Origin of the sequence: Kineococcus deserti (assembly GCF_050871945.1) — a bacterium.
Lineage (GTDB): Bacteria > Actinomycetota > Actinomycetes > Actinomycetales > Kineococcaceae > Kineococcus.
Genome location: NZ_JBJLSI010000007.1, coordinates 1 through 112,769 on the forward strand (window position 1 = coordinate 1; position 112,769 = coordinate 112,769).

Below are 112,769 nucleotides of genomic sequence, written 5' to 3' on the forward strand. Positions count from 1 at the left end.
GCTTGATCACGGCAGGCAACGTCCCCCGCCGTGATCAAGCACTTCCGTGATCAAGCACTTCCGGGGTCGAGCGCCTCAGCGGTAGTACACCGCGACCGGCCGCCCACCCACCTCGTGCACGCTGAACGGCGTGCCGAACACGTCCTCGAGCACCTCCGGGCGCACGATCTGCGCCGGAGTTCCGTCGGCGACGATCAGCCCGTCCTTGACCGCGACGATCCGGTCCGACCACGCCGCGGCGAAGTTGATGTCGTGCACCACCAGGACGATCGACTTGCCGAGGTCGTCCGCGGCCCGGCGCAGCAACCGCATCATCGCCACCGAGTGCCTGACGTCGAGGTTGTTCAGCGGCTCGTCCAGCAGCACGTACTCGGTGTCCTGCGCCAGCACCATCGCGACGAACGCGCGCTGGCGCTGGCCGCCGGAGAGCTGGTCCAGGAACCGGTGCTCCAGGGCGCGCAGGTCGAGGAACTCCAGCGCCTCGTCGACCGCGGCCACGTCGGCGCTGCTCGAACGGCCGCCGTTGTGCGGGAACCGCCCGAAGGAGACCAGCTCGCGCACCGTCACCCGGGCGGTGAAGTGATTCTCCTGGCGCAGCACCGCCAGCCGCAGCGCGATCTCGGCGGACTTCGTGCGGTGCACGTCGAGGTCGTCGACGGTGACGGTGCCGGTGTCGGGTTCGGCGAGCCGCCCGACGATCGTCAGCAGCGTCGACTTGCCCGCCCCGTTGGGCCCGATGACGCTGGTGATCCCGCCGCGGCGGAAACTGCCCGAGACGGGTCCGAGGACGGGCGCGTCGTAGGACTTGCCGACGCCGGTGAAGGTGATCACAGGGTTCCCCTCCGCAGCAGGATGGTGAGGAAGACGATGCCGCCGAGCAGTTCGACGACGACGGTGAGCTGGCCGGAGGCGTAGAAGACGTGCTCCAGGGTGAACTGGCCGACGAGCAGGACCAGGGCGCCGAGGCCGAAGGCCATCGGCAGCAGCACGGCGTGCCGGTGCGTCCCGGCCAGCTGCCGGGCCAGCAGGGTCACGAGGAACCCGAAGAACGTCATGGGCCCGACCAGGGCGGTCGAGAACGCCACCAGCAGGCTGACGGCGACGAGCATGACGGTGAGCTCGCGCTGGTAGGAGATCCCCAGGTTCGTCGCGACGTCCCGGCCCAGGTGCAGGACGTCCAGCCGCGCCCGCCGGCGCCACACCACGAGGCCGACGACGAGGCAGACCCCCGCCGCCAGCGGCAGCTGCTCGGCGTCGACCGTGGACAGCCGGCCGAACAACCGGACGGACAGCACGTCGTACTCGGCCGGGGACAGCACGCGCTGGCCGAAGACCGCCAGGCTGTCGAACGCCATCCCGATGGCCACACCGACCAGCAGCAGGACGTGGAGGTCGGCGAACCGGCCGGAGAACAGCCAGCGGAACAGGAACGTCGCGAACGCCACCATGAGCAGCGTCTGGGTGATGAGCTTGGGCAGGCCGTCGGTGGCGGCCAGGACGCTGCCGCCGAACACCACGACGAGCAGGGTCTGCAGCAGCGTGTGGATGGACTCGAAACCCATGATGGACGGGGTGAGGATCCGGTTCTGGGTGACGGTCTGGAACATCGTCGTCGCCACCCCCTGGGTGAAGGCGGCCACGAGGATCGCCCCGACCATCGTCAGCCGCCGCTCGATCGCGAACTCGAACGATCCGCGCAGGAACAGCAGGCAGTACGCCACCGCCGCGAGGACCGCGAGGGCGAACACCAGCGCGACCCGCAGCTCGGGCGCGAACCCGCGCCGGCGGGTACCCAGGTCCGTCCCCGGCGTGGCCTCCGAAGCCTTCACGGTCGTCTCAGCCACCGAGGGTCCTCCTGCGCCGCAGCACGAGGGCGACGAACGTCGTCGCCCCGACGGCCCCCAGGACCACCGAGGCGGGGATCTCCAGCGGGAACACGACGGTGCGGCCCACCAGGTCGCAGACCACGACCAGGGCGACGCTGGCCAGCACCACCCACGGCAGGTTGCGCCGCACGTCGTCCCCGCGCAGCATCGAGACCACGTTGGGCACCACGAGCCCGAGGAACGGGATGAACCCCACGACGACCGTGGTGATCCCGGTGGCCAGCGCGACCAGCGCCGAGCCGAGGAACACGACGCGGCCGTGGTCGAGCCCCAGGTTCGTCGACACCTCCGCCCCCAGCCCGGCGATGGTGAAGCGGTCGGCGACGACGTACACGACGACGGCGATCACGCCGACGGCCCACAGCGGTTCGTACTGTCCGCGCACGATGCTGGAGAACCCGCCCGAACGCCAGGCCGCGAGCGTCTGCTGCAACCCGGTCTCGCTGGCGATGAACAGGGTGCCCGCGCCGACCACCGACCCGAGCATCATGCCGACCAGCGGGACCACGACGGAGGAGCGCAACGACACCCGCCGCAGCACACCGAGGAACACCAGGGTTCCGGCGAAGGCGAACAGGCTGGCGATGACCATGCGCAGCAACGGGGTGGCCCCCGGGTGCAGCCACGTCACCAGCAGCACGCCGAGGGCGGCCCACTGGCTGGACCCCGTCGTGGTGGGCTCGACGAAGCGGTTCTGGACGATCATCTGCATGACCACACCGGACACGCCCATCGCGACGGCGGCCAGCACCAGCGCCAGCGTGCGCGGCACCCGGGAGATGAAGAACATCTCCCGCGCGGCGTCGTCACCCCGGAACGAGTCCCAGGTGATGTCGTACCCGCCGACGCCCAGCGAGACGACCACGAGGGCCAGGGTCACGACCGCCCCGGCGCACAGCGCGAACCACCCGCGACCTCGACGGGTCGCGGGTGACCGCTGCAGGACTGGAGTGCTCACGCCGCCTGGAACGCCGAGGCGATCTCGTCGTAGACCTCGGTGTAGGCCTGGATCCCCTCGGTCACGTAGAACGTGCTCGGCAGGTACACGATGTTGTCCTGCGTGACGAAGGTCGTCGCCGCCCACGCCTCCTGCGCCGCGACGAGCTGCTCGGCCGGGGTGGCACCGGCCTCCCCGGTGCCGGCGTCGCGGTCCATGACGAACATCCAGTCCGGGTTCAGCTGGGCGATCGTCTCCGGCGCCAGGCCCGAGTCGCTGTGGATCGAGTCGCCCTGGGACTCCAGCACGTTGGTGAGGTCCAGCGGGGACATGAGCCGGCCGAGACGCTCGGAGCCGTTGTCGATGCGCCCACCGGTGGCCACGGCCAGGAACACCGACTCGCCGCCGGTCTGCGCCGCAGCGGCCGCCACGGAGTCCTCGAGGTCGGCCACCAGCTCGGCCGCCTCGGCCTCCTTGCCGAAGATCTCCCCGATGAGCGTCGTCTGCTCCTTGAGCGATTCGACGTAGTTCTCGGGGTTCTCCGAGTCGGGGGCGATGTCGATGGTCGGGGCGATCTTCTCCAGGTCCTCCTGGTAGTCGCTGAACCGGTACCCGCCGATGATCAGGTCGGGTTCGGCCTCGCTGACGGCCTCCAGCACCGGTTCGCGGTGGCTGCCGGCGTCGGCGATGGACTCGTCGGTGGCCCACTGCTCGAAACCGGTCCGCGGCAGCAGGGTCTTCGGCAGCGCGACCGGGGTGATGCCCAGGTCGAGCAGGGTCTGGAACGAGGTGTTGTCCAGCGCCGCGACGCGCACCGGCTCGGCGGGGATCTCGACGTCGCCGAGGTTCGTGGCGACGGTCGTCGTGGTGGCGGCGGTCTCTTCCGCGGCGGCGTCGGCGGTCCCGTCCGAGCAGGCGCTCAGGGCGAGCGCCGCGGACACGGCGAGGACGGTGGCGCGGGTGGGGATCCGGGAGGTCTTCACGGTGGCGTTTCCTTCGTGGAGGCCGCAGGCCTGGGGCGGTGCACGGGGTCGTGAGCTCGTCCGCACCGAGGGGGAACCGAGCACGGCAAACCTAGCGGTAGTCAGGGCAGCCTCAGCTCACTCGGCAGGTGACGTTCTTCACAGCGGTGGCGATCCGGGCACGACCGGCCGCTGGATCGGCGGCCGGTCCTGCCGGGGTGGGCGCCCCGACGAACCGGTAACTTCACCGCGTGAGCACCGAGCCCAGCGACCCGAGCCGCCTCCACCGCGAGCTGCTGGCCGTCCTGCGCGGCGGCTCCCCCACCTCGCCCGTGAGCGCGCCCGGCCCCGTTCCCCGCAGCGTGGACCTGATCACCGAGACCGCCACCGCGCGCCAGCAGCAGGCGGTGGACGCGGCCCTGGCCGGCGACCCGCTCCTGGTGGACCTGCACGACGACGGCGGCGCCTTCCTCACCGCCCTGCTCGCCGCGCTCGCCGCGGCGGGCCGCGAGGTCGCCCTCGTGCCCGGGGCGGCCACCGCCGCGGCCCGTCCGGTGCTGGCCGGGCTCGGGCTGGCCCACCTGCTGGGTGACACCCCGGCCGACACGACCCGCCGCGGCGCCGACCTGCCGCCGGCCGACCCCGGCCGCTGGCTCGCCCTGCTGCGCGAGCTGGACACCCGCAACCGGGCGTGGTTCACCGGGTCCGACGGCGTCCCCAGCCGCTTCGAGGCGTTCGCGGGCCTGGCCCGCCTGCGCGCCGAGCACCTGCACCCGCCCCTGCTGCCGGCGGCCGCCGGCTGGACCGCGCAGGAGCGGGCCCGCGTCACCGGGTTGCTGTCCCGGGCGCCGCGCACGGGTGAGGACCCGCTGCGCGACGTCAGCGAGGAGCAGATCGCCGCGGCGGCCGGCGCCCTGGCGGACCTGCCCGGCCGGCTGGGCGCGCTGGCCGGGCTGGTGCGACGGCTCACGACCGAGCTGGGCTGGCGGGAACCGCGCACGCTCGCCGACGTCGCCGCCGCTCCCGCCGTGCTGGCCCGCGTGGAGGAGGTGCTGCGCACCTACGTCCCGGCCGCGCTGCACACCGACCTCGACCAGGCGCGGGCGATCCTGGCCCGCCAGCCGCGGTCGCTGCTGTCCGGTGAGGAGCGCGAACGGCGCCGCGAGCTGAAGCGGCTGTCCGCGCTGCGGCACGACGGCGCCTCCTTCGGTCCCGCCGACGTCGAGGCGCTGGCGGACGTGCAGCGCGTGTGGGCCGCGCACGCCGCCGGCGCACCGACCACCTGGCCGGCTCGCGGGGAGCTGGAGACGCTGCTGGAACCGCTGCGCCGCGACCTGGCGCAGGTGACCTCGGTGCTGCCGGACGTCCCGGCCGATCCCGAGGTGCCCGCCCTGGAGGACCTGGCCGAGCGGATCCGGCGGACCGCCGCGGCGGTGCGTTCCCGGCAGGACGAGGCGGCCCTGAGCGCCGAGGGACTGCAGGACCTGGCCGCCGCGGTCCCCGCCGGCGCCGACGCCGACGAGATCGCCCGTCTCGTCGAGGGCACCACCTGGCGGGCCCTGGCGGAGGCTCCCGACGCCGGTGGACCCGACGTCGAAGGGCGCGTGCGGGAGTTCCGCCGGCTCGACGACCTGCGCCGGGCCCGCGCCGTCCGGGAACTGCAGCTCGCCCTGTCCGGTGCCCGTGCGCAGCCGGTCCGGGTGACCGACTCCCCCGGCCCCGTCGCCGTGCTGGTCGTCGACGACGCCCACCGCCGCGACGCCGCGCAGGTCGCCGCGCTCGCCGGGGACTCGACGCAGCTGGTCCTGCTGGGGTCCGCCGACGCCGAGCCCGGCTCGGCCTGGACCCGTGCCCGCGCGGTCGTGCCGACCGCCGACCTGAGGCCGCCGCAGGGCGGGACCTCGGCCCTGCGCGACGCCGTCGCCACCGCCCTGGAGGCGGCCGGGGTCCGCACCGCCCCGGGTACCCGCGCGGACCTGGAACTGGGTGAGGGCCCGACGCGTGTGCTGCTCGACCTGGAGGACTCCCTGGGCGGGTTGTGCGTGCAGGACCGCGAGGTGGCGCTGCCGGCCCTGCGACGCCGCGAGGGGAACTCGTACCGGCTGCTGCGCGGCGCCGACTGGTTCGCCGACCACCGCGGCGCGACCCGCCGCCTCGTCGAGGACGTCCGCGCGCTGGAGGAGGTGGCTCCCACGCCCGCACCGGTCGCGGCACCCGTCGTGCCCGCCCCCGTGGAGGGCTTCCCCAAGGGGCTGGGGACGGCGGAGGACGCCCAGCGGGCCGTCACGGACTTCGTCACCGGGCTCGGCGGTGGCCACCCGAACATCGACCAGACGCCGCCGGCGACGATCGACGCCGCGATCGCCCTCAGCTACGCCACGCTCGGCGTGAAGGCGGCGGACACCGCGGTGCTCGACGCCGCGATGGAGGTGCTCACCTACCGCCGCCGCGGGACGAAGGTCCTGCGCGCGTTCAAGGAGTCGTTGCAGCGCACCAAGAAGCGCATGCGCGGGGCGGGCGTCCGCATCCCCTGACGCCGCGCGGACGTCTGCCGGCGCCGCGCACCCGCTCCTGCCCCCGCCGGCCCGCTCCACCTGCAGCCGGCCCCCGGCGCACTCCGCCATCAGGGGGATCCTGCGACGGCGCCGCAGGCCCCGGTTCCACGACAACAGTTGCTTCGTGCAATCGTGTTCGCCGCACACCTCACGTTGCACTGGAGCTCACTCGTGTCGTCAGCACAACAGGAAGGGACCGACCGGAAGGCCGACGTCCTCTTCGACATCCGCACCGTCATCGGCGGCCTCTTCGCCGTCTACGGCGTCGTCTGCCTGGTCTGGGGCCTGGTGTCCTTCACCGACGCCGACCGCGCCAAGACCGGCGGCGTCAACCTCAACCTCTGGGCCGGCATCGGCATGCTCGTCCTGGCCGCCGTCTTCATCGGCTGGACGCTGGCCCGCCCCCTGCACCCCGCGGACCCCGCGGACCCCGCCGAACCCGCGGACCGGCCGGCAGGTGAGCAGCGGTGATCGCCACCCTGGCGGCCGCGGCGCCGCAACGCATCGACGCCCACCTCGTCGACTACCTGCTCGTCGCGTTCTACTTCCTCATCGTCCTCGGCATCGGCCTCATCGCCCGCCGCAGCGTCTCCTCGAGCCTGGACTTCCTGCTGTCCGGCCGCAGCCTGCCGGCCTGGGTGACCGGGCTCGCCTTCGTCTCGGCCAACCTGGGCGCGACCGAACTGCTCGGCCAGGCCGCCAACGGCGCCCAGTTCGGCGAGCAGGCGTTCCACTACTACTGGATCGGCGCGATCCCGGCGATGGTCTTCCTCGCCCTGGTGATGATGCCGTTCTACTACGGCTCGAAGGTCCGCTCGGTGCCGGAGTTCCTCGGCCGCCGCTTCGACGCCAAGACCCAGCGCCTGCAGGGGCTGCTGTTCGCGATCGCCTCGATCCTGCTGGCCGGCGTGAACCTGTACGCGATGGCCATCGTCGTCAACGCGCTGCTGGGCTGGCCGACGTGGGTGGCGATCGTCGTCGCCGGCATCATCGTCCTGGCCTACACGTTCCTCGGCGGGTTGTCCGCGGCCATCTACAACGAGGTCCTGCAGTTCTTCGTCATCGTCGTCACGATGGTCCCGATCACCCTGATCGGGCTGCACCGCGTCGGTGGCTGGGACGGGCTGGTCGACCGGCTGACCGACCAGGGCAGCCAGAACATGCTGCAGGCCTTCCCGGGGCAGGACCTCACGGGCATCGGTTCCTCGATCGGCTCGACCTTCGGCGTCGTCCTCGGCCTGGGCTTCGTCACCAGCTTCGGCTACTGGACGACGAACTTCACCGAGGTGCAGCGCGCGTTCTCGGCCCGCAACGCCGCCGCCGCGCAGCGGACCCCGCTCATCGCGGCGATCCCCAAGGTGCTCATCGCCCTGGTCATCATCGTCCCGGGCATGGTCGCCGCGGTCCTCATCCCCGGGATCGAGAGCCTGAAGCGGGGTCTGCCCAGCGACGTCACCTACAACGACGCCGTCCCGATGCTGCTGCGGGAGCTGCTGCCCAGCGGTTTCCTCGGCGTCGCGCTGGCCGGGCTGCTCGCGGCGTTCATGGCCGGCATGGCCGCCAACGTCAGCTCGTTCAACACGGTCTTCACCTACGACCTGTGGCAGGACTGGATCCGCCCGGGCCGCGACGACGCGCACTACCTGAAGGTGGGCCGCCTGGTGACCGTCGTCGGGACCGCGCTGGCCATCGGCACGGCGTTCATCGCGGCCGGGTTCACGAACATCATGGACTACATCCAGACGTTGTTCTCGTTCTTCAACGTCCCGTTGTTCGCGGTGTTCGCCTTCGGGCTGTTCTGGAAGAAGCTCACCGGGTCCGGTGGTTTCTGGGGGCTGCTGTCCGGCACCGTGAGCGCGGTGTTCGTCTTCGTGCTGAACCAGGTCGGGGCCCTCTCGCTGTCCGGGCAGGGGTCCAGCTTCCTCGGTGGCGGGGTCGCCACGGTCGTCGCCGTCCTCGTCGGCTGGCTGGTCTCCCGGCGCGGGACGCCGAAACCCGAGGCGGACCTGGCCGGACTGGTCTGGCAGCTCACCCCGGCCTCGGTGCGGGCGGTGCCGCGCGAGGCGGGCTGGTACCGCTCGCCCGCGGTGCTGTCCACGATCGTGCTGGTGCTGGCCGTCGGCGGGTACGTCCTGTTCGCGATCGTCTGAGGACGCAGGACGGCCCCGGAACCTCGTGGGGTTCCGGGGCCGTCGTGCGTGCGGGCTCAGGCGCCCGAGCCACCACCGGGCTGCAGGACCCCGTTGGCGAACAACTGGTACGGCGCGTAGGACGGCGCCGTCTCGCTCGGGTCGTCGGCGGTCACCAGGACCGCGGCCACGTCGGGCGTGAAGCCGAGGGTCCAGGACACCGGCGCGACGGTCTTCCAGCCCCACGGCGTGCTGACCACGGGGAGCTTCACGACGGAGACCTGCTGAGCGTCGTAGCCCACCAGCTGCACGGTCCAGCCGGCCACGGGGACCGGGTGCGCCTGCGTCGCCGACAGCCACGTCGACAGGTTCGTCGCGTCGGCCACCGGGGCACCGCCCACGCTGACGGAGTGGACGACGACGCCGGGTTCGGAGACGCCGCCGTCGGTGACGTACCGCAGGGCGATCTCGACGCTGCCGCCCGCGAACTGCGAGGCGTCGAAGGACTTCTCGCCGGAGAACCGACCGCTCAGGCCCCCGGTCGTCTCGTCGGCGCCCTCGGTCGGCAGGGTCGTCCACGTGCCCGTCGCCGCGTCGTAGGCCTGGACGTAGAAGTAGTCGTAGCCCTCCTCGGTGTCCAGGTCGAGGTCGAGCGTGACCGTCGGGTCGGCGGCCGGGACGTCGAACGTGCGCACGATGCTGCGGTCGAGGTTGTCGCCGCTGCCCGAGGCCAGCGAGCCGTCCTGGACGGTCCACTCCACCGGGGTGGTCGGGTAGTTCTTCGCACCGACGAAGTCGACGAACCCGTCGGAGAGGTACCCGTCGAGGTTGCGCAGCCGGACGTAGTCGGCGCCGTTGACCGGCGCACCCGGCGAGTCGTACGCCTCCGGGGTGTCCCAGTTGACCTTCCCCGACAGCGACGACGTGGTGAGCCGGTCGGCGTTGCCCCGCTTGACGGTGGCCCCGGCGTCGACGGCGGCGTCGACGGCCGTCATCGCGAGGAAGTCGTGCACGACGTCGGTGGCCTTCACCCGGTGCCCGGACCGGTCCAGGACGCTCTGCAGGCCCACCAGGCCGTTGCCGGGTTCGTTGTGCAGGGCCTTCATGAACTCCTCGCCACCGAAGTGGTCGTGCAGGTAGAACATGAACGCGTAGGCGATGCCGTAGTCGGCCAGGGTCTCCGGTGCGCCCTGGTCACCCCACTGGGTCAGCGACTGCTCCGGACCGCCGTAGCTGGTCTGCGGGTTCCAGCCGAAGAACGTGGCCAGGTGGTTGTCCGCGGCCGGGTCGTCCAGCGGGACGGTCGGGTCGACGTACCCGACCAGGGTCTGCGCCCAGTCGGACAGGCCCTCGTTGACCCAGTTCTGCTCGTCGGGGTCGGTGTAGTACTGCAGCAGGTGCTGGTACTCGTGGGCGAAGGTTCCTTCGTAGGTGCGCGGGCTGGGCTCTCCCAGACCCGGACGGTCCAGGTACTGCGCGCACGCCAGGTAGTCGGGGTCGCGGGAGTCGTCCGGCGGGTTGGTCCCGGTGCGGTGCAGCCAGTCGAACGCGTCGATGGTCATGACGTTGCGGTCGAGCAGCTCGTTGAACGTCGAGAAGAAGAACCCGGCGGTGTAGGTCCTGCCGTTCTCGTTCGTGGGGTCGTACCAGTTCTGGTCGCGCACGTTGTCGATGAGCGCCACCGTCCGGTCGCCCTGGCCGGCCCAGTAGTCCGCGGGGTACCCGGCCTCGGGGAACACCTGGGTCATGAGCTGCTGGGAGCCGTCGCGGTCGGGGGCGACCGAGAACGCCTCGGACTCCTTCGGCAGGACGTTGTCGTCGAACTCGTCGGCGAACATCTGCGCCTGCGCGTCCGTGACGGTGGTCAGCGCCCCGCCGGACAGGACGTTGCGGCAGTCGCCCTCGGGGAAGGCCAGGTCGTCGGCGACCCAGACCTCGATGTGGTCGCCGAGCGCCCGCAGGGTGTACCCGCGCACGTCGATCGCCGAGCCGATCTCCTGCCCGTCGGGGGTGACCCCGCCGTCGATGAGCGAGAGCCAGTCCTTCTGGTCGCCGACGCCGAGCTCGCCGTCGTCGGCGGGCGCGGACAGCGTCGTCCTGGCCTGCGCCTGGGCCTTCGCCGCGGCGGTCCGGCTGAAGGGCAGCGGCGCGCCGCCCTTGTAGTCCCCGTCGAGCAGCCGGATGTCGGACGGCAGTCCGCCCGAGGCCGGGGTCGGTGCGGCCGCCGCCGTGGCCGGGACGGCGAGCGCCGTCGCCGAGAGCGCGGCGAGGGCGAGCAGCCCCCGGCGCGGTGGGGTGACACCCATGCTTCTCCTCCTGGTTCAGCGCCGGTCGCGGGTCTCCTCCCACTGGAAGACTCCGGACCAGTACGCGCTGTGAGCTTTCACCACCCCACAGCGACGGCACAAGGGGCGGGGGCCGGTCAGTTCGGCAAGATGTGCACGTGAGCACCGATCAGATCCGCGTCATGACCGTCTGCACGGGCAACATCTGCCGCTCTCCGATGGCCGAGGTGGTGCTGCGCGACCGGTTCGAGGCGGCCGGGCTGGGCGAGCGCGTCGTCGTGGACTCCTCGGGCATCTCCGACGAGGAGGAGGGCAACCCGGTCGACCGCCGGGCGGCGTCGGTGCTGCGCGAGCACGGGTACGTGGTCCCCCGGCACTGCGCGCACCAGGTCACCCGCGAGGAGATCGCGCACCGGGACCTGGTGCTGGCCATGACGTCCCGGCACGCCCGCTGGCTGCGCACGCAGGCCCCCGACGCCGAGTCCGCCGACCGGGTGCGGATGTACCGCTCGTTCGACCCCGAGGCCCCCGGCCTCGACGTCGCCGACGAGTCCGACCTCGACATCGACGACCCCTGGTACGGCGGCCGCGAGGACTTCGAGCGGACCCTGGAGCAGGTCGAGGCCGCCGCGGACGCGATCGTCGAGCACGTCCGCGGCCTCCTCGCCTGACCTTGCCGGGGCCTCGGGGTGGGGACCGTTGACGCATCGGGCCGGACCTACCGGCCCGACGCGTCAACGGTCCGCAGTCCCGGCGCGGGTTCAGACGGGCTTGGTGTGCAGCACGTCGCCGTGCACGCGGACGTACCCGGCCCGCTCGTACAACCCCACCGCACCCGAGGCGTTGGCGCTGTCGACGTCGAGCGCCACGGCCGCCATCCCGGCGGCGTGCGCGCGGCCGGCGACGGCGGCCAGCAGCGCCCGGGCCAGGCCGCGGCCGCGGTGCTCGCGGCGCACCCCGAGGTTTCCCAGGTCGGCCTGCGGGAACCCGAGCCCCGGCCAGTCGCTCTCGTGCGCGTAGACGTTCGCGTAGCCGGCGACGTCCGCGCCGTGCACCACCAGGAAGCTCCAGTCGGGCCGGAACTCCGGGTTGCCGACGACGAACCGCGACCAGTCCGAGGCGGTCAGCGGCTGCGAACCCCAGTGGTCGGCGAAGACCTCGTTGTGCACCTCCCGCAGACCCTGCGGCGCGTGGTCCACCAGCCGGTACCCCGGCGCGAGCACCGGAGGTGACGGCGGTCCGGAGCGCAGGTCCTGCCGCATCCGGCTGAAGTAGCGGCGGACCTGCAGCCCGGCGCGCCGGCACAGCGCGAAGACGTCCTCCCGGTGCTCGGGAGCCCAGACCTGCAGGTCGGCGCCCACCGGGGCCCCCAGCTCACGCCGCCGGGCCGCGGCGCGGGCCCGGGCGGTGCGCTCGGCCCAGGCGAACAGGTCGCGTCCCACCCCCCGGCCGCGCCAGGCGGGGTCGACGACCCCGTCGAACGGCAGGCGCAGGTGCCCGACGTCGCCGAGCCGCAGTTCGACCACGCCCACGGCGCGCAGCTCCCCTGCGGCGTCCCAGCCCCCGACGGTCTGGGTGGCGGCGTCGAACCCCTCCCCGGTCAGGGTGCGCCGCAACCACTCCTCGCTGTCCCGCACGTGCGGGCGGTCGACGGCGGCGGCCCGCTCCAGCAGCCACCACCACGCGGCGGCGTCGTCGGCGGTCAGCGGACGGCAGGTCAGACCCGGGAGCACGGCACCATCAGAACAGCCGGCCACCCTCGTCCGCCGACGGTTCCTCCAGGTCGAGCAGGAACCGCTTGCGCCACAACCCGCCCGCGTACCCGACGAGGGCACCGTCGTGGCCGACGACGCGGTGGCAGGGCACGACGATCGAGATCGGGTTGCGGCCGTTGGCGACCCCGACGGCCTGCGAGTGCCCGATCCCGCCCAGGCGCCGCGCGATGTCCCCGTAGCTCCAGGTGGTGCCGTACGGGATCTCCCGCAACGCGTCCCACACCCTGCGTGCGAAGGCGTCACCGCGCGGGGCCAGCGGCAGGTCGAACGTGGTGCGCCGCCCGTCGAAGTACTCCCCGAGCTGCTCGCGGACGTCGCCGAAGGCCGCCCCGCTCCCGTCCCGGTCGCTGTCGGCGAGGGTCTCGCTGACACCGCCGCGGTGGTCGGCGAACCACACCCCCGCGATCCCCGCGTCGGTGCGGGCCACCGTGAGGTCGCCCACCGGCGAGGGCAGGACCGTCCAGCGCACGTGCGCACCTCCTGTCGTACGGTGCCCAGGATCGCACCCGCCGCACCCCTGAGGAGAACCGTGCCCAAGCCTCCGCTGCCCGCCGACGTCGCCGAGCTGTTCGCCAAGCCCAACCCGGCCGTCATGGGCACCGTCCACCCCGACGGCCACCCGGTGACCGTCGCGACCTGGTACCTGTACGAGGAGGGCCGGCTGCTGCTGAACCTCGACGCCACCCGCGCCCGGTTGCGCCACCTGCGGACCAACCCGGGCGTCTCGCTCACGGCGCTGGCCGAGGGCGACTGGTACACCCACGTCAGCGTGCAGGGCAAGGTCGTGGAGGTCCGTGAGGACACCGACCTGGCCGACATCGACCGCGTCTCGACGCACTACACCGGCGGTCCGTACCCGAACCGGACCAGCCCCCGCGTCACGGTCGTGGTGGACATCGAGCACTGGCACGGCTGGGGTGCGGCCAAGAAGGACTGACCCGGCCACCCGGATCCGTGCCTTGCGGGACGCGGCGCCCGGGTGCAGGGTGGCGCGGTCCGTTCCCGGGAGCGGGAAGTCGTCGCGGAAGGATCCCGATGAGCGGGTTCGCCTACGTCCTGATGGCCCACACCGACGGCGCGGGGCTGGCCGAACGCGTGCGCCGGATCCACGAGCTCTCACCGGAGGCCCGCGTGCTCGTCCGGTGGAACCGCCGCGAGCTCGTCGACGACCCGGCCGTGCGGGAACTCCAGGACACCTTCCACAGCGACATCGAAGTTCGGTGGGGCAACTGGACCCTGATGGCCGCGGCTCTGGAAGCGCTGGCCGAGGCGCGGCGGCGCTGGGACCCCGACTTCACGGTGCTGGTGTCCGGGCAGGACCACCCCGTCACGCCGCTGGCCGCGTGGGAGGACGGGGTGCGGCGGTCGGGCACCGACGCCCTGCTGCGCCCGGACTCCGGCACGCACCTCTACCGCTGGCGGCGGCGCTGGCACACGCTGCCGAGCACGCCCCTGGACCGCGCCCTGCCCGCCATCGGGCGCGTCTCGCGGTGGATCCCGGTGCCCGTGCGGGTCGAGCAGGTCGGCGGGGCCACGTTCATGCTGCACCACTGGCGCCACGACGTGCCGCCCGTGCCGTACCGCAAGGGTCTGCTGTGGTGCACGCTGTCGCGCCGAGCCGTGGCCGCGGTGCTGGACGCCGAGGCCACCCCGCAGGTGCGCGGGTTCTTCGCCTCGACGTTGCTGCCCGACGAGTCCTTCGTGCACTCGGTGGTGGCCTCGCACCCCGAACTGCTCGTGACGCCCCTTCCGACGTCCTACGCCGTCTTCACCGACGAGCACGACGCGCACCCGCGGGTGATGACCGCGACCGACGTCGCAGCGGCCGTCGGGAGCGGGGCGCCGTTCGCGCGCAAGGTCGTCGGCGCCGGCAACGAGTTCGCCCGCGCGGCCGACCCGGTGGTCGACGCGGCGGTCGAGGGGCGCGCAGACGTCCCCTCCGCCGTCAGGCGGCCAGCTTGAGCACCCCGGCCGTGCGCGTCAGCGTCGTGGTCAGCAGTTCGCGGTCGTCGGACAGCTTCGTCCCGTAGGAGGGGACCATCGCCTGCAACCGGTCGCGCCAGACGTCCTGGTGCGCCGGGAAGCACTGCGCCAGCAGGCGCAGCATGACGTCGACGGCGGTCGAGGCGCCCGGGGAGGCCCCCAGCAGCGCGGCGACCGACCCGTCGCCGGCGTGCACGAGCTCGGTGCCGAACTGCAGCACGCCGCCGCGCGGGCCCTTCTTGATCACCTGGACGCGCTGACCGGCCGTCAGCAGCTCCCAGTCGCTCTCGCGCGCATCGGGGTAGAAGACCTTCAGCGCCTCGATCCGCTGCTCCATCGACTGCACGATCTGCTTGCCCAGGTAGGTCATGAGCGAGACGTTGTCGCGGGCCACGGCCAGCATCGGCAGCAGGTTGTGCGCACGCACCGACAGCGGCAGGTCCAGCAGCGAACCCTTCTTGAGGAACTTCGGCGAGAACCCCGCGTACGGCCCGAACATCAGCGCCTTGGTGCCGTGCGCGTACCGGGTGTCCAGGTGCGGCACGGACATCGGCGGAGCGCCGACCTCGGCCTGGCCGTACACCTTCGCGGCGTGCCGCTCGACGACCTCGGGGTTGGTGCAGCGCAGCCACTGACCGCTGACCGGGAACCCGCCGAAACCCTGTCCCTCGGGGATCCCGCTGCGCTGCAGCAGGTGCAGGGCACCGCCACCGGAACCGACGAACACGAACGGCGTGGCGACCTCGAAACCGCCGGCCGAGCTCTCACCCACCACGGTCCACCCCGAACCGCGCCGGCGCAGGTCCTTGACGGTGTGACCGGTGAGGAGCTCGACCCCCTCCTTGGTCGCGCCGGCGAACAACTGCTTGGTCAACGACCCGAAGTCCACGTCGGTGCCGGCCTGGGCGCGGGTGGCGGCGACCTGCTCGCCGGGGTCGCGACCGGCCATCAGCAGCGGCGCCCACTCGGCGATCGTGGCGTGGTCGGTGGCCCACTCCATCCCCGCGAACAACGGGTGCTGCGACAGCGCCTCGTGACGGGCGCGCAGGAACTCCACGTCGCCGCCGCGCACGAAGCTCATGTGCGGAACGGTGTTGATGAAGTCGCCCGGGGCGGCCAGGACGCCCTTCTCCACCAGGTGCGACCAGAACTGCCGCGACAGCTGGAACTGCTCGTTGATCTGCACGGCCTTGGTGATGTCGACCGTGCCGTCCGGCCCGGCCGGGGTGTAGTTCAGCTCGCACAGCGCCGAGTGGCCCGTGCCGGCGTTGTTCCACATGTCCGAGCTCTCGGCCCCGACGGTGTCGAGCTTCTCCAGGACCAGGATCGACCAGTCCGGCTCCAGCTCGGCCAGCATGGTCGCCAGCGTGGCGCTCATGACCCCGCCGCCGATGAGAACTGCGTCGTAGCGGTTCGCTGCGGGCACCGGTCTCACACCCTCGTTCGTCGTCGATCTGCGGACCACCGAAGGTTACGTCCTGCGGGCGTCAGGACGCCGCCCGGGTCGGCGGGCGGCACCCCGGTGTGAGGTAGGTCTCTCAGCCGGCGGTCGAGGCGCTGAGCGGCTGCGTCAGGTCGTAGACGGTCTGCCCGCCGACCGTCAGCGCCGTGTAGTTCGCCGCCACCCACTCCTGGATCGCGCTGATCCCCGAGTCGCCCCCGCGCCCACCGCCCATCCCGCTCCCGCCGAGGAGGTAGTGCACCTGGCCGTCGGCGACGTACTGCTGGAACTGCGCCAGCGTCGGCGTGGGGTCGTTGCTCCACCCGCCCATCGCCATCACCGCGGTGCCGCTGGCCAGCTCCAGGGACGCCGCGGACTGCGACCCGGAGACCGCCGCGGCCCACCTCGTGCCGGCCTCCTGCAGGAGCTCGACCAGCTCCTCGCTCGTGCCCGACTCCCCGCCGCCTCCGCCGGCGCCCCCGAAGCCGCCTCCGCCGGTGGGCGCCTGCATCCCGGAGCTCGCGTCCCCGGTCGCGTCACCGGTCGCGTCACCGGTCGCGTCACCGGTCGCGTCACCGCCGGGGGCGCTGCCCGGGGCACCACCGGGGGCACCACCGGGCGCCTCACCGGTCGTTCCCGGGAAGTCCTGCGTCCCGTCCTGGGTGCCGCGCACGCCCCCGAACCCGCCTCCCGCAGCACCACCCGCGCCGCCTCCGGCCGAGGCGCCGGCCGGCCCCACGGTGGGGATGGAACCGGTGTGCGCGGTCGCGGCCGTCGCCACCGCGTACGACGCCGTTCCACCGAGGCCGACGAGCGTGCCCGACAGCACCAGCACGATCGCGAGCTTGCGCAGCCGCGCGGGCGTCACGGCCAGCCCCGTGGCCAGCACCACGGAGGCGAGTGCCAGCGTCCAGCCCAGCCACTCCCACGTCCCGTTGCGGTGCAGCAGGACGAACGCCCAGATCCCGGCCGAGGCCAGGACGAGGGACAGCCCGATCCGCGCCACGACGCGCCCACGACGGACCCACAGCACCTGTCCCCCACCGGCGGCGAGCGCCGCGACGGCCGGGGCCAGCGCGACGGTGTAGTACGGGTGGACGGTGCCCTCCATGTAGGCGAACACCAGACCGGACACGACGAGCCAGCCGCCCCACAGGACCAGCGAGGCCCGGGCGAGGTCGGTGCGCGGCGCGCGCCCGCGGGCCACCAGCCCCAGGACGAGGGCCAGCAGCGCGGCGGGCAGCAGCCAGGAGATCTCGTTGCCCATCTCCGAGGAGAACAGCCGCTGCCAGGTCGGGATCCCGCCGAAGCTGGAGCCGGGCGTGCCGCCGGACATCCCGCCCCCGCCGCCCCCGCCGTTGCCGTCACCGCCGAGGATGCGGCCCAGGCCGTTGTACCCCAGGACGAGGTCCATGACGGTGCCGTCGGTGGAGCCGCCGATGTACGGCTTGTCACCGGGCCACAGCGTGACGGCCAGCACCCACCAGCCGGCCGAGACGACGACCGCGACCCCGGCGCCGAGCAGGTGCAGGACCCGCTTGCCCAGGCCGGTCGGTGCGGCCCACAGGTACACCAGCGCCAGGCCCGGCAGGACGAGGAAGCCCTGCAGCATCTTGGTGAGGAACGCGAACCCGATGGCGACACCGGCCCACGCCAGCCACCTCCACGACGCCTTCTCCGTGGCGCGGACGGTGCAGTACGCGGCCGCGGTCATGAGCAGGACGAGCAGGGCGTCGGGGTTGTCGAACCGGAAGATCAGCGCCGCCGCCGGGGTGAGCGCGAGCGCCGCCCCCGCGACCAGCCCGGCGACCGGCCCGTGCCAGCGCCGCACCGCGGCGGTCAGCAGCCAGACCGCGCCGACGCCCTCCAGCGCCTGCGGCACCAGCAGCGTCCAGCTGCTGAACCCGAACACCCGGGCCGCGAGCCCGCTGACCCACAGGGAGGCCGGCGGCTTGTCGACGGTGATGAAGTTCTGGGCGTCCAGGGACCCGAAGAACCACGCCTTCCAGCTCTGCGACCCCGCCTGCACGGCCGCGGCGTAGAAGCTGTTCGCGTACCCGGAGGCCGACAGGTCGACGACGTACAGGACGCCGGTCGCGAGCAGCAGCCCGATCGTCGCGAGGCGGACCCAGCGCGGGTACCGCGTCGCCGGCACCGCTCCCTGCGTGGCGGCGCGCGCCGGCGTGGTGGTGGTCATGGTCCTACGGTCGGCCGTGACCTTGCCGAGCCGCCCAGGACCAGCTGTGAACCAGCCATGACCCTGGGCCGCGCGGGGCGGGTCGGGTACCCGGCGGGTTCGAGCGCGCTGTCACCACGTGCCCGGTCATCGAGCGCGATGTCACCGCGCGCCCACCCGGCGCGCCGGCGGGTTCGAGCGCGCTGTCACCACATGCCCGGTCATCGAGCGCGAGGTCACCGCGCCCACCCGGCGCGCCGGCGGGTTCGAGCGCGCTGTCACCACGTGCCCGGTCATCGAGCGCGAGGTCACCGCGCGCCCAACCCCACCCGACCCCTCCCCCTCCCGCGCCCCACCCGAAGCAGCGCCGGTCTCACGGCAGGTAGGCGAGCACCTCGCGCCGCTGCACGGCCAGCTCCTCGAGCAGCCCGACCTCGTCCTCCGGCGGCGAGTCCACCGTCCCCCGCCGCAGCCGGTCCCGCCGGAACGCCAGCTCGGTGGCGGTCTCCTGGAACTCCCGCACCGCCCGCGCGGCGCGGCGCCCACCCCGCGAGGCCGCCGCGGCGCGGGCCCGGGCCCGGGCGCGGGGCGAGGCGAGCATCGCGACCTCCTCCTCGGTCAGCCAGCCGGTGCGCGCGTACACCTGCAGGTGCCGGCCGACGAGCCGCGCCTCACGCACCCGCGCGGCCAGCGCCACGGCCACGGCCGCGGCGAACACCGGCACCTGCAGCAGCAGGAAGAGCTCGAAGAAGGACGCGATGCCCGAGCCGGCCGAGGCGTTCCACAACGCGTGCAGCACGACGGCGACGGCGAACCCCAGGACGGGCGCGCCGACGCGGTGCAGCGGCCCGCGGTGCCGTGCGGCCAGTCCCAGCCCCACACCGACGGCCATCGTGAACAGCGGGTGCGCGAACGGCGACACCAGGCAGCGCAGCACGAACACCGCCACCAGCGAGGCCGGCTGGTCGTCGCCCAGCGCCCGGCCGAGGTACAGGACGTTCTCCAGGTAGGCGAACCCGACGCCGACGAAGGCGGCGTAGACGATCCCGTCGACGACGCCGTCGAACTGCTTGCGCTGCTTCAGCAGGAGCAGCAGGACCCCGAGGCCCTTGAGCGCCTCCTCCACCAGCGGCGCGACGACGACGGAGGTGTTGGTGACGTCACCGACGGCCCGGTCGAGCAACCTGTGCACACCGGTGTTCAGGACCAGCGCCCCCAGCGAGGCGACGCACGCGCCCCAGCCGAACGCGAACGCCAGCAGGTGCGGGGGTTCGGCCTCGTGCCGGTCCAGCCACAGGACCGTCGCCAGCACGGGCCCGACGGGGACGGCGGCCAGCGCCAGGCCGGGCAGCAGCCCGTCCCAGCCGACCTCGGCGGTGACGGCCGTCAGGCTCAGGACACCGCAGACGACCAGGACCACGACCGTCAGGGGGGCCAGCGCGGACGCGCGGACGCGCTGGGCCGGCATGGTCAGAGGGTACGGGCTGACGCGTCCGCCGCCCGCCGGTACGGCCCGCGCCCCTAGTCTGATCCCGTGAGCAACGACAAGGTCACCGAGCGCATCGTCTGGATCGACTGCGAGATGACCGGGCTGAGCCTGACGGACGACGCGCTCGTCGAGGTGGCGGTCCTGGTCACCGACGCCGATCTCAACGTCCTCGGCGACGGTGTCGACGTGGTGGTCAAACCGCCGGCGGAGTCGCTGGTGGACATGGACCAGGTCGTCGTCGACATGCACACGGCGTCGGGGCTGCTGGCCGAGCTGCCCGCGGGGCGCACCCTCGCCGAGGCCGAGCAGCTCGTCCTGGACTACGTGCGGAAGTGGTGCCCCGAACCGCGCAAGGCCCCGCTGGCCGGCAGTTCGGTGCACACCGACCGCGCCTTCCTGGCCCGGGACATGCCCGAACTGACCGAGCACCTGCACTACCGGCTCATCGACGTGTCCTCGATCAAGGAACTCGCGCGGCGCTGGTTCCCGCGGGTGTACTTCCACACCCCCAGGAAGCACGGCGGTCACCGGGCCCTGGCGGACATCCGCGAGAGCATCCAGGAGCTGAAGTACTACCGCGAGGTGCTGTTCGTGCCCGATCCGGGACCGGACTCCGAGACCGCCAAGGCCGCCGGGGAGAAGTTCGAGCTGAAGCCCGTCGTCGAGCAGGACTGACCGTTCGGGCGAACCCGCCGGGAACGCCGTCCCGGAGCAGTCGTCCACCCATGTATCCTCGACCCGTCACGTACTCCGCTCCGGCGGGCCGGTCCGTGTCGTGGTGGGTGTAGCTCAGCTGGTAGAGCACCTGGTTGTGGTCCAGGAAGTCGCGGGTTCAAGTCCCGTCACTCACCCCAGCGCGAGGCCCTGGTCAGTTCTCTGACCAGGGCCTCGCCTCGTTTCCAGCTCCGGTTGCAGGACGCTGGTGCCTCCCGTCGAAGGAGGCAGCCGTGACCGAGCACCGTGCGCGCACCGTCGACCGGGACGACCACCACCGTGGTCCCGACCACGACGTCGTGGTGGTGGGTGCTGGGCCCACCGGCCTGCTGGTCGCCGGCGACCTCGCCCACGCGGGCGTCCGGGTCCTCGTCCTGGAGCAGCACGCGGGGCCTGCCCCGCACAGCCGCGCCTTCGCCGTGCACGCCCGCTCCCTGGAGCTGCTCGACGGCCGCGGGCTGGCCGCCGGGCTGGAGGCGGAGGGCACCGCGCTGCAGGCCTTCACGGTGCTGGGCCGGGCGCGGCTGGACCTGTCCTCGCTGCCCTCGCGCTTCGCGCACGTCCTGGTGCTCGCGCAGGGGCACGTGGACCGGGCGCTGGAACGGCGGGCCCGCCAGGAGGGCGCCGACGTGCAGCGGGGTGCGCGGGTGGTCGACCTGCGGGTGGACCCGGCCGGCGTCGAGGTGGACGTCGTCCCGCACGACGGCGTCCGCGACGGCGTTCCCGACGGGGGCCCGCGAACCGTCACGGCCCGCTACCTCGTCGGGGCCGACGGGGTGCACAGCACCGTCCGGGCCCGCCTCGGGCTGCCGTTCCCCGGTGGGGCGGTCGTGCGGTCGCTGGTGCTGGCCGACGTCCGGCTGACCGCTCCTCCGCAGGAGGCGTTCAGCGTGCGCGGTGCGCAGGACGCGTTCGTCGTCGTGGCGCCGTTCGGTGACGGCTGGTACCGGGTCAACGCCTTCGACCGGCGTCGGCAGGTGCCCGACGGCACCCCCGTCACGCTGGAGGAGATCCGCGAGGTCCTGGTGCGCACCCACGGCACCGACCTGGGCCTGACGCAGGCGCGCTGGCTGTCGCGCTACCACTCCGACGAGCGGCAGGTGCCGACGTACGCCGCCGGTCCGGTGTTCCTGGCCGGGGACGCCGCCCACGTGCACTCCCCCGCCGGCGGACTGGGCTTGAACACCGGCCTGCAGGACGCGGCCGACCTGTCGTGGCGGCTGGCCGCGGTCGTGCTGGGGCGCGCGCAGGAGTCCCTGCTCGAGGCCTACACGGTCGAACGCCACCGGGTGGGACGGCAGGTGCTGCGCACGAGCGGATCGATCGTCCGGGTGGCGGTGCTCACGCGGCCGCCGTGGGGAACGGTGCGCGACGCGCTGGCGCCGGCGGCGCTGAGGTTGCCGCCGGTGGCGCGACGGATCGCGCTGCGGGTGTCGGCGATCGGGACGTCCTACCCCCGCCCGCGCGGCGCCCACCCGCTCGTGGGCCGACGGGCGCCCGAGCGGCGGCTGACCGGGGGCCGGTGGCTGCACGGCATCCTGGACGGGAGCACCTTCGTCCTCGTCACCGGCCGGCCCGGTCCCGCCGTCGAGGGCCTGCGGCGCGAGCTGAGCCCCGATCCCGGTCCCGACCTGCTCGTGCGCCCCGACGGCTACGTCGCCTGGGCCGGCGCCGCGGGCGGGACCGGGTGGCTGGAGGCGCTGGCCGCCCTGGGCTGGCGCACCACCGACGTCCCGTCCCGTCCGCTGCTCACGACCGTTCGGTCGGGGTGACCGGGCCGAACCGCGCGCGCCCGATCGCCACGAGCTGGTCGTGCAACCAGGCGAGGTAGGCGTCGCGGTCGGCCCGCAGGCCCAGGGAGATCACCGGCGTGCCCAGGACGTCCCACGCGTGGGCCCCCTGGACCGGCAGGACGACGATCCCGATCGAGAAGGGGAACAGCCGGCGCCCCAGCTCGCGTTCGACGCCGGTCATGAGGTTGGTCTCGAACAGGGCGCTCGGCGTGCGGGCGACGACGCGTCGCTGCATCTCGCGGGCCCGTTCGCACCAGGCGACCGCGTCGTCCATGCCGAGCTCGGCGATGCCGCGCAGCTCGGGCCGGCCGTGCAGGCCCGGGTAGCGCGGCGGGAGGATCGAGGTCAGGGCGTCCGGCCCGCCGGGGAAGGACTCCGCCCACCAGTCCGCCCACTGCGCTCCCGCGGCCTCCAGGCCGGCGAGGTCGCCGCCGGAGACCCGCAGCTTCGTCGCGGGTGGGTCCAGCGGCGGCAGGTCCGGGAGCAGGGGCGAGAGCGGCGGCCGCAGACCGGCCGCGTCCCGCAGGTGCAGCGCCAGCAACAGCGACTGCGGCATGGTGAGGTCGATCGCCCACCGTCCGACGCTCCGCATCCCACCACTGTGCTCGGGTGCCACCCCGGCGTCCACCTGATAGGTCCCTCGGTGCGGCCGGAGGGCTGCACGTGTCATCCCTGAGGGTGATCAGGACGTACGGCTCGCGGCCGATGCACCGGCCGCCCCGGGTTCCTAGGCTCGCGCCATGACCGCTCCGGTGCTGACCCGCTACCCGCTGGACACGACCGCCGTCCGTCGCCGGCGACGGCGGATCGCGGCCGTGGTGGCCGTCCGGCGTCAGCAGTCCGCCCGGTCGTCGCACCCGTCCGCCGCCGACCCCGGGAACCGTCCGGCGAGCTCCGGCCACGCTCGGTGACTTCCCACGGGGTCCTGCTCCGGACGGGTCCTGCGGCCGGGCGGTGCTCAAGGAAGTGGCCCCGGCGGACGACCTTCTGTGCGTCCCCTCCTCGACGGAGGGGACGCACAGACGGCGCAGAACCTCGGGAGGACGCATGACGCACGAGAAGACGCAGTCCCTGGACAGCACGACCGAACCGGTGATGGAGATGCTCTCCGAGCACATCCCGCTGTCGTTGATCATGGACATGGCCTCGCCCGACGGCCCGCGCTCCGCGGAGCTGCTGGAGTCGGAGGGGTGCCCCGACGAGGAGTGGTGGAAGCAGGCCTGACCGGCGGCACCCGCAGGAATCCGACCCCCGTGGGGCGCGTCCCCTCTCGTTCCCCGCGGGGCCGGATTTCGTCGCACCAGCGCAGGTCTGCTAGCCTTTTTGCGTTGCGCCGTTAGCTCAATTGGCAGAGCAGCTGACTCTTAATCAGCGGGTTCGGGGTTCGAGTCCCTGACGGCGCACTCCTTCCGAACAGGGGTTTCGCTTCACGGCGGAACCCCTGTTCCGCGTCCGGGGTCCGGCCGGCCGGTTCCGCCTCGCCCGCTCGCCCGCACGGACCACCGCGAGCCTCTGGTAGTCTTGGGTTGTACGCGCTACTAGCTCAATTGGCAGAGCAGCTGACTCTTAATCAGCGGGTTCATGGTTCGAGTCCATGGTGGCGCACAGGTTCGAACAGGGGTTCCACCCACCGGTGGGGCCCCTGTTCCGCTTTCCGGCTCCGACCGGCGGGGAACTCGCACCACCCGTTCGCACGGCCCAGGCGCTCCCCCGCACGTGAGCGACACCGGCGGACGCCTGTCCCGTCGCGCCGCTCGCGGGCGGTGGAAACCTCGCCGGCGCGAACCGGTGGGCGGCGCGACCGCACCACCGGCAGCGCGAACCCGGGAACGGCGCACGACGCGTGGCCCGGACCGCCCGGGTCGCCGCGGTTCCCTCACCGGCGCAACGTCGTGCGCATCCACGCCTCGACGTTGGCCACGTGCAGCAGGGCCGCCGCGTGCGCTCGTTCCCGGTCCCCGTCGCGCACCGCGGCGTAGATGGAGGAGTGCTCGTCGATCGTGCGCTGGCGGGAATCCGCGACGGTCAGCGCGCGCCAGACCCGGGCGCGCACGGTGGCGCCGGAGATGCCGCGCAGGATGGCGGCGAGGGCGGTGTTGCCGCTGGCGGCGGCGATGGCGGCGTGGAACTGCTCGTCGTGCGCCACCAGGCTCTCCTCGTCCCGGGCCTCCCTCATGGCCTCCAGGTGGTGGGCGACCACCGCCAGCTCGGCCTCGCCCGCCCGGGCAGCCGCGAGCGCCGTCGCCTGCGGTTCGACGAGTCGACGGCACTCCATCACCTCCACGAGGTCCTCGTCCCGCATGAGGTCGACGGCGTCGGCGATGCCGGTGAAGAGCAGGTCCGGGGTCAGGCTGGTGACGTAGGTGCCGTCACCGCGACGAACCTCCAGGACGCCGGCGGTGGCCAGCGCCCGGACGGCCTCGCGCAGGCCCGAGCGGGAGACCCCCAGTTCCTCGGCGAGCGCGGCCTCCGCGGGCAGCCGTTGCCCGGGCCGCAGCTCACCGGCGATGATCAGCTCCCGGACACGCTCGATGGCGGCCTCGGTCAGCGGTGCGGCCACGCCCCACTCCTCACACGCGGCGACGGATGCTCCCCGGACCCGGACGGCCGCGCCGTCGTCGCGGGCCGAACCTCATTGTGCCGCGAGGACGCCACCCTAGACATCAGATGTCTAGGCGCGATACGTTCGCGACCGACAGCCTGACCGCTCGCCGGACCCCCGGCACCGTGAGGGCAACCGGCGACCACGATCGCGCTGCCGCAAGGATTGCAGGGGACCGGTGAGCGCACGAGGTGAAGGCGACGCAGCCACTCACCTCGGTCGATTGGTCAGATGCATGGAGGATTCATGTCCGTCCGTACCGCAGTCTTCACCGCCCTGGACGTCCACGACGTCCGGTTCCCGACGTCCGAGCACCTGGACGGCTCGGACGCCATGAACCCCGAACCGGACTACTCCGCCGCCTACGCCGTCCTGCGCACCGACGCCGGCGACGGCCACGAAGGACACGCGCTGGCGTTCACCACCGGGCGCGGGAACGACCTGCAGGTCGCCGCCATCCGGGCACTGGCTCCCTTCGTCGTCGGCCGCAGCGTCGAGGAGGTCCTCGGCGACCTCGGCGCCTTCTCGCGCGAGATGGTCCACGAACCGCAACTGCGCTGGCTCGGGCCGGAGAAGGGCGTCGTGCAGATGGCCGTCGGGGCCGTGCTCAACGCCGCCTGGGACCTGCGCGCCAAACGCGCCGGCCAGCCGCTGTGGCGCCTGCTGGCGCACCTGGACCCCGAGGAGATCGTCTCCCTCGTCGACTTCCGCTGGCTCACCGACGCGATGACCCCGCGACAGGCGCTGGACCTGCTGCGCCGCGCCGTCCCCGGACGAGCCGAACGCGAGGAGGCGTTGCTGCAGCGGGGGTACCCCGCCTACACCACGACTCCCGGCTGGCTGGGGTACTCGGACGACAAGCTGGAACGACTGGCCCGCCAGGCCGTCGCCGACGGGTTCACCCAGATCAAGCTGAAGGTGGGCGCCGACCTGGTCGACGACGTGCGCCGGATGGAGGTCGCCCGGGCCGCGGTCGGCGACGGCGTGCGCATCGCGGTGGACGCCAACCAGCGCTGGGACGTGGGCGAGGCCATCACCTGGATGCGCGCCCTGGCACCGTTCGACCCGTACTGGATCGAGGAACCCACCAGTCCCGACGACGTCCTCGGGCACGCCGTCGTCCGCCGCGCGCTGCACCCGATCAAGGTCGCCACCGGGGAGCACGTCGCCAACCGCGTCGTCTTCAAGCAGCTCCTGCAGGCCGGTGCCGTCGACGTCGTGCAGATCGACGCCGCCCGTGTCGCGGGGGTCAACGAGAACATCGCGATCCTGCTGCTGGCCGCCCACCACGGCGTCCCGGTGTGCCCGCACGCCGGTGGGGTGGGGTTGTGCGAGATGGTGCAGCACCTGTCGATGTTCGACGTCGTCAGCGTCTCGGGGTCCTGGCAGGACCGGGTCGTCGAGCACGTGGACCACCTCCACGAGCACTTCGTCACGCCGGTGCGGCTGGAGGCCGGCCGCTACCGGGCGCCGCTGGGCCCCGGCGGTGGCGGCGAGATGCTGCCCGCCTCGATCGCCGACCACACCTTCCCCGACGGTCCCGTCTGGACCGCCCGGCGCGCGCCCGAAGCGGTTGCAGCGCACGGAGTCCTGGCGTGAGCACGCACCTGGTCGCCCGGTACCACCGCGCCGGGCAGGTCCGCGCCGACCGCGTCGACCGCCGCTGCCCCGGTCCCGGTGAGGTCGAGATCGCTCCGCTGTTCACCGGCATCTGCGGCACCGACCTGCACATCGCCGCCGGTCACATGGACGCCCGGGTCAGCACGCCCGCCGTCATCGGGCACGAGACGGTCGGCACCGTCAGCGCCCTGGGGACCGACGTCACCGGCTGGGCCGTCGGGGACCTCGTCACCGTCGTGCCGCTGCGCCCCGACGGCACGTGCGCCACCTGCCGCAACGGCCACTCCCACGTGTGCGACCACCTCGACTTCCTCGGCATCGACTCCGACGGAGCCCTGGCCGAGCACTGGGTGGTCCCGGTGCACACGCTCGTCCGCGTCCCCGAGGGGACCGATCCGCGTCACGCCGCCCTGCTCGAACCCACATCCGTCGCCGTGCACGACGTCCGCCGCGCCCGGCTGGCCCCCGGGGAACTCGCCGCCGTCGTCGGTGGCGGCCCCGTCGGGCTGCTCATCGCGCTCGTCGCCCGGCACACCGGCGCCGACGTCGTGCTGTCCGAACCGGACCCGACGCGACGCGCACTGGCCGCGGACCTGGGCCTGCACGTCGTGGATCCCCTGGCCGAGGACCTCGCCGCGCTCACCCGGGACCGCACCGACGGGGCGGGAGCCGCCGTCGCGTTCGAGGTGTCCGGGTCCGCCCCCGGCCTCACCGCCGCGGTCGGCGCGCTCGCCGTGCGGGGCCGGCTCTGCCTGGTCGGCATCCACGCCGCCCCGCGCGAGGTCGACCTGCACCCCTTCTTCTGGCGCGAACTGGAACTGCTCGGGGCCCGGCTCTACGAACGCGGTGACGTCGAGGAGGCCGTGCGCCTGGTGGCCGGTGGTGCCCTGCCCGTCGGTGCGCTCGTCTCGCACGTCCTGCCGCTGGAGCGCGTCGACGAGGCCTTCGCGGCGCTCGCCGGCGGCGGCGCGGTCAAGGTGCTCGTGGACTGCCGCGGCTCGGCGGGCACCGCGTGAGCGGTCCCTTCGACCTCACGGGCCGGCTGGCCGTCGTCACGGGCGCCAGCCGCGGCATCGGGCGCGCCTGCGCGGCGGCACTGGCCGCGGCCGGGGCGGACGTGATCGGCGTCGCCACCGCACCCCCCGACGGGGAGGTCGCCGACGAGGTCCGCGCGACGGGCCGGCGGTACGAGGCCCTGGGGTGCGACTTCACCGACGCCACGGCCGTCGCCGCCCTCGGGGACGCCCTGGCCGGTCGGGACGTCGACGTGCTCGTCAACAACGCGGGCACGATCCGCCGCGCCCCGGCCGCAGGACATCCACAGTCCGACTTCGACCTCGTCGTCCAGGTCAACCTCACGAGCCAGTTCACGCTGACCCAGCGCGTCGGGGCCTCGATGCTGGCCCGGGGACACGGCAAGGTCGTCTTCACCGCCTCGCTGCTGAGCTTCCAGGGCGGGGTGAACGTGCCCGGGTACACGGCGTCCAAGCACGCCGTGGCGGGTCTGACCCGGGCGCTGGCCAACGAGTGGGCCCCGCACGGGGTCAACGTCAACGCCGTCGCGCCGGGGTACGTCGTCACCGACAACACCGCCGCGCTGCGCGCCGACCCGGACCGTTCCCGCGCTCTGCTGGAACGCATCCCGGCCGGGCGCTGGGCGGTCCCCGAGGACGTCGCCGGCCCGGTGGTGTTCCTGGCCAGCCCCGCCGCCGACTACGTCCACGGGGTCGTGCTCGCCGCCGACGGCGGGTGGCTGGCCCGCTGACCGGGCCGGGACCGCTCGAGACGAGCGCGTTCGGGTGCCCGGGCTACCGGGTGGCCTCCACGAGGTACTCGACCCCGGCGCGGGCCGCCCACACGAGGTCCTCGTCCCCGCCCTTCGCGACGGGGTCGCCGTCGGCGGTGCTGACGGTGACGGTGGCCCCGTGCGCGCGCACGGCGAGTTCGCCGTCGCGGCCGGCCACGATCCGCCCACCGGACAGGAGGCCGCCGGACCACCGCAGGTCCACGGTGTGACCGCCGCGGGCGCGCAACCCGCGCACCGTCCCCCCGACCCACGCCGGCGGCAGGGCGGGCAGCAGGTCCAGGACGCCGTCGTGGCCCTGCAGCAGGGTTTCGGCGACCCCGGCCACGACCCCGAAGTTCCCGTCGATCTGGAAGATCGCTCCCCCGGGCCAGTCGCCGTGCGGGTGCAGGTCCAGCAGCGAGTCGGACATGAGGTCCTCGACGAGGACGCGCAGGTGCTCCTGCGCCGCGGCTCCGTCGCCGAAGCGGGCCGACAGGCCCACCACCCACGAACGGCTCCACCCCGTGTGGCCGCCACCGTGGCTCAGCCGGCCCTGCAGCGCCCGGCGGGCGGCGTCGAGGCGTCCGGGCGTGCGGCTGCGCGTCGTGCTCGTACCGGGGAACACCCCGTACAGGTGCGACATGTGGCGGTGTCCGGGTTCGGCCGAGACGAGGCCCGGCCCCCACTCCTGCAGCAGACCGTCGACGACGGCGGGTTCGGCGAGCCGGTCCAGCGCCGCGCGCACCTCCCGCGCGAGGTCGTCGTCCTCCTGCCCGGTGCGCCGGAGCAGGTCCAGGTAGTGGGTGAACACCTCACGGGTCAGTTCCCGGTCCATCGTCGACCCGGCCGTCACCGCGGCCTGCGACCCGTCGGGCAGCAGGAAGGTGTTCTCCGGCGACGTGGACGGGCTCGGCAGCAGCTGCCCGGTCCCCTCCTCCTCGACGAGCAGGTCGAGGGACGCAGCAGCCGCGGCCCGGTGCACGGGCAGGGCCACGTCACGGACGAAGTCCTCCGCGGCGGAACCGAAGTCGACGTGGTCGTAGGTGTGGGCGGCCAGCCAGGGCAGCGCCGACGGCCAGTTCGACCACAGCGGGCGGCCCCTCACCGCGCGGGAGAAGCGCCAGACGTCGGTGTTGTGGTGCACGATCGCCCCGCGCGCCCCGTAGTCCAGCCGGGCCGTCTCCCGCCCGGCCTCGGCGAGGTCGCGGGCGAGGTCGAACAACGGGGTGTGCAGTTCGGCCACGCCCGTCGTCTCGGCCGCCCAGTAGTTCATCGTCACGTTGATGTTCGTGGTGTAGTTGCTGCTCCAGCCGGGCCGGACGTCGGTGTTCCAGATGCCCTGCAGGTTCGCGGCCTGCGTCCCCGGTCGGGAGGAGGCGATCAGCAGGTAGCGGCCGAGGTCGAAGACCTGCTGCGCGACGGCGACGTCCTCCTCGTGGCCGGGAGCGGCCCGGACGTCGAGGTCGACCCGGTCGAAGTACCGGCGGTGCTCGCTCCCGGTGCGCTCGCGCAGTTCCGCGGTCGCGACGTCGGCGGCGGCCAGGACCTGCTCCCGGGCCTGCCGGACCAGCTCCTCGAGGTCTGCCGAAGGCCGCTCCCGCCAGCCGCGGAACCCCGTGACGACCGTGGCGGTCAGCCGGGCCGCCGACCCGTCGGCCCGGACCAGGGCGGCGACGGCGAAACCTCCGCCGCGCGCCACCGTCCCGTCGGCATCCGGGACGTCGCCGGCGTACCGGACGGGGTCGTCGTCGGGCACGTAGTTCGGCACCACGGTGGCCGGCACCCGACCGGCGGCCAGGACGAGCGTGCCCCCGTCGACCTCCTCGACCCGGTGCAGCGGCAGCGGGTGCGGGCTGGTGAACTCCACGGCGGGCAGCGCGTCGCCGTCCCACCCGGCGCTCGCGACGAGGACGCTCACGCCCGGGGCGACGAACGTCTCCAGTTCCCGGTCCACGCCGGCGCGGCGGTACCGGCTGCGCGAGAGTGCATTCGCGAGGTCGAGGTCGCGGACGTACCCCTCGGGCGCGGCGGTCTGGTCCTCCGCCGACGGGTCGTACCGCCAGGTCAGCCGGCCGACGGGCTGGTAGGACTCGGTCCAGCCGTCGGCGTGCACCTGCAGCGCGAGCTCGTCGGCCCGGTGGTGGTCCCCGGCCGCGACGGCCGCGCGCAGGTCGGGCAGCACGTGCGCCGCGCCGGCGTCCGTGCGAGGGGCCAGAGGCCCGCCGGACCACAGCGTGTCGGCGTTGAGGTCGAACGTCTCGGTGCCGACGCCGCCGGCGACGGTGACCCCCAACCGCCCGTCCCCCAGCAGGAACGAGTCGGCGAACCGGGTGGCGGGCCGGGCGCAGCGCAGGACGTGCCGGGGGGCGGGCTGGTGGGTCATGTCTCTCCGGGGTCGAGGGGTGGAGCGGTCACTTGGAGGCGTCGTACGCCGCCTGCTGGATCTCCAGGTACCGCGGCAGCCCGGTGGCCTGGAGTTCGTCGACGTAGGACTGCCAGGCGCCGTCGTCGGTCACGTCACGGCTGCCGGTGATGAACTCGGCGCTGGCCTGGCTCACGAGGTTCTCGATGTTGGTCGTCAGCTCGGCCACCTCCGCCGACTCCTCCTGCGGCACCCACACCGACCAGTACGGGAACACCTGGTCCTGCGGGACGTGGGGTTCGTACAGCTTGCTGGCCTCGAAGAGCTTGCGCTCGTACCCGTCCGCGGGCTGGACCTGTCCGTTGCGGAACTCCTCGTTGGAGTTGTACTGGGCCAGGGGACCCCATCCGTCGTTCGGGGGCGTGACGTTCGGGTCGGCCTCGGGGACGCGGACGAACGGCGTGAGGCTCTCGTCGAGCGCCGTCTCGCCGGGCTCGGGCTTGAACCAGCCCTTGCCCTCGAGGCCGAACTCGGCGCGCACGTGCTGGTCCTGCGGGAACATGTGGTCCAGCATCTTGATCGCGGCGATCTGCTCGTCCTCGTCGGCCTTGTTCGTCAGGGCGAACGTCGCCCCCGGCATGCTCGGCAGGTTGTAGGACGCGAACTGGACGCCGTTCGGGCCCTTGAGCGGCGCAAGCGCCTGGTACGCCTCGTCGCGCCCGTCGTCCTGGCCCGTCGTGACGAAGATGCCCGGGTGCAGGACGGTCGCCGCCCCCACGATCGGGGCCTCGGCGCTGTCGCCCTTGGCCAGCAGGGCGTCGCGGTTCTGGGTGAAGGCGCCGGGGTCGACGAGTCCGGCCGCGTACATCTCCGCCATGAAGGCCAACGCGTCGCGGTAGGCGTCCTGGGCCGCCTGCAACGTCACCTTCCCGTCCTGCAGGGCCAGGGTCGAGGAGAAGGTCGCACTCCCCTGCGGCTCGTACAGGAAGGCGTTGGCGAAGTACGGCAGCAGCAGGTCGTCGACGCTGGACGTCAGCGGGATCTCGTCGGCCTGGCCGTTGCCGTTGGGGTCCTGGGTCTTGAACGCCGTCATGACGTCGAAGAACTCGTCCGTGGTCGTCGGCATCGGCAACCCGAGCTTGTCCAGCCACGCGGTGTTGATCCACAGCTTGGCCTGGTAGGAGCAGTGGAAGCAGTCGTTCCACTGCGGCAGGCCGTAGATCTTCCCGTCCGGGGCGGTCGAGAGCGCCTCGAACTCCGGGTAGTCCGCGAAGGCCTGCTCGATGTTCGGCGCGTGCTGGTCGATGAGGTCGTTCAGGGGCTGCAGGACGCCCTGCTGGCCGTAGCGCAGCAGGTCCTGCTGGGAGAACTGGTCGACCCACGGCACCATGAGGAACACCTCGGGGTAGTCGCCGCCGGCTAGCAGGATGCGGCGGGCCTCGGCGGCCGTCGTGCCGTCCCAGGTCGTGGTCTGCCAGTCGAACGTGTAGCCGGTGAGCTCCTCCATCTCCTTCGAGAAGGAGTTCGTGGCCAGGTCGGTGTCCGGGCCCTGCGCGGCGAAGATCGACAGGTTCTCCGCGTCGGCCGGGTCGTCGCCGCCGGAGCAGGCGGTGGTGGCGAACAGGGTCACGGCGGCGAGGCCGACGGCCAGGCTGCGGACTCGGGATCGGGGGCGTGCGGGCATGGCGGTCCCTTCGGGATGGCCGGCGACGACGTCGTCACCGGAGGAGCGGGGGCGGTGAGGTCTCAGCCCTTGACGGCGCCGACGAGGATGCCCTTGGTGAAGTAGCGGGCCACGAACGGGTAGACGAGCAGCAGCGGCACGGTGGCGATGACGATGAGCGAGTACTTCAGCAGGTTCGCCAGCTGCTGCCGTTCCATCATCGCGGCGGCGTCGGTGCTGCCCCCGGACGTGTTGAGCACGAGGATGTTGCGCAGGACGATCTGCAGCGGCGCCAGGTCGGGGTCGCGCAGGTAGAGCAGGGCGTCGAAGTAGGAGTTCCACTGGGCGATGCCGTACATGAGCGCGATGACGGCGATGAGGGGTTTGGCCAGCGGCAGGACGACGGTGAACAGGATCCGCAGGTCGCTGGCCCCGTCGATCTGCGCGGCCTCGTGCAGCTCCTCGGGGATGGACGAGCGCAGGAACGCGACCGCGATGATGACCTGCCAGACGCCGATGGCCTGCGGCAGCAGCAGCGCCCCGCGGGTGTCGAGCAGGCCGAGGGCCTGCACGACGAGGTAGGTCGGGATGATGCCGCCGGCGAAGAGCATCGTGAAGACGACGAACTTCGTGAGGAACCTGCGGCCCCACAGGTCCGGTCGCGACAGCGGGTAGGCGATCATGATCGTCAGGGTCACGCTGATCGCCGCACCCGCCACCGTGTAGAAGAGCGAGTTGGCGAAGCCCTGGAGGATGGCGGAGTTCGACAGGGCCACCTCGTACCCGCGCAGGGTGGGCTCCACCGGCCACAGGGAGACCCGGCCCGCCGAGACCGCCGCCGGGGAGCTGAACGAACTGGCCACGATGTAGACCAGCGGGACCAGCACGACGACGAGGGCGGTGACCAGCAGCACGTACACGCCGACCATGAAGACCCGGTCGACGGCCGGGTCCTTGACCTGCCGCGCGCGACCCACCTGCTGGGGGCCGTGGATCCGCTCCCGGGGTTGTGTCCTCGTCCCGCTCACCACAGACCACTCCCCGTGACTCGTTTGGCGACCCGGTTCACCGTCAGCAGCAGCACGAGGTTGATGACGGAGTTGAACAGGCCGATGGCGCTGGCCAGGCTGAAGTCGGCGTTGATGAGGCCGACCTTGTACGTGTAGGTCGCGATGACCTCAGACTGCGACAGGTTGAGCGGGTTCTGCAGCAGGAAGGCCTTCTCGAAGCCCAGTGACATGACGTTGCCGACACCGAGGATGAGGATGATGACGGCCGTCGGGGCGATGCCCGGCAGGTCGACGGCGAGGATCTTCTGCAGCCGGTTGGCGCCGTCGACGCGGGCGGCCTCGTAGAGCGTCGGGTCGATCCCCGCCAGCGCCGCGAGGTAGATGACGGCCGAGTAGCCCGCCGTCTGCCACACGTCGGTCCACACGTAGATGTGCCGGAAGGCGTCGGGGTCGCCCAGGATGTTGGGGTCGTCGGCGCCGAAGAAGCCGAAGACGTCGGACACCAGGCCGATCCGCGGCGACAGGATGAGGATCGTCATCGAGACGATGATCACCGTGGAGATGAAGAAGGGCGCGTAGGTGACGAGCTGCACGGTCTTGGCGAAGAACCGCAGCCGCACCTCGTTGATCGCCAGCGCCAGGACGATCGGGATCGGGAAGCCGGCCAGGACGGCGTAGACGGACAGCAGGAAGGTGTTGGAGACGATCCGCCCGAAGACCGGGTTGTCGAAGAAGCGCTGGAAGTTGGCCAGCCCCACCCAGTCGCTGCCCCAGATGCCGTCCACGACGTTGTACTGCTTGAAGGCGATGACGGCGTTGACCATCGGCACGTACTTGAAGACGACGAACCAGAGCAGCGGGATGGACAGCATCACGTAGAGCTGCCAGTGGCGGCGGAGGCTGCGACGCGCCGTGGACCGCCCCGGGCTCGTCCGGGTCCGGCCGACGGTCACGCCCGGCCGGAGTGGGGTCAGGGCCACGTCCGCGCTCCAACTGCCTGTCGATCGATCTGATGTTTCGAGCCGTACAGGCCGTCGCTGCGGGTCAGCCGCCCGTGCTCCGTTCGGATTGGCGCAACCGGACAGGGCATGACTGTGCCTCCTCGTCGAGTGCAGCAGATCGGTGTCGTGTTCGGACGCTAGACGTCAGATGTTTCGGCTGTCAACCCACCTGTACGCGTTCTCTCCACGCCTCTCCCCCGCCCGGACGTGCGGCCATCCCCTACCCACATTCGGGATGTATCGATATAGTCGCGGTGCGGTCGTCCTCCAGCGTTGCGGACTGCGCAGTGGGTCGAGCGGAGATCCCCTGGTGTGCGCGGCGCTGACGCGCCCGTGCCCCACCTGCCTCCGCCCGGAGAACGCCTTCGTCCCGAGGGTCGCACCACCGCCACTGACTGCACTGGAGATTCACGTGAGCGCTCCGTCGACCACCCGCCGCTCCTTCGTCGCCCTGGCCTTGGCCACACCGCTGGCCACCTCCGTGCTGAGCGCCTGCGGAGGATCCTCCGGCCCCGGCCAGGCCCCCGCCGGAGGGGCGAGCATGTGGATCCTCACCGGGCAACCCGCCGAGGGCATCCGGACCGGCGCCGTCGAGACCTTCAACGAGGCCAACCCCGACTCCGAGATCGCCCTCTCGTCCTTCCAGAACGACGCCTACAAGGCGAAGATCCGCACCGCGATCGGCGCCGACCAGGCCCCCACGATCATCCCGACCTGGGGTGGAGGAGGGCTGCGCGACTACGTCGGCAACGACCAGGTCGAGGACCTGACGAGCTTCTTCGAGGAGAACGCCGAACTCAAGGACAAGCTGTTCGCCAGCGCCTTCGCCGCAGCGACCGTCGACGGCAAGATCTACGCGATGCCGTGCGAGGTCGTCTCCCCGATCGTCCTGTTCCACAACAAGACGCTCTTCGAGCAGGTCGGCGCCCAGCCGCCCACCACGTGGGAGGAGCTGATGGCGCTGGTGCCGGTCTTCCTCGACGCCGGCATCGCCCCCTTCTCCCTGGGCGGGCAGTCGCGGTGGACCAACATGATGTGGCTGGAGTACCTCTACGACCGCATCGGCGGCGCGGAACTCTTCACCTCCATCTACGAGGGTCAGCCGGACGGCTGGTCGCAACCGGAGTCGATCGAGGCCCTGACCAAGGTGCAGGACCTCGTGCGGGCCGGCGGGTTCGTCAACGGTTTCGCCTCCATCACCGCCGACTCCAACGCCGACCAGGCGCTGCTGTACACCGGCCGGGCCGCGATGATGCTCCACGGGTCGTGGACCTACGGCTCGATGAAGACCGACGGTGGCGACTTCGTGACCGGCGGCCACCTGGGGTTCACGACGTTCCCGGTGGTGGAAGGCGGCAAGGGGGACCCCACCGCCAGCGTCGGCAACCCCGCAGGCTACTACGCGATGTCCGCCCGGGCCGATGAGGAGGCGAAGACGGCGGCGAAGAAGTTCTTCGCCGAGGGGATCGTCACCGACGCCACGACGAAGGCCTGGATCGACTCCGGCGCGGTGCCCGTCGTCGTCGGCTCGGACAGCGGGTTCGGCTCCTCCGAGGACGCCGAGTGGCTGCAGTTCGTCTACGACCTGGCCTCGGGGGCCTCGAGCTTCCAGCAGTCCTGGGACCAGGCCCTGTCCCCGACGGCCGCCGACGCCCTGCTGGAGAACATCGAGAAGTTGTTCGCCCTGGCGATGACCCCGCAGGAGTTCGCCGACGCGATGAACGCCGCCAGCGCCTCCTGAGCCTCGGCCCGTGCGCAGCCGGCGGTGGCGTCCTGCAGCGTCACCGCCGGCCTCGCCCCGGAGGGCCGCCGAGTTCCTGCCCTGCTCGGCGGTCACCCTTCTCACGGCAGGACGGATCGGACAGCATGCGTGCACCGATCCCGCGAGGAGGACCACATGCCCACGATCACCACCGACGACGGCGCCCAGATCTCCTACCTCGACTGGGGCACGGGCGCCCCCGTCCTGCTGAGCCACGGCTGGCCCCTGAACTCGGACGCGTGGCAGGCCACGGCCCGCTTCCTGGCCGAGAACGGCTTCCGGGCCATCGCCCACGACCGCCGCGGTCACGGCCGGTCGAGCCAGACCTGGGACGGCAACGACATGGACACCTACGCCGACGACCTCGCGGCGCTGGTGAACGCGCTGGACCTGTCCGGGGTGACGATGGTCGGGCACTCGACAGGTGGCGGCGAGATCGTCCACTACGTCGGCCGGCACGGTTCCTCGCGGGTCGCCGGTCTGGTGCTCGTCTCGGCGGTTCCGCCGAAGATGCTGAAGACGGACGACAACCCCGAGGGGGTTCCCGCGGACGTCTTCGACGGCCTGCGGGCCGGGGAGGCGCACGACCGGGCCCAGTTGTACCGCGACCTGGCCGACGGGCCGTTCTTCGGCCACGACCGCGCCCCGGTGGACCAGGGTTTCCGCGACGCCTTCTGGCTGCAGAGCATGGCCTGCGGGCACCGCGCCGCGTACGAGTGCATCGCGGCGTTCTCGGCGACCGACTTCCGCCCCGACCTGGCGAAGGTCGACGTCCCCACCCTGGTGATCCACGGCGACGACGACCAGATCGTCCCCTTCGACGTGGGCGGGCGCCGGACCGCCGAGCTGGTGGACGGCGCCGAACTCATCGTCTACGAGGGCGGTGCGCACGCCCTGCCCGACGTGGCCCGCGACCGCCTGCACGCCGACCTGCTGTCGTTCCTGCACGACCGGGTGGGGAAGGAGTCGTGACCGACCAGGCGGCCCCCGTGGACACCGTCGTCCTGGTCCACGGGTTGTGGATGACACCACGCAGCTGGGCACCCTGGGTCGACCGGTTCTCCGGGCGCGGGCTGCGGGTGATCGCGCCGGCCTACCCCGGTTTCGAGGTCGAGGTGGAGGCCCTGCGGGCCGACCCGTCCGTCATCGCCCGGCTCACCGTCCCGCAGACGGTGGACCACCTGGCCGGGATCATCGGTGCCCTCGATCGCCCACCGGTCATCGTCGGGCACTCCTTCGGCGGAACCCTCACGCAGCTGCTGCTCTCGCGCGGCCTGGGCGCGGCCGGCGTCGTCGTCGACTCCGCCCCGACCGAGGGCGTCCGGGTCACCCCGGTGTCCCAGGCGCGGTCGCTGTTCCCCGCGCTGCGGAACCCGGCCAACCGCCGCCGCGCCTTCGGGTTCACCCCGGCGCAGTTCCACTACGCGTTCACCAACACCCTCTCGCGCAGCGAGTCCGACGAGGTGTGGCGGGAGTTCCACGTCCCGGCGCCGGGGTCGTGGATCTGGGAGTACGGCCTGCTCGCGAACTTCACCCCCGGCCACGGCGCCACGTGGCCGGACTACACCGCGAACCGGGCCCCGCTGCTGTTCCTGGCCGGCGGCCGCGACCACATCATGCCCGCGTCGGTGAACCGGGCGAACGCCGCGAAGTACCGCGGGTCGCCCGCGCTGACCGCGTTCCACGAGTACCCCGAGCGCGACCACTGGACCTGCGCCGCACCCGGGTGGGAGCAGGTGGCCGACCACGCGCTGGAGTGGGCGCTGCGCAACGCGCACCCCGTGTCCACCCCCACGCCGGCACGACCCGACGTGAGCGGTTCCTGACCGGTCCCGGGGGGAGCGCGGCGGGACACCCACGACTCGCCGCGTCCCCCCGGTCCTGGCAGCATCCGGACATGGCTCCCACGCTGCTGCTCACCGGCGCCGCCGGCCGGGTCGCCGGCCAGCTCCTGCCCGGTCTGACCGGCCGCACCGTCCGGCTGCTGGACCGCACCACCCCGTCCGGGGAGACCGGCGCGGAGGTGCTGACGGGCGAACTCACCGACCGTGACCTGCTCGCCCGTGCCGTCGAGGGCGTCGACACCGTCGTCCACCTGGCCGGTGACCCCCGCCCCGACGCGACGTGGGACGACCTGCGCGGACCGAACGTCGACGGTTTCACCGCCCTGCTCGAGGCCGCCGCCGACCACGGTGTCCGGCGCGTCGTCTACGCCAGTTCCGTGCACGCGATGGGCCGGTACGAGGCCGAGGGCCGGACGCCGGTCGAATCCACCTGGGCGCCGGCACCGTGCTGCGAGTACGGGGCCACCAAGGCCTTCGACGAGGCGATGGCCGCCGCCTTCAGCCACCGCCGGGGTCTGAGCACGATCGGTCTGCGGCTGGGGGCCACCACGCCCGAACCGACGCAGCGCAGCCAGCTGTCGGGCTGGCTCGGGCCGACGGACCTGCGCCGGCTGGTCGTCGGCGCCGTCGAGACGGACGTGCGGTGCGGTGTGTACCCGGGCATCTCCGCCAACACCCGGACCCACTGGGACCTCAGCCGCGCGGTGGCCGACCTCGGCTACCGGCCCGAACTGGACTCCGAGGCGTACGCCGCGACGGTCGAGGACGACGGCACCACGATCGCGACCTGCGGCTGACGGACGCGACACCGGCCCGGTCCGCCCCCTCGGAGGGTTCCAGGGGTGCCGATCTCCCGACCTCTCGGACGAGCAGCTCAGGCCGCGGCCACGACACCGGCCACCCCGGGGCTCACCGAGGTGTCCACGACGACGAAACCCGGGACCGGCCCCTGGGACAGGTCGCTCGGCACCGCCTCGGCCAGGCTGTTCGGCGACGGCCGTCGCCACCGGCGCGGCCCGAGGTCGAGCAGCTGCAACGTCGTTCCGCAGTGCACCGCGAGCGCGTTCCCCACCTCCTGGAACTGCGGGTCCTGCGGAGCCCCGGCCGTCAGCGCGAGGGCACGCACCTCGCCCGCCGGAGCACCGCGGCCGAACCCGGCCCGCGCGAGCAGGACCGTGCACCGCCCCGCCGCCAGGGCTGCTGCCGCCGAACTGCCCACCCGGTGCCGCCACTCCCGCCGCCCCACCACGCCCAGGCTCAGCAGTCGTGCCGAGGCGGTGACGGCTGCGAGGTTCTCGGCGACCGAGCCGTAACGGACGTAGGAACGCACCCGTAGGTCCGGCCAGCCGCGCGACAGCGCCCGCTCGGCGCGGTTGAGCAGTTCGTGCGCGGTACCCGTACCGCTGTGCCCGCCCGGGGCGAACGGGTGGCCCCGGCCCGGGTCCACGTGCCCGTCGGGGCCGGCCGGGCCTGTCTCGACGACCACCTCCACGTGCAGGCACGCGTTCGTCGCGGCCGCCTCCACGGCCGCCAGGTGGACCGCGAGGGCGCCGTGCGCGGAACCGTCCAGGAGGGCCACGACGTCGTCCCCGGCGTACACGCGCGGACCGGAACGGCGGTGGACCACGGCTGCTCCCCTCGACGACCGGTGCGAAGGCCATCGTCGGGCGTGCGGCGGGAGGCAGCAGGGACCTTGGTCCCGGAACGTCGATCCCGGCAGGAGGCCGACCACGACCACGGCGGGGAACTGCCAGGCCGGTGGGACCGCGACCCGGTCGCGCAAGCGCCCGCCGCAGGGCGCCGTCGAGGCCGCCGTCCGTCGCCTGCGGGACCACCGCCGGGGACGTTGCCACGCCGTGGCCGGCGGCCCTAGTGTTGGACCGGTCCATTGCCGTCGTTCCAGGAGTTCCAGCGATGCGTGTCGCCCTCATCGGTGCGGGTTTCATCGGGTCCGTCCACGCCGCCAACCTCGCGGCCCACCCGGACGTCGAGTTCGGGGTCTTCGACGTCGACGCCGACCGCGCGCGCACCGTGGGCGAACGGCACGGCGCCGTGACGCTGGCCGGCCTGGACGACGTCTTCGACACCTCGCGCTTCGACGCCGTCCTCATCGCCTCCTCCACCGACACGCACGCCGAGCACCTGCGCCGGGCCGCGGACTCGGGCCTGGCCGTGTTCTGCGAGAAGCCCATCGACCTCGACCTCGACCGGGCCCGTGAGGTCGCCGCCCACGTCGCGGCCAGCGGTGTCCCCGCGATGGTCGACTTCAACCGGCGTTTCGACCGCGACCACGCGGCCCTGCGCGACGTCGTCCGTTCCGGGGAGCTCGGGGACGTCGAACTCGTGCAGCTCACCAGCCGCGGCCCGTCGATGCCGCCGCTGTCGTACATCGCGGTCTCCGGCGGGCAGATGCGCGACCAGGCGGTGCACTTCTTCGACCTGGCCCGCTGGATCACCGGGGCCGAACCCGTCGAGGTCACCGCCCTGGGCGCGGCGCTGGCCGACCCGCGCCTGACCGAGCACGGTGACGTCGACACGTCGGTGGCGACCGTGCGGATGTCCACCGGCGCGCTGGTGCAGATCGACTGCGCCCGGCGCACGGCGTACGGCTACGACGAGCGCATCGAGGTCCACGGCTCGGCCGGGATGGCCGAATCGCGCCGGCACCGCGACGGTTCGGTGACCCGCTACGGTGCGGGCCGGATCGTCGAGGACGGGCTGCACCCGGGGTGGTTCGAGCGGGTCCGTCCCACCTACGCCGCGGCGCTGGACGCGTTCGTGACCGCGGTCCGCGACGGGGTCCCGCCCACTCCCTGCCTCGCCGACGGCCTGGCCGCGCAGGCCGTCGCCGAGGCCGCCACGGCCTCGCTGCGCAGCGGCCGCACCGAAGCCGTGCCCTCCCCCGGCGCCTGAGGCAGGAGCGTCAGACCCCGAACCGCAGCGTCAGCTCCACCGGCGCCGGGTGCAGCTGGGCGTTCGGCAGCACACCGGGCCCGCAGGAGGCGCTGCCCAGGCCGTGCTGCGCGGCGTCCAGGTGCATCCACAGCAACCCGTCCGGCACCAGCTCGTGCGGGTGGGCGGCCAGGCCCAGGGCCCGGTCCGACCACGGCCGCAACGACAGTTCCACCCCCGTCAGCGACCGCGCGCCCAGGCGGGTCGTGCCGGCCTCCACGACGAGGGAGGTCCCGTCGGCGAAGCCCAGGGCCGCGTGGGTCACCCCGCGCCGCGCACCGTTCTCCTGCGGGTGGGTGTAGTTCGTCTGCCACTGCGCCACGGTGTGCCGCCAGGCCCCGCCGACCGCCGCCCGCCGGGAGTCGGCGTAGGACTCCCCGGGTCCCAGGCCGCTCCAGTCGACGGTCGTCGCGTCCGCGTCGGCGACCTCCAGCGCCAGCAGCAACCCCGTGCGGGCGATGCTCGCTCCCCAGCGCCCTTCGGGGTCGATGCGCACGTGCAGGTCCACCGCGTCGGGGTCGTCGGCGACCGCCCGCCACGTGCACGTCGTGCGGAACCCGTTGCGGGTGCGCGGCCCGGCGGTGCGGGCGGTGACGACGAACTCGCCGTCCGGCCCGAGGCCGGCGCCGACCTTCCGCTCGGCCAGCAGGTGCAGGCCGCTGTGCTCCCAGACGCTCTGGTCCGAAGGTCCTTCCCACATCGCCGACCGGCGGTCGTTGTCGGTGGGGGCGCGCCAGGCGTCGACGCGGAACTCCGCGACCCGCCGACCGTGCAGTTCGCGCAGGTTCCCGGCCCGGTCGAACCGCGCCGGCCCCACCGCGAAACCCCGCTCGACGGTGCGGGCCGGCCCGTGGGCCACCGGCGGCAGCACGGGGGCGCCCACGAGGAGTTGCCCGGTGGAGACGGTGAACGGGGTCTGCACCCAGGACTCGTCCAGGGCGTCGGCCTCGGGCTGCACGGCGCGCAGCGTCCACCAGAGGGGGTCGCGACCGGCGGCCGGCAGCGGCAGGTCCGCCGGCGGCCGGACGGTCACCCGTTCCCCCGGCGCCAGCGAGATGCCCGGCAGCGTCCCGGTGGCCAGGACGTCGTGGCCGCGGTGCAGGGTCCACTCGAAGGCCAGGTGGTCGGTGCCGCGGAACGCCTGCCGGTTGCGGACCACCAGCGAGGCGCCGTCGGGCGCCGTGTCGAGCCGCACCGGCGCCGAGACCGCCGCGAACTCCCGCAGCGCCGGCGAGGGCGTGCGGTCGGGCAGGACCATGCCGTCGGCGACGAACGTCCCGTCGTGGAACAGCTCGCCGAAGTCGCCGCCGTACGCGGCGAACGGGGTCCCGTCGGCGTCCTTCCGGGTCAGGCCGTGGTCGATCCACTCCCAGACGAAACCGCCCATGAGCCGCGGGTACCGGTCGAACAGCTCGTCGTAGTCGGACAGACCGCCGGGGCCGTTGCCCATGGCGTGGGCGTACTCGCACAGCACGAACGGCATGGCCCGGCGTCGGGCGTCGGCGTCGGCGCGCTGGAGGGCGGGGTCCACGCCGCGGCCGATGAGCTCGGTGAGTTCGGTGGGCGCGTACATGCGCGAGTACACGTCGACCTCGTCGCTGGAGAAGTCGCCCTCGTAGTGGACCGGCCGGGTCGGGTCCAGGGTCCGGACGGCACGGACCATCGCGGCGACGTTGCACCCGCTGCCGGCCTCGTTGCCCAGCGACCACAGGACGATGCTCGGGTGGTGCGCGTCGCGCCGGACGGTGCGGGTGACCCGGTCCACCAGCACCGGCTCCCAGGCCGGGTCGTCGACGGGGTTTCCGGCCCAGCCCTCCTCGAGGAAACCGTGCGTCTCCAGGTCGTTCTCGTCGACGACGTACAGGCCGTACCGGTCGCACAGGTCGAGGAAGTGCGGGTGCGGCGGGTAGTGGCTGGTCCGCACCGCGTTGACGTGGTGCCGCTTCATGAGCAGCACGTCCTCGAGCATCCGCTCGGGCGTCACCGAACGGCCGCGCAGCGGGTCGAACTCGTGCCGGTTCACCCCGCGCAGCTTCACGGGTGCGTCGTTGACGAGGAAGACCCCGTCCCGGATGCTGACCGTCCGGAACCCGGCGGCCAGGACGACGCGCTCGCCGGGCGCGGTGACGACGACGTCGTACAGCCGCGGCCGTTCCGCCGACCAGGGTTCGACCGCGGTCGAGACGGACTGCCCCGCAACGGTGTCGATCCCCAGTTCGGGCACCTCGACCCGGACCGGCTCCTCCGCGTCGGACTCCACCTCGACCGTCAGCGTCCCCTGCCCGGTCGTGGCGTCGTACCCGGTGTGCAGGCGCACGTGGTCCACCCCGCCCGCCGGGCGGTGCTCGAGGGAGACGCTGCGGAAGATCCCCGACAGCCACCACTGGTCCTGGTCCTCGACGTAGGACATCGCCGACCACTGCGTCACCCGCACCGCGAGCAGGTTCTCCCCGGACCTCAGCCGGTCGGTCACGTCGACCTCGGTCGGCAACCGTGAACCGTGCGAAACCGCGACGACCTCACCGTTCAGGGCGACCTCGAACCAGGAGTCCACCCCCTCGAACCGCAGCAGCGTCCGGCCACCGGCGGGCCAGCCGTCCGGCACGGTGAACGTGCGGCGGTACTCCCCCGTCGGGTTGGCGTCCGGGACGAACGGGGGCTCGATCGGGAAGGGGAACAGCAGGTTGGAGTAGGCGGGCGTGCCGTAGGGCCAGCTGTCCGGGGCGCCGGCGAGCTGCCAGTGCCCGGGCACCTCGAGGCGGTCCCAGTCCGCGCCCGGGTCGTCGCGGGCGACTCCGGTGTCGACCGTGTCGAAGAGCCGGAACCCCCACGTTCCGTCGAGGTCGACCCGGCCCGCGTCCGAGGAACCGGCCGGCGGCCGGTACCGGGCGGCGACCACACCGACGGGCGGGCTGACGGTCTCGTGCGTGTTCACGGGCGGCGACTCCTCGTCCCGGCTCCGACCACCGTGGTCAGCCGTGTCCCCAGGGTGGGCAAGCTACCAGCAGCCCTGCCGGTGGACGCGGCGGGAACTCGTCCCGGCGACGGGTGGTTCCGCCCTCGGTGCTGCGGCACCGGACCCGGGCTCGGTAACCTCGCCGGGTGGCCGACGACGTCCTGGAAACCCTCGCCGAGTTCCCGGCGCACGACCCGTTCGTGCTGCCGGTGGCGCACGACGGGACCTACCGGTTGTACTCCGCCGCGCACGGGGAACACCCCGGTGTGGTGGTGCGGACCAGCACCGACCTGCGGAACTGGTCCGCACCACGGCCGGTGTTCACCGTGCCCGCGGACTGCTGGGCCGATCCGTCGGCGGCGCCGTGGGCCCCGGAGGTGCACCTGTGGCGCGGCCGCTACCACCTGTTCACCACGCTGCACCAGCCCGCGGACGCCCTGCCACCGGTGCGCCAGGGCGGCACGACGTTCGTCCTGGGCACCGACGACCCCCGCTGGCGGCTGGCCCCCGCGCGCCGCGGCACCGTGGTGGCCGTCTCGGACTCCCCGGACGGGCCGTTCGAACTGCTCGACCCCTCCGGTCCCGTCCCGCCGGCGGAGTTCATGACCCTCGACGGGACGTTGCACGTCGACCGGGCCGGCCGGCCGTGGATGGTGTACGCGCACGAGTGGGTCCAGATCCTCGACGGCACGGTGGAAGCCGTTCCGCTGCAGGACGACCTGAGTCGCGCGGCCGGGCCGCCGGTGCACCTGTTCCGCGGGTCGGAGGCGTCCTGGCAGCGGTCGGTGACCCCGGGCACGGCGTCGCTGGCGCCCTACGTGACCGACGGGCCGCAACTGCGGCGCCTGCCCGGCGGGGCCCTGGCGGCGCTGTGGTCGTCCTACCGCGCCGGCGGTGCCGAGTACGTCCAGACGTGGGCCATCAGCCGCACCGGTGAACTCACCGGGCACTGGGAACAGCGCGGCGTCCTCGTCGGCGGCGACGCGGGGCACGGGATGCTGTTCGAGACCTTCGAGGGCCGGACGGTGCTCGTCCTGCACCGCGGGACGGGAACGCAGCGCGTGCGGGCCGAACTGCACGAGGTGCGGCTGTTCCCCGACGAGGTCCAGCTGGCCGGCCCGCTGCGCTGAACCCCGGTGTCCGCACGAGCACCGTTCACGGCCGCGGCGGGGCGGCGGAGGACCGCACGACGAGCTGCACGGGTACCCGGTGCGTTCCGGCGGCCGGCGCGTCCGGACGGTGGATCTGGTCCAGCAGGAGGGAGACGCACAACTCCCCGACCCCCTCGAAGTCCTGGCGCACGGTCGTCAGCGGTGGCCAGTAGTCCCCGGCCTCCTCGACGTCGTCGAACCCGACGACCGAGACGTCCCCGGGCACGTCCAGCCCGGCCTCGTGGAACGCGCGCAGCACCCCCAGGGCCATCTGGTCGTTGGCGCTGAACACGGCGGTCACCTCCCCGCGCGGACGGGCGGCCAGCACCCGGCCGATGCGGTACCCGGTCGCCGAGGTCCAGTCCCCCACGTGCTCGGCCGGCACCGGGCGGCCCTCGCTCTCGAGCGTCGCCCGCCACGAGCGCCGGCGCTCGCGGGCCGCGCGGCTGTTCGGCGGGCCGCTGACGTGGTGCACCGTGCGGTGCCCGAGCTGCAGCAGGTGCCGCACGGCCAGCCGCGCCCCCGCGGCCTGGTCGGTGTCGACGTTCGGGCAGCGCGGGGAGGCGACCGCGTCGGTGACCACCAGCGGGAGGTTCCCCGGGACGGCGAACACCGGCGAGCGCAGCACCTCGGCTTCGATGATCACCAGCCCGTCGACCTCCTGGCCGCTCAGGTGCGCGATCCCGGCGTCGACCCCACCGGTCGTCGCCTCGTGCAGGCTCAGCAGGCTGATCGAGTACCCGGCGCGGGAGGCCGCCGTCGCGATGCCGGACAGCGACCGGACGTCGCCGAGGCGGGAGACCGAGAAGGACAGCACCCCCAGGGCGCGCGACCGCCCGGTGGCCAGCGCGCGCGCCGCGGCGTTCGGGCGGTACCCGACCGTCTGCAGCGCCTCCAGCACCCGCTCCCGGGTGGCCGGCACCACGTTCCCGTGACCGTTGACCACCCGCGAGACGGTCTGGGACGAAACTCCCGCGACCTTCGCGACGTCGGCCAGCGACGGGTTCCGCCGCGCAGCCCGCACCACCTCACCGGTCATGCCGTCTCCTCCTGAGGGGGCCCCGCGGTCGTGCCGGAACCGGGGCGGACGGGAGCGTACCCCTGACTCCGCCGCCGGGGACGGCTGTCGGGGTGGTGGACTTCGCGAACCGGTTGACGCGAACCCTGTTGGCGCTAACATCGTCGCCACCAGCAACACGTTCCCCGGCTCGCGGACAGCACGCGAGACTCCGTGGCACCGGACAGCGAGGTCCGCGGCCACGACCGGCGCGGTCAGAGCCGACCCGCCGGCCACCGCGCATCCGCGGGTGCGCTCAGCACAAGGAGTTCGGCATGGCGTTCTCCCAGCACTCCCCCCGGCCCGCGACGTCGTCCGGTCCGGGGTTGTCCCGGCGTTCCGTGCTGGCCGGGGTGGGAGCCGGCGCCGCCGCCCTCGCGCTGAGCGCCTGCGGCGGCAACGACGGCGGCACCGGGGCGACCGGTGGCGGCGGGCTGTCGCAGTGGTACCACCAGTACGGCGAGGACGGCGTGCAGGAGGCCGTCGAGCAGTGGGCCGCCGACTACGAGGGCGCCGACGTCACCGTCGCGTGGACGCTCGGGGACTACGCCTCGAAACTGTCCTCCCGTCTGCTGTCCGGCAGCGGCGTCGACGTGTTCGAGAACAACCAGATCGACCCGGCCTCGGCCCGCAAGGGCCTGTACGCCGACCTCACCGACCTCATGGACCCGGTGAAGTCGCAGTTCAGCGAGGTGGCCCTCAAACCCGTCACCATCGACGGGAAGATCTGGGGCGTCCCGATGATCACCGACCCCCAGCTGCTCTGGTACCGCCCGAGCCTGCTCGAGGCGGCGGGGGTGGCCGTCCCGACGACGTTCGAGGAACTCATGCAGGCCGGGATCGCGCTGACCCGCGGGGACCAGAAGGGCCTGTTCGTCGGCAACGACGGCGGTGCGGGTGTGTTCTCCCAGGCCGTACCGGTCGTCGCGGGCGTCGGCGTGCTCAACGCGGACAGCACCCAGGTGACGTTCAACACCCCGGAGGTCGCCGCGGGTTTCGCCGCGCTCCAGCAGGCCTACCAGGCCGGGGCGATGCTGGTGGGTTCTCCCACCGACTGGACCGACCCCACCTCGTTCAACGCCGGTCTCGCGGCGATCACCTGGCAGGGCATGTGGGCCCTGCCGGCCATGGTCGAGGCGTTCGGCGACGACCTGGGGGTCATGGCGATCCCGCCCGTCGGGGGTTCGACGACGTCGGCCGTCATGGTCTCGCAGTGGAACGAGCAGGTCGCCGCGAAGGCCTCCGACCTCGAGGCGGCCAAGGCCCTGGTCAAGGCCCAGTGGATCGACGACGAGACGTTCCAGAAGGAGTTCGCGGTCGGGTTCGGGTTCCACGTACCGCCCCGCACGGCCGTCGCGGCGGAGACGACCGAGCTGCAGGAGGGCCTGGCCAAGCAGGTCGTCGACCTCACCGACCAGTGGGGTTTCACGGCCGGCCCGTTCTGGGCCCCGGCCATGGGCACCGCGCTGACCGACGCCGTCACCCGCATCGTGTCCGACGGCGCGGACCCGGCCACCGAACTCGCCGCGGCGCAGCAGGCCGCGCAGCAGACCCTCGACTCCCTGACGTCGTGAACGCGAGCAGCACCGCCCGCCGCGCCGCCGGCCGCGCCGGCGGCCAGGGCGCTGTCCCGGTGGAGCGGACGACGCGCCGGGCCGCGCCCCCCGTCCGTCCGGGTGGGGTGCGCGGCAGCCGCCTGGCGTTCTGGGTGTTCGTCAGCCCGTTCCTGGTCGGGTTGGTGCTGTTCACCGTCGTCCCCATCCTGTGGAGCAGCGGCCTGAGCTTCTTCGAGGCGCGCGGCACGCTCGATCCCACCCGCTTCGTCGGCCTGGACAACTACGCCCGGTTCCTGACCGACAAGGCGTTCACCAACAGCCTCGGCACCTTCACGGTGTTCGCGGTCTTCATCGTCCCGGTGACGATGGCCGTCTCGCTCGGCCTGGCCGTCCTGGTGAACGGGCTGCCGAGGTTCCAGGCGTTCTTCCGGTCCGCGCTGTTCCTGCCGGTGGCGTGCTCGTACGTCGTCGGTGCGCTGGTCTGGAAGCTGAGCCTCTTCTCGGGTCTGCCCTCCGGGATCGCCAACACCGTCCTCGGCGGTTTCGGGGCCGATGCGATCGCCTGGCTGGGCAGTTCGCCCTACTGGTGGATCGTGCTCGTCACGGTCCGGTTGTGGTTGCAGGTCGGCTTCTACATGCTGCTGTTCCTGGCCGGTCTGCAACGCATCCCGCAGGTGCTCTACGAGGCGGCCCTCATCGACGGCGTGTCGGCCGGGGTGCGCCGCTTCCGGTACATCACCTGGCCGCAGCTGCGGCCCACGGTGGCCGCGGTGCTGCTGCTCCTGCTGGTCGCCGCCTTCCAGGCCTTCGACGAGTTCCTCAACCTCGTCCCGGCCAACCCCGCGACCCGGCCCCCGCTGGTCTACCTGTACAACGTGGCCCTGGGGGCGCAGCGCGACTTCGGCCTGGGTTCGGCCGGGGCGCTCATCCTCACCGCGATCATGGTGGTCGTGGCCCTGCTGCAGACGCGATTCTTCGGGTTCGCCGCCGCGGAGGACCGGCAGCAGCGGACGCGTCGAGGACGTCGGGAGGTGGCCCGGTGAGCACCGTGGACAGGGTCCACGCCGTCCGCCCCGCCGGCACCGGGCGCCGCAACGCCGTGCGGGCCGGGGGGAACGTCGCCCGCTACGCGGCCGTGGCGGTGGTCGCCCTGCTGTTCCTGCTGCCCTTCTACCTCATGGTGAAGACCGCCGTGTCCCCCGCGGCCGACATCGCCTCGCGCACCTTCGTGCTGTGGCCCTCCGAACCGGACTGGTCCGTCTTCGGCCGGGTGCTGGACGATCCGACCTTCCCCCGGGCCATGCTGAACTCGGCCGTCATGGCGGTGCTGCTCACCGGCGGGCAGATCGTCGTGGCCGCCATGGCCGGCTACGCCCTGGCCCGCATCCCCAACCGGGCCGCGGGACCGCTGTTCTCCGCCACGATCGTCGTCCTGCTCATCCCGGCCGCGACGACGTTCCTGCCGAACTTCCTCATCGTCGCCCGGCTGGGCTGGGTCGACTCGCTGCGCGGGCTGATCGTCCCGGGCCTGTTCAGCGCCTTCAACGTGTTCCTGTTCCGCCAGTTCTTCCTCAACTTCCCCAAGGAGCTGGAGGAGGCCGGCCGCCTGGACGGGCTCGGGTACTTCGGGGTGTTCCGGCGCATCGTCGTGCCCAACACCCTGGCCTTCGCCTCCGCGCTGACCGTCCTGGGGTTCGTCGGTTCCTGGAACGCCTTCCTGTGGCCGCTGGTCGTGGCCGGCGGCGGGTCGGGTGCGGTGACCGTGCAGGTCTACCTCTCCTCGTTCCTGACCGCCCAGACCTTCGACTACTCCGGCCTGTTCGCGGCCGCCCTGCTGTCCCTGCTCCCCGTGCTGCTGGTGTTCCTGCTGCTGCAGCGCTGGCTCGTCCGCGGGGTCGCCGAGACCGGCATGGGCGGCTCCTGACGCCCCTCCTCACCACGCACCCTCCCACCCCACCGCGATCAAGGATTCGACCCCCGCGATCAAGGACCCGGTGCCGCGCTCGTCGGCGTCGAATCCTTGATCGCGGGGGTCGAATCCTTGATCACCGTGGTGGGGCGGTGGGTCAGGGCAGGTGCTTCTCGAAGGCCAGCGGCCCGATCGTCTCCGGATCCACGCTCACGTCGAACAGCGGCCGGTACCCCGTCGTCAGGTACAGGTGCTTCGCCTCGGGCTGCCGTGGACCGGTCGTCAGGTACAGGCGGGCGTACCCGGCGCTCACGGCCCGCCGCTCGAGCTCGGCCAGGACCCGGCGCGCCAGCCCCCGGCGCCGGTGCTCCGGGTGCGTCCAGATCCGCTTGAGCTCGGCCGTCGTGTCGTCGTAGCGCCGGTAGGCGCCGCCCGCGACCGCGACGCCGTCCTCCAGCAGCAGGAGCAGCACCCCGTGGGGCTCCTCGAACTCCACGGCCGGGTACCGCTCGAGCTCGGACCGGATCTGCTCGGGCGTCCCCCCGTACCGGGTCCCGTACTCCTCGGCCAGGTCCTCGAACAGGGGCCTGGCGAGTTCGTGACCCGTCCCCACCACCCGCACGACCAGCTCCGCCGGCTCGGCGGTCACGAGACGTCCTCCAGCGCCCGCCGGCCCGGGATCGCCTCCAGCAGCTCGACGGTGTACTCGTGCTGCGGGGTGCTGAACACCTCGTCGGCCGTCGCGAACTCCACCAGCTCACCGCGGCGCATGACGCCCACGCGGTCGCTGATCTGCCGCACGACGGCCAGGTCGTGGGAGATGAACAGGTAGCTCAGGCCGTGGTCGGTCTGCAGCTGGACGAGCAGCTCGAGGATCTGGGCCTGCACCGAGACGTCGAGCGCGGAGACGGGTTCGTCGCAGACGACGAACTCCGGTTCCAGCGCCAGCGCACGGGCGATCGCCACCCGCTGGCGCTGCCCGCCGGACAGCTCCGCCGGCCGCCGTTCCAGGGCGTCGGCGGGCAGCCGCACCTGGTCGAGCAGTTCCGCGGCCCGCCGGCGACGCGACGCCCGGTCACCGATCCCGAACGCCCGCAGCGGCTCCGCGATCGTCTCCCCGACGGCGATCCGCGGGTCCAGCGAGGCGTAGGGGTTCTGGTACACCAGCTGCACACGACGGCGCAGTTCCCGCCACGCCGACCCCTTGAGGCCCGCGGTGTCGGCTCCGTCGAAGCGGATCCGCCCGGAGGTGGGCCGCTCCAGCCCCAGCACCAGCCGCGCCGTCGTGGTCTTGCCCGACCCCGACTCCCCCACCAGGCCGACGGTCTCGCCGCGGCCGATGGCGAAGCTGACGTCCGAGACGGCCCGCTGCACGTTGCCCCGACCGGGCAGCGGGAACTCCTTGACCAGCGACGTGACCTGGACGAGCGGTTCGGCCGCCCGCGGAGCCGGCGGCGTCGTGCGCTGCCGCGGTTCCACCCGGATCCGCGCGCTCGACAGGCTCGGCGCGCTGGCCAGCAGCGACCTCGTGTACTCGTGCTGGGGGTGGGTGAGCACCTGCTGCGCGGTCCCGACCTCCACGACCTCGCCCTGGGACATCACGACCACCCGTGAGGCGCGGTCGGCGGCCACGGCCAGGTCGTGGGTGATGAACAGCACCGCCGTGCCGGCCTCGCGGGTCAGTCCCTCGAGGTGGTCCAGGACCTGCCGCTGGACGGTGACGTCCAGGGCGCTGGTGGGTTCGTCGGCGACCAGCAACCGCGGACCGGCGGCCAGGCCGATGGCGATGAGCACGCGCTGGCGCATGCCGCCGGACAGCTCGCTGGGGTACTGCCGGGCCCGCACGTGCGCGTCCGGCAGGCCGGCGGCCTCCAGCAGCTCCACCGCCCGCGCCCGGGCGACGGCGCCCTTGGCCAGGCCGTGGACGTGCAGGGCCTCGGCCACCTGGTCACCGATGCGCTTGACCGGGTTCAGCGACAGCGTCGGGTCCTGCGGGACCAGCCCGATGCGGGCCCCGCGCACCGTCCGCCACGCCCGGTCCGACAGCCCGACCAGTTCATCGCCCTCGAGCAGCACCGACCCCGAGTCGACCGAACCGTTGCCGGCCAGCAGACCCACGACGGCGTGCGCGGTGGTGCTCTTGCCCGAACCGGACTCCCCGACGACGGCGACGACCTCGCCCGGGTGGACGTCGAAGGAGACGCCGTGCACGACCTCCCGCCCGCTGTAGGAGATCTTGAGGTCACGAACCTGCAGCAACGGCGAACTCACGAGCCCGTTCCCTTCTCCAGCGCCCGGGCGATCCGGTTGGCCGACAGCACGACCGCCGCGACGACCAGACCGGGCAACGTCGTCAGCCACCACGAGGTGGCCAGGTAGTCCCGCCCGCCGGAGACGAGGGATCCCCACTCCGGAGCCGGCGGCGGGGCGCCGAAGCCGAGGAAGCTCAGCGCGGAGACCGCCAGGACGGCCACGCCGAACTCCAGGGCGGACAGCGCCAGCACGGGTCCGGCCGCGTTGGGCAGGACGTGCCGGAACAGCACACCCGTGGTGCGCACGCCGCTGGCCCGGGCCGCCTCGACGTACACCGAGGCGCTGACCTTCAGCACCTCCGAGCGCATGACGCGGGCGAAGTTGGCGACGGTGCCGATGCCCACCGCGATGGCCACCTTCACGGTCCCGAACCCCAGGGCGGTGATGAGCGCCATCGACAGCAGCAGCGACGGGATCGACAGCAGCACGTCCATGGTCCGCATGAGCACGTCGTCGACCACACCGCGCACGAAACCGGAGACGAGCCCGATGAGCGTTCCCACGACCAGGCCGATGAGCACGGCGAGCACGGTGGCCTGCAACGTGAGCCGCGACCCGTGCACCACCCGGGCGAACAGGTCACGGCCGAGGTGGTCGGTGCCGAACAGGTGCGCCGCCGACGGCCCCTGCAGCCGGTCCGCCGGAACTCCGTCGATGGGGCTCTGGGAGGTGAACAGCGACGGCACGAGCGCCCACAGCAGGACGAGCAGGACCACCAGCCCGGCGAGCACGAGGTCCGGCCGCTTCAGCCACGCCGGCACCGCGCGCTTCCGGGCGGGAGCGCGGTACCGCTGGTGGATCTCGAGGACGTCCAGGACGGCCTCGGGTGCTTCACGGCTCACGAGGTGCTCCCCACCAGGGTTCGTTCGGCGGTGCGGGTGCGGCGCTTGGACGCCCGTGCCGCACCGAGCACGCGGATGCGCGGGTCGACGACGGGGTACAGCAGGTCGACCACCAGGTTGGTCAGGACGAACACCGCCGCGGCCAGCAGCACCAGGCCCTGCACCAGCGGGATGTCCTGCCCGTTGACGGCCGTGACGGTCAGCCGGCCGATGCCCACGCGGGAGAACACCGTCTCCACGACCACCGCGCCGGCGAGCAGGTTGCCGACGATCACCCCCGCGATCGTCAGCGTCGGGATCGTCGCGTTGCGGAACGCGTGCCGCAGGTGGACCCGGGCACGGGAGGCGCCCTTGGCCCGGGCCGTCTCGACGTAGGGCTCGGCCAGCGCGGTCCGCAGCCCCCGGGCCAGGATCTGGGCGATCGAGGCCGACACCGGGACCGCCAGCGTGATCGAGGGAAGGACGAGGCTGAGGAAGCCCTCGTTGCCGAGCGCCGGGAAGATCGAGATCCGGAAGGAGAAGAACTGGATGAGCAGCAGGCCGACCCAGAACGTCGGCAGCGAGACCCCCAGCGGCGGCAGCGCCAGCAGCAGCGTCCGCACCCATCCCCACCGGGTCCAGGTGGACAGGAAGGCGATGCCCACGCCGATCACCAGGGCCAGGACGAAGGAGGAGGCCGCGAGGACCGCCGTCTGCGGCAACGCGTCCCCGATGAGCGTGGTGACGGGCGCGCCGTTCTGGATCGAGGTGCCGAAGTCCAGCTGGAGGGTGCGCCACAGGGCGTGCAGGTACTGGACGGGCAGCGGGTCGTCCAGGCCGTACTCCGCCCGCAACGCCGCCACCTGGGCGGGGTCGACGGTCGCCTGCTCCCCGCCCTGGCCACCGGCCAGCATGATCGAGACCGGGTCGCTGGGCAGCAGGTAGAGGATGACGAACGTCACGGTGAACGCCGCCCACAGCACGAGGACGGCCTGCCCGAGGCGGCGGGCGACGTAGCCGATCAGTCCGGAGTTCACGCGTTCTTCCAGGCGTCGTGGAACCAGAGCCGCGACGAACCCTCGAACTGCAGGTCGTGCACGTCCTCGCTCGCGGCGATCACGGTGGACAGCTCGATGAGCGGGATCGAGTGCGCCTGCGAGACCAGCAGGTCGGACGCCTGGGCGACGAGCTCGGCCCGCTGCGCGGCGTCGGTCGTCGCGGCCTGCTGGTTCAGCAGGTCGTCGACCTCGCTGTGGGCGCGGTGGTTCACGTTGCGCGACTCGGTGGAGAAGATCGTCCGCGCCACGTCCGGGTCGGACCGGGTGAGGTTGTAGAAGATCACGTCGTAGTCCCCGGACTCCTGCTGCGCCTGGGTCTCGGCCGTCGTGCCCTGCTTGAGCTGCAGGTCGATGCCGGCCTCGCGCACCTGCTGCTGCACGAGTTCGAGCACGGCCGAGGTCGGCTGCCAGAACGTCACCGTGAAGGTCAGCCTCTGCCCGTCCTTCTCGCGGATGCCGTCGGCGCCCTTGGTCCAGCCGGCCTCGTCGAGCAGCGCGTTCGCCCCGTCCACGTCGTGGGCCAGCACGGCGGAGTCGTCCGGGGCGTCCGGCGTCGAGGAGGAGAACGCGGAACTGACGGCGACGTCCCCGGGGTTGAGGATGCTGGCCAGCTCCTCGCGGTCGATCGCCTTCGACAGCGCCTGCCGCACGCGCTCGTCGGCGAACAGGGGCCGCGACTCGTTGACGAAGAAGTTGTACGGGATGCCCGGGTTCGCCCGGCGCTCGGTCCAGAAACCGTTGCCGTCGAACTGCGGCAGGTCCTGGGAGGCGATGCCCGTCGTCGCGTCGATCTGGCCGGACTGCAGCGACCCCGTGCGGACGCTGGCCTCCGGGACGACCTGGTAGGTGATGGTGTCGAGGTAGGCCTCACCGGTGTGCTTCGCGCCCGTCGGCGCCCAGTCGTAGCCGGTGCGCTTGGCCAGGACGGCCTTGTCGTCCTTGGCGTAGCTGTCCACCACGAAGGGACCGGAGCCGACGAGAGTGGTTCCGTCGCAGCGGGTCGCCGGGTCCGCCGTCGTGGTGGGCACCGACAGCAGCCCCAGGCTCATCGTCGAGGTGGCCTGCAGGAACTGCGCGCTGGGCTGGGAGAACGTCACGACCGCCGTCTGCGCGTCCGGCGTCTGGGTGCCGGTGTAGCCCGCGAGGTAGGTCGAGCCCAGCGACGCCTTGGCGCCCAGGGCGACGATGCCGTCGAGGTTCGCCTTGACCGCGGCCGCGTCGACCGGGGTGCCGTCGGAGAACGTCGCCCCCTCGCGCAGGTGGAACGTGAAGGTCGTGGCGTCCGGGCTGACCTCCCACGACTGCGCCAGCCACGGCTGGATCCGCCCGTCGAGGTCCTGGACGGTCAGGGAGTCGACCAGCTGCCGGCCGATGTTCAACGCGTCGTTGTTGCCGACCTGCTGCGGGTCGATGCACCCGGAGTCGACCTGGATGGCGAACGTGAGGTCGCCGCCGGCCACGGGGGTGCCGTCGGCGGAGTTCTCGCCGCCGGAGGCGTCGCCGCCACCGCAGGCGGTGAGGGCGAGGAACGTGAGGGCGGCGGCAGCGGACAGGGGCGTGCGGGTGCGCAAGGGGTCTCCAGGCTGGATGGAACGGCGAAGGGCGCGTCCCCCACGTCAGAGGTGGGTACGCGTCAGCACCGGGACGTTCCCCGGTGGCGGGGTGGTGCGGGATCGCTGGTCAGCGACAGCCGGTGGAGGCGGTCAGGCAGAAGTCGACGACGCGGCGCAGGATCGCGACGTGCGATGTGCGTTCCACGGCAACTCCTCCATCGTTCCTGGCGGAAGCACCCGCGCCCGGTGGCCGGGGGGTTGCTGCGACGTCGTCGAGCCAGGTCTCTCAGCCGCTCTGGATGGTGTCCGGGCCTCACCATAGGGGACGGCCCGCCGGAACCTCAACCCCCGCACCCGGGCGCCCGTCCCGGAGGTGCGTGATCATCGCGACGTGCCCCGGTGATCACGCACTCCGCTCCTCGTGGTCGTGCACAGCGCACGACCACGAGGGGTTGGGTCCAGACGTCGAGGACTGGGCGTCAGTGCGCGGGCGCGACCGCCGCGGACAGCTCTGCGCGGACGGTGCGCGCCGCCTCGACCAGGTGCCGCAACGACTCGGTGGTCTCGGCGTACCCGCGGGTCTTCAGCCCGCAGTCGGGGTTGACCCACACCTGCCGGGCCGGGACGGAGGCGACGGCCGCGCGCAGCAGGCCGACGACCTCCTCGGTCGAGGGCACCCGCGGGGAGTGGATGTCGTACACCCCCGGGCCGATGCCGCGGGCGAACCCGGCCCGGGCGATGTCGGCCAGCACCTCCATGCGCGAGCGGGCCGCCTCGATGCTCGTCACGTCGGCGTCCAGGCCGTCGATGGCGTCGATGACCTCCCCGAACTCGGAGTAGCACAGGTGGGTGTGGACCTGCGTCGCGTCGCCCGCTCCCGCGGTCGCGAGCCGGAACGAGGCGACCGACCAGTCCAGGTACGCCGGCTGGTCGGCGGTCTTGAGCGGCAGCAGTTCCCGCAACGCCGGTTCGTCGACCTGGACGATCCCGATGCCCGCGGCCTCCAGGTCGGCGACCTCGTCGCGCAGGGCCAGGGCGACCTGGCGGGCGGTGTCCCCCAGCGGCTGGTCGTCGCGGACGAAGGACCACGCCAGGATCGTCACGGGGCCGGTCAGCATCCCCTTGACGGGTTTCACCGTCCGGGACGCGGTGTAGGAACTCCACGGCACCGTGATGGGCGCCGGGCGCGTGACGTCGCCCCACAGGATCGGCGGCCGCACGCAGCGCGAACCGTACGACTGGACCCAGCCGTGCGCGGTGACGGCGAAACCGTCGAGCTGCTCGGCGAAGTACTGGACCATGTCGTTGCGCTCGGGTTCACCGTGCACGACGACGTCCAGGCCGAGTTCCTCCTGCAGCCGCACGACGCGCTCGATCTCGGCGCGCAGGAACTCCTCGTACGCGGCCTGCGCCAGGTCACCGCGGGTCCAGGCGGCCCGCGCACCGCGGATCTCGGTGGTCTGCGGGAAGGAACCGATGGTCGTCGTGGGCAGCTCCGGCAACCCCAGCGCCTCCTCCTGCGCCAGCCGGCGGACGGCGTAGTCGCTGCGGTCGTAGGCGTCCGGGGTCAGGGCGGCGAGCCGGTCGCGGACCTCCGGGCGCACCACTCCGGGGGCGGTGATCCGGTCGGCGCGGGCCGTGGCCGAGGCCGCGAGTTCGGCCTGCACGCTGTCCGCGTCCACCAGGGCCCTGCCCAGCAGGACGACCTCGGCGACCTTCTGGTCGGCGAACGCGAGCCAGCCGCGCAGCCGCTCGCCCAGCCGGCTCTCGCGGGAGACGTCGTGCGGGACGTGCAGCAGGGACGTGGAGGTTCCGGCGACGACGCGGCCGGCGACGCCCTCGAACTCCCGCAGCCGGGCCAGGGCCGCGACGAGGTCGGCGCGCCAGACGTTGTGCCCGTCCACGACGCCGCCGACGACGGTCTTGCCGGCGAGCACGCCGGTGTCGGCCGGGACCGGTCCCCGGACCAGGTCCAGGGCGACCCCCTCGACCGCCCCGAGGGAACCCAGGAACTCGCCCGGGTCGCCGTACGGGGTCGCGACCAGCAGCCGCGGCCGGCCCGCGAGGGCGGTCAGCCGCCCGTACGCGGCCTCGACGAGCCCCGCCAGCCCGGCGACCCCCGCCGTGGCCGAATCGCTCACCAGTGCCGGTTCGTCGAGCTGGACCCAGTCCGCACCCGCTGCCGCGTAGGCGCTCAGGAGCTCGGAGTAGGCGCCGAGCAGGTCGTCGAGCCGGGAGATCGGCGCGAAACCCGCGGGACTGCCGTCGGCGGCCTTGGCCAGCAGCAGGAACGTCACCGGGCCGACGACGACGGGCCGGGTCAGGAAACCGTCGGCGAGGGCCTCGGAGAACTCCCGGACCCCGCGGTCGTCGGCGAACCGGAACGTGGTGTCCGGCCCGATCTCCGGAACGAGGTAGTGGTAGTTCGTGTCGAACCACTTCGTCATCTCCAGCGGCGCGTCGGCACCCCGGCCGCGGGCGATCGTGGAGTACCCGACGAGGTCGACGCGGCCGTCGGCGCCGACGACGTCGGCGAACCGGGCCGGGACCGCACCGACGGCCACGGCCGCGTCGAGCACCTGGTCGTAGGCGGAGAAGTCCGACGGGATCGAGGCGTCGTGCGCGGGCAGACCCAGCGCGTTCAGCCGGCGCACCGTCGCGGCGCGCACCCCGGCGAGCGCGGCCTCCGTGGCGGCCAGGTCGGCGCGTCCGGCCCAGAGCGCCTCGAGGGCCCTCTTGGCCTCGCGGTCGGCGCCGATGCGGGGGTAACCCAGGACGGTCGCGGTCCAGGCGGGGTTCTCGGTCATCGAAGGCCTCCTACCGCGGCGTCGCGGTGCTGGTCGTGGGCGGGAGTTCGGGGCAGTGCGAGGTGGTCGAGCAGGTCCAGCGCGGGGGTGGCCGCGTTGAAGGTGTAGAGGTGCAGCCCGGGGGCGCCGGCGTCCAGCAGTCCCGCCGCCAGACCCGAGGAGAACGCGCCCGCGGCGCGCCGCCGGGTGGCGGCGTCGTCGGTGTCCAGGGCGGCCAGCAGGGGTTCGGGTGCCCGCACCCCGGTGAGTTCACCGATGCGGTTCAGCCGGTGCGGGTCGTCGGTCACCGCGATGCCCGGCAGCAGCGGGATGGTGACGCCCGCCGCACGGGCCCGGTGGACGAAACCGGCGTACTCGTCGGCCGAGAACGTCACCTGGCAGATCGCGAAGTGCGCACCGGCGTCCTGCTTGGCGCGCAGGGCCGCCAGGTCGCCGTCGCCTCCGCGGGGGAAGGCCGCGACGGCCAGGCTCAGCGGGCCCTCGTCGACCGGCCGGGCGCCGCCGCGCAGCGCCAGCCGCCGCCGGTCGGCGACCTGCAGCAGTTGCACCAGGTCGCAGGCGCGCCCGACGCCGTCGGGGTGCGGTGCCCAGTCGCCGACCCCCGTCGGCGGATCACCCCGCAGGGCCAGGACGTCGCGGACGCCGGCGTCGTAGAACTCGCAGGCCAGGTCCACGACCTCCCGGCGGGACAGCCCGACGCAGGTGAGGTGCGCCATCGCGGGGACGGCCGTCGTGCTCAGCACGTGGGCGAGCAGTTCCCGGCTCGGCGCGCGGGTGCCGCCCGCGGCCCCGAAGGTCACCGAGACGAAGTCGGGTCGGGTCGCGACGAGTTCGGAGACCTTGTGGCACAGAAAATCCCGGCCCGCCTCGGAACGGGCCGGGAAGAGCTCGAAACTGATCGTCGGCCGTCCTGCGCCCCCGGCGAGGAGCGGGGCCAGGGTCATCGGGCCGGCGCCCGACCTGGGTGCGGGTGAGCGGGTACGGCAGGTCGTGCGGACATCACGAACTCCATCGGCCTGGCTTTAGCACCCTCGCCCGGGCTCGGGGGGTTGCTGCGGCGTCGTCGAGCCAGGACTCTCGGCCGCTCTGGATGGTGTCGAGATCGAAAGTAGTCCGAGGCCGGTCGGTCCCACAAGTGCCTCCGGGCAGTAAGCCCGGTCGGCTGTCCGCGCGTTCGAGGCCGGGAACCGACGCGCCGATCTTGCTGTCGGCGGGCGATCGTGGCAATCTCCCCGCAGGTCATGAGTGCCAGCGACAAGCCCCGGCTCGCTGGCCGGCAACCCTCCTCCGCGGTGGGGTGCCCCGGGTGACGACCTGGCCGGTTCCGAGGTGGTTCCGGCAAGCGCGGACCTCGGCGGGGTGATCCCGGTCCTCCCGGCAGGGTCCTGTCCTCTGAGGAGTCCCGTCGTGTCGCTGAGCACCCTCTCGCCCGCCGCCTGTTCCGTGGTCCAGCCCCTGCTGCCCGTCGTGGGTGCCCGCACCCGGGTGCCGCTGGCCACCGGCGGGGAGGCCGTCTACGCCAACCTGGACAACGCCGCGAGCGCCCCTGCCCTGCAGACGGTCGCCGACCGCGTGGCCCGGGTGCTGCCGCACTACGCCAGCGTCCACCGTGGCGCCGGCTACCTCTCGCGCACCACCACCGCCCTGTTCGAGCAGGCCCGCGAGCAGGTCGGGGCCTTCGTGAGGGCCCGTCCCGACGACGTCGTGGTCTTCACCCGCAGCACCACCGACGCGCTCGACCTGCTCTCCCGCGCCGTCCCGGCGGGAGCGGAGGTGCTGGTCGCCGACGTGGAGCACCACGCGAACCTGCTGCCCTGGCAGCGGTCGGCCCGCACGACGGTGGTGCGCGGCGGCACCGACGCCGAGGAGACCACCGCCCTGCTGGAGGCCGGGCTGGCCACCGGGCGGTACGCCGTGCTCGCGGTCGCGGGCGCCTCGAACGTGACCGGGGAGGTGCTGCCGCTGCGCCGGCTGGCCCGCGCCGCGCACGCCGCGGGCGCGCGGATCGCCGTCGACGGCGCCCAGCTGCTGCCGCACCGGCGGGTCGACGTCGCGGCGGACGAGATCGACTGGATCGCCCTGTCCGGGCACAAGCTCTACGCCCCCTTCGGTTCCGGCGCGCTGGTCGGCCGGCGCGACTGGCTCGACGCCGCCGAGCCGTACCTGGCCGGTGGCGGGGCGACCCTGGACGTCAGCCACGACGCCGTGCGCTGGGCGCAGGGCCCGGACCGGCACGAGGCCGGATCGCCCAACGTGGTCGGCGCCGTCGCGCTCGCGCAGGCCTGCGCGACGTTGTCCGCCCTGCCCGCAGGAGCTCTGGAGGCCCACGAGACGGCGTTGCGCGACCGCCTCGTCGCCGGGCTCACGGCACTGGACGGTGTCGCGGTCGTCCGCCCGCACCCCGGGGACGCGGTGGGGGTCGTCACCTTCACCGTGCCCGGTCAGGAGGTCTCGAAGGTCGCGGCGTACCTGTCGGCCGAGCACGGCATCGGCGTGCGCGACGGCCGGTTCTGCGCCCACCGGTTCGCGAACTCCCTCGGCCTGGTCGAGGGGGGCCTGCGGGCCTCGACGGGGGTCGGGACGGGAACCGCCGACGTGGACCGGTTGCTGGCCGCCGTCGAGCAGTTCCTCACCTCCGGTCCGGAACTCGAGTACGGGATCGTCGACGGCCACTGGGGCCCGCTGCACGACCTCCGTCCCGCCCCCGAACGTTTCCTCGACTCCACCCGGGAACCGGGCTGACCCGACCCCCGCTCACGGGGACCGGCGACAAGCCTGGCCGGTCGGTCGGCGGCCCTCTCCGGCCGCGGGAGGGCCGCGTGGCACCGGGGCCGTGGAGGTGCTCGGCACCAGGGCCGCGTACCGTGCCGCCGACCGGTCGCGCTCCGCCGACCTGCCCGCCGCGTGGCGCGGGCGTCGGGGGTCGTGCCCGTGTCAGAACCCGTTCACGCGAGCGCGTGGACCGCACCTGAGGAGTGAGATGAGCGAGACCACCCTTCCCGAGGCACCCCTCGTCGATGCCGAGACGGCCGGCCGCGCCGTCGCCGGCGGGGCGTTGTTCGTCGACGTGCGCAGCGAGGCCGGCCGCGCCTCGGCCGGGGACCTGCCGCAGGCCGTCGTCGTGGCCAAGACCGAGGTCGCGCAGAAGTTCGCCGTCGGGGAGCCGACCGCGCTGCCGCAACTGACCGGCCTGGACCAGGAGATCGTCGTGATCTGCGGCTCGCCGGCCGGGTCGGGACCCGTCACCGCCGAACTGCTGGCCGCGGGTTTCACCGACGTGGTCCAGGTCGACGGCGGGTTCCCGGCGTGGAAGGCGGCGGGCCTGGCGGTGAGTGGACCACAGGCCTGACCCCGCGGGACGACACGGTGACCGGCGCCGAGCACACGGCGGCGCCGCGCCTGGAGCACCGGGGCCTGGTGGGTCAGGGCCTCGGTTCACCGCTGGGACGGGGGATCTCACCGACCCCGCGGGCACCGGTGGAGAGCAGGTCGTGCAGTTCCGCCTCGAACTGCGCCCAGCTCAGCTCACCGGGACCGGGCTCGTCGTCCTGGTCCTGCGGGACGGGCCACGGGAAGCCCCACTGACCGTGACCCGCCAGGGCCAGTCCCTGTACTGCCGACGCGCCGAAACTGGTTGCGGCAGCGCACAACCGGCGCCACATCCGACGTCCTCGCACCTCACACCTCCGTCCACGGCTGCCCAACTGTGACACACTCCTGCCCATCCGCAAGGGCCTTCGGCACACCTCCTGCCGGGCCCCGCCCCGGAGGGCGCCACGGGTCTCCCACGGCTGGTTCGGTCCCCTTCCCGACGCGTCCGTCCCCCGCCCGCAGAGGTCGGTTGACACGGCACCGGATCGTGGCGTTGACTTCGCGGACCATCCAGAGCGGCCGAGAGACTTGGCTCGACGACGCCGCAGCAACCCCCACAGCGACAGCTGGGCCGGTGCTTCCGCCAAGGACGATGGAGGACGCGTTGCCCGGCCCGGAGCCGTAGCTGCTCACCGTGTTCGAGGTGACCTGCGTGAGCCGCACCACGCACGGGCCGTGGCGGCTCCTGGTGAACCACCGGCACGAGTTCGACGACGTCGGCATCGGCGGCATCGGCGGCATCGACCAGCCCCCACCTCCCCGACCACCACGCCGGCGCGGTCCGCGGCGTGCGACCGCCCCCACCCCCTGACGCAGGAGAACAGATGCCGACCCCGTTCCACGTGTTCCTCGACGTCGACGGCGGCGGGTGGCACCCGGCCGCGTGGCGGCGCTCGCGCAGCGGTCCCGACGCCGTCTCCTCCCCCGCGAGGCTGCGGGAGTTCGCCGTCACCGCCCAGGCCCAGGGGCTGACCGGCCTGACGTTCGAGGACTCCACGCTGCCCGACCCGCGCAACCCCGCCGGGCACCTCGACGCCGTGCAGCGCGCCGCGTTCCTGGCGGGGACCACCGACGCCATCGGCCTCCTGCCGGTCGCCGCGACCACCTACTCCGAACCGTTCCACGTCGCCGCGCAGATCGCCTCCCTCGACCACTCCAGCGCCGGGCGCGCCGGGTGGATCGCCACCACCTCACCCGAGCGGGTCGCGCGCAGCGTGGACCTGCCGGTCGAGACCGACCCCGCCGCCGAACTGGCCGACGTCGTCCGCGCCGTCCGGGCGCTGTGGGACTCCTGGGAGGACGACGCGGTCATCCGCGACGTGCCCACCGGTCGGTACGTCGACCGCGACCGCCTCCACCCCGTGGACGTCGAGACCGGCAACTGGTCGGTCAAGGGCCCGCTGACGGTCCCCCGCACGCCGCAGGGCCAGCCCGTCGTCGCCGTCCACGAACGGGACCTCACCGACGCCACCCGCGCCGACCTCGTGCTCACCGGGAACGCCGGTGCCCGCCGCACCGCGGGCGGCCCGCTCGTGGTGGTCGACGTCGAGTTCGCGCTGGACAGCGACGCCGCCCCGGCGGCCGAACGGCTCGAGGCCCTCGACGCCGACGCCGCCGCGCCCACGCGGGACCGGGTGCGCTGGAGCGGTTCGGGTGAGGGTTTCGCGCGGTACCTGACGGACGTGTCGGCCTCGGCGGACGGCGTCCGCCTGCACGCCGCCGTGCTCGACGAGGACCTGCGCACGTTGCTGCGCACGACGTTGCCGGCGCTGCGGGTCGGCCGCCTGCTGCAGCCGCCCGTGGCCGGGGCGACGCTGCGCACCACCCTGGGCCTGCACCGCCCCGCCAACCAGTTCGCCACGGCCTGAGGAGTTCCACGATGAGCGAACTGCGCTACCCCGACGCCGTCGTCCACTTCGGCGTGTTCTTCCAGGGCGTCAACCACGGGACCATCTGGTCGGACCCCCGCAGCGGTTCCCAGCTGCACCACTCCACCTTCACCCAGCTGATCCGGACCGCCGAACGCGGACTGTTCGACGCGTTCTTCCTCGGCGAAGGGCTGCGGCTGCGCGAACAGCACGGCAGGATCCACGACCTCGACATCGTCGGCCGGCCCGACGCCCTCACCGAACTGGCCACGCTGGCCGGGCTCACCGACCGCATCGGCCTGGTGGCCACCCAGAACACCACCTACAACGACCCGGCCGACCTGGCCCGCCGGCTCGCCTCGCTGGACGTGCTGTCCGGCGGCCGGGCCGCGTGGAACGTCGTGACGACCGACAACGCGTGGACGGGCGCGAACTTCCGCCGCGGCGGGTACCTCGACCACGCCGACCGGTACGAACGCGCCGAACGGTTCGTCACCCTGGCGCGGCGGATCTGGGACAGCTGGGACGGTGAGCGGTTCACGCCGGTGACCTCGGACGACCGGTTCTTCGACGTCGAGATCAGCCCGACGGTGCCGCGCAGCCCGCAAGGGCATCCGGTCGTCTTCCAGGCCGGGGACTCCCCCGCCGGCCGCGACTTCGCGGCGCGCTCGGCCGACGTCGTCTTCTCCCGCCACGGCACCGACCACGCCGCGGCGCTGGAGTTCGCCGACGACATCCGCCGCCGCGTCGTGGCCGCGGGCCGCCCCGAGGACGACGTCCTGACCTTCCCCGGCACCCAGATCGTCGTCGCCGACACCGAGGCGGAGGTCGAGGAGAAGGCGCGCTGGGTCCTCGAGCAGCAGGTCACCCCGGCCACCGCGCTCTCCCTCGTGGGGCAGGTGTGGGGTGAGGACCTGTCCGGCTACGACCCGGACGGTCCGCTGCCCGCGCACGATCCGGCCATCGCCGTCGTCGACGGGACCCGCGGCGCGGCGCGCCAGGGCCACGACCCGCGTTCGATCGCGCAGCAGTGGCGCGCGATCGCCGAGGAGCACAAGTACTCGTTGCGCGAGCTGGTGCTGCACAACTCCTCCGAGCGGGGTTTCGCGGGCACCGCCTCGCAGCTGGCCGACGAACTCACGCACTGGGTCCGGACCGGCGCCAGCAGCGGGTTCAACATCTCCCCCTACCTGGTGCCGAGCGGCCTGGACGACATCGTCGACCAGCTCGTGCCGGCCCTGCAGGACCGCGGCGCGTACCCGGCCGAGTACGTCGGGACGACCCTGCGCGAGCACCTGGGGCTGCGGGCCCCGCTCACCCACCGCTGACGCCCCCACCCCGCGGTCGAGGACTCGACGTCCTCGACCGCCGGGGCAGGGACCTCGACCGCGGGTGGGTCAGCGGGCGGTCTCGGCCTGCAGGAGCTCCCCGAGGTAGCGGGCGATGGCCCCGGGACCCGAGACCGGGGCCACGGCCTCCACGGCGGGGTTGTAGTTCGTGTTGGTGTTGATGTCGTAGGTCACCGTCCGGCCGTCGGCGGTCTCGAGGAACTCGATCCCGGCGATCTCGATGCCCGACTCGCGCAGCAGCTCCTCGTACCGGCGGACCAGCGGGTGCCCGGCGGTGATCTCCTCGCGCAGCGAGAAGGCCGGGGCCGAGGGCACCTCGCACACGTCGGCGGGGCACAGTTCGAAGCTGCCGGCCGAGGTGTCGACGCGCACGGCGTAGACGAACCGGCCGCCGACGAACTCGGCGCGCGTGATGAACGGCTCGGCCGAGCGCAGGAACTCCTGCAGCAGCGTGATCCCGTCGGCAGGTTCCTCGAACTCCGGGGAGGCGATGTGGGCGTCGAACTCCTCGTGCGTGTCGAAGCGCCGCACTCCCAGGCCCTTGCCGCCCTGGTTGTGCTTGGTGATGAACGGCGGCGCCAGCTCCCGGGCCCGCGACGACAGGTCCTCGCGACCGAACACGGCCAGCGTGCGCGGCACGTCCAGACCGTGGCGGCGCAGCAGCGCGTGCTGAGCGACCTTGCTCACCTCCAGCTCGATGACGTGCGAGCCGCCGACGACGCGGCGTCCCCAGCCCTCCAGCCACGCGAACAGCGCGCGGGTGAACTCCTTGGTGCGCCCGTTCCCACGGGTGTGCGCCGACGCGCTCAGCCGCGACCAGTAGACGCCCGGTGCCGGCTCGGCGTCCAGATCCAGGGACCCGCCGAGGAGCAGGACCTCCTGGAGGGGCACACCGGCGGCCCGGAAGGCGGCCTCGAAAGGCGGGAACCACTCGGGGTTCTCGTGGATGACGTGCACCTTCGGCCCGTCGTCGGCGGCGAACGACCAGCCGGTCCTCGCGCGGTCCACCGTCTCGGTCATGTGTCCTCCTGGATGCAGGTGTCGGGAGTCACGCTAGCTGCGACCGCTGAGGGGGCACCCCTTCGGAGTCGCAGGTCGATTCGCCGGGGTTCCTGCGGACCGACTGACCCGAACCCCGGCGATCGAGGACTCGGCAACGTCGATCGCGGACTCCGCAGTCCTCGATCGCCGCGGTCGGATCCTCGATCACCGCGGGACCTGGCGCACCTGGTCGTCTCGCACGACCTGGCGCTGGTGCGGCGGTTCGCCGACACGGTGCCCGTCCTGCGGCACGGCCGGGTGGTCGAGGAGGGTCCCGTGGCGCACCTGCTGGACGTCAGCCCCGACCTGTGCGACCACGAGGTGCACCGGGACGTGGTGGCGACCCGGGAGTGGGCCACCGCCTCGGTGGGCTGAGTCCGGTCCCCCTCCCGGCGGGGGAAGGCCGACGCCGCGCTCGGCGTTGTGGGCGACGACGACGTCCGAGCGAGGAGGAACACCGTGGCCACCGTCGACGAGCTGGTCGTGACGCACGACGAGCAGGCGCACCGCTGGGAGGGCCGCCTGGACGGGCGGGTCGTGGCCCTGGCCGACTACGTCCCGCAGGGGACCTCGATCGCGATGGTCCACACCGAGGTGGTGCCCGAGCACGAGAACCAGGGGCTGGCGACGAAGGTCGTCGACGCCGCCCTCGCCGACGCCCGGGCCCGCGGCCTGCGTGTCGTGCCGGCGTGCTCCTTCGTGCGGTTGCACGTGCGCCGGCACGCCGAGGAGTACGCCGACATCCTCTGAACCCTGCGCCTCCCCGGCCCTGGGACACGGCAATATGTCGCCGTGTCCAGCGACCAGCCCCGCCGCCGAGCCCGCCGTTCGCGCCCGGACGGCCCGGTGACGCTGGACGACGTCGCCCGCGAGGCGGGGGTGTCGCTGGCGACGGCCTCGCGCGTCCTCAACGGCAGCACGCGCGTCGTCGGGGAGGCGCTGCGCGAACGCGTTCACGCGGCGGCGACCCGGTTGGACTACAGCGCCAACGCGCAGGCGCAGGCCATGGCCCGGGGGCGCTCGGACGTGGTGGGTCTGGTGGTCCACGACATCGCCGACCCGTACTTCTCCTCCCTGGCCGCCGGGGTGATGACCCGGGCGGAGGCCTCGGGCGTGATCGTCACCCTGGCCGTCAGCCGCGGGGACGCCGACCGGGAGGTCGCCCACGTGGCCACGCTGCGACGCCAGCGGGTGCGCGCGGTGATCCTGGCCGGCTCGCGCTGGGTGGACCAGGCCCGCACCGACGCCCTGCGCGCCGAGCTCGAGGCCTTCCGCAGCGGCGGCGGGTTCGTCGCGGCCGCGACGCAGGACGTCCTGGGCGTCGACACCGTCCTGGTCGACAACACGCGTGAGGGGCAGCGGCTGGCCGAGGCGGTCGCCGACCTCGGCTACCGGGAGTTCCTGCTGCTGGAGGGCCCGGCGGACCTGGCGACCTCCCGCGACCGGACGGCGGGTTTCCTGGCCGGGCTGCGGGCACGGGGCCTGGAGCCGCTGCACCGCCTCGCCGGGCCCTTCACCCGGGACGGCGCCTACGACAGCGTGGCGCGGTTCCTCACGGAGCAGGGCCTGCCGCGACCGGAGGGCCGCCGCCCGGTCCTGCTGGCCGCCAACGACGTCATGGCCGTCGGAGCGATCGCCGCGGTCCGCGACGCCGGGCTGGAGGTGCCGGGCGACCTGGCGGTCGCCGGCTTCGACGACATCCCCACGCTGCGCGACATCTCCCCGCCCCTGACGACCGTGCGGCTGCCGCTGGCCGAGATCGGCCGGCTCCTCTTCGACCTCGTCGACACCGCCGACGGCGGTCCGGCCCGGCACGAGCACGTCGTGGGCGAGGTCCTGCTGCGCGACTCCACGCCTCCCGCGGCCCGCTGATCACGATCGGAGCAGACCGCTCCGATCTGCTTCCACTGGCGCGCCCGGCTTGCTACATTCGCCGCCGGTAAGCGCTATCCGCGCTGGTCGAGGACGACCTGGAGGACGCCGTGCAGGGAACGCCGAACCGTCGAGCGGCCGGGCCCACCGGCCCGGCGCGGTCACGGTCGCGTGGGCGGGGCCTTGAGGCGGGGCCGACGCGTGGGGGCCGGCCCGATCGACTCGCGCACCAGCAGGGTGTGCAGGGAGGTGGTGTCCGGCGCCGGCGGTTCCTCGCCGCGGGCCAGCGCCACCAGCCGCTCCATGGCTTCCCGGCCCTGCCGTTCGACGTCGATGTACACGGTGGACAGGCTCGGCGTGCAGAAGCGGCCGAAGTCGTGGCCGTCCCAGCCGAAGACGCTGACGTCGCGGGGCACCTTCCAGCCGCGCCCGGACAGCGCCCGCATCGCACCGACGGCCACGTGGTCGTTGGCCGCGACGACGGCCGTGACCGGCGTGTCGCGGGGCAGGGCGGCGACCGCGTCGAACCCGCTCTGCCCGTCCCAGTCCCCGTCGACCACCGTGGCCGACACCCCGAGGTCGGCGGTGGTCTGCAGGAACGTCTGCAGCCGGTTGCGGGCCGAGGCCCAGCCGGCCGGACCGGTGATGTGCAGGAAGTGCTCGTGGCCGAGGTCGGCGAGGGTCTGCACGATGCGGACCCCCGCGGCGCTGTCGGCGAGCTTGCCGGTGCCGCGCAGCTCGTCGTCGTAGTTGGAGATCGTCACCAGGGGCGTCGCGGACGAGACGGCCGGCCCCTGGGCCCCGGTGCCCAGGGAGAGCAGCCCCTCGAACTGCCCGGACTGCGCGAGTTCCTCCAGCCGGGCCACGCGCTCTGCACCGGATCCCTCCAGACCGATGAGTTCGATCGCGAATCCGGAGGCGTGCCCCACGGCGACGGCCTCGGACACGAGCCTCAGGGGCAGGATGTTGAGCCTCGACGCCGGCACGAGGAAGGCGAGACGACCGGTGCGCCGGGTGCGCATGGAACGGGCGACGAGGTTCGGTCGGTAGTTCAGTTCGGCGATGGCCTTCTCCACCTTGGCCGTGGTGGCCGGCCGGAGCCCACCGTTGTGGCGCAGGTACCGCGACACGGTCTGGTGCGAAACACCGGCCAGCGACGCCACCTCGTAGATGGTCGCGCGCTTGGGTTGCATTCCCGGCTCTCCTCGAGGTCGTCCACGTCATCGTTGACACCAGAAGTGATCGATAACTACAGTAGCCGAGTCAACGAAGATTATCGATCACTTTCGAGTGGTCAGCACCGCTTCCAACGATGGGACCAACGGTGAGCACACCTCCTCAAGGACGTCTCGTGCGCTTCGCGGCCGTCGGCCTCGACCACGCCCACGCCTTCGGCCAGATCGCCGGTCTGCTCGGGCAGGGTTGCGAGCTGGTCGGTCTGGCCACCGACGACCGGTCGTCGGCGGTCGCCCGGGCGGTCGCCGAGAGGTACCCCGACGTGCCCTGGGCCGACGACCCCGACCAGTTGCTGACCGACCCCTCCATCGACCTCGTCGTCACCGCGGCCGTTCCCGACCGGCGCGGCCCGATCGCCGTCAGCGCCCTGCGCAACGGCAAGGACGTCGTCGCCGACAAACCCGGCTGCGTCAGCCTCGACCAGCTCGAGGAGGTCGAGAAGGCGGTCGCGGACTCCGGCCGGTTCTGGTCGGTCACGTTCTCCGAACGTTTCGAGGTCAAGTGCGCGGTCAGGGCCGGTGAACTGGTGCAGGCCGGCCGCATCGGCCAGGTCGTGCAGACCATCGGCCTGGGCCCGCACCGCGAGGGCGACCGCGCCCACCTGGCCGGGGGCGCCGGCCGTCCGGAGTGGTTCTACGACCGCGGCCGCACCGGCGGCATCCTCACCGACATCGCCAGCCACCAGATCGACCAGTTCCTCTTCTACACGGGGTCGCAGACCGCGCAGGTCGTGGCCAGCACGGTCGCGAACTACACGCACGAGGACTCCCCGCGCATGCAGGACTTCGGTGAGCTGACCCTGGCCGCCGAGCGGGCCCACGGCTACGTCCGCGTCGACTGGTACACCCCGCAGGGCCTGCCCACCTGGGGAGACGGACGCACGACGATCCTGGGCACCGAGGGTTTCATCGAACTGCGCAAGTACGTGGACCTCGCCGGCCGCGAGGGCGGCGACCACCTGTTCCTCGTCGACGGCACCTCGACCGAGCGCATCGACTGCTCCGACGTCGTCCTGCCGTACTACCCGGCGCTCGTGCACGACGTCCGCAACCGCACCGAGACGGCCTGCCCGCAGCGGCACACCTTCGAGGTCATGCGGCTGGCCCTCACCGCCCAGAAGAACGCCACCATGAAGGGTTTCGCCGCATGAGCACCGACGAACAGGTCCTGCGGGTCGGGCTCGTGGGCTGCGGGGGCATCGCCCGCTCGCACGGCCGGGCCTACACGGCCAACCCGCGGGCCCGCCTGGTGGCGGCGCACGACGTGGACCCGGCGGCGACGAAGAAGTTCGCCGAGGAGTTCGGGACGGCCCCCTGCGACAGCCTCGCCGACCTGGTCGCCCAGGACGTGCAGCTCGTCTCGGTCTGCACCCCACCGGGAACGCACACGGCCACGACCATCGCCCTGCTGGAACTGGGCGTCTCGGTGCTGCTGGAGAAGCCGCCCACCGTGAACCTCGCCGACATGGACCTCATCGCGCAGGCCGAGCAGGCCAGCGCCGGCTCGGTGTACGTGGTGTTCCAGCACCGGCACGGCTCGGCGGCCAAACGCGCTCACCGCCTGCTGGCGCAGGGGGCCCTGGGAGCTCCGCAGGTGGCCGTGTGCGAGACCCTCTGGTACCGGCCCGAGAGCTACTTCGACCCCGACTGGCGGGGCAACTGGGCCGGGGAGGGTGGCGGTCCCACGCTCGGGCACGGCATCCACCAGATCGACCTGCTGCTGCACCTCATGGGCGAGTGGACCACCCTGGACGCCCGCGCGGCCCGCATCGCCCGCCCGGTCGAGTTCGAGGACGTCTCGATGGCGGCCGTGTCGTTCGCGAACGGGGCGGTGGCCTCGGTCACCACGAGCCTGCTCTCCCCCCGCGAAACCAGCCGCATCCGGATCGACACCACCGGCGGGACCCTGGAGGTGAACCACCTGTACGGGTACGCCGACGCCGACTGGTCCTGGTTCCCGCTGCCGGACGCGCAGACCCTGGCGGCCAACGGGGTCGACCCCGGTCGGTCGTCCGGTGACGGCACCCCGGCCACGGCGGTCACGGACGTCTGGCAGGCCGCGGCGGAGACGGACGTGCCGTCCGCGCACGCAGCGCAGATCGACGAGCTGGTGGACGACCTGCTCGCCGGCCGGTCCCACCCGACGACCCTGGCCAGCACCCGCCCGACGATGGAGTTCGTCACGGCGCTGTACGCCTCGGCGCTGGAGGGCGCGACGATCGCCCGGGCCGACCTCACCCCCGACCAGGCGTTCTACCGGCACCTCCACGGCGGGCTGTCCGCGCAGCGCGTCTCGGACCGGATGCGGACGGTCTAGGCCCTCACTCGCAACATCCCTCGACTCAACGACGACCGGAGAGGTGTTCCCGATGCCCCGAGGATCCCACGGCGGGAGGTCGCTGCCGTGAGTGCGATCAGCGAACTCACCAGCCTCAAGGCCACCAAGGCCCGGACCCCGGAGGAGAAGGCGGCCCGGCGCCGGGAGAACAACCGCGACAACAAGGCCGCGTACCTGTTCCTCACGCCGTGGTTCATCGGCCTGGTCGTCATCACGATCGGCCCGATGCTGGCCAGCCTGTACCTGTCCTTCACCCAGTACAGCCTGCTGCAGCCGCCGGAGTGGATCGGGGCCCAGAACTACCTCGACATGCTGGGCGACGCCCGGTTGCACCACTCGCTGCAGGTCACGTTGATCTACGTGGTCGTCGGGGTTCCGCTGCAGCTCGCCTTCGCCCTGGCCGTGGCGATCGTCCTGGACCGCGGCATGCGCGGTCTGGCGCTGTACCGCTCGATCTTCTACCTGCCCTCGATGCTGGGTGGTTCGGTCGCCATCGCCCTGCTGTGGCGGCAGATGTTCGGCACCGAGGGGCTGGTCAACCAGATCCTCGGGCTGGTGGGCATCGAGTCGACGAGGGGCTGGGTCTCGGACCCGAGCACCGCGCTGTGGACGATCATCCTGTTGCACGTCTGGACGTTCGGGTCGCCGATGGTCATCTTCCTCGCGGGGCTGCGCCAGATCCCCGTCATGTACTACGAGGCCGCGGCCGTGGACGGGGCGACGCGCTGGACGCGGTTCCGCCGGATCACCCTGCCCCTGCTGTCGCCCATCATCTTCTTCAACCTGGTGCTGCAGCTCATCAACGCGTTCCAGTCGTTCACGCAGGCCTTCGTCGTCTCGGGCGGGACCGGCGGGCCGGCGGACTCCACCCTGTTCTACTCGCTGTACCTGTACCAGAAGGGTTTCGGTCAGTTCCAGATGGGCTACGCGGCCGCGATGGCGTGGTTGCTGGTCCTGATCGTCGGCGTCCTGACCGCCGTCAACTTCCTCCTCTCGAAGTACTGGGTGTTCTACGATGACTGATCTCCAGCAGAGCGCCGCCCCGTCCACCCCGACGCACGGGGCTCCGGCCGAGCCGGGTGCGGGCCGGGCCTCGCGCACCGCCCGGTCCACGGTCAAGCACCTCGTGCTGATCGCCGTGAGCGTCGTCATGATCTACCCGCTGCTGTGGCTGCTGGTCTCCTCCTTCCGGCCCACGGAGGTCATCTTCCGCACGCCGGGGCTGTGGATCAACGAGCTGTTCACCGAGAACTACACCGGTGGGTGGACCGCACTGGCGCAGCCCTTCGGCCACTACATCGTGAACTCCGGGATCGTCGTGGTCGGCGCCGTGGCGGGCAACCTGTTCGCCTGCTCGCTGGCCGCGTACGCCTTCGCCCGGCTGAAGTTCCGGTTCAGGACGTTGTGGTTCGCCATCATGCTCATCACGGTGATGGTCCCCATCCACGTCGTCCTGGTCCCGCAGTACATCCTGTTCAACAACCTCGGCTGGGTGAACACCTTCGTCCCGCTGATCCTGCCGAAGTTCCTGGCCACCGACTCGTTCTTCATCTTCCTCATGGTGCAGTTCATCCGCGGCATCCCGCGGGAGCTGGACGAGGCGGCCCGCATCGACGGGTGCGGCCACGGCCGCATCTTCCTGCGGGTCATGCTTCCGCTGATGGGGCCGGCGCTGGCCACCACCGCGATCTTCACGTTCATCTGGACGTGGTCGGACTTCTTCACCCCGCTGATCTACCTGACCGACCCGAACGCCTACACCGTTCCGGTGGCGCTCAAGCAGTTCCTCGACGCCACCAGCGGCAGCAACTGGGGCGCGATGTTCGCGATGTCCATCGTGACGCTCGTGCCGTTGTTCCTGGTGTTCCTGTTCGGGCAGCGGTTCCTGGTCAAGGGGATCGCCACCACCGGCGGCAAGTGACCGCCCCCTCCACGGCACGCACCACCCGCGCACCTTCGACGAGAACGGCCTCGCTGACATGATCAACGCTGACACGAACCCCGCTCCCGCGACCACCCACCGCGGTCCCTCCCGGCGCCAGGCCCTGACCGGCCTGGCGGCCGTGGGCTCGCTGGCGGCACTGGCCGCCTGCGCCCCCGGCAGCTCCGGCGGGTCGTCCTCCTCCGGCGACGGCGGCGGCACCCTGCGGGTGTCGACGTGGGGCAACGACTCCCGCCTGAAGCTGACGCAGCAGGCGGTGGCCGAGTTCCAGAAGGCCAACCCGGACATCAAGGTCACCGTCGAGAACTCCGAGTGGACCTCCTACTGGGACAAGCTCGCGACGGGCACCGCCGCCAACGACTCGCCCGACGTCATCCAGATGGACGAGGCCTACATCGCCGCCTACGGCACGCGCGGCGCCCTGCTGGACCTGGAGACGGTCTCCGCACAGCTCGACCTGTCGGAGATGGACGAGAAGATGCGCGACACCGGCCTGGTGGACGGCACCTTCGTCGGGGCCCCGATCGGGACCGGCAACTTCTCGGTCGGCGTCAACCCCACGCTTCTGGAGCAGGCCGGTGTCGCGATGCCGGACGACACGACGTGGACCTGGGACGAGTTCGCCGACATCGCCGCACAGGTGACTGCCGCGCTCGGTGCGCAGGGCGTCTACGGGTTCGACATGTTCGGCGCCGGCACGGCCGAGCTGGGCGCCTGGGTGCGGCAGTTCGGGCAGGAGGTCTTCCCCACGGACGACCAGACCGCGGCCGAGCCCGCCACGGTGGCCAGCTACTTCGAGTTCGCCAAGCGCCTCGTGGACACCGGCGCAACGCCGCCGGCCTCGGTCCAGAGCGAGAACACCGCCGCCGCTCTGGACACGACGCTCTTCGCGACGAACAAGTCCGCCTTCCACCTGCAGTTCCACACCCAGATCTCCGCGTACGCGGCCGCGAGCGGCAACGAGCTGAGGCTGCTGCGCCTGCCGGCGCAGCAGAAGGGTGAGTCGCCGCGGATGGTCAACAAGGCGTCGATGTACTGGTCGATCGCGTCCCGGACGACGCAGAGCGAGAACGCGGCGAAGTTCGTCGACTTCATGCTCACCGACCCGGCGGCGACGAAGATCCTCACCACCGAGCGCGGCGTGCCCGCGATCCCCTCGGTGCAGGAGGACATCCTGCCCGTGCTCGACCCGCAGGCCAAGATCGCGCTGGAGTTCACCCAGGCGATCACCCCCGAGCTGGTCGACCCGCCGCAGGTGACCCCGGCCGGTGCGTCGTCGTGGAACACCGACTTCCCCACGATCGGCACCGAGGTGCTCTTCGGCCGGGCCACCCCGGCCGACGCCGCCGAGCGGACCATCACCGCCGCCGCGGGGATGCTCTGACCTCGTCGGTCACCCCAGCCGCCGGCTCGTGACCCCGGTGGACGCTCGGCCGGACCACCCCGGCCGGGCGTCCGCCGGGCCGGGTGCTCAACCCCGAGAAGACTCAGGAGAACTCCGTGCCCTCCGCACTCCGCAAGGCCGTCGTCGTCGGGACCGGCGGCATCGCCCGGTCCCACGCCCGGGCGCTGCGCGCTCTCGGTGACCGCGTCGAGATCGTCGCCGCGATCGACGTCGACCACGACCGGGCCGACGCGTTCGCCCAGGAGTGGGCCGTACCGCGCACCGCGGCCGACCTCGCCGAGGTCCTCGCGGACACCGACGTCGACCTGGTGCACGTGTGCACCCCGCCGTCGGTGCACGTCCCGCTCGCCGAGCAGGCCCTGGCCGCCGGCGCGAACGTCGTCGTCGAGAAGCCCGTCGCCCTGTCCCTGGCCGAGACCGACCGGCTGCTGACCGCCGAGGAGGCCTCGGCCGGCTCGGTCGCGGTGGTCTCACAGCACCGCTTCGGCTCCGGCGTGCAGCGGCTGCGCTCCATCGTGGAGGACTCCTCGCTCGGCCGGCCGCTGGTGGCCACCTGCCTGACCCAGTGGTACCGCCCGGACGCCTACTTCGAGGTCCCCTGGCGGGGGACGTTCGCGGTCGAGGGCGGCGGCCCGACGATGGGGCACGGCATCCACCAGATGGACGTCCTGCTGTCGGTGCTCGGTCCCTGGGCGGAGGTCAGCGCCATGGCCTCCCGCGGATCCCGGCCGACCGAGACCGAGGAGGTCTCCGTCGCCACCGTGCGGTTCCCCGGCGGGGCGCTGGCCAGCGTCGTGAACTCGGTCGTGTCGGTCCGCGAGACGACGGTCATGCGCTTCGACCTCGAGTTCGCCAGCGTGGAACTCACCCACCTGTACGGCTACGGCGACGACGACTTCCTGGTCACCGCGGCCCCCGGCCACGAGGACGACGTCGAGAAGGCCTGGGCCCGCGAGCCGCAGGGCGTCCGGTCCAGCCACGAGGCGCAGTTCCGCGCGGTCCTCGACGCGCTCGACGAGGGAGCCGCGCCCCCGGTGTCGCTGGGGGCGGCCCGCGACACCCTCGAGCTGGTCGCGGCGATCTACCGGTCGGCGTTCACCGGCGCGCCGGTGCGGCGTGGCGAGATCGGGGCGGACGACCCGTTCGCCGCGGCGATGGACGGCGGCGGCGCGGTCTGGCGGTGAGCGCGTCGACCGGACCCGCCACGACGGGGGAGGTCAGTGGAGCCAGGTCAGCGGGGAGGTGACGAGCGGACGCCAGTCCGGCTGCTCCCCGCTCAGCACCATCACCAACGCCGCGAACGCGATGAGCAGCAGCACCCCGATCGCGGCACCGGTCTCGCGCTCGCCGCGCAGCGCCGTGCGGATCGCCGTCCGCGTTCCGCGCTGCAGCGACCGGCCTCCCGGGCCGTGCCAGGCGACCAGCGTGCCGGCCAGTCCACCGGCCGCGAGCGTCCAGGGGGTCTCGTAGCCGAAGACCCCGGCCGGACCGGCGCTCTGCCCGAACGTGCCGAGGATGAAGACGACGCTGATCCCCACGAGCAACGGGATGATCGAGGCGAACACCGTCGAGACCGCCGCGCGCAGGGCGTGCCACGGCGTCGCGGCGCCCACGGCGAGGGCGTCGGTCGAACGCGGCCCGGCCTCCCACCGCCGGCGGAACAGGCCCGCCGCCACCCGGTCCACGGTGCGGGCCACGGCGCCCCCCACCAGGGCGATCACGACCCCCGTGGCGGGAGCCACGGCGAAGACGCCGACGAGCGCGACGAGGGCCGCGAAGATCGTCCAGGACCGTTGCGGTCGTGCCGGTTCGCCGTTGGTGCCCAGCCGCGGCGGCGGCGCCTGCGCGGCCGGCTGAGCGTCCGGTCGCGCCCCGGGGTACGGACGCGGGCCCGGTCCGGGCACGTCGGGGATCCAGCCGGGCGGGGCCTGCTGCACCGGCGGACGGCGGTCCTGCGGCGCCGGGGAGTACGGCGCCTGCGGGAACGGGGCGGTCGGGGGCGCCTGGCGCACCGGCGGCAGGACGCTCGTCGACTCCGCGGCGCTCTCCCCGTTCGGCCCGGTCACGGCGGGCAGGGTCGTCGTCTCGTCGGCGATGAGCGCCTCGAACCGGGACCGTGGTGCCGCGGGCCGGGCCACGGGCGCGGGAACGGCCGTGGTCCGCTCCGCGGCGGACGCCTGCTGCTGCGGACCGGTCGTCGCCCCGTCGAGGGCGCGCAGCAGCGCGTCCGGGTGCGGGCGGTGGGCGGGGTTGACGGCCAGCGCCGCCAGGATCGGCCCGCGCAGGTCCACGGGCACCCCGGACAGGTCGACGTCGGCGCGGCGGACGCGGTCGAGGACGACCTCCATGGGGCCACCGCCGAAGGGGGGCCGCCCGCTGGCGGCGTAGGCGACGGTGGCGGCCCAGCCCCACCAGTCGGTGGCCGGGGAGACGAGCCCACCGGCGACGACCTCGGGCGAGAGGTAGCCGGGGGTGCCCATGACCAGGCCGGTCGAGGTGAGCCGGACGTCGTCGGCGACGTGGGCGATGCCGAAGTCGATGACGACGGGCAGGCCGTCCAGCACGAGGACGTTGCTGGGCTTGAGGTCGCGGTGGACGACGCCGGCCGCGTGGATGGCGTGCAGCGCCTCGGCCAGGCCGTGGCCCAGGGCGCGCAGCGCGCTGCCGCGCAGGGGACCCCGGGTCTGCACGACGTGCTCGAGCGAGGGGCCGGGGACGTACCGGGTGACCAGGTGCGGCCACTGCCCGTCGACGTCGGCGGCCAGCACCTCGGCCACCCGCGGGGAGCGGACCCGTTCGAGGGTCGCGACCTCGCGGGCCAGGCGCTGACGGGCCTGCGGGTCGGCGGCGATGTGCGGTTTGAGGACCTTCAGGGCGACGGCGCGGTGCTGGTCGTCCAGGCCGAGGTAGACGATGCCCATGCCGCCCTGGCCGATCTCGCGGTCGAGCCGGTAGGGGCCGAGCCTGTCGCCGGGCGAGGGGGCGTACCCGTGCCAGTTCTGCGCCGGGGTGGGCTGGACGTCGGGGCGCCGGTGGCCTGCCGCGCCGGTCTCGACGGCCCGGGTGCGCGCGTCGCCCGGGGACTGCGGGTACGGGGTGACCACGGCCCCACGGTACGGCAGGGAAGGCTCTCGTCCGGAGTGCGCACAGGTCCTCCACACCGCACCGGTCACGATCACGACGGGTGGCCCGACGACGTCCTGGGTAAGGTCCCCGCAGAAGCTACCCCGAGGAGGATCACCCCATGGCCGGCGACTACGACCTGGTGGTGGTGGCGAACAGGCTCCCCGTGGACCGCGTGGAGGAGCCCGACGGGTCGACCTCCTGGCGGCGCAGTCCGGGAGGTCTGGTCACCGCACTCGAACCGGTGATGAAGCGCGAGGACGGCGCCTGGGTCGGCTGGGCGGGTGCGCCGGGCGAGCCGCCGGAGCCGTTCGACGCCGAGGGTGTGCGGTGCGTGCCCATCGGGTTGTCGGCCGAGGAGGTCGAGGACTACTACGAGGGCTTCTCCAACGGGACGCTGTGGCCGCTGTACCACGACGTCATCGTGGCGCCGGGGTACCACCGCAGCTGGTGGGAGGCCTACGTCCGGGTCAACGAGCGGTTCGCCGAGGCCGCCGCGCACCAGGCGGCCGAGGGCGCGACGGTGTGGGTGCAGGACTACCAGCTGCAGCTGGTGCCGCGGATGCTGCGCCGCCGCCGGCCGGACCTGCAGATCGGCTTCTTCAACCACATCCCGTTCCCGCCGTTCGAGATCTTCGCGCAGCTGCCGTGGCGCAAGGCGATCATCGACGGGCTGCTGGGCGCGGACCTGGTCGGCTTCCAGCGAGCCGCCGACGCCAGCAACTTCACCCGGGCCTGCCGCCGGGCCTCGAACCTGCCCGCGCGCTCGGGCCGCATCCGCCTCGACGCCGAGGGCGGGCGCGAGGTGCGCGCGGCCTCGTTCCCCATCTCGATCGACTTCGAGGCCCTCGACGAGCTCGCCCAGCGCGAGGACGTCAAGGAGCGGGCGGCGGAGATCCGCCGGGACCTGGGCAACCCCGAGCACGTCCTGCTGGGCGTGGACCGGCTCGACTACACCAAGGGCATCCTGCACCGGCTCAAGGCGTTCGAGGAGCTGCTGGACGACGGCCGGATCAACGTGGAGGAGGCCGCGCTCATCCAGGTCGCGACGCCCTCGCGCGAGCGGGTCGAGCAGTACATCCAGCTGCGCCAGGACGTCGAGGTCACGGTGGGCCGCATCAACGGCACGCACGGGACGATCAAGAACACGGCCGTGCACTACCTGCACCACTCCTACGGCAAGGAGGAGATGGCGGCGCTGTTCCTGGCGGCCGACGTCATGCTCATCACCGCCCTGCGCGACGGCATGAACCTCGTGGCCAAGGAGTACGTCGCCGCCCGGCACGACGAGCGCGGCGTGCTGGTGCTCAGCGAGTTCACCGGCGCGGCCGACGAGCTGGGGCAGGCGCTCATGGTGAACCCGCACGACATCGACGGCCTCAAGGACACGATGCTGCGGGCCGTGCGGATGTCGCCGCGCGAGGCGGGCCGACGGATGCGGTCGATGCGCCGGCGGGTCGGCGACCACGACGTGCAGCGGTGGGCGGCCTCCTTCCTGCAGGCGCTGGCCGACCACGAGCCCGGAACGGCGACCGCGTGAGCCTCGACGAGGCGCTGGGGCGGTTCGCCGGACGCGGCCGGGTGCTCGTCGCGCTCGACTTCGACGGGGTCCTGTCCCCCATCGTCGACGACCCGGCGGCGGCGCGGCCGCTGCCGGAGGCGGCGCAGGCGCTGGAACGGCTGGTGGCCACGACCGACGTGGCGCTGGTCTCGGGGCGCGACCTGGACGACCTGCGGGCCCGGGCCACCCCGCCCGGCGGCGTCGTCCTCGTCGGGGGGCACGGCACCCAGAGCTCGCTGGAGGGCGCCGCGGGCGGGCAGTCGCTCACGGCCGACGAGCAGGACCTGCTGCAGCGCCTGGGCGCCGAGCTGGACCAGATCGCCGCCGGCCGCGACGGCGTGCACGTCGAGCGCAAGCCGATGTCGGTGGTCCTGCACACGCGCCGGGCGGCGCGACCGGACGCGGCGGCCACGACCGAGGCGGCGCTCGCGGGTCCGGCGACCTGGACGGGCGTGCACGCGCTGCGCGGCAAGGAGGTCGTCGAGCTCGGCGCCGTCCAGCTGGGCAAGGGTGCGGGGCTGCTGCGCCTGCGCGACCGGCTGTCCGCCGACGGCCCGGCCGTGGAGGCGGTGCTGTTCGCCGGGGACGACGTCACCGACGAGAACGCGTTCGCGGCGCTGTCCCCCGACCGGGGCGACGTCACGGTGAAGGTCGGCGAGGGCGAGACGGGCGCGGCGTTCCGCGTCGACTCCCCCGCCGACGTCGCGGCGCTGCTCGGGCGCCTGGCCGACCTGCGCTCCTGATCACCGGCGGAGAGCCCGTTCTCCGCCCTCCCGAGCGCGTTCGCAGGGGCGGGAGGTGTGCTCCGCGCCAACTCCGGGCGCGGGCGCCGGGCCGCGGGTAGCGTCGGCGACATGCGCCTCCGCACGGCCGCCGCGGCCTGCCTGACCGCCACCACCGTGCTGTCCACCCTGCTGTCGGCGAGCTCCCCGGCGCTGGCGGAGCCGCGCGCGGGGTTCGAGCTGGCGTTCACCGGCTGGGTCGGGGACGACTCCACGCAGAGCGTGCTGACCGTGGACACCGCGAGCGGGCAGGTCCGGACGTTCGCTGCGGGTGGGGCGAACGCCCTGACGTGGACGGCCTCCGGCGACCGGCTGCTGTGGCTGGCTCCGGAGCACCCCGACGACGCGGGAGCGACGTTGTTCAGCGCCCGCCCCGACGGCTCGGACCGGCAGGAGGTGCTGGCCGGGTCCGACGTGCGGTCCGTCGCGGCCTCGCCCGACGGGACGGTGGCCGTCGTCCGCGCCGACCTGCCCGTAGGGACCGACTGCGCGACGAACCCACCGGTCCCGCGCGCCGAGGTCCTGCTGCTGGCACCCGACGGGACGCGGCGCGGTCTGGGCGAGGTCCCCGTGAACACCTCCGGGTTGCAGTTCTCCCCCGACGGTTCCCGGCTGCTGTGGCGTTCGTCGGCCGGCGACCCGTGCGGCGGGGGCGCCGACTCGCAGGTCTTCGTCACCGACCTCGCCGCCGGGACCACCCGCCAGGTCACCGGTGAGTCGCAGCGCGCGGGGTGGCTGTCGTTCGCGGCCGACGGCCGGACGGTGCTGGCGGCGAAGTCGGACGGCCTGGGCCAGGACCTGGTGCGCCTCGACCTGGACACGGCCACCTCGGAACGGCTGCGGACCACCGGCTTCGCCGAGTCGCTGCCGGCGGCCTCACCCGACGGGACGCGGTTCGCGATCGTGCGCACACCCGGCTACCCCGAGTACGGCCCCGTCTTCGTGCCGACGGGGACGCCGCACGTGGTGGTCGTCGACGCGTGGGGTCGCGAACTGCAGGACCTCGGGCCGACCCCGGTGGTGGTCGACCACCTGGCGTGGTCGCCCGACGGCTCGTTCCTGGCGCTCGGCGGCTTCACGTCGGTGCCGGCGTGCGAGGGCTGCGACTACGGCTCGGCCGATCCGGCGCTGTGGACGGTCCCGCTGGACGGCGGTGCCCCGGCGCAGCTCACGACGGCGGGCGGGTTCGCCACCGCGGGGCTGGCGTTCCGGTCGACGTTCCCCGACCCGCCCGTCGTCGAGCGGCGGGCGCGCAGGTCCCGGTGACGAGCGGGGACGTCAGGCCGGGGCACCCGCCTCCTGGCCGGGGGCCGGGACGCCGTCCTGGCCGGCGGCGGGATCCATCCACATCACCTGCCAGCCGTGGCCGTCGAGGTCGAAGAAGCTGCGGGTGACCATGAACCCGAAGTCCTCCAGCGGGTCCGCCTCGACGCCGCCTGCGGCCAGAGCCGCGTCGGCGACGGTGTCGACGTCGGCGCGGGTCGGGACGCTGAAGCAGTAGAGCGCCAGGGCGTGGGTCGCGGGGTCGGCCGCGGGCCGCTTCGACAGCTCCGCGAAGCGCTTCGCGCTGGCCAGCATGACGCTGGCGTTCTCACCGACCTGCAGGCAGGCAGGCACCGCCGTCGTCGCTGAGAGCCGGGTCGAAGGTCAGGCCCAGCGCACCGAAGAAGGCCTTGCTGCGGTCGAGATCGGCGACGGGGACGGTGACGAAGAACGAGCGCGTGGCGGGGGTGGACGCGTTCACGGTGGGCCTCCGGGTCGGGTCGGCGACAGGTCGTGCCCGGTGGACCCGCCGGGTGCCCGGAACTCGTCGCCGCGCGGGTGGAGCCGTCCGGACCTCAGCGGGCGGTGGTGGCCGCGCGTTCGCGTTGGCGCCGGACGTAGGCGCGGGCCCACGGGTCGGCGAAGCGCGCCAGGACCGGCCCCAGGACGGCCATCGCGAGGACGTACGCGGCCGCGAGCGCCGCGAGCCGGGCGTCGACGCCGGCGGCGGTGGCCAGCCCGGCGATGACGATGGAGAACTCCCCGCGCGGGATGAGCGCGGCGCCGGCACGGATCCGGCCGGGGACGGCGATCCCGGCGCGCTTGGCCGCGAACCAGCCCGTGATGAGCTTGGTGACGATCCCGACGACGACCAGCGCGAGCGCGGGCAGCAGCACCGGCGGCAGCGAACTGGGGTCGGTGGACAGGCCGAAGGAGACGAAGAACACCGCGGCGAACAGGTCGCGCAGGGGTTCGAGCCGGTGGTGCGTCTCCTCCTCCAGGTCGCTGGACAGGCTGATCCCGAGCAGGAAGGCACCGACCGCGGCGGACACGTGCAGCTGCTCGGCGACACCGGCGACGAGCAGCGCCAGACCCAGGACGCGCAGCAGCGTCACCTCGCTGGACCCGGCCGAGACGAACTTGGAGATGACCGAGCCCCAGCGCAACGCGACGACGAGAGCGACGGCGAGACAGGCCAGGGCGATGAGGACCGACCCCGTCGCCTCCCAGACGCCCGAGGCGGCCAGGACGGCGGTGAGGATCGGCAGGTAGACCGCCATCCCGAGGTCCTCCAGGACGAGGATGCCCAGGATCGAGGGGGTCTCGCGGTTGCCGAGACGGCCGAGGTCGGCCAGGACCTTGGCGACGATCCCGGAGGAGCTGACGGCGGTGATGCCGAACATCGCCAGCGCCCCGACCGGCCCGAAACCCAGCAGCAGCCCGAAGGCCGCGCCGGGCAGGCCGTTGAGGAACAGGTCGAGCACGCCGACCGGGGCCTGTCTGCGCAGGTTGCCCAGCAGGTCGCCGGCGGAGTACTCCAGCCCCAGCAGGAGCAGCAGCATGACGACGCCGATCTCGGAGGCGGCGTCGAGGAACCCCTCGGGGGCGTTCAGCGGCAGGACGCCGCCGGCGCCGAAGGCGAGCCCGGCGAGCAGGTAGAGCGGGACCGGGGAGATGCCGAGGCGTCCGGCGAGGCGACCGACGAGACCGAGCCCGAAGATGACCGCGCCGAGCTCGATGAGCAGAGCAGCGGTGTGCACCTGTCGAGTTCCGTCCTTCTGGTGGTTCGGTCGGCCGTGTGTTGCGGCGGCGTGCTCGGGGCGGGGGGCTCAGCCCTTGTGCAGCAGCTCGGCGGTGGCGCGCACACCCTCCTGGGTGCCCACGACCACGATCTTGTCACCCGAGCGGAACTCCTGTGACGGCGCGGGTGAGGGGGTGACCTCGCCGTTGCGGACCAGCGCGACGACGGAGGCGCCGGTGCGGCTGCGGACGGCGGCGTCGGCCAGCGTCTTGCCGACGTACGGCGAGTCGTCGCCGAGGTAGATGCCCTCGGTGGCCAGGCCCTCGATCTGCTCGCGCAGCCGGGCCAGGCGCTCGATGACCCGCGGCTGCCCCAGCAGCTCGGCCAGGACCTCGGCCTCGTCGCCGTCGAGGTCGACGACGGCGTGGCACGCGTCGGGGTCGTCCTGCGAGTAGACGAGCAGCTCCCGCTCCCCACCGCGGGTCGAGATGACGCCGATGCGCCGACCGCGTGCGGTGGTGAAGTCGTGCCGCAGCCCCACGCCCGGCAGCTTGGTCTCTTCCAGGTCCACAGGGATCAGTGTCCTCCACGCTCGGGGGAGCCGGCGACCAGGGCGTCCGCTGTCCCCCGGACGCCACACCTCCGTGACGTCCTGCCGGGTTCAACAACCGACGCGCCCGGGATCGTCCCGCGGCAAGCCCTTGCCTCGCTGACGTTCGTCGTGCATGATCCGACCACCGCAGCGACGCGACCCGGGTCCGGGCAGCGACGCCGCGCGACAACTGAAGATCCACCCATTCCACAACGGATCGTCCGGCACGTACCTGCCGGTGGAAGGACATGACGATGGCTACGGTCACGTTCGACAAGGCGACGCGCATCTACCCCGGCGGCGACAAGCCCGCCGTGGACGCCCTGGACCTGCACGTCGAGGACGGCGAGTTCCTCGTGCTGGTCGGCCCCTCCGGCTGCGGCAAGTCCACCTCCCTGCGCATGCTCGCCGGTCTCGAGGACGTCAACGGCGGACGCATCCTCATCGGTGACCGCGACGTCACCACGGTTCCGCCGAAGGACCGCGACATCGCGATGGTGTTCCAGAACTACGCGCTGTACCCGCACATGACGGTGGCCGACAACATGGGCTTCGCGCTCAAGATCGCCGGCACCCCCAAGGACGAGATCAAGCGCCGGGTGCAGGAGGCCGCGAAGATCCTGGACCTCGAGCAGTACCTGACCCGCAAGCCGAAGGCCCTCTCCGGTGGTCAGCGTCAGCGTGTCGCCATGGGCCGCGCGATCGTCCGTCAGCCGCAGGTCTTCCTCATGGACGAGCCGCTGTCGAACCTCGACGCCAAGCTGCGCGTGCAGACGCGCACCCAGATCGCGTCGCTGCAGCGTCGTCTGGCCGTCACCACGGTCTACGTCACGCACGACCAGGTCGAGGCCATGACGATGGGTGACCGTGTCGCGGTCCTCAAGGACGGTCTGCTGCAGCAGGTCGACACCCCGCGTCGCATGTACGACCACCCGAACAACGTCTTCGTCGCCGGCTTCATCGGCTCCCCCGCCATGAACCTGCTGACCCTGGACGCCACCGAGGGCGGCGTGAAGTTCGGCGACACCGTGCACCCGGTGGAGCGTTCGCTCCTCGCCGGCACCGGCAACAAGATCACGCTCGGTGTCCGTCCGGAGGACCTGGAGCTGTCCAGCTCGGGTCTGCCGGTCCAGGTCGAGGTCGTCGAGGAGCTCGGCGCGGACGCCTACATCTACGGTTCGCTCGCGCAGCCGGGTGGCGAGTCGCACCAGGTCATCGCGCGCGTCGACGGCCGCCGTCCTCCGGAGAAGGGCTCGACCGTCCACTTCACCCCCAAGCAGGGTCACGTGCACCTGTTCGACGTGGGCTCGGGCCAGCGCATCGGCGCCTGAGGCGCGGGCGTGATCGTCTGATCGTCTGATCGCCGCGGGGCCGTCACTCCTGTCGGAGTGGCGGCCCTTCGCGTTGCCGCCGACCGCCCGGCGGCGCGAACGGCGTGAGCTGAGAGGATTGACCCGTGAGCACCCTGACGGCGGCGTCGCTGCAGATCACTGCTGCCCGCCCCTACCCCGAACTGCTCGACCTGCCGTGGGAGGTCCCGCTCGAGGAGTGGCCCGAGAAGCACCTGGCCGCGCTGCCCCGAGGCATCTCGCGGCACATCGTCCGCTTCGTCAAGCTGGGCAACCGCGTGCTGGCCGTGAAGGAGACGAACGCGCCGATCGCCCACCGCGAGTACCGGATGCTGCGCCTGCTCAACCGGCTGGAGGTGCCCTCCGTCGCTCCCGTCGCGGTCATCACCGGCCGCGTCGGCCGCGACGGCGAGCCCCTCAACGCGGTGCTCGTCACCCGGCACCTGCAGTACTCGCTGCCCTACCGCGCGCTGTACAGCCAGACACTGCGCCCGGACACGGCCAAGCGCGCCGTCGACGCGCTCGCGGTGCTGCTGGTCAAGCTGCACCTGACCGGCTTCTACTGGGGCGACGTGTCGCTGTCCAACGCCCTGTTCCGGCGGGACGCGGGCGCCTTCGCCGCCTACCTCGTGGACGCCGAGACGGGCGAGTTGTACGACGAGCTGTCCCCCGGTCAGCGCAACTACGACGTGGACCTGGCCCGCACCAACATCGCCGGCGAGCTCATGGACGTCGTGGCCTCCGAGGCGCTGGACGCCGACATGGACGAGGTCATCGCGATCGCCGACCGCATCGTCTCGCGCTACCACGCCCTGTGGTCCGAGCTCACCGAACCGGAGAGCTTCGAGCGCGGCGACCGGTGGCGGGTCGAGGCGCGCATCCGGCGCCTGAACGACCTCGGCTTCGACGTCGGCGAACTGGCGATCACCACCGACATCGACGGGACGACGGTCCGCATCGAGCCGAAGGTCGTCGACGCCGGCCACCACTCCCGCCGTCTGCTGCGGCTCACCGGCCTGGACGCCGAGGAGAACCAGGCGCGCCGCCTGCTCAACGACCTCGACTCCTACACCGCCGCCCACGGCCGGCAGGGCGAGGACGAGGAGATCGTCGCCCACGACTGGGTCGCCGACGTCTTCGAACCCGTCCAGCGGGCGGTGCCGCGTGAGATGCGGGGCAAGGTCGAAGCTGCCGAACTCTTCCACGAGGTCCTCGAGCACCGCTGGTACCTGTCCGAACGAGCGTCTCGCGACGTCGGCCTCGAAGAGGCCGTGAACTCCTACGTCGCCGGGGTCCTGCCGAACAAACCCGACGAACGGGCGGTGCTGACCGTCGACACCCAATCCATCCCGGTCATGGACCCGGACATGTACTGATCCTTGGAGGACACCGTTGTCTGCTGCCAAACCCCGTGTCGTGTTGACCGGTGCGGCCGGGAAGCTCGGCCGCATCGTGCTGCGCGACCTGCTCGACCACGACTACTCGGTGCTGGCGCTGGACCAGACGTCCCCGCCGGGGCTGACCGCGGCCGATGACGCGCAGTTCGTGCGGATCGACCTGACCGACCACGGCCAGGTGACCGAGGCCCTGGCCGGCCGGATCGAGGAACGCGGCGGGCCGTTCGTCGGCGTCGTGCACCTCGCGGCGATCCCGGCTCCGGGTCTGGCCCCGAACTCCGCGACGTTCCGGAACAACTCGTCGGCGACGTGGAACGTGTTCGACGCCGCCCGGGCCGCGGGGATCCGCAACGTCGTGTGGGCCTCCAGCGAGACCGTGCTGGGGTTGCCGTTCGAGGCCGCTCCCCCGCCGTACGCGCCGCTGGACGAGGAGTACCGCGTCCGGCCGGAATCGACGTACTCGCTGGTGAAGTCACTCGAGGAGGAGATGGCCCACCACTTCTGCCGGTGGGAGCCGGAGCTGACGATGACGGGCCTGCGGTTCTCGAACGTCATGCACGTCGAGGACTACGCGCAGTTCCCGTCGTTCGACGCCGACCCGACGCTGCGCAAGTGGAACCTGTGGGGCTACATCGACGCCCGCGACGGCGCCCAGGCCGTCCGTTTGGCGTTGCAGCGCAAGGGTCCCGGCGTCGAGGTGTGCATCGTCGCCAACGCCGACACCGTGATGAGCCGGTCCTCGGCCTCGCTGATGGCCGAGGTGTACCCCGGTGTGGAGGTCCGCAGGGAACTCGGCGAGCACGAGACGCTGCTGTCGATCGACAAGGCCCGCCGGTTGCTGGGGTACGAGCCTCAGCACTCCTGGCGCGACCACGTCTGAGCCACCCTCCGGCGGCCCGCGGGGTCAGACCTCGCGGGCCAGCGCGGTGGCGGCGAACTTCGCGTCGGGATCCAGGATGTCGAGCATCTTGACCATCGCCGCGTCGAGCCGCTCGAGGTCGTCGGCGTCCAGCGGGTCGAAGACCAGTTCCCGCACCCGTTCCACGTGGCCGGGGGCCGTGGCGACGACCTTCTCGTAGCCGGCGTCGGTGAGGATGGCGACCTGGCCGCGCCCGTCCGAGGGGCTCTTCTCCCGGCGCACCCAGCCGTCCTTCTCCAGCCGGCTGACGACGTGCGAGATGCGCGAGGGGCTGGCGTTGGACCGCGCGCCGAGTTCGCTCATGCGCAGGCTGCGGCCGGGTTCCTCCGACAGCATCGCCAGGGTGAGGTAGGCGGTCTTGGTGAGGTCGGCGTCGCGCTGGAGCTGCGCGTCGAGCGCTGCGGGCAGCAGTTCCATCAGCGCGCTCAACCGCAGCCAGACCCGGCGCTCGTCGGGATTCAGCCAGCGGGGCGTCTGCTCGGTCACCACGCCAGGATACCAAATGTTTGTAGTTTAAACTACTTGACGACCTCAGCTCCTGTTCCGAGTGTGCCACGGGCGGCGTGGAACGGCACCCGGTCAGCGCACCGGCCAGCTCCCTGGCCAGCACACCCGGGCCAGCACGACGAGGGCGTCGTCGAGCCGCCGGGTCCGGTCGGGATCGTCGGCGATGTCGCGGTGGACCGCGATCGTCGGCCCGCGGTCGGCGAGCAGCCCGGCGACCTGCCCCTCATCGCCCCACCGCGGCGCCGGCTGCGCACCCGCCGGAGGTGGCGGCGCGAACGGCTCCATTGCGGCGAACATCTGCCCGACGGCTCCCTCCGGCGTCCAGCTGAGCAGCGTGAGCCGGCCTCCGGGCCGCACGCCCCGGACGGCCTCGGCCGCGGCGAGCTCGTGGTGCGGGGCGAACACGATCCCGATGCACGACAGGGCGCGTCGAACTCGTCGTCGGCGAACGGCAGGTGCGCAGGAGGCCCGGCGCCAGGTCCGCGGCCACCAGACGGCGGCGTAGTCGCCGGACTGCCGCCCCTCCTCTGACCGCTCCCCTCCCCCGCGGAAACAACAGTCTCCGTCACAGACGAGGCTCTTCGGCGACGGAGACTGTTGTTTCCGCGGGGGATCGGCGCGAGGGCCCGGCGCGAGGGAGGACGCGTCCTCACGCCAGCGACAGGACCGCGCCCTGCCTGGCGATGGCGCGCTCGACCGCGTGTACGATGCTCTGGGGATCACCGAGCATGTCCGCAGTCACGTGCACCACTTCCCAGTCCAGGTCGCGCAGGGCCCGCAGACGATGGCGGTCCCGTTGCAGCTGTTCCCGAAGTGCGTGCCACGAGCCGTCGTACTCGACGGCGACCTTGAACCGGACCAGCGCGAGGTCCAATCGCGCGACGAAACCACCAGACGCGTCGTGGACGTGGTAGCGAGGCTCGACCGGGATCCCCGCCCGGTGGAGGAGGACCCGGACCATCGACTCCGGACGCGATTCCGCCCGCGGATCAGCCAGCGCCGCGGCTTCCCTCGCTGCGGCCACGTGGGGATCGTGGGACTCGGCGACCCACCGCCGGAAGCTCCCGAGGTCGACCAGCCGGCCGCGCACGACCGCGTCGAGGTTGGCGACGGCCTCGGGCAGCGGGAGTCGAGTGCACACGTCGAACGCCATGCGCTCGCGCGTCGCCAACGAGGTGGTGCGCCAGACACCGCCCTGATCGATCCTGGTCGCGAGGCGCGCCGTGATCCCGCCGGGTGTCGACCACCGGCCGCGTGCGGGCATCAGCACCTCCACGTCGTCCTGCCACCGTGCGAGTTCGACGCCGAGGACGGTGGCCTGGGACCTGCCCGTCACCACCGCGCCGGGAGGGAGCAGGAGCCCAGCGGCCTCGCACCGCAACTCGTGGGTCAGCGGGAGCCCGGGCCGGCTGTAGACACCGCGCAGGACGCGCTGCACGGAGGGACCCCGAAGCGCCCGCTCGCTGAGCAGACCGGCGCGCACGGCCTCACGGCCGAGGAAGACTCGCGGAAGGACACTCCTGTCAGCAGGCACCCGGCAAAGATCGTCCGCCTCGGAGAGGTCCGTGCGACAACAGGGCGCGCGCTGTGGGCAACGCGGCCCTCGTCGGGGCTGTGCACGCAGGAACCCCGCGGAAACAACAGTCTCCGTCACGAGAAGGGCTCGAAAGTGACGGAGACTGTTGTTTCCGCGAGGTTCGCGGCGGCGACAAGGCCTGCGGCGGCGGCCGGGGATCAGCGGTGGCGGGCGACCTCGTAGAGGGCGATGCCCGCGGCGACGCCGGCGTTGAGCGATTCGACGGCGGCGGCCATCGGGATGCTGACCACCTGGTCGCACTTCTCGCGCACCAGACGGGACAGGCCGGCGCCCTCGGCGCCCACCACGACGACGAGCGGACCATCGGCCAGCCGCAGTTCGGGCAGCGCGACGTCACCGTCGGCGTCGAGGCCGACGACGAACAGACCGGCCTTCTGGTACTCCTCGATCGCGCGGACGAGGTTCGTCGCGCGGGCCACGGGGACGCGGGCTGCGGCACCGGCCGACGTCTTCCACGCCGAGGCGGTCATCCCGGCGGCACGACGTTCGGGGACGACGACGCCGTGACCGCCGAACGCGGCGACCGACCGGACGACCGCACCGAGGTTGCGCGGATCGGTGACGCCGTCCAGCGCGACGATCAGCGCGGGCCGGCCGGTGTCGGCGGCGCGGTCGAGCAGGTCCATCGGGTGCTTGTAGTCGTACGGCGGGACGCTGGCGGCGACGCCCTGGTGCACCGCGCCTTCGGTGAACCGGTCGAGGTCCTGGCGCGAGGCCTCCAGCAACGGGATCCCGCGGTTGCCGGCGGCGGCGAGGATCTCCTTGACCCGGTCGTCGGAGTCGATGCGGGACGCCACGTAGATGCCGGAGATCTTCAGGTCCGCGCGCAGCGCCTCGACGATCGAGTTCCGGCCGGCGATCCACTCGGTCTCACCGGAGGACTTGCGGCGCGCCGGAGGGCGACCGCCGGGACGGGCGTTCGTCGTCGCCGCGCGGTGGGCCGCCTTGCTGGCCGCCTTCGCCGCCGGGTGGTACGGCCGGTCGGCCGCCTTGGGCGTCGGGCCCTTGCCCTCCAGGCTGCGGCGGTTCTTGCCGCCGGAGCCCACGGTCGGGCCCTTCTTCCCCTTGTTCACCGCGCCGCGACGCTGGGAGTTCCCTGCCACTACTGCTCACCTTCCAGCGCCCACCGTGCTCCGGTGGGGGTGTCCTCGATCACGATTCCCGCGTTCTTCAGCGAGTCGCGCACCGCGTCTGCGGTCGCGAAGTCCTTGGCCAGACGAGCGGCCGCACGGTCCTCGAGCCGGGCGCGCACCAGCACGTCCAGCGCCGCCCGGGCACCGTCGGCTCCGGAGGCCTGCGAGGCCCACGGCTGCGCGAACGGGTCCAGCCCCAGCACGTCGAGCCCGGCGCGCACCTGCTCCAGCGCCGTCCGCAGCACCGCCTCGTCCCCCGCGGCCAGAGCCGAGTTGCCGGCCCGCACGGTGTCGTGCAGGACGGCGAGCGCCGCGGGGGTGGCCATGTCGTCGTCCATCGCGACGGCGAACGCGGCGGGGACCTCGCCCGGTTCGCCCTGCGTCCCGAGACGTTCGGCGGCGCGACGGACGAAACCCTCCAGCCGCGAGTAGGCGGCCTCGGCCTCGACGAGGGAGTTCTCGGAGTACTCCAGGTGGGTCCGGTAGTGACCGGAGACCAGGTAGTACCGCAGGACGACGGCGCGGTGGGTCTTCAGCAGGTGCGGGATCCCGAGCACGTTGCCGAGCGACTTGCTCATCTTCTCGCCCGACATCGTCACGAAGTAGTTGTGCAGCCAGAAGTTCGCGAACTCGTCGCCGGCGGCACGGGACTGCGCCTGCTCGTTCTCGTGGTGCGGGAAGCGCAGGTCCAGGCCCCCGCCGTGGATGTCGAACCGCGGGCCGAGGTAGCGGCCGGCCATGGCCGAGCACTCCAGGTGCCAGCCGGGACGGCCACGGCCCCACGGGGTGTCCCAGGACGCCGACGCGGGTTCGGACGCCTTGGCCCCCTTCCACAGCGCGAAGTCGCGGGGGTCCTTCTTGCCGCGCGGGTCGGCGTCGGTGGCCGGTTCCATGTCGTCGAGCTTCTGGTGGGTCAGCTCGCCGTAGGCGGGCCAGCTGCGCACGTCGAAGTACACGTCGCCGCCTGCGGCGTAGGCGTGGCCACGGGCGATGAGGCGCTCGATGAGCTCGACCATCTCCGGGACGTGGCCGGTGGCGCGGGGTTCGACGGTCGCGGGCAGGACACCGAGGGCGTCGTAGGCGGCGGCGAACTCGCGTTCGTAGCGGTAGGCGTGAGCCCACCACTCGTCACCGGCCTCGGCGGCCTTGGCGAGGATCTTGTCGTCGATGTCGGTGACGTTGCGGACCATCGTCACGGCGTAGCCCGAGCGCAGCAGCCAGCGGCGCAGGACGTCGAAGGCGACCTGGGCACGGACGTGGCCGAGGTGGGGTGACCCCTGCGGTGTGGCACCGCAGACGTAGATGCCGACCTGCCCGGGGACGAGCGGCGCGAACTCGCGCACCGCGCCGGCGGCGCTGTCGTGCAGGTGGAGGGTCACGGGCTCCAGGCTACCGGGGCGTGGCCGGTGTCCGGGGTCGTCGTTAGGGTCCGACCATGGCCTGGACCGTTCCCGCAGTGATCTCGCGCGCCAAGGGCGCCCCCGTCGAGACCGTCGACATCGTCGTGCCCGACCCGATCGCCGGTGAGGTCGTCGTCGACGTCGCCGCCTGCGGGGTGTGCCACACCGACCTGCACTACCGCCAGGGCGGCATCACCGACGACTACCCCTTCCTGCTGGGCCACGAGGCCGCCGGCACCGTCTCGGCTGTCGGCGAGGGCGTCACCAACGTCGCCGTGGGCGACACCGTGGTGCTGAACTGGCGTGCGGTGTGCGGGCAGTGCCGGGCCTGCAAGCGGGGCCGGCCGCAGTACTGCTTCGCCACCCACAACGCCACCCAGAAGATGACGCTGACCGACGGCACCGAGCTGACCCCGGCCCTGGGCATCGGCGCCTTCGCCGCCAAGACCCTCGTGGCCGCGGGCCAGGCCACCAAGGTCGACCCGTCGGTGGACCCGGCCGTGGCGGGCCTGCTGGGCTGCGGGGTGATGGCCGGCATCGGCGCGGCGGTCAACACCGCCCCGGTCCAGCGCGGGGACACCGTGGCCGTCATCGGCTGCGGCGGCGTGGGCTGCGCGGCCGTGGCCGGCGCGGTGCTGGCCGGGGCCCGGCGCATCATCGCCGTCGACATCGACGACAAGAAGCTCACCTGGGCCAGGCAGCTGGGCGCCACCCACACCATCAACAGCAAGGGCCTGGACGAGGACGGCGTCGTGGCGGCGATCGCCGAGCTGACCGACTCCTTCGGCGCCGACGTCGTCATCGACGCCGTCGGGCGGCCCGAGACCTGGCGGCAGGCCTTCTACGGCCGCGACCTGGCCGGCACCGTCGTGCTGGTCGGCGTCCCCACGCCGGAGATGACCCTGCAGGTGCCGCTGGCCGACGTCTTCGGCCGCGGTGGGGCGCTGAAGTCGTCCTGGTACGGCGACTGCCTGCCCGAACGCGACTTCCCCCAGCTGCTGGAGCTGCACGCGAACGGCCGGCTGCCGCTGGACGCGTTCGTCTCCGAGCGCATCGGCCTGAACGACGTCGAGGAGGCCTTCGCCACCATGAAGTCCGGCGACGTGCTGCGCTCCGTGGTGATCATGGACGGGGCGAGCTCGTGAGCGCGCGGGTCGAGCACCTGGTCACCTCCGGGACGTTCTCCCTGGACGGGCAGACCTTCGAGGTCGACAACAACGTCTGGATCGTCGGCGACGACGAGCAGGTCGTCGTCGTCGACGCCCCGCACGACGTCGAGGCCATCGCCGCGGCGATCGGGGACCGGCGGCTGCTGGCGGTGGTGTGCACGCACGCCCACGACGACCACGTCCGCAAGGCCCCGGAACTCGCCCAGAGGTTCGGGGCGCCGATCCTGCTGCACCCGGCCGACCGCGAGGTGTGGGACCTGACCAACGCCGGGGTCGAGACGACCGACCTGTCCGACGGTGAGGTGATCCGGGTCGCCGGGACCGACCTGCACGTCCTGCACACCCCGGGCCACACCCCGGGTGCGGTGTGCCTGTACGCGCCGGAGCTGGCCACGGTCTTCACCGGCGACACCCTGTTCGCCGGTGGCCCGGGCGCCACCGGCCGCTCGTTCTCCGACTTCGCCACGATCATCGACTCCATCCGCGACGTGCTGCTGCAACTGCCCGCCGAGACGCGGGTGCACACCGGCCACGGCGACGACACCGTGATCGGTGAAGAGGCCCCGCACCTGCAGGAGTGGATCGACCGGGGCCACTGAGGGGCCACTGACGGGTCACCGACGGCTCGCGAGCGGGCGCGCGGGTGCCGGGGGCCTCATTCGCTGAGAGCATCCTCAGCGTGAGTGAACAGCCGGACACCCCGCCCACCGCCGCGCCGCCCGGTCCCCGCGAGCGCCCCACCCGGGTGGTGGAGCGCGGGATCACCGATGCGTCCCGGTGGGCTCTGCGTCTGCTCGTCCTCGGCGTCGGCATCGCCGGCCTGCTGTGGCTGTTGGGCAAGGGCTGGTCCCTCGTCCTGCCGCTGCTGCTGGCGATCCTGCTCAGCGCCATCCTGTGGCCGCTGACGCGGGTGCTGCGGGGGGTGCTCCCCCGCTCGCTGGCCGCGCTGTCGTCGATCCTGCTGCTCATCGTCGTCGTGGTCGGCATCTTCGCCGCCCTCATCCCCAACGTGGCCGGTCAGGCCGGCGAGGTCGCCGACTCCGCCGTCGAGGGGCTGGACCGCATCCAGGCGTGGGTGGCCGGTCCCCCGCTGAACCTGGGCGACGACGAGATCGGCAACCTCGTCAACCAGGGCATCAGCGAGCTGCAGAACAACGCCCAGAGCATCGCGCTCAGCGTGGTCGGCGGTGTCGGCTCGGTCGGCGCGACCGTCGGGTCCGGACTCATCACCTTCCTGCTGGTGCTCGTCCTGGCCTTCTTCTGCCTCTCGGACGGGGACCGGCTCGTGCCGTGGTCGCGGCGGTGGATGAGCGCCGAGGCGCACCGGCACACGGTGGCACTGGGTGGACGGATCTGGGCCGCCATCCACGGCTACATCATGTCCCAGGCCGCCGTCGCGCTGGTCGACGCGATCTTCATCGGCGTCGGCATGGCGATCGTCGGCGTGCCGTTCGCGCTGCCGCTGGCCGTGACGATCTTCTTCGCCGCCTTCATCCCCATCGTCGGTGCGGTGGTGACCGGCGTGCTGGCCGTCCTGGTGGCGCTGGTGACGCTGGGCTGGGTGCAGGCGCTGATCGTGCTGGGCATCGTCCTGCTGGTGCAGCAGCTGGAGGGCAACGTCCTGCAGCCGTTGCTCGTCGGGCGCTCGCTGGCCCTGCACCCGGCCGTGGTCATCGGCTCGGTGACCATCGGCGGCACCCTGTTCGGCATCACCGGGGCGCTGCTCGCCGTTCCGGTCGCGGCGATCGTGACGGTGATCCTGCGCTACGTCCACCACGAACTGGTCCCCGACGAGCCGGAGAACCCGCAGGTCAAGGAGAGCAACAAGCGCCGCCGCCGGGTGTCCACCCCCGACGAGGCGCCCGAGGCCGCCACCGCGACCGAGGTTCCGAAGAGCTGAAGCGCACAGCCCTCCGGGGCCGGCGGACTCAGCTCAGGGACGGGAGCAGGGCATCGAGCCGGGCGTAGCCCTGGACCATGCCCTGCTCCATCCCGCTGGACACCATGCCGTCGCGGGCCGCGACGCTCGGGTACGTCGAGTGGCCCACCAGGCGGGTGCGGCCGCCGCCGAGGTCGACGAACTGCAGCGACTCGAGGCTGACGTCGTCGGGCGTCCCCTCGAACTCGAAGGTCTGGACGATGCGCTTGTCCTGCTCGACCCGGTGGATGACGCCGTTGAACCGGTACTCCTGCCCGGAGGGGCTGTGCTGGACGAAGCGGTAGCTGCCCCGGGTCCTGAAGTCCCACTCGGGGATGTCGGTCTCGTACCCGTCCGGGCCCATCCACTGCTTGACCAGCTCGGGGTCGCTGTGGGCGCGGAAGAGGGCCGCGACGGGGGCGTCGAACTCGCGGACGGTGTCGATGAACGGGGTGCCCGCCGGTGCCTCGACGGTGAGGTGCCGGGTTTCGGTGGTCATTCTCGATCCTCCTCGATCGGTGTCAGGACGGCGTCGAGCCGTCGGTAGGCGCGTTCGTGCGCGAGGCGGTAATCGTCGAGCCACGACGTGAGTTCCTCCAGCGCCGCGGGAACCAGGTGCACCGGACGGCGCTGCCCGTCGCGGCTGCGCCGGACCAGCCCGGCGTGCTCGAGGACCTTGATGTGCTTGCTGACGGCCTGCAGGGACATGTCGAACGGTTCGGCGAGGTCGCCGACCGAAGCCTGCCCCCGGCTCAGCCGGGCGACGATGGCCCGGCGGACGGGATCGGCGAGCGCGGTGAAGGCCCGGTCGAGCCGGTCGTCCTCACCAGACATTCAACCCTCCGGTTGATCAACTGACAGGTTGATAGATTACGCCGGCGTCGGAACGAGCACAAGGGGGTCATGGCGGTCTTCGACCAGGACAGATCCGGTGAGACGAACCGCCGACCTTCGCGGTCGTCCCGCCTCCGGTGCAGCCGTGCTCGACCGCAGCGGACGACCCCACCAGTGGCATCAACCCGTGACGAGGCCGGCCGACGACGCTACGTTCGGCGCCGTGGAGGAGCGGATGGCCGGCGGCCGCAACGACGGCGCCACCCGCGCCGGGCAGACGGTACGCAGGCTCACCGGGGAGCACACCGCAGGCGTGCACGCCCTGCTGCGCCACCTGCGTGCTGTCGGCTTCACCCAGGCACCGGAAGTGCTCGGAGTCGACGAGCAGGGCCGTGAGGTGCTCACCTACCTCGAGGGCGAGACCGTCGGGGACAGCCGGCCTTGGCCCGCGTGGGCGCACAGCGAAGCGGCGCTGGTCGCTGCCGGGCGCTGGATGCGTGACTTCCACCAGGCCTCGCGCTCCTTCACCCCACCTGCGGACGCGCACTGGTTCGGGGATCACGACGACCTGCGGGCCGGGGAGGTCATCGGCCACCACGACGCCGCCCCCTACAACGCCGTCTGGCGCCCTGCTCCCACCACCTCCGACCCCGAGGGCGGGCAACTCGTCGGCGTCATCGACTGGGACCTGGCCGGACCTGCCGCACCGGTGCGTGACGTGGCGTTCCTGGCGCTGATGTGGGTACCGCTGACCGCCCACGACGTCGCCCGCGGCGACGGTTTCCCTGCCGACACCGACCGTCCCCGTCGCCTGCGCCTGCTGCTGGAGGCCTACGGCTGGCAGGGCAGCACGGAAGAAGTGCTCCAGGCTGTGCGTGAGCGCGCTCTGCAGCACGCCGCCGGACTCCGGCACGCGGCCGCTGACGGGTACGGCCCTGCCGTGGAACTGGTCGCCGAAGGGGTCGCCGACGACTTCGAGCGCGCCGTGAGCACCCTGGACGCCGAGACACCCCGGCTGCTCCAGGCCGAGCGCGAGCCGCAGTAGGCCGCAGGGATGTGCTCACCGGGAACTCGCGTATCAGGCCTGACCTCGCCGCCCCGAGGAGCGACCGGTCATCCCGCTCTCAGGGCGCGACACGGCCATGCCCAGCAGCCACGGTCGGTGGCACGGCTCAGCAGCTTCACTGCAGCAACCGCAGCCGGGCAACTCCCTGCGCCGAGGCGGCGGTGACGAGTCCCACGAAGACGCAGCAGAACGCGTCGAGCCGCAAGCTGATGATGCCGAGACGCTCACCTCGCACCCCTGCCGGGTCAGGAGGTGAACGCTCAAGACGTCGACCTCGTCGTCCCGCGGGCCGCGCGCTCGCGTCGAGAGGAACGGGACGACGGTGCCGGCGGTGGTTCCCACGCATCCGCGCTCCTACGATCACGAGATGACGCCCGGGGTCACTGTTCGCCGTGCGCAGGCCGGCGATGCCCCACAGATGGCACGGGTGCACGTCACCTCCTGGCAGCAGACCTACCGCGGCCTGATGCCCGACTCGGTACTGGACGACCCAGGCCTGCTCCGAGCTCGTGAACGCTTCTGGACCGGCGCCCTGACCGGTGAACGCTGGGCCGGCAACCGCGCCGCCGTCGCCGAAGTCGACGGAACCCTCATCGGCATCGCCCTGTCCGGCCCCACCCAGGAGCCCGGGACCGCGTGGCAGTTCCAGCTGCACCTCCTCTACGTCGACGCAGCCCACCACGGCTCCGGGGCAGGACCGGCCCTGCTCCACGCCGTCCTGGACCCGCACGAATCAGCTGCGCTGTGGGTGGCCGATCCCAACCCCCGCGCGCAAGCCTTCTACCGCAAGCACGGCTTCGCCCCCGATGGACACAGCAAGACCGAGGACGGCCTGCGCGAGGTCCGATGGGTCCGCCCGGCGGGCACGCCGCAGCCCGGCGCCGCGGCCGGGCGTCCACGCCGCTGATCGCTCATCCGGCCACAGCGGTTGCCCCCCACCGGCCGGAGCGATCAAGGTGCTGGCGTGGAGAGGATGTCGTTGCCCGACCCCGACTGCTGGCTCAGTCCCTCGGCCCGCGTCGGGCGGTCCCCCATCGAAGGCCACGGCCTGTTCGCCGTCGCTCCCATCCCGCACGGAACGGTGATCAGCCGCTTCGGCGGCCGGCTCGTCACCGACGCCGAACTGCGTCAGCTCTTCGCCGAGGCCTCGACGGCCGGTGTCTACGTCGACACCCTGTCCATCGACGCCGACCTCAACCTGGTCCTGCCAGCGGACGTGCCCCACCACGCCGGCAACCACAGCTGCGAGCCGAACACGTGGTGGGCCGACCCCTGCACCGTCATCGCCCGCCACGACATCGGCCGGGGTGAGGAACTGACCCTGGACTACGCCACGATCACCGACGATCCCGACTTCGCCATGCTGTGCCGGTGCCGCTCGGCCTCCTGCCGCGGCCACGTCACCGGCCGGGACTGGCAGCTGAGGGATCTGCAGGCGGCGTACGGGAAGCACTGGGTACCGATCCTGCGGCAACGCATCGCCGGCTCCTGAACCGTTCCGTCCACACCGCCGGCGCCGGTCACGGCGCTGGTCGTGCGGAGCCTGCGGGGCAGGAACCGGTGTCGCTGTGGACGCACGACGCGAAACGATGCGCTCGTGGACAGCGACACCGGGCTCCGGCGGGCACCGGCCGGCCTACCTCCTCAGCCCGAACGCCTGGTGGTTCCCGAAGTCGTCGCCTTGCGCCCGTTCCGCACCGACGACGCGGCGATGGCGGTGCAGTTGTCGCGCGACCCCTACGTCCCGCTCACCGGCAGCCTGCCCGCCCACGCCGACGCGTTCCAACGGTGCGACGTACGCGCACGGCGCGATCGGCTGGACCGTGGAACTCCCCGGTCGACCACTAGTGGGTTCGCCGACTCCGCTGCCGAGTGGAGGCCACGAGAACCGAACCCACACCCACGAGGACCACTCCCAGGACGAGGATGACCTCGATCCGACTCGCCCCTGTGTTCGCCAGCGACTCCGTGGTGCCTGCTCGGCCAGCGACCGCCTCCACGCTCTGAGCGCTGCTGGTGACCACGACCACGCTGAAGGCTCCGCCGGTGGTGGGGCTGGCGCTCGTGGTGGGAGTGTCGTTCGACGTTCCACCCGTGGTGGGGCTGACGCTCGTCGTGGGGCTGGCACTCGAGGTGGGCGTTCCGTACGAACCCTCGCCGGTGGTGGGGCTGGCACTCGAGGTGGGCGTTCCGTACGAACCCTCACCGGTGGTGGGGCTCGCACTCGACGTGGGCGTTCCGTACGAACCCTCACCGGTGGTGGGGCTCGCACTCGACGTGGGCGTTCCGTACGAACCCTCACCGGTGGTGGGGCTGGCACTCGAGGTGGGCGTTCCGTACGAACCCTCACCGGTGGTGGGGCTCGCAGTCGAGGTGGGCGTTCCGTACGAACCCTCACCGGCGGTCGGGCTCGCACTCGAGGTGGGCGTTCCGTACGAACCCTCACCGGCGGTCGGGCTCGCACTCGAGGTGGGCGTTCCGTACGAACCCTCACCGGCGGTCGGGCTCGCACTCGACGTAGGCGTTCCGTACGAACCCTCACCGGCGGTGGGACCAGCACTTGAAGTGGGCGTTCCGTACGGGGCTTCGTCGGTGGCGGACTCTTCCGGCGCTGACTCCTCCGGCGCGGACTCTTCCGGCACCCACTCATCGGTGGCCGACTCATCCGGCGTCGACTCGTCGGTGGACGACTCATCCGGCACCCACTCATCGGTGGCCGACTCATCCGGCGTCGACTCGTCGGTGGACGACTCATCCGGCGCCGACTCGTCGGTGGACGACTCATCCGGCGTCGACTCGTCGGTGGCCGACTCATCGCTGGGGGTGTCGTACGGTGCGGAACCGGTGGTCGCGCCCGACGGAACCGGGGGTTCCTGCTGCGCCGTCGGTCCGAGCGCCTGCGCGCTGGTGAGGGACAAACCCACCAGGCACAACGCTGCGACGGCCGCCAGCAGCAGCGAACGCACCTTCGACCACCTCACCAAGACCGTCATGACGTCCCCCAAGTCGCTGAGTGATCAGTCGAAAGCCGGATCGCGCGCGGCCGTAGTGACCGGTGCCGGTCATGATGAGCTGGCTCCTCGACGAGGGTCAACCTCCTCCGGCGCGCGCAGTCCCGCCACGAACTCCGCGGCGAGGCCGCGGTGCAGGTCGTCAGCGCCGGCGGTCGACTCGGCGAAGTGGAGTTCGGGAACCGGGTTCACGAGCGAGCCGTGGTGGACTGCGGCTGCACCAGTCACCCCCCGCCGGCGCGTCGCCGCGGCGCGACGACGCGTTTCAGAAGTGTTGCGCCGCAGGCGTTGACCGTGCGCACGCAGCACGAACCGCAGGGACGATGACCGCGCCCTGAACGGGATGGTGCCCTGCTCCGACGTCGGCTCCGAGGCTGCCTGGAGCGACCGCCGACGTTCGGCGTGGCGACAGCGTTCCACCGGCCCCCACCGATCCCGGAACCCACCGCCGCAAGTCGGCAGTTCCCCGACAGCGTTCAGCGGTGCTGGTGGTCGGTGCGAACACCGGAGCGGTCGGTGCGTCAGGTGCAGGGTGCTGAGCTGGTCCTCGGCCCTTCTCGGAGACGGTCAGCCGACCGCGACGGGCCGGTGGACGACTTCCTCTCGTGCACCTTCAGCGGCTGATGCCGTAGGTGGACTGTACGAAACCGGCGCCCAGGACCGTCGTGGCCCGGTGCTGCAGGTCCACGTCGGCTTCCAGGTGACCGAACAGACGCAGTCCCTGCCCCAGCAGGACGGGCACGGTGGTGATGGTGATCTCCTGGACCAGGCCGGCCGACAGGAAGGACTGCACCACCTGCCCACCGTCGAGGTAGACACGCCGGGCACCGAGGGCGGTGATCTCCTGCACCGCCTGCGGGACGTCGCGCACGACCTGCACTCGGGGGTCAGCGCCGGCCTCGGCGCGGCGGCTGAGCAGGAGGACCGTCCGCCCGGGGTAGGGCCAGGCGTCGAAGGTGAGGGCCTTCTCGTAGGTGCCGCGCCCCATGAGCAGGACGTCGACGCCTTCCACGAAGGATTCGTAGCCGGTCTCCCCCGCCTGGGCACCGCGCTGGGTGAGCCAGTCGATGTCCCCGTCCGGACGGGCGATGAAGCCGTCGAGGCTGGTGGCGATGAAGACGGCTCCGGCGAACGCCGCACGAGTCCTGGACGAGTTCCCGGGAGACGTGTGGTGGCCGTCGACGAGGTGGCGAAGGAGGGAGTGGAGGTCACGGGATCTTCCCTTCCGTTGTCGGGGTGGGTGACGGGTCGCGCGGTGCCGGCCCGTCGAGCTCGGAGTTCACCGCGATCGGGCCGGTGGGTTCACGGACGGTGGGGGCGCAGGACCGCGTCGACCGCAGCGCGCAGCTCGTGAGCCAGGGAGGAACTCCCCGTCAGCGGCCACAACGTCAACACACCGTTGTAGGTGAGGTAGACGCTGTGAGCCAGCGCGCCGGCATCGACGCCGGGGAGCAGTTCCCCGGCTGCGACCGCCTCGCGCAGCAGTTCATCGATCCGCGACTGCGCCCGGTGGGCGTTGGCGGCCGCCAGGACCCGGAACTCCTCGTCGGTGAGGTCCAGTTGCAGGAAACTGAGGTTGTTGGCCAGGTCCGAACGTGAGCGCACCTGCGCCGTGAGCGCGGCCAGCGCCGCGTGCAGCGCCTCCAGCGGTGAGGCCGCGTCGGCGCGAGCGGTGGTGAAGCACGCGTCGGTCGCCGCCTCGCCGCGGCCGGCGAAGTCGAGCAGCAGCTGACGTTTGGAACCGAAACGCTGCACCAGTCCCGCCGCGGACAGGCCTGCTTCGGCAGCCACCGCCGCCACCGTGGTGCCCTTGAGCCCGTGGCGGCGCATCACCGCAGCCGTGGCCTCGAAGACGAGTTCGTCGCTGACGGCGCGTGGGCGGGCCACTCCACTTCCTTCCTGGCAGGACGGCGTGCGTCGGCGGTCGCCGGTCGACGGGTGGCGTCGACCGACCCTCGCGTTAGTGAACGTACGTTAAGAAACGCGCTCGGTCAAGGGCGCGGCCTGCGCCGAGTCGTCACCGGGCACGAGCCGGTACCTCGTCGACGTCCTGGCGCGCCGATCTGCGCGCGACCGTCGCACCCACCGGTGTCACCACGTGGAGTGAGCCGTGGGTGTCCTGGAACGGTCGTCCCCGCAACGCCTTGGGGACACCCGCACCCGACCGACGTCACGCCCCGGCACGGGGATCGTCCAGCACCTCGCGCCAGGAGTGCTGCGGGACGTAGCCGAGCAGGTCGCGGGCCTTGTCGATGCTGTACAGAGTTTCGTCGCGGCCCAGCTCGCGGCGCACCTCGACACCGTCGTAGAAGGTGTCGATGACCTCCTGGGTGGTCGCGGCGACGGACGTGTCGGCGTTGGCGACGTTGAAGATCTCGAAGCCCAACCCGTCGGTCTGCACGGCCCGCAGGGTCAGCTGGCCCAGGTCGCGGACATCGATGTAGGCGAACAGGTTGCGCCGTCGCAGCGACGGGTCGGCCAGGAAGGGCGGGAACTTCTCGGCGTACTCGTCGGGCTCGATGACGTTGTTGATCCGCAGGCCGTAGACGTCCACGCCGGTGCGGGCCTGGAAGGAACGCGCGACCACCTCCCCGGCCACCTTCGACATGGCGTAGGAGTCCTCCGGCACCACGGGGTGTTCCTCGTCGACCGGCACGTACAGCGGTTTGCGCTCACCCCGGGCGAAGCAGATGCCGTAGGTCGTCTCCGAGGAGGCGAAGACCACCTTGCGGACGCCGAGCCGGGTCGCGGCCTCCAGGACGTTGTAGTGGGCGACGATGTTGACCTCGAAGGTCCTGGCGTCCGGGGCCAGCAGCATGCTGGGGATCGCGGCGAAGTGGACGACGGCGTCGTACGCCGAGCCGGTGGTCGTACCGGGGTGCGGGTCGTCGAGGTCGGCCATCGTGGGCGTGCCCGCCATCGCCGAGTAGACCTGGCCGGCGTCGGTCAGGTCGACCCGCAGGTCGGTGACCTCGGGGTGCCCCAGCGGGGTGAGGTCGGCGTTGGTGACCTGGTGCCCCTGGGAGGCCAGGTACGGCGCGACGTGGTGACCGGCCTTGCCGCTGCCGCCGGTGAAGAAGATGCGCATGCCTCCAGCCAACCACCCCCCTGCCGCCCCGCCACAGGGAAGCGCTCGGACGTCGTCGCGACCGCGATCGTCCGGTCCGCCGGAGCGCGAACCCCGTTCCCGGGGGTCCGTGCTCGACCGGCTTCGTCGGTCTTGTGCGCGCGTGCGGCGACCTGCTCGGATGCTGCCCGGTGCGGACGAGTCGGTGGAGGCGTGGCGGTGGCGGTGGCGGCAACCGGTCGACGGGTACTGGCCTGGTGCGACGACTGGAACCGCCGGCACCCGTGGGACCACAACGCCCACCACCACGGCTGGATCGAACGGCACCTGCCCACCCGCATCGGCACCGCCCTGGACGTCGGCTGCGGCACCGGCGACCTGGCCCGTCGACTGTCCCGAAGCGCCGGGCACGTCACCGGCGTGGACGCCGACCCCGCCGTCATCGACACCGCCCGTCGCCTGGCGCGCGGGCAACCCGACGTCGACTTCCGCTGCGAGGACCTGCTGACCGCCGACCTGCCCGGTGGCTACGACGTCATCACGGCGCTGGCGGTCCTGCACCACGTCCCCCTCGAGCCGGCGCTGACCCGGCTGCGCGACCTCCTCGCCCCCGGGGGCACGCTGCTGCTCCTGGGCCTGTACCGCGAGGAGGCGCTCTCGGAGCACCTGCTCAGCGCCGCGGCCGTTCCCGCCAACCTCGTCCTGGGCACGGTCGAGACCGTGCGGCGAGGCTCCTGCCGGCGCCCGATCGCCCTGACCGCACCGACCGCCCCCTGCACCACGACCCTGCGCGAGGTCCGTGACGTGGCGGACCGGAGGGTTCCGGGAGCGGTCCTGCGCCGGCACCTGTTCTGGCGCTACTCGCTGCGCTACGTCCGTCCCGTCCCAGGAGGACGGACAGCGGTGTCAGCGCGGGACGACGAGCGCGGTGGCGACGGCGGCGATCCCCTCGCCACGGCCGGTCAGCCCGAGCCCGTCGGTCGTCGTCCCCGCGACGGAGACCGGAGCGCCGCACGCCTGGCCCAGCGCCTCCTGGGCCTGCGCCCGTCGGCGGCCGATCTTGGGCCGGTTGCCGATGACCTGGACGGAGACGTTGCCGATCTCGAAACCCGCCTCGCGCACGAGCCGGGCGGCCTCGCCCAGCAGGCGCGCACCCGAGGCGCCGGCGAACTCGGGCCGCGACGTCCCGAAGTGGGCGCCGAGGTCGCCGAGGCCGGCCGCGGCGAACAGCGCGTCGCAGCAGGCGTGCGCGGCGACGTCACCGTCGGAGTGGCCGTCCGGGCCGAACTCCTCCCCCTCCCACAGCACGCCGGCGATCCAGCAGGGCCGACCGGCGACGAGGGGGTGGACGTCGACACCGGTTCCGACGCGGGGCAGGGCGGTCACGAGGTGGCCTCCGCGGCGAGCAGGGCGTGCGCCAGCAGCAGGTCGAGCGGGCGGGTGACCTTGAACGCGTGGTCGTGCCCGGGAACGGTGAGCACGGGGTGCCCGAGCGCCTCGAGCATCCCGGCGTCGTCGGTCGCGGCCGCCCCGGGAGCGGCCGCGGCGTGCGCGGCCTGCAGCGCGGACCTGTCGAAACCCTGCGGCGTCTGCACGGCGACCAGCTCCGCACGCTCCACGGTCTCGACGACCTGGTCTCCCGCAACACGTTTGACGGTGTCCGACACCGGCAGCACGGGGATCACCGCGGGGGCGCCGGCACGCACGGCCGACACCACGGCCGCGAAGACGGCCGGCGGTGTGAGGCAGCGGGCGGCGTCGTGCACGAGGACGACGTCGACGTCGTCCGGCAAGGCGTCGAGCCCGAGCCGGACGGAGTCCTGACGTTCGGCACCGCCGGGCACCACCACGACGTCGGGCAGCAGCGGGCGCAGCGAACCGGCGACCTCGTCGCACGCACCGGCAGGCGCGACCACGACCACGACGTCGATGACGCCGGAGGCCGCGGCGCGCCGCACCGCGTGGACGAGCAGCGGAACACCCGCCAGGGCGACGAGAGCCTTGGGGCGGGCAGCCCCCAGGCGGTCGCCCCGGCCGGCGGCCGGGACGACGAGCGCGGACCTCAGGAGGCCAGGACCTCGTCGAGCAGCGACTCGGCCTTGTCCTCGTTGGTGTTCTCCGCCAGGGCGAGCTCGGAGACGAGGATCTGCCGGGCCTTGGCCAGCATGCGCTTCTCACCGGCCGACAGACCGCGGTCCTGGTCGCGGCGCCACAGGTCGCGCACGACCTCGGCCACCTTGACGACGTCACCGGACGCGAGCTTCTCGAGGTTCGCCTTGTAGCGGCGGGACCAGTTGGTCGGTTCCTCCGCGTACGGGGTGCGCAGCACCGAGAAGACGCGGTCGAGCCCCTCGCGACCCACGACGTCGCGCACGCCGACCAGGTCGACGTTGTCCGCCGGCACCTCGATGGTCAGGTCGCCCTGGGCGACCTTGAGCACGAGGTACAGCTTGTCCTCACCCTTGATGGTCCGGGTCTTGATCTCCTCGATCAGTGCTGCCCCGTGGTGGGGGTAGACGACCGTTTCGCCGACCGTGAAAGCCATAGAACGTGACCCCTTTCCCTGAGTCCAGGTTACCACGCGCCAGAGGGCGTGGACAGTCCCGATCGGAGCGTTTGCGCAGGTCAGAGGCCCACTGGCGCGAACTGAGGGGTTGACAGACCCCGATCGGCGTGCTTCGCGCGCGCTCTACGAGATCACCGGGGGTGGTCGAACACACACGCAGTGCGGTCGCACGACCGGGGGTCGTGTCGTGGCGGGACCGTGAGGGCGGGTGATCGTGCGGAGCGCGCGGCGACGCGGTGGCGACCGCCGCGGCACGCCAGCCACTGCGACCACTGCTACGACTGCCGGTAGTCTGAACGCGTGAAGCTCCGCACCCGCTCCGCCCGCTCCGGCCCGGCAGCCGGCCACCCCCTCGCGCGCCGGTCCGCCGCCGCGGTCGTGACCGCGGTCGCGACCCTCGGGGTCGCGGGCTGCTCGGTCTTCTCGCCGGCCATCGTCCTGCAGCCGTACGACCCCAGCGACGGGACCGGCGGCGGCCTGGGGGGCGTCGACATCCGCAACGCCCTCGTCGTCTCCAGCGGCGTCGACCAGCCCGGCGTCCTGTCGGCGGTCCTGGTCAACAGCGGCGAGGAGGACGCCTCCGTCGCCGTCTCGGTCGACGTCGCCGCGGGAACCGCTGCCCCGCAGTCTTTCTCCGTGCCGGCCGGCTCGACGCTGCACATCGGTGACCCCGGCGCCGTGGCCGACGCCGGCGAGAGCACCGACGACGACGCCGGCGTGGAGAGCGAGGTCGCCTGGCTGCAGGTCCCGCAGATCCCGGTGACGCCGGGCGAGACCGTGCCGGTGACCTTCACGGTCGGCGGCGAGAGCCAGGTGCTGGATGCGCCGGTGCTGCGTCCCTGCTTCGAGTACGCCGCCATCACGCCCACCCCCGCTCCCGAGGCGACGGCCCCGGCCGCCGGCGCCGAGGCGACGCAGATCGCCTGCGGTCCCGAGGTCGGCGAGGGCACCAGCCCCGAAGAGCACTGACGCTGCCCACAGCGCCGAGAACGCCGGAGGGGGCGGTCCCCCGGGACCTCCCCGTCCGGCGTTCTCGGGTTCAGCCCTCGAACTTGTACCCCAGCCCCCGCACCGTCACCAGGTACCGCGGGTTGGAGGGGTCGGGCTCGATCTTGGCCCGCAACCGCTTGACGTGGACGTCGAGCGTCTTGGTGTCCCCGACGTAGTCCGAACCCCACACCCGGTCGATGAGCTGCACCCGGGTCAGCACCCGGCCGGCGTTGCGCAGGAGCAGTTCCAGCAGCTCGAACTCCTTCAGCGGCAGCGGAACCCGTTCTCCACGGACGGTGACGACGTGCCGGTCGACGTCCATCCGCACCCCACCGGCCTCGACCGTGGTCTGCACCAGTTCCTCGGGTTCGGCCCCGCGGCGCAGGACCGCGCGGACGCGGGCCAGCAGCTCGCGCGAGGAGTAGGGCTTGGTGACGTAGTCGTCCGCGCCGATCTCGAGTCCCACGACCTTGTCGATCTCCGAGTCCTTGGCCGTCAGCATGATCACCGGGACGCTGGAGCGCGTCCGCAGCTGCCGGCACACCTCGGTACCGGGCAGCCCGGGCAGCATGAGGTCGAGCAGGACCAGGTCGGCGCCCGCCTTGTCGAACTCCTCGAGGGCGTCCGGGCCGTTCTCGGTGACCGCCACGTCGTACCCCTCCCGCCGCAGCAGGTAGGACAGCGGATCGGAGAACGACTCCTCGTCCTCCACCACCAGGATGCGCGTCACGGTCTGACCTCCAGGGAGCTGTGCGGTGTCGTGCGCCGGGCGGACGTCGCCGTCGGCGCGGGAGCGGCCGCCGGGTGTTCGGCGGAGTCGGGGTGGGCCTCGGGCGCCGCGTCGGGGTCCGGAAGCCGCAGGGTGAACGTGGACCCCTCGCCCTCGGCGCTCCACACTCGCACGTCCCCGCCGTGGTTGCCGGCCACGTGCTTGACGATGGACAGGCCCAGACCGGTGCCGCCGGTGGAGCGCGAGCGCGCGGGGTCCACCCGGTAGAACCGTTCGAAGATGCGGTTCAGGTCGGCCTGGCTGATGCCCACGCCGCGGTCGGAGACCGCGATGTCGATGGTCGGGACCTGTTGTCCTCCGGGGGCTCCCACCACGCGCCCGGCGTCGCGTCGCACCTCGACGACCACCTTGCTGCGTTCGGGCGAGTAGGCCAGCGCGTTGTGCACCAGGTTGCGCAGCGCCGTGACCAGCAGTTCCCGGTCCCCGCGCACGTGCAGCCCGCGCTGTCCTGCGACGACGACCTCGGACCCGCGCTGCTGGGCGACCGACCCCACCCGGTCGACGGCCTCGGTGACCAGGGTGTCGACCTCGAGCAGCTCGGGTCGCACGACCTTCTCGGCGGCCTGCAGGCGCGAGAGGTCGATGATCTCCTGGACCAGGGCGGTCAGCCGGCGCGACTCCCGCCGCATCCGGCTGGCGAAGTGGCGCACCGCGTCGGGATCGTCGGCGGCGTCCTCGACCGCCTCGGACAGCAGCGACAGCGCACCCACCGGGGTCTTCAGCTCGTGACTGACGTTGGCCACGAAGTCGCGGCGCACGGCCTCGATCCGGCGCGACTCGGTCCGGTCCTCCAGCAGCAGCAGGACGTGGTGGGGACCCAGCGGTGTCACGCGCGCCAGCACCGCGGCCGGCGGCCGGCCCAGGCCCGCGCCCAGTTCGGTCTCCACCTCACGCACCCTGCCGTCGCGACGGCAGGCGCGGACCATGTCCCGCAGTTGCGCGTCGACGAGCTCTCCCCCGGCGACGATGCCGGTCGCGTAGGAGGCCGCACTGGCCTTGACGACCTCGTCGTCGGCGGCCAGGACGACAGCCGACGAGCGCAACGCCATGAGCACGTCGCTGACCCCCGGTGGCAGGCCGCCCACGGGGGTGGACGACGGTGTGGGGGGGTGCTGCAGCCGCTCGGACAGCCGGAAGGCGGCCACCCCCGCAGCGCCGGTCAGCACGCCGACCGCCGCGGCGATCGACACGGAGACCTCGCCCATCACCCTCCAAGAGTACGGTCGGAGGGAAGGCCTCCCCGGCACCCCGGGCCACGGTGGCCACGGCGCCGGACGATGTTCACCCGCCGGAGGGTGCCCGTTCACCGTGGACTGCGAGCGTGGCGCTGGCAGGATGGCCTGCAGCGACAGCGACGCGTCTCAGACAGCACGGGACGCACGAACAGGCGACCCGGAGGACCCCGTGCGCAACGTGTACCACGACGAACTGACCGGTCTGGTCGACACCCTCGTGGAGATGACCCACCTCGCCGAGTCCGCGATGACCCGGGCGACCAGCGCGATGCTGGACGGCGACCGGGAACTGGCCGAGACGGTCATCTCGGCCGACCGGCGCATCGACGACCTGCAGCGCGACCTGGAGGAACGGGCCGTGCAGGTGCTGGCCCGGCAGTCCCCCGTCGCCACCGACCTGCGCGTGGTCGTGACCGCCCTGCGGATGAGCCACAGCCTGGAGCGGATGGGCGACCTCGCCCGGCACGTCGCCAAGCTGACCCGGCTGCGCCACCCCGACCCCGTCGTGCCGCCGGAGATGCGCGCCACCATCCTGGAGATGGGGCAGGTCGCCGAGCGCATCGTCGCCAAGGCCGGCAGCGTCATCGCCACCCGCGACGTGCACAAGGCCGTCGAGATGGAGGTCGACGACGACGAGATGGACCGCCTGCACCGGCAGGTCTTCGAGGCGCTGCTCGACCGCTCGTGGAACCACCCGACCGAGGTCGCGGTGGACCTGACGCTGTGCAGCCGCTACTACGAGCGGTTCGCCGACCACGCCGTCTCCGTCGCCAAGGCCGTGGTCTTCCTGGTGACGGGCTCACGCGACGAGGACGTTGCCGCGCAGCGGGTCTGATCGTCCGGACAGCGGGCTCGCGAACGGGCCGGCACCCGGCCGCAGGTGTAGCGTCGAAGGGGTGATCACCTCGCGACGCCGCCCGGTCGTGGTGTCGCGCCCGGTGTCGTGCCTGCTGTCGGGCGTGGCGGGTGCGGCCGTCCTGCTCGCCGGGTGCGGGGAGGCGCAGACCCCCGACCCGTCGCCGACCACGACGACCACCACCCCCACCGCCACCCCCACGACGTCGCCGGCCGAGACCACGGGGACCCCGACGAGCAGCGGCCCGGGTTTCGACTGCGCCACCGTCCAGGCCGCGCAGAAGGCCCTGGACGACGCCTACGCCGCCGAGCTCGACGAGCTCGGGATCCGCCGCGGCGACCCGCGGGCACAGTCGGTGTTCACCATCGTGACGACCAACGAGGGGCCGACGTACTCGGCGGCCGTGCTGGCCGCCGCGCCCCCGGAGCAGACCCCGGACGCGCAGTTCGTCCTGGACTACTACCAGCGCCTCGCCGCCCGGGCGGGAACGCTCGACACGGGCACCGGATCGGCCGAGGACCTCGCCGCGGCGATGACCGCCCTCGACGACGCCACCCTCGTGGTGAACCCCGACCCGGCGACGGCCACCCAGGTCATCGAGGCGCAGGAACGGCTGCAGGCGGCCGTCGAACGCGACTGCTCGAACACCACCGCCACGGCCACCGCCACCGGTACGGCGACGCAGACGGAGACCGGGACGCCGGCGAACTAGCCGATCAACTCCGCCAGGACCTTCGCGCTCGCCAGCGCCGCGCCGGCCCGGTCGAAGTCCCGGGCCCGCGCCGGGCCACCGGCGGCCTTGCGCCGCAGCGGTTCCGGATCACGGACGAACGCCAGCACGGCCTCGGCCAGGGCCTGCGGGTCCTCGGTGGGCACCAGGTCGCCGAACTCGCCGTCGCGCAGCACGTACCGCGGGCCCGTGGGGCAGTCGGTCGCCACGACCGGCCGGCCGTGCACCAGGGCCTCGAGCACGACCAGCCCCAGGCCCTCGTAGCGGGAGGAGAGCACGAACAGGTCGGCCCCGGCGATGAGCGGCTGCGCATCGGCGACGTGCCCGGCGAACTCGACACGGTCGGCGATGCCGAGCCGGTCGGCCTGGGCACGCAGGTCCGCCTCCAGCGGCCCCGACCCGACGAGGACGAGTTCGACGTCCCCACCGCCCGCGACCACCCGGGCCAGCGCGTCGAGCAGGACGTCGAAACCCTTCTGCTCGGCCAGCCGGCCGGCGGCCACGAGGCGCAGGCGCCCCGAGGAGGACCGGACCGGACCACCCGCCGCCGCCGTCCGGGCCAGGACCGCCTCGACGTCGAGGCCGAGGTCGACGGCGTGGATCCGCTCGGCGGGCAACCCCACCTCACGGACGTCGTCGACCAGCCCCGGGGAGACGCAGATCGCGGCGTCGACCCGTCGGTGCACCGCCGTCAGCAACGGGCGCAACCGCGCGGGCGTCCAGGCCGCGACCGCCTGCGGCAGCGAGCTCTGCACGAGCAGCACGAACGGGGTGCCGGTCAGACGTGCTGCGGCCCAGCCGATCAGCACGCCGTAGCCGACCTCGCTGCCGGAGACGACGACGTCGGCCCGGCGGGCGTGCCGCACGGTGGCGGCCACGATCCGCGGAGCGGCGTCGCGGAAGCGCCGGACCTGCGCACTCCCCCAGCGGGTGTCCAGCCGCGGGTCCGGTGCGAGCACCGGCACGCCGCCGGGTTCGACGTTCTCCAGGACCAGGAACCGCACCCGGGCCCCGAGGTCCTGCCAGCGCCGGGCCAGGTCGAGGGAGACGCGCAGCCCACCGTTGTCGCGCATCGCTCCCTCGAGGAGCAGGACGCGCGGCCCGGGTGCGACCACTCAGCGGCCCTGGTTCGCCACCGCCGCAGCGGCTTCCGCGGCCGCGGCCGGGTCGAGGTACTCCCCGCCCGGGACGACCGGCTTCAGGTCGGCGTCGAGGCGGTAGACCAGCGGGATGCCGGTCGGGATGTTCAGCCCGGCGATGTCGGCGTCGGAGATGCCGTCGAGGTGCTTGACCAGTGCGCGCAGCGAATTGCCGTGCGCCGCCAGCAGGACGGTCTTGCCGGCGCGCAGGTCCGGGACGACCTCGTCGTGCCAGTACGGCAGCATGCGGGCGACGACGTCGGCCAGGCACTCGGTGCGCGGCATGTCGTCGCCGAGCGCGGCGTAGCGCGGGTCGCCGTCCTGGGAGAACTCCGAGCCGAGTTCGATCGCCGGCGGCGGGGTGTCGTAGGAACGACGCCACAGCATGAACTGCTCCTCGCCGAACTCGGCGAGCGTCTGCTTCTTGTCCTTGCCCTGCAGCGCACCGTAGTGGCGCTCGTTGAGCCGCCAGGACCGCTTCACGTCGATCCAGTGCCGGTCGGCCTCGTCCAGGGCCAGGAAGGCCGTCGTGATGGCGCGGCGCAGCACGGAGGTGTGCACGACGTCGGGCAGGACACCGGACTCCACGAGCATCCTGCCGCCCGCCGTGGCCTCGGCCCGACCCTTCTGCGACAGGGCCACGTCGACCCAGCCGGTGAACAGGTTCAGGGCGTTCCACTCGCTCTCGCCGTGCCGCAGGAGGACGAGGGTGTGCGCCGCTTCAGTCATGGAACGACTCTACCGAGGCGGCAGGGCGTCCTCGCGCGCCCTGTCGGCCACCGCCCGCGAGTACACCTCCAGCGTCGCCTCGGCGGTGGCGCCCCAGCCGAAGCCCTGGGCGCGGCGGGCGGCCCGGACCCCCATCGTCGCCCGCCGCGCGGGGTCGTCGAGCAGGTCGGCCAGCGCCCGGGCCCAGGTGCGCGGGTCGTGGTCGGGCACCAGCAGGCCCGTCGTCCCCGTCTCGACGGCCGTGCGCAGTCCCCCGACGGAGGCCGCCACGACGGGCGTTCCGCACGCCTGCGCCTCCAGGGCCACCAGGCCGAAGGACTCGTTGTACGACGGCACCGCCACGAGGTCGGCGGCCCGGTAGTGGTCGGCCAGTTCGGCCCGCGGGGTCGGCGGGGACAGCCGCACGACGTCGTCCAGGCCCAGCGCGGTCACCAGGTCGGCCAGCGACTCCGGGTGCGCCGTGCCCGACCCGCTGGGCCCGCCCAGGACGACCACCCGCAGCCGGTCGCGGCGCCAGGGCTGTTCCCGGAGCAGTTCGGCGGTGGCCCGCACCAGCAGGTCGGGAGCCTTCAGCGGCTGGATGCGGCCCACGAACAGCAGCACCTCGGCGTCGGCGGGCAGGCCCAGCCGCCGGCGGGAGGCCGCCCGGCCCGGGTCGGGGCGGAAGGTCGCCAGGTCCACGCCCGGCGGCACGACGACGACCTTGGCCGGGTCGGCGCCGTAGAGGTCCAGCAGCTCCTGGCGCTCGGCGGCCGTGTTGGCCACGAGCCGGTCGGCGGCGTCGACGACCTGCTGCTCACCGATGACCCGGCCGGCCGGTTCGGGGGTGTCGCCGTCGGCCAGCGCCGCGTTCTTCACCTTCGCCATGGTGTGCATCGAGTGCACCAGCGGGACGTCCCAGCGGTCGGCGGTGAGCCAGCCGACCTGGCCGGACAGCCAGTAGTGCGAGTGCACGACGTCGTAGTGGCGTTCGGC

Annotated in this window: 104 protein-coding genes, 3 tRNA genes, 1 pseudogene and 4 riboswitches (1 of these 112 running past the window's edge); of the genes and pseudogenes, 56 read left to right on the forward strand and 52 right to left on the reverse strand. The window is 72.9% G+C overall.

Annotation, left to right across the window (positions count from 1 at the left end; all coding sequences use genetic code 11):
* Positions 1-75: 75 nt before the first annotated feature.
* Genes ACRYR2_RS07445 through ACRYR2_RS07460 form a run of 4 tightly spaced genes read right to left on the reverse strand, consistent with a single transcriptional unit; the run spans position 76 to position 3,806 of the window.
* Positions 76-831, reverse strand: coding sequence for an iron ABC transporter ATP-binding protein (locus ACRYR2_RS07445; RefSeq protein WP_432562210.1), 756 nt, complete (start codon positions 829-831; stop codon positions 76-78).
* Positions 828-1,844 (reverse strand): iron chelate uptake ABC transporter family permease subunit, encoded by a 1,017-nt coding sequence (locus ACRYR2_RS07450; protein WP_432562211.1) that lies wholly within the window; start codon positions 1,842-1,844, stop codon positions 828-830. Before ACRYR2_RS07450 ends, ACRYR2_RS07445 begins: the two co-directional genes overlap by 4 nt.
* Entirely contained in the window at positions 1,837-2,844 is a 1,008-nt protein-coding gene (locus tag ACRYR2_RS07455) for an ABC transporter permease (RefSeq protein ID WP_432562212.1), read from the reverse strand. The genes ACRYR2_RS07450 and ACRYR2_RS07455 overlap by 8 nt, the downstream gene beginning before the upstream one ends.
* Positions 2,841-3,806, reverse strand: coding sequence for a siderophore ABC transporter substrate-binding protein (locus ACRYR2_RS07460; RefSeq protein ID WP_432562213.1), 966 nt, complete (start codon positions 3,804-3,806; stop codon positions 2,841-2,843). The genes ACRYR2_RS07455 and ACRYR2_RS07460 overlap by 4 nt, the downstream gene beginning before the upstream one ends.
* Before the next feature lie 230 nt (positions 3,807-4,036).
* Between ACRYR2_RS07460 and ACRYR2_RS07465 the strand changes: the two genes are divergently transcribed.
* From ACRYR2_RS07465 to ACRYR2_RS07475, 3 genes are all read left to right on the forward strand, one after another.
* Entirely contained in the window at positions 4,037-6,319 is a 2,283-nt protein-coding gene (locus ACRYR2_RS07465; protein ID WP_432562214.1) for a hypothetical protein, read from the forward strand.
* Between the two features lie 192 nt (positions 6,320-6,511).
* Positions 6,512-6,811: a hypothetical protein gene (locus ACRYR2_RS07470; protein WP_432562215.1), complete on the forward strand. Its 300-nt coding sequence runs from the start codon at positions 6,512-6,514 to the stop codon at positions 6,809-6,811.
* Positions 6,808-8,490 carry a sodium:solute symporter family protein gene (locus tag ACRYR2_RS07475; protein WP_432562216.1) on the forward strand — a complete coding sequence of 561 codons (1,683 nt, stop codon included), beginning with the start codon at positions 6,808-6,810 and terminating at the stop codon, positions 8,488-8,490. The genes ACRYR2_RS07470 and ACRYR2_RS07475 overlap by 4 nt, the downstream gene beginning before the upstream one ends.
* A 56-nt stretch (positions 8,491-8,546) precedes the next feature.
* Here ACRYR2_RS07475 and ACRYR2_RS07480 read toward each other — a convergent pair whose 3' ends face one another.
* Positions 8,547-10,775: a peptidase M6 gene (locus tag ACRYR2_RS07480; RefSeq protein ID WP_432562217.1), complete on the reverse strand. Its 2,229-nt coding sequence runs from the start codon at positions 10,773-10,775 to the stop codon at positions 8,547-8,549.
* Positions 10,776-10,936: 161 nt separating this feature from the next.
* On the opposite strand from ACRYR2_RS07480, the gene ACRYR2_RS07485 reads away from it, so the two are divergent.
* Positions 10,937-11,425 (forward strand): low molecular weight protein-tyrosine-phosphatase, encoded by a 489-nt coding sequence (locus ACRYR2_RS07485; RefSeq protein WP_432562387.1) that lies wholly within the window; start codon positions 10,937-10,939, stop codon positions 11,423-11,425.
* Between the two features lie 90 nt (positions 11,426-11,515).
* Here ACRYR2_RS07485 and ACRYR2_RS07490 read toward each other — a convergent pair whose 3' ends face one another.
* Positions 11,516-12,487: a GNAT family N-acetyltransferase gene (locus ACRYR2_RS07490; protein ID WP_432562218.1), complete on the reverse strand. Its 972-nt coding sequence runs from the start codon at positions 12,485-12,487 to the stop codon at positions 11,516-11,518.
* Between the two features lie 7 nt (positions 12,488-12,494).
* Positions 12,495-12,998, reverse strand: a complete 504-nt coding sequence (locus ACRYR2_RS07495) for a methylated-DNA--[protein]-cysteine S-methyltransferase (RefSeq protein WP_432562219.1) — start codon at positions 12,996-12,998, stop codon at positions 12,495-12,497.
* 60 nt (positions 12,999-13,058) lie between these two features.
* On the opposite strand from ACRYR2_RS07495, the gene ACRYR2_RS07500 reads away from it, so the two are divergent.
* Both ACRYR2_RS07500 and ACRYR2_RS07505 read left to right on the forward strand, forming a co-directional pair.
* Positions 13,059-13,466, forward strand: coding sequence for a TIGR03618 family F420-dependent PPOX class oxidoreductase (locus ACRYR2_RS07500; RefSeq protein ID WP_432562220.1), 408 nt, complete (start codon positions 13,059-13,061; stop codon positions 13,464-13,466).
* Positions 13,467-13,564: 98 nt separating this feature from the next.
* A complete protein-coding gene (locus tag ACRYR2_RS07505; RefSeq protein ID WP_432562221.1) occupies positions 13,565-14,491 on the forward strand; it encodes a beta-1,6-N-acetylglucosaminyltransferase in 927 nt (308 codons plus the stop codon).
* On the opposite strand, the gene ACRYR2_RS07510 is transcribed toward ACRYR2_RS07505, so the two are convergent.
* From ACRYR2_RS07510 to ACRYR2_RS07520, 3 genes are all read right to left on the reverse strand, one after another.
* Positions 14,475-15,947 (reverse strand): malate:quinone oxidoreductase, encoded by a 1,473-nt coding sequence (locus ACRYR2_RS07510; RefSeq protein ID WP_432562222.1) that lies wholly within the window; start codon positions 15,945-15,947, stop codon positions 14,475-14,477. The genes ACRYR2_RS07505 and ACRYR2_RS07510 overlap by 17 nt on opposite strands.
* A 103-nt stretch (positions 15,948-16,050) precedes the next feature.
* On the reverse strand, positions 16,051-18,150 hold the full coding sequence (locus tag ACRYR2_RS07515; RefSeq protein ID WP_432562223.1) for an ArnT family glycosyltransferase: 2,100 nt from the start codon (positions 18,148-18,150) through the stop codon (positions 16,051-16,053).
* A 352-nt stretch (positions 18,151-18,502) separates the two neighbouring features.
* A complete protein-coding gene (locus tag ACRYR2_RS07520; RefSeq protein ID WP_432562224.1) occupies positions 18,503-19,597 on the reverse strand; it encodes a PrsW family intramembrane metalloprotease in 1,095 nt (364 codons plus the stop codon).
* 66 nt (positions 19,598-19,663) lie between these two features.
* Here ACRYR2_RS07520 and orn point away from each other — a divergent pair, with 66 nt between their 5' ends.
* The 3 genes from orn to ACRYR2_RS07535 all read left to right on the forward strand — a co-directional run bounded on the left by orn (position 19,664) and on the right by ACRYR2_RS07535 (position 22,104).
* Positions 19,664-20,293, forward strand: a complete 630-nt coding sequence (gene orn, locus ACRYR2_RS07525; RefSeq protein ID WP_432562225.1) for an oligoribonuclease — start codon at positions 19,664-19,666, stop codon at positions 20,291-20,293.
* A 103-nt stretch (positions 20,294-20,396) separates the two neighbouring features.
* Positions 20,397-20,472, forward strand: a tRNA-His gene (locus ACRYR2_RS07530).
* A 93-nt stretch (positions 20,473-20,565) separates the two neighbouring features.
* Positions 20,566-22,104: an FAD-dependent monooxygenase gene (locus ACRYR2_RS07535; protein ID WP_432562226.1), complete on the forward strand. Its 1,539-nt coding sequence runs from the start codon at positions 20,566-20,568 to the stop codon at positions 22,102-22,104.
* On the opposite strand, the gene ACRYR2_RS07540 is transcribed toward ACRYR2_RS07535, so the two are convergent.
* Positions 22,082-22,717, reverse strand: a complete 636-nt coding sequence (locus ACRYR2_RS07540) for a hypothetical protein (RefSeq protein ID WP_432562227.1) — start codon at positions 22,715-22,717, stop codon at positions 22,082-22,084. The genes ACRYR2_RS07535 and ACRYR2_RS07540 overlap by 23 nt on opposite strands.
* Before the next feature lie 148 nt (positions 22,718-22,865).
* Between ACRYR2_RS07540 and ACRYR2_RS07545 the strand changes: the two genes are divergently transcribed.
* The 4 genes from ACRYR2_RS07545 to ACRYR2_RS07560 all read left to right on the forward strand — a co-directional run bounded on the left by ACRYR2_RS07545 (position 22,866) and on the right by ACRYR2_RS07560 (position 23,730).
* Positions 22,866-23,036, forward strand: a complete 171-nt coding sequence (locus ACRYR2_RS07545; protein WP_432562228.1) for a hypothetical protein — start codon at positions 22,866-22,868, stop codon at positions 23,034-23,036.
* Positions 23,037-23,172: 136 nt separating this feature from the next.
* Positions 23,173-23,349, forward strand: a complete 177-nt coding sequence (locus ACRYR2_RS07550) for a hypothetical protein (RefSeq protein WP_432562229.1) — start codon at positions 23,173-23,175, stop codon at positions 23,347-23,349.
* Positions 23,350-23,455: 106 nt separating this feature from the next.
* Positions 23,456-23,528: transfer RNA gene (locus tag ACRYR2_RS07555), tRNA-Lys, on the forward strand.
* 129 nt (positions 23,529-23,657) lie between these two features.
* Positions 23,658-23,730: transfer RNA gene (locus ACRYR2_RS07560), tRNA-Lys, on the forward strand.
* Between the two features lie 271 nt (positions 23,731-24,001).
* Here ACRYR2_RS07560 and ACRYR2_RS07565 read toward each other — a convergent pair.
* On the reverse strand, positions 24,002-24,685 hold the full coding sequence (locus tag ACRYR2_RS07565; protein WP_432562230.1) for a FadR/GntR family transcriptional regulator: 684 nt from the start codon (positions 24,683-24,685) through the stop codon (positions 24,002-24,004).
* Positions 24,686-24,973: 288 nt separating this feature from the next.
* Here ACRYR2_RS07565 and ACRYR2_RS07570 point away from each other — a divergent pair, with 288 nt between their 5' ends.
* Genes ACRYR2_RS07570 through ACRYR2_RS07580 form a run of 3 tightly spaced genes read left to right on the forward strand, consistent with a single transcriptional unit; the run spans position 24,974 to position 28,112 of the window.
* On the forward strand, positions 24,974-26,326 hold the full coding sequence (locus ACRYR2_RS07570) for an enolase C-terminal domain-like protein (RefSeq protein WP_432562231.1): 1,353 nt from the start codon (positions 24,974-24,976) through the stop codon (positions 26,324-26,326).
* The gene (locus tag ACRYR2_RS07575; RefSeq protein ID WP_432562232.1) at positions 26,323-27,363 is read left to right on the forward strand and encodes a zinc-dependent alcohol dehydrogenase; all 1,041 of its coding nucleotides are present in this window, start codon (positions 26,323-26,325) and stop codon (positions 27,361-27,363) included. The genes ACRYR2_RS07570 and ACRYR2_RS07575 overlap by 4 nt, the downstream gene beginning before the upstream one ends.
* Positions 27,360-28,112 carry an SDR family oxidoreductase gene (locus ACRYR2_RS07580; protein WP_432562233.1) on the forward strand — a complete coding sequence of 251 codons (753 nt, stop codon included), beginning with the start codon at positions 27,360-27,362 and terminating at the stop codon, positions 28,110-28,112. The genes ACRYR2_RS07575 and ACRYR2_RS07580 overlap by 4 nt, the downstream gene beginning before the upstream one ends.
* Before the next feature lie 43 nt (positions 28,113-28,155).
* Here ACRYR2_RS07580 and ACRYR2_RS07585 read toward each other — a convergent pair whose 3' ends face one another.
* The 4 genes from ACRYR2_RS07585 to ACRYR2_RS07600 form a co-directional block, all read right to left on the reverse strand.
* Positions 28,156-30,516: a glycosyl hydrolase family 95 catalytic domain-containing protein gene (locus tag ACRYR2_RS07585; RefSeq protein WP_432562234.1), complete on the reverse strand. Its 2,361-nt coding sequence runs from the start codon at positions 30,514-30,516 to the stop codon at positions 28,156-28,158.
* 28 nt (positions 30,517-30,544) lie between these two features.
* Positions 30,545-32,179, reverse strand: coding sequence for a type 2 periplasmic-binding domain-containing protein (locus tag ACRYR2_RS07590; protein ID WP_432562235.1), 1,635 nt, complete (start codon positions 32,177-32,179; stop codon positions 30,545-30,547).
* 62 nt (positions 32,180-32,241) lie between these two features.
* Entirely contained in the window at positions 32,242-33,087 is an 846-nt protein-coding gene (locus ACRYR2_RS07595) for a carbohydrate ABC transporter permease (protein WP_432562388.1), read from the reverse strand.
* 95 nt (positions 33,088-33,182) lie between these two features.
* Positions 33,183-34,121, reverse strand: coding sequence for an ABC transporter permease (locus ACRYR2_RS07600; protein WP_432562389.1), 939 nt, complete (start codon positions 34,119-34,121; stop codon positions 33,183-33,185).
* A gap of 460 nt (positions 34,122-34,581) precedes the next feature.
* Between ACRYR2_RS07600 and ACRYR2_RS07605 the strand changes: the two genes are divergently transcribed.
* From ACRYR2_RS07605 to ACRYR2_RS07620, 4 genes are all read left to right on the forward strand, one after another.
* Positions 34,582-35,910 (forward strand): extracellular solute-binding protein, encoded by a 1,329-nt coding sequence (locus ACRYR2_RS07605; RefSeq protein WP_432562236.1) that lies wholly within the window; start codon positions 34,582-34,584, stop codon positions 35,908-35,910.
* Between the two features lie 156 nt (positions 35,911-36,066).
* A complete protein-coding gene (locus ACRYR2_RS07610) occupies positions 36,067-36,903 on the forward strand; it encodes an alpha/beta fold hydrolase (protein WP_432562237.1) in 837 nt (278 codons plus the stop codon).
* Positions 36,900-37,757 (forward strand): alpha/beta hydrolase, encoded by an 858-nt coding sequence (locus ACRYR2_RS07615; protein ID WP_432562238.1) that lies wholly within the window; start codon positions 36,900-36,902, stop codon positions 37,755-37,757. Before ACRYR2_RS07610 ends, ACRYR2_RS07615 begins: the two co-directional genes overlap by 4 nt.
* 71 nt (positions 37,758-37,828) lie before the next feature.
* Positions 37,829-38,572: an NAD-dependent epimerase/dehydratase family protein gene (locus ACRYR2_RS07620; RefSeq protein WP_432562239.1), complete on the forward strand. Its 744-nt coding sequence runs from the start codon at positions 37,829-37,831 to the stop codon at positions 38,570-38,572.
* Between the two features lie 77 nt (positions 38,573-38,649).
* Here the strand turns inward: ACRYR2_RS07620 and ACRYR2_RS07625 are convergent, their stop codons facing one another.
* On the reverse strand, positions 38,650-39,402 hold the full coding sequence (locus tag ACRYR2_RS07625) for a hypothetical protein (protein WP_432562240.1): 753 nt from the start codon (positions 39,400-39,402) through the stop codon (positions 38,650-38,652).
* Positions 39,403-39,689: 287 nt separating this feature from the next.
* Here ACRYR2_RS07625 and ACRYR2_RS07630 point away from each other — a divergent pair, with 287 nt between their 5' ends.
* Positions 39,690-40,688, forward strand: coding sequence for a Gfo/Idh/MocA family protein (locus ACRYR2_RS07630; RefSeq protein WP_432562241.1), 999 nt, complete (start codon positions 39,690-39,692; stop codon positions 40,686-40,688).
* A gap of 10 nt (positions 40,689-40,698) precedes the next feature.
* On the opposite strand, the gene ACRYR2_RS07635 is transcribed toward ACRYR2_RS07630, so the two are convergent.
* Positions 40,699-43,662, reverse strand: coding sequence for a glycoside hydrolase family 2 TIM barrel-domain containing protein (locus ACRYR2_RS07635; RefSeq protein WP_432562242.1), 2,964 nt, complete (start codon positions 43,660-43,662; stop codon positions 40,699-40,701).
* Positions 43,663-43,829: 167 nt separating this feature from the next.
* On the opposite strand from ACRYR2_RS07635, the gene ACRYR2_RS07640 reads away from it, so the two are divergent.
* On the forward strand, positions 43,830-44,813 hold the full coding sequence (locus ACRYR2_RS07640; protein WP_432562243.1) for a glycoside hydrolase family 43 protein: 984 nt from the start codon (positions 43,830-43,832) through the stop codon (positions 44,811-44,813).
* A 25-nt stretch (positions 44,814-44,838) separates the two neighbouring features.
* Here the strand turns inward: ACRYR2_RS07640 and ACRYR2_RS07645 are convergent, their stop codons facing one another.
* Complete coding sequence (locus ACRYR2_RS07645) at positions 44,839-45,873, reverse strand: LacI family DNA-binding transcriptional regulator (RefSeq protein WP_432562244.1); 1,035 nt, start codon at positions 45,871-45,873, stop codon at positions 44,839-44,841.
* A 293-nt stretch (positions 45,874-46,166) separates the two neighbouring features.
* On the opposite strand from ACRYR2_RS07645, the gene ACRYR2_RS07650 reads away from it, so the two are divergent.
* The 3 genes from ACRYR2_RS07650 to ACRYR2_RS07660 are packed head-to-tail and all read left to right on the forward strand — an operon-like array spanning position 46,167 to position 49,371.
* Positions 46,167-47,465, forward strand: a complete 1,299-nt coding sequence (locus tag ACRYR2_RS07650) for an ABC transporter substrate-binding protein (RefSeq protein WP_432562245.1) — start codon at positions 46,167-46,169, stop codon at positions 47,463-47,465.
* The gene (locus ACRYR2_RS07655) at positions 47,462-48,490 is read left to right on the forward strand and encodes a carbohydrate ABC transporter permease (RefSeq protein WP_432562246.1); all 1,029 of its coding nucleotides are present in this window, start codon (positions 47,462-47,464) and stop codon (positions 48,488-48,490) included. The genes ACRYR2_RS07650 and ACRYR2_RS07655 overlap by 4 nt, the downstream gene beginning before the upstream one ends.
* Entirely contained in the window at positions 48,487-49,371 is an 885-nt protein-coding gene (locus ACRYR2_RS07660) for a carbohydrate ABC transporter permease (RefSeq protein WP_432562247.1), read from the forward strand. The genes ACRYR2_RS07655 and ACRYR2_RS07660 overlap by 4 nt, the downstream gene beginning before the upstream one ends.
* Before the next feature lie 142 nt (positions 49,372-49,513).
* On the opposite strand, the gene ACRYR2_RS07665 is transcribed toward ACRYR2_RS07660, so the two are convergent.
* From ACRYR2_RS07665 to ACRYR2_RS07695, 7 genes are all read right to left on the reverse strand, one after another.
* Positions 49,514-50,005 (reverse strand): GNAT family N-acetyltransferase, encoded by a 492-nt coding sequence (locus ACRYR2_RS07665; RefSeq protein ID WP_432562248.1) that lies wholly within the window; start codon positions 50,003-50,005, stop codon positions 49,514-49,516.
* Positions 50,002-51,627 carry a dipeptide ABC transporter ATP-binding protein gene (locus ACRYR2_RS07670; RefSeq protein WP_432562249.1) on the reverse strand — a complete coding sequence of 542 codons (1,626 nt, stop codon included), beginning with the start codon at positions 51,625-51,627 and terminating at the stop codon, positions 50,002-50,004. Before ACRYR2_RS07670 ends, ACRYR2_RS07665 begins: the two co-directional genes overlap by 4 nt.
* Entirely contained in the window at positions 51,624-52,469 is an 846-nt protein-coding gene (locus ACRYR2_RS07675; protein ID WP_432562390.1) for an ABC transporter permease, read from the reverse strand. Before ACRYR2_RS07675 ends, ACRYR2_RS07670 begins: the two co-directional genes overlap by 4 nt.
* A gap of 38 nt (positions 52,470-52,507) precedes the next feature.
* On the reverse strand, positions 52,508-53,527 hold the full coding sequence (locus tag ACRYR2_RS07680) for an ABC transporter permease (RefSeq protein WP_432562250.1): 1,020 nt from the start codon (positions 53,525-53,527) through the stop codon (positions 52,508-52,510).
* Positions 53,524-55,119 (reverse strand): ABC transporter substrate-binding protein, encoded by a 1,596-nt coding sequence (locus tag ACRYR2_RS07685; RefSeq protein WP_432562251.1) that lies wholly within the window; start codon positions 55,117-55,119, stop codon positions 53,524-53,526. The genes ACRYR2_RS07680 and ACRYR2_RS07685 overlap by 4 nt, the downstream gene beginning before the upstream one ends.
* A gap of 194 nt (positions 55,120-55,313) precedes the next feature.
* Positions 55,314-55,407, reverse strand: a riboswitch (SAM riboswitch).
* 173 nt (positions 55,408-55,580) lie between these two features.
* Positions 55,581-57,908 (reverse strand): 5-methyltetrahydropteroyltriglutamate--homocysteine S-methyltransferase, encoded by a 2,328-nt coding sequence (metE, locus tag ACRYR2_RS07690; RefSeq protein WP_432562252.1) that lies wholly within the window; start codon positions 57,906-57,908, stop codon positions 55,581-55,583.
* On the reverse strand, positions 57,905-58,852 hold the full coding sequence (locus tag ACRYR2_RS07695; protein ID WP_432562253.1) for a methylenetetrahydrofolate reductase: 948 nt from the start codon (positions 58,850-58,852) through the stop codon (positions 57,905-57,907). The genes metE and ACRYR2_RS07695 overlap by 4 nt, the downstream gene beginning before the upstream one ends.
* Positions 58,853-58,913: 61 nt before the next feature.
* Positions 58,914-59,005, reverse strand: a riboswitch (SAM riboswitch).
* A 140-nt stretch (positions 59,006-59,145) separates the two neighbouring features.
* Positions 59,146-59,259, forward strand: a riboswitch (SAM riboswitch).
* A gap of 56 nt (positions 59,260-59,315) precedes the next feature.
* Here ACRYR2_RS07695 and ACRYR2_RS07700 point away from each other — a divergent pair.
* Positions 59,316-60,650 carry an aminotransferase class V-fold PLP-dependent enzyme gene (locus ACRYR2_RS07700; RefSeq protein WP_432562254.1) on the forward strand — a complete coding sequence of 445 codons (1,335 nt, stop codon included), beginning with the start codon at positions 59,316-59,318 and terminating at the stop codon, positions 60,648-60,650.
* Between the two features lie 238 nt (positions 60,651-60,888).
* A complete protein-coding gene (locus tag ACRYR2_RS07705) occupies positions 60,889-61,257 on the forward strand; it encodes a rhodanese-like domain-containing protein (RefSeq protein ID WP_432562255.1) in 369 nt (122 codons plus the stop codon).
* A gap of 73 nt (positions 61,258-61,330) precedes the next feature.
* Here the strand turns inward: ACRYR2_RS07705 and ACRYR2_RS07710 are convergent, their stop codons facing one another.
* Positions 61,331-61,585 (reverse strand): hypothetical protein, encoded by a 255-nt coding sequence (locus ACRYR2_RS07710; RefSeq protein WP_432562256.1) that lies wholly within the window; start codon positions 61,583-61,585, stop codon positions 61,331-61,333.
* Positions 61,586-61,783: 198 nt separating this feature from the next.
* Positions 61,784-61,879: riboswitch (SAM riboswitch) on the forward strand.
* A gap of 53 nt (positions 61,880-61,932) precedes the next feature.
* Between ACRYR2_RS07710 and ACRYR2_RS07715 the strand changes: the two genes are divergently transcribed.
* Genes ACRYR2_RS07715 through ACRYR2_RS07725 form a run of 3 tightly spaced genes read left to right on the forward strand, consistent with a single transcriptional unit; the run spans position 61,933 to position 64,476 of the window.
* Positions 61,933-62,091 (forward strand): hypothetical protein, encoded by a 159-nt coding sequence (locus ACRYR2_RS07715; protein ID WP_432562257.1) that lies wholly within the window; start codon positions 61,933-61,935, stop codon positions 62,089-62,091.
* Positions 62,092-62,104: 13 nt separating this feature from the next.
* Positions 62,105-63,148, forward strand: coding sequence for an LLM class flavin-dependent oxidoreductase (locus ACRYR2_RS07720; protein ID WP_432562258.1), 1,044 nt, complete (start codon positions 62,105-62,107; stop codon positions 63,146-63,148).
* Between the two features lie 11 nt (positions 63,149-63,159).
* The gene (locus tag ACRYR2_RS07725) at positions 63,160-64,476 is read left to right on the forward strand and encodes an NtaA/DmoA family FMN-dependent monooxygenase (protein WP_432562259.1); all 1,317 of its coding nucleotides are present in this window, start codon (positions 63,160-63,162) and stop codon (positions 64,474-64,476) included.
* A gap of 69 nt (positions 64,477-64,545) precedes the next feature.
* Here ACRYR2_RS07725 and ACRYR2_RS07730 read toward each other — a convergent pair whose 3' ends face one another.
* Positions 64,546-65,517: an ATP-grasp domain-containing protein gene (locus ACRYR2_RS07730; RefSeq protein WP_432562260.1), complete on the reverse strand. Its 972-nt coding sequence runs from the start codon at positions 65,515-65,517 to the stop codon at positions 64,546-64,548.
* A gap of 234 nt (positions 65,518-65,751) precedes the next feature.
* Here ACRYR2_RS07730 and ACRYR2_RS07735 point away from each other — a divergent pair, with 234 nt between their 5' ends.
* From ACRYR2_RS07735 to ACRYR2_RS07745, 3 genes are all read left to right on the forward strand, one after another.
* Positions 65,752-65,913, forward strand: coding sequence for a hypothetical protein (locus ACRYR2_RS07735; protein ID WP_432562261.1), 162 nt, complete (start codon positions 65,752-65,754; stop codon positions 65,911-65,913).
* 84 nt (positions 65,914-65,997) lie between these two features.
* Complete coding sequence (locus tag ACRYR2_RS07740) at positions 65,998-66,288, forward strand: GNAT family N-acetyltransferase (protein ID WP_432562262.1); 291 nt, start codon at positions 65,998-66,000, stop codon at positions 66,286-66,288.
* A gap of 42 nt (positions 66,289-66,330) precedes the next feature.
* Entirely contained in the window at positions 66,331-67,410 is a 1,080-nt protein-coding gene (locus tag ACRYR2_RS07745) for a LacI family DNA-binding transcriptional regulator (protein WP_432562263.1), read from the forward strand.
* Positions 67,411-67,571: 161 nt separating this feature from the next.
* Here the strand turns inward: ACRYR2_RS07745 and ACRYR2_RS07750 are convergent, their stop codons facing one another.
* Entirely contained in the window at positions 67,572-68,603 is a 1,032-nt protein-coding gene (locus ACRYR2_RS07750; RefSeq protein WP_432562264.1) for a LacI family DNA-binding transcriptional regulator, read from the reverse strand.
* Positions 68,604-68,722: 119 nt separating this feature from the next.
* Between ACRYR2_RS07750 and ACRYR2_RS07755 the strand changes: the two genes are divergently transcribed.
* The 6 genes from ACRYR2_RS07755 (at position 68,723) to ACRYR2_RS07780 (ending at position 75,514) form a co-directional block, all read left to right on the forward strand.
* Positions 68,723-69,796, forward strand: coding sequence for a Gfo/Idh/MocA family protein (locus ACRYR2_RS07755; protein ID WP_432562265.1), 1,074 nt, complete (start codon positions 68,723-68,725; stop codon positions 69,794-69,796).
* Positions 69,793-70,962 carry a Gfo/Idh/MocA family protein gene (locus tag ACRYR2_RS07760; protein WP_432562266.1) on the forward strand — a complete coding sequence of 390 codons (1,170 nt, stop codon included), beginning with the start codon at positions 69,793-69,795 and terminating at the stop codon, positions 70,960-70,962. The genes ACRYR2_RS07755 and ACRYR2_RS07760 overlap by 4 nt, the downstream gene beginning before the upstream one ends.
* Before the next feature lie 87 nt (positions 70,963-71,049).
* Positions 71,050-72,006, forward strand: coding sequence for a carbohydrate ABC transporter permease (locus ACRYR2_RS07765; protein ID WP_432562267.1), 957 nt, complete (start codon positions 71,050-71,052; stop codon positions 72,004-72,006).
* Entirely contained in the window at positions 71,999-72,904 is a 906-nt protein-coding gene (locus tag ACRYR2_RS07770; protein ID WP_432562268.1) for a carbohydrate ABC transporter permease, read from the forward strand. The genes ACRYR2_RS07765 and ACRYR2_RS07770 overlap by 8 nt, the downstream gene beginning before the upstream one ends.
* A 58-nt stretch (positions 72,905-72,962) precedes the next feature.
* Positions 72,963-74,309, forward strand: a complete 1,347-nt coding sequence (locus ACRYR2_RS07775) for an ABC transporter substrate-binding protein (RefSeq protein ID WP_432562269.1) — start codon at positions 72,963-72,965, stop codon at positions 74,307-74,309.
* Positions 74,310-74,425: 116 nt separating this feature from the next.
* Positions 74,426-75,514: a Gfo/Idh/MocA family protein gene (locus tag ACRYR2_RS07780; RefSeq protein WP_432562270.1), complete on the forward strand. Its 1,089-nt coding sequence runs from the start codon at positions 74,426-74,428 to the stop codon at positions 75,512-75,514.
* 33 nt (positions 75,515-75,547) lie between these two features.
* On the opposite strand, the gene ACRYR2_RS07785 is transcribed toward ACRYR2_RS07780, so the two are convergent.
* Positions 75,548-77,434 (reverse strand): serine/threonine-protein kinase, encoded by a 1,887-nt coding sequence (locus ACRYR2_RS07785; protein ID WP_432562271.1) that lies wholly within the window; start codon positions 77,432-77,434, stop codon positions 75,548-75,550.
* Positions 77,435-77,574: 140 nt separating this feature from the next.
* Here ACRYR2_RS07785 and ACRYR2_RS07790 point away from each other — a divergent pair, with 140 nt between their 5' ends.
* The 3 genes from ACRYR2_RS07790 (at position 77,575) to ACRYR2_RS07800 (ending at position 81,062) form a co-directional block, all read left to right on the forward strand.
* Positions 77,575-78,993, forward strand: a complete 1,419-nt coding sequence (locus ACRYR2_RS07790) for an alpha,alpha-trehalose-phosphate synthase (UDP-forming) (RefSeq protein WP_432562272.1) — start codon at positions 77,575-77,577, stop codon at positions 78,991-78,993.
* Entirely contained in the window at positions 78,990-79,757 is a 768-nt protein-coding gene (otsB, locus tag ACRYR2_RS07795) for a trehalose-phosphatase (RefSeq protein WP_432562273.1), read from the forward strand. The genes ACRYR2_RS07790 and otsB overlap by 4 nt, the downstream gene beginning before the upstream one ends.
* 111 nt (positions 79,758-79,868) lie before the next feature.
* Complete coding sequence (locus tag ACRYR2_RS07800; RefSeq protein ID WP_432562274.1) at positions 79,869-81,062, forward strand: hypothetical protein; 1,194 nt, start codon at positions 79,869-79,871, stop codon at positions 81,060-81,062.
* Between the two features lie 12 nt (positions 81,063-81,074).
* Here ACRYR2_RS07800 and ACRYR2_RS07805 read toward each other — a convergent pair whose 3' ends face one another.
* From ACRYR2_RS07805 to ACRYR2_RS07820, 4 genes are all read right to left on the reverse strand, one after another.
* Positions 81,075-81,413 (reverse strand): VOC family protein, encoded by a 339-nt coding sequence (locus ACRYR2_RS07805; RefSeq protein ID WP_432562275.1) that lies wholly within the window; start codon positions 81,411-81,413, stop codon positions 81,075-81,077.
* Positions 81,388-81,540: a VOC family protein gene (locus ACRYR2_RS07810; protein ID WP_432562276.1), complete on the reverse strand. Its 153-nt coding sequence runs from the start codon at positions 81,538-81,540 to the stop codon at positions 81,388-81,390. The genes ACRYR2_RS07805 and ACRYR2_RS07810 overlap by 26 nt, the downstream gene beginning before the upstream one ends.
* A 94-nt stretch (positions 81,541-81,634) precedes the next feature.
* Positions 81,635-82,819, reverse strand: coding sequence for a cation:proton antiporter (locus ACRYR2_RS07815; RefSeq protein ID WP_432562277.1), 1,185 nt, complete (start codon positions 82,817-82,819; stop codon positions 81,635-81,637).
* A 69-nt stretch (positions 82,820-82,888) separates the two neighbouring features.
* Complete coding sequence (locus ACRYR2_RS07820; RefSeq protein WP_432562278.1) at positions 82,889-83,371, reverse strand: cation:proton antiporter regulatory subunit; 483 nt, start codon at positions 83,369-83,371, stop codon at positions 82,889-82,891.
* A 275-nt stretch (positions 83,372-83,646) separates the two neighbouring features.
* Between ACRYR2_RS07820 and ACRYR2_RS07825 the strand changes: the two genes are divergently transcribed.
* The 3 genes from ACRYR2_RS07825 (at position 83,647) to ACRYR2_RS07835 (ending at position 87,018) form a co-directional block, all read left to right on the forward strand.
* The gene (locus ACRYR2_RS07825) at positions 83,647-84,723 is read left to right on the forward strand and encodes an ABC transporter ATP-binding protein (RefSeq protein WP_432562279.1); all 1,077 of its coding nucleotides are present in this window, start codon (positions 83,647-83,649) and stop codon (positions 84,721-84,723) included.
* A 125-nt stretch (positions 84,724-84,848) separates the two neighbouring features.
* On the forward strand, positions 84,849-86,117 hold the full coding sequence (locus tag ACRYR2_RS07830; protein ID WP_432562280.1) for a DUF4032 domain-containing protein: 1,269 nt from the start codon (positions 84,849-84,851) through the stop codon (positions 86,115-86,117).
* A gap of 40 nt (positions 86,118-86,157) precedes the next feature.
* Positions 86,158-87,018, forward strand: a complete 861-nt coding sequence (locus ACRYR2_RS07835) for an NAD-dependent epimerase/dehydratase family protein (protein WP_432562281.1) — start codon at positions 86,158-86,160, stop codon at positions 87,016-87,018.
* A 24-nt stretch (positions 87,019-87,042) separates the two neighbouring features.
* Here the strand turns inward: ACRYR2_RS07835 and ACRYR2_RS07840 are convergent, their stop codons facing one another.
* From ACRYR2_RS07840 to cysS, 5 genes are all read right to left on the reverse strand, one after another.
* Complete coding sequence (locus ACRYR2_RS07840) at positions 87,043-87,543, reverse strand: MarR family winged helix-turn-helix transcriptional regulator (RefSeq protein ID WP_432562282.1); 501 nt, start codon at positions 87,541-87,543, stop codon at positions 87,043-87,045.
* A 93-nt stretch (positions 87,544-87,636) separates the two neighbouring features.
* Complete coding sequence (locus tag ACRYR2_RS07845; RefSeq protein WP_432562283.1) at positions 87,637-87,969, reverse strand: hypothetical protein; 333 nt, start codon at positions 87,967-87,969, stop codon at positions 87,637-87,639.
* A 244-nt stretch (positions 87,970-88,213) separates the two neighbouring features.
* Complete coding sequence (locus ACRYR2_RS07850) at positions 88,214-89,002, reverse strand: endonuclease domain-containing protein (protein WP_432562284.1); 789 nt, start codon at positions 89,000-89,002, stop codon at positions 88,214-88,216.
* A 296-nt stretch (positions 89,003-89,298) separates the two neighbouring features.
* Complete coding sequence (gene rlmB / locus ACRYR2_RS07855) at positions 89,299-90,264, reverse strand: 23S rRNA (guanosine(2251)-2'-O)-methyltransferase RlmB (RefSeq protein WP_432562285.1); 966 nt, start codon at positions 90,262-90,264, stop codon at positions 89,299-89,301.
* Positions 90,264-91,673, reverse strand: coding sequence for a cysteine--tRNA ligase (cysS, locus tag ACRYR2_RS07860; RefSeq protein ID WP_432562286.1), 1,410 nt, complete (start codon positions 91,671-91,673; stop codon positions 90,264-90,266). The genes rlmB and cysS overlap by 1 nt, the downstream gene beginning before the upstream one ends.
* A 56-nt stretch (positions 91,674-91,729) precedes the next feature.
* Between cysS and ACRYR2_RS07865 the strand changes: the two genes are divergently transcribed.
* The 3 genes from ACRYR2_RS07865 (at position 91,730) to ACRYR2_RS07875 (ending at position 94,763) form a co-directional block, all read left to right on the forward strand.
* Positions 91,730-92,839 (forward strand): S-(hydroxymethyl)mycothiol dehydrogenase, encoded by a 1,110-nt coding sequence (locus tag ACRYR2_RS07865; RefSeq protein ID WP_432562287.1) that lies wholly within the window; start codon positions 91,730-91,732, stop codon positions 92,837-92,839.
* On the forward strand, positions 92,836-93,462 hold the full coding sequence (locus ACRYR2_RS07870; protein ID WP_432562288.1) for an MBL fold metallo-hydrolase: 627 nt from the start codon (positions 92,836-92,838) through the stop codon (positions 93,460-93,462). Before ACRYR2_RS07865 ends, ACRYR2_RS07870 begins: the two co-directional genes overlap by 4 nt.
* 80 nt (positions 93,463-93,542) lie before the next feature.
* A complete protein-coding gene (locus ACRYR2_RS07875) occupies positions 93,543-94,763 on the forward strand; it encodes an AI-2E family transporter (protein ID WP_432562289.1) in 1,221 nt (406 codons plus the stop codon).
* 28 nt (positions 94,764-94,791) lie between these two features.
* On the opposite strand, the gene ACRYR2_RS07880 is transcribed toward ACRYR2_RS07875, so the two are convergent.
* Both ACRYR2_RS07880 and ACRYR2_RS07885 read right to left on the reverse strand, forming a co-directional pair.
* Entirely contained in the window at positions 94,792-95,280 is a 489-nt protein-coding gene (locus ACRYR2_RS07880; RefSeq protein ID WP_432562290.1) for an SRPBCC family protein, read from the reverse strand.
* The gene (locus ACRYR2_RS07885) at positions 95,277-95,615 is read right to left on the reverse strand and encodes an ArsR/SmtB family transcription factor (RefSeq protein ID WP_432562291.1); all 339 of its coding nucleotides are present in this window, start codon (positions 95,613-95,615) and stop codon (positions 95,277-95,279) included. Before ACRYR2_RS07885 ends, ACRYR2_RS07880 begins: the two co-directional genes overlap by 4 nt.
* 187 nt (positions 95,616-95,802) lie before the next feature.
* Here ACRYR2_RS07885 and ACRYR2_RS07890 point away from each other — a divergent pair, with 187 nt between their 5' ends.
* From ACRYR2_RS07890 to ACRYR2_RS07905, 4 genes are all read left to right on the forward strand, one after another.
* The gene (locus ACRYR2_RS07890) at positions 95,803-96,660 is read left to right on the forward strand and encodes an aminoglycoside phosphotransferase family protein (protein ID WP_432562292.1); all 858 of its coding nucleotides are present in this window, start codon (positions 95,803-95,805) and stop codon (positions 96,658-96,660) included.
* Between the two features lie 439 nt (positions 96,661-97,099).
* Positions 97,100-97,588 carry a GNAT family N-acetyltransferase gene (locus ACRYR2_RS07895; protein ID WP_432562293.1) on the forward strand — a complete coding sequence of 163 codons (489 nt, stop codon included), beginning with the start codon at positions 97,100-97,102 and terminating at the stop codon, positions 97,586-97,588.
* A 66-nt stretch (positions 97,589-97,654) separates the two neighbouring features.
* Positions 97,655-98,173 carry an SET domain-containing protein gene (locus ACRYR2_RS07900; RefSeq protein WP_432562391.1) on the forward strand — a complete coding sequence of 173 codons (519 nt, stop codon included), beginning with the start codon at positions 97,655-97,657 and terminating at the stop codon, positions 98,171-98,173.
* Positions 98,174-98,697: 524 nt separating this feature from the next.
* Complete coding sequence (locus ACRYR2_RS07905; RefSeq protein ID WP_432562294.1) at positions 98,698-99,984, forward strand: hypothetical protein; 1,287 nt, start codon at positions 98,698-98,700, stop codon at positions 99,982-99,984.
* Between the two features lie 321 nt (positions 99,985-100,305).
* Here the strand turns inward: ACRYR2_RS07905 and ACRYR2_RS07910 are convergent, their stop codons facing one another.
* From ACRYR2_RS07910 to ACRYR2_RS07920, 3 genes are all read right to left on the reverse strand, one after another.
* Positions 100,306-100,806, reverse strand: a complete 501-nt coding sequence (locus tag ACRYR2_RS07910; RefSeq protein ID WP_432562392.1) for a dihydrofolate reductase family protein — start codon at positions 100,804-100,806, stop codon at positions 100,306-100,308.
* 188 nt (positions 100,807-100,994) lie between these two features.
* Positions 100,995-101,579 (reverse strand): TetR family transcriptional regulator, encoded by a 585-nt coding sequence (locus ACRYR2_RS07915; protein ID WP_432562295.1) that lies wholly within the window; start codon positions 101,577-101,579, stop codon positions 100,995-100,997.
* 283 nt (positions 101,580-101,862) lie between these two features.
* Complete coding sequence (locus tag ACRYR2_RS07920) at positions 101,863-102,780, reverse strand: NAD-dependent epimerase/dehydratase family protein (RefSeq protein ID WP_432562296.1); 918 nt, start codon at positions 102,778-102,780, stop codon at positions 101,863-101,865.
* 204 nt (positions 102,781-102,984) lie between these two features.
* Between ACRYR2_RS07920 and ACRYR2_RS07925 the strand changes: the two are divergent.
* Positions 102,985-103,434: pseudogene (locus ACRYR2_RS07925) on the forward strand (class I SAM-dependent methyltransferase); the annotation flags it as partial.
* A 231-nt stretch (positions 103,435-103,665) separates the two neighbouring features.
* On the opposite strand, the gene ispF reads toward ACRYR2_RS07925, so the two are convergent.
* Genes ispF through ACRYR2_RS07940 form a run of 3 tightly spaced genes read right to left on the reverse strand, consistent with a single transcriptional unit; the run spans position 103,666 to position 105,304 of the window.
* Complete coding sequence (ispF, locus tag ACRYR2_RS07930) at positions 103,666-104,145, reverse strand: 2-C-methyl-D-erythritol 2,4-cyclodiphosphate synthase (RefSeq protein ID WP_432562297.1); 480 nt, start codon at positions 104,143-104,145, stop codon at positions 103,666-103,668.
* Positions 104,142-104,825 (reverse strand): 2-C-methyl-D-erythritol 4-phosphate cytidylyltransferase, encoded by a 684-nt coding sequence (gene ispD / locus ACRYR2_RS07935; RefSeq protein WP_432562393.1) that lies wholly within the window; start codon positions 104,823-104,825, stop codon positions 104,142-104,144. The genes ispF and ispD overlap by 4 nt, the downstream gene beginning before the upstream one ends.
* Positions 104,822-105,304 (reverse strand): CarD family transcriptional regulator, encoded by a 483-nt coding sequence (locus ACRYR2_RS07940; protein ID WP_012084764.1) that lies wholly within the window; start codon positions 105,302-105,304, stop codon positions 104,822-104,824. The genes ispD and ACRYR2_RS07940 overlap by 4 nt, the downstream gene beginning before the upstream one ends.
* Positions 105,305-105,625: 321 nt before the next feature.
* Here ACRYR2_RS07940 and ACRYR2_RS07945 point away from each other — a divergent pair, with 321 nt between their 5' ends.
* The gene (locus ACRYR2_RS07945) at positions 105,626-106,294 is read left to right on the forward strand and encodes a hypothetical protein (protein ID WP_432562298.1); all 669 of its coding nucleotides are present in this window, start codon (positions 105,626-105,628) and stop codon (positions 106,292-106,294) included.
* Between the two features lie 70 nt (positions 106,295-106,364).
* On the opposite strand, the gene ACRYR2_RS07950 is transcribed toward ACRYR2_RS07945, so the two are convergent.
* A complete protein-coding gene (locus tag ACRYR2_RS07950; protein ID WP_432562299.1) occupies positions 106,365-107,045 on the reverse strand; it encodes a winged helix-turn-helix domain-containing protein in 681 nt (226 codons plus the stop codon).
* Positions 107,042-108,310, reverse strand: coding sequence for a sensor histidine kinase (locus ACRYR2_RS07955; protein ID WP_432562300.1), 1,269 nt, complete (start codon positions 108,308-108,310; stop codon positions 107,042-107,044). The genes ACRYR2_RS07950 and ACRYR2_RS07955 overlap by 4 nt, the downstream gene beginning before the upstream one ends.
* Before the next feature lie 199 nt (positions 108,311-108,509).
* Here ACRYR2_RS07955 and phoU point away from each other — a divergent pair, with 199 nt between their 5' ends.
* A complete protein-coding gene (gene phoU / locus ACRYR2_RS07960; protein ID WP_432562301.1) occupies positions 108,510-109,175 on the forward strand; it encodes a phosphate signaling complex protein PhoU in 666 nt (221 codons plus the stop codon).
* A gap of 61 nt (positions 109,176-109,236) precedes the next feature.
* Positions 109,237-109,908 carry a hypothetical protein gene (locus ACRYR2_RS07965; protein WP_432562302.1) on the forward strand — a complete coding sequence of 224 codons (672 nt, stop codon included), beginning with the start codon at positions 109,237-109,239 and terminating at the stop codon, positions 109,906-109,908.
* On the opposite strand, the gene ACRYR2_RS07970 is transcribed toward ACRYR2_RS07965, so the two are convergent.
* The 3 genes in view from ACRYR2_RS07970 to mshA are tightly spaced (at most 42 nt apart) and all read right to left on the reverse strand, a layout consistent with a single transcriptional unit that may run on beyond the window.
* Positions 109,905-110,999 (reverse strand): glycosyltransferase, encoded by a 1,095-nt coding sequence (locus ACRYR2_RS07970; RefSeq protein ID WP_432562303.1) that lies wholly within the window; start codon positions 110,997-110,999, stop codon positions 109,905-109,907. The genes ACRYR2_RS07965 and ACRYR2_RS07970 overlap by 4 nt on opposite strands.
* A 42-nt stretch (positions 111,000-111,041) precedes the next feature.
* On the reverse strand, positions 111,042-111,794 hold the full coding sequence (locus ACRYR2_RS07975; protein ID WP_432562304.1) for a phosphoglyceromutase: 753 nt from the start codon (positions 111,792-111,794) through the stop codon (positions 111,042-111,044).
* Positions 111,795-111,803: 9 nt separating this feature from the next.
* A protein-coding gene (mshA, locus tag ACRYR2_RS07980) for a D-inositol-3-phosphate glycosyltransferase (RefSeq protein ID WP_432562394.1) crosses the window boundary here: on the reverse strand, positions 111,804-112,769 show its 3' portion. Its footprint extends 285 nt past the window's final position; the window shows 966 of its 1,251 coding nt (coding positions 286-1,251); the start codon falls outside the window, past its right edge; its stop codon occupies positions 111,804-111,806.

Excerpts from the sequence above, each read along its gene's own strand:
- ACRYR2_RS07900 (WP_432562391.1), top strand. The coding sequence starts at position 97,655 with ATGTCGTTGCCCGACCCCGACTGCTGGCTCAGTCCCTCGGCCCGCGTC.
- ACRYR2_RS07485 (WP_432562387.1), top strand. The coding sequence starts at position 10,937 with ATGACCGTCTGCACGGGCAACATCTGCCGCTCTCCGATGGCCGAGGTG.
- ACRYR2_RS07770 (WP_432562268.1), top strand. The coding sequence starts at position 71,999 with ATGACTGATCTCCAGCAGAGCGCCGCCCCGTCCACCCCGACGCACGGG.
- ACRYR2_RS07880 (WP_432562290.1), bottom strand. The coding sequence starts at position 95,280 with ATGACCACCGAAACCCGGCACCTCACCGTCGAGGCACCGGCGGGCACC.
- ACRYR2_RS07800 (WP_432562274.1), top strand. The coding sequence starts at position 79,869 with ATGCGCCTCCGCACGGCCGCCGCGGCCTGCCTGACCGCCACCACCGTG.
- ACRYR2_RS07725 (WP_432562259.1), top strand. The coding sequence starts at position 63,160 with ATGAGCGAACTGCGCTACCCCGACGCCGTCGTCCACTTCGGCGTGTTC.
- ACRYR2_RS07545 (WP_432562228.1), top strand. The coding sequence starts at position 22,866 with ATGACCGCTCCGGTGCTGACCCGCTACCCGCTGGACACGACCGCCGTC.
- ACRYR2_RS07755 (WP_432562265.1), top strand. The coding sequence starts at position 68,723 with ATGGGACCAACGGTGAGCACACCTCCTCAAGGACGTCTCGTGCGCTTC.
- ACRYR2_RS07760 (WP_432562266.1), top strand. The coding sequence starts at position 69,793 with ATGAGCACCGACGAACAGGTCCTGCGGGTCGGGCTCGTGGGCTGCGGG.
- ACRYR2_RS07970 (WP_432562303.1), bottom strand. The coding sequence starts at position 110,999 with ATGCGCGACAACGGTGGGCTGCGCGTCTCCCTCGACCTGGCCCGGCGC.
- ACRYR2_RS07505 (WP_432562221.1), top strand. The coding sequence starts at position 13,565 with ATGAGCGGGTTCGCCTACGTCCTGATGGCCCACACCGACGGCGCGGGG.
- ACRYR2_RS07975 (WP_432562304.1), bottom strand. The coding sequence starts at position 111,794 with ATGACTGAAGCGGCGCACACCCTCGTCCTCCTGCGGCACGGCGAGAGC.
- ACRYR2_RS07730 (WP_432562260.1), bottom strand. The coding sequence starts at position 65,517 with ATGACCGAGACGGTGGACCGCGCGAGGACCGGCTGGTCGTTCGCCGCC.
- ACRYR2_RS07705 (WP_432562255.1), top strand. The coding sequence starts at position 60,889 with ATGAGCGAGACCACCCTTCCCGAGGCACCCCTCGTCGATGCCGAGACG.
- ACRYR2_RS07585 (WP_432562234.1), bottom strand. The coding sequence starts at position 30,516 with ATGACCCACCAGCCCGCCCCCCGGCACGTCCTGCGCTGCGCCCGGCCC.
- ACRYR2_RS07790 (WP_432562272.1), top strand. The coding sequence starts at position 77,575 with ATGGCCGGCGACTACGACCTGGTGGTGGTGGCGAACAGGCTCCCCGTG.
- ACRYR2_RS07610 (WP_432562237.1), top strand. The coding sequence starts at position 36,067 with ATGCCCACGATCACCACCGACGACGGCGCCCAGATCTCCTACCTCGAC.
- ACRYR2_RS07645 (WP_432562244.1), bottom strand. The coding sequence starts at position 45,873 with ATGACCGGTGAGGTGGTGCGGGCTGCGCGGCGGAACCCGTCGCTGGCC.
- ACRYR2_RS07540 (WP_432562227.1), bottom strand. The coding sequence starts at position 22,717 with ATGCGGAGCGTCGGACGGTGGGCGATCGACCTCACCATGCCGCAGTCG.
- ACRYR2_RS07595 (WP_432562388.1), bottom strand. The coding sequence starts at position 33,087 with ATGGTCGGCGTGTACGTGCTGCTGGTCACCGCCCTCGTCGTCGTGCTG.
- ACRYR2_RS07955 (WP_432562300.1), bottom strand. The coding sequence starts at position 108,310 with ATGGGCGAGGTCTCCGTGTCGATCGCCGCGGCGGTCGGCGTGCTGACC.
- ACRYR2_RS07865 (WP_432562287.1), top strand. The coding sequence starts at position 91,730 with ATGGCCTGGACCGTTCCCGCAGTGATCTCGCGCGCCAAGGGCGCCCCC.
- ACRYR2_RS07520 (WP_432562224.1), bottom strand. The coding sequence starts at position 19,597 with ATGCCGGCCCAGCGCGTCCGCGCGTCCGCGCTGGCCCCCCTGACGGTC.
- ACRYR2_RS07885 (WP_432562291.1), bottom strand. The coding sequence starts at position 95,615 with ATGTCTGGTGAGGACGACCGGCTCGACCGGGCCTTCACCGCGCTCGCC.
- ACRYR2_RS07480 (WP_432562217.1), bottom strand. The coding sequence starts at position 10,775 with ATGGGTGTCACCCCACCGCGCCGGGGGCTGCTCGCCCTCGCCGCGCTC.
- ACRYR2_RS07550 (WP_432562229.1), top strand. The coding sequence starts at position 23,173 with ATGACGCACGAGAAGACGCAGTCCCTGGACAGCACGACCGAACCGGTG.
- ACRYR2_RS07515 (WP_432562223.1), bottom strand. The coding sequence starts at position 18,150 with ATGACCACCACCACGCCGGCGCGCGCCGCCACGCAGGGAGCGGTGCCG.
- ACRYR2_RS07695 (WP_432562253.1), bottom strand. The coding sequence starts at position 58,852 with ATGACCCTGGCCCCGCTCCTCGCCGGGGGCGCAGGACGGCCGACGATC.
- ACRYR2_RS07895 (WP_432562293.1), top strand. The coding sequence starts at position 97,100 with ATGGCACGGGTGCACGTCACCTCCTGGCAGCAGACCTACCGCGGCCTG.
- ACRYR2_RS07620 (WP_432562239.1), top strand. The coding sequence starts at position 37,829 with ATGGCTCCCACGCTGCTGCTCACCGGCGCCGCCGGCCGGGTCGCCGGC.
- metE (WP_432562252.1), bottom strand. The coding sequence starts at position 57,908 with ATGACCGAGAACCCCGCCTGGACCGCGACCGTCCTGGGTTACCCCCGC.
- ACRYR2_RS07720 (WP_432562258.1), top strand. The coding sequence starts at position 62,105 with ATGCCGACCCCGTTCCACGTGTTCCTCGACGTCGACGGCGGCGGGTGG.
- ACRYR2_RS07775 (WP_432562269.1), top strand. The coding sequence starts at position 72,963 with ATGATCAACGCTGACACGAACCCCGCTCCCGCGACCACCCACCGCGGT.
- ACRYR2_RS07570 (WP_432562231.1), top strand. The coding sequence starts at position 24,974 with ATGTCCGTCCGTACCGCAGTCTTCACCGCCCTGGACGTCCACGACGTC.
- ACRYR2_RS07630 (WP_432562241.1), top strand. The coding sequence starts at position 39,690 with ATGCGTGTCGCCCTCATCGGTGCGGGTTTCATCGGGTCCGTCCACGCC.
- ACRYR2_RS07920 (WP_432562296.1), bottom strand. The coding sequence starts at position 102,780 with ATGCGCATCTTCTTCACCGGCGGCAGCGGCAAGGCCGGTCACCACGTC.
- ACRYR2_RS07750 (WP_432562264.1), bottom strand. The coding sequence starts at position 68,603 with ATGCAACCCAAGCGCGCGACCATCTACGAGGTGGCGTCGCTGGCCGGT.
- ACRYR2_RS07940 (WP_012084764.1), bottom strand. The coding sequence starts at position 105,304 with ATGGCTTTCACGGTCGGCGAAACGGTCGTCTACCCCCACCACGGGGCA.
- ACRYR2_RS07825 (WP_432562279.1), top strand. The coding sequence starts at position 83,647 with ATGGCTACGGTCACGTTCGACAAGGCGACGCGCATCTACCCCGGCGGC.
- ACRYR2_RS07590 (WP_432562235.1), bottom strand. The coding sequence starts at position 32,179 with ATGCCCGCACGCCCCCGATCCCGAGTCCGCAGCCTGGCCGTCGGCCTC.
- ACRYR2_RS07650 (WP_432562245.1), top strand. The coding sequence starts at position 46,167 with ATGGCGTTCTCCCAGCACTCCCCCCGGCCCGCGACGTCGTCCGGTCCG.